At 42.4% G+C, this 115,343-nt stretch carries 98 protein-coding genes, 1 tRNA gene, 2 pseudogenes and 1 riboswitch (2 of these 102 only partly in view); of the genes and pseudogenes, 53 read left to right on the top strand and 48 right to left on the bottom strand.

Annotation, left to right across the window (positions count from 1 at the left end; genetic code table 11):
* The 4 genes from QYZ87_03855 to QYZ87_03840 form a co-directional block, all read left to right on the top strand.
* Positions 1–23 carry the final stretch of a hypothetical protein gene (locus tag QYZ87_03855; GenBank protein MDN4753665.1) on the top strand. It extends 385 nt beyond the left edge of the window, so only the last 23 of its 408 coding nucleotides appear in the window; its start codon lies off the left edge, out of view; it ends in the stop codon at positions 21–23.
* Positions 24–101: 78 nt separating this feature from the next.
* Positions 102–1,466 carry a DNA adenine methylase gene (locus QYZ87_03850; protein ID MDN4753664.1) on the top strand — a complete coding sequence of 455 codons (1,365 nt, stop codon included), beginning with the start codon at positions 102–104 and terminating at the stop codon, positions 1,464–1,466.
* Positions 1,423–2,328 carry a Dam family site-specific DNA-(adenine-N6)-methyltransferase gene (locus QYZ87_03845; protein ID MDN4753663.1) on the top strand — a complete coding sequence of 302 codons (906 nt, stop codon included), beginning with the start codon at positions 1,423–1,425 and terminating at the stop codon, positions 2,326–2,328. Before QYZ87_03850 ends, QYZ87_03845 begins: the two co-directional genes overlap by 44 nt.
* 3 nt (positions 2,329–2,331) lie before the next feature.
* Positions 2,332–3,912, top strand: coding sequence for an AlwI family type II restriction endonuclease (locus QYZ87_03840; GenBank protein MDN4753662.1), 1,581 nt, complete (start codon positions 2,332–2,334; stop codon positions 3,910–3,912).
* Positions 3,913–3,954: 42 nt separating this feature from the next.
* On the opposite strand, the gene QYZ87_03835 is transcribed toward QYZ87_03840, so the two are convergent.
* On the bottom strand, positions 3,955–4,692 hold the full coding sequence (locus tag QYZ87_03835) for an IS982 family transposase (GenBank protein MDN4753661.1): 738 nt from the start codon (positions 4,690–4,692) through the stop codon (positions 3,955–3,957).
* Positions 4,693–4,782: 90 nt separating this feature from the next.
* On the opposite strand from QYZ87_03835, the gene QYZ87_03830 reads away from it, so the two are divergent.
* Positions 4,783–5,925 (top strand): IS256 family transposase, encoded by a 1,143-nt coding sequence (locus QYZ87_03830; protein ID MDN4753660.1) that lies wholly within the window; start codon positions 4,783–4,785, stop codon positions 5,923–5,925.
* 203 nt (positions 5,926–6,128) lie between these two features.
* On the opposite strand, the pseudogene QYZ87_03825 reads toward QYZ87_03830, so the two are convergent.
* From QYZ87_03825 to QYZ87_03815, 3 genes and pseudogenes are all read right to left on the bottom strand, one after another.
* Positions 6,129–6,302, bottom strand: a pseudogene (locus QYZ87_03825) (IS982 family transposase).
* A 199-nt stretch (positions 6,303–6,501) separates the two neighbouring features.
* Entirely contained in the window at positions 6,502–8,799 is a 2,298-nt protein-coding gene (locus tag QYZ87_03820) for an outer membrane beta-barrel family protein (protein ID MDN4753659.1), read from the bottom strand.
* A 285-nt stretch (positions 8,800–9,084) separates the two neighbouring features.
* Entirely contained in the window at positions 9,085–10,173 is a 1,089-nt protein-coding gene (locus QYZ87_03815; protein MDN4753658.1) for a hypothetical protein, read from the bottom strand.
* Between the two features lie 269 nt (positions 10,174–10,442).
* Here QYZ87_03815 and QYZ87_03810 point away from each other — a divergent pair, with 269 nt between their 5' ends.
* A complete protein-coding gene (locus QYZ87_03810; GenBank protein MDN4753657.1) occupies positions 10,443–11,567 on the top strand; it encodes an IS5 family transposase in 1,125 nt (374 codons plus the stop codon).
* A 144-nt stretch (positions 11,568–11,711) separates the two neighbouring features.
* On the opposite strand, the gene QYZ87_03805 is transcribed toward QYZ87_03810, so the two are convergent.
* The 3 genes from QYZ87_03805 to QYZ87_03795 form a co-directional block, all read right to left on the bottom strand.
* Positions 11,712–13,073 carry a TonB-dependent receptor gene (locus QYZ87_03805; protein MDN4753656.1) on the bottom strand — a complete coding sequence of 454 codons (1,362 nt, stop codon included), beginning with the start codon at positions 13,071–13,073 and terminating at the stop codon, positions 11,712–11,714.
* Positions 13,070–14,767: a GLPGLI family protein gene (locus QYZ87_03800; protein ID MDN4753655.1), complete on the bottom strand. Its 1,698-nt coding sequence runs from the start codon at positions 14,765–14,767 to the stop codon at positions 13,070–13,072. Before QYZ87_03800 ends, QYZ87_03805 begins: the two co-directional genes overlap by 4 nt.
* Positions 14,768–15,447: 680 nt before the next feature.
* Complete coding sequence (locus tag QYZ87_03795; GenBank protein MDN4753654.1) at positions 15,448–16,173, bottom strand: LexA family transcriptional regulator; 726 nt, start codon at positions 16,171–16,173, stop codon at positions 15,448–15,450.
* 216 nt (positions 16,174–16,389) lie between these two features.
* Here QYZ87_03795 and QYZ87_03790 point away from each other — a divergent pair, with 216 nt between their 5' ends.
* From QYZ87_03790 to QYZ87_03775, 4 genes are all read left to right on the top strand, one after another.
* The gene (locus tag QYZ87_03790; protein ID MDN4753653.1) at positions 16,390–16,644 is read left to right on the top strand and encodes a hypothetical protein; all 255 of its coding nucleotides are present in this window, start codon (positions 16,390–16,392) and stop codon (positions 16,642–16,644) included.
* A 13-nt stretch (positions 16,645–16,657) separates the two neighbouring features.
* Positions 16,658–17,029, top strand: coding sequence for a hypothetical protein (locus QYZ87_03785; GenBank protein MDN4753652.1), 372 nt, complete (start codon positions 16,658–16,660; stop codon positions 17,027–17,029).
* A 286-nt stretch (positions 17,030–17,315) separates the two neighbouring features.
* Positions 17,316–19,400 (top strand): hypothetical protein, encoded by a 2,085-nt coding sequence (locus tag QYZ87_03780; GenBank protein ID MDN4753651.1) that lies wholly within the window; start codon positions 17,316–17,318, stop codon positions 19,398–19,400.
* A 22-nt stretch (positions 19,401–19,422) separates the two neighbouring features.
* Positions 19,423–20,262: an ATP-binding protein gene (locus QYZ87_03775; protein ID MDN4753650.1), complete on the top strand. Its 840-nt coding sequence runs from the start codon at positions 19,423–19,425 to the stop codon at positions 20,260–20,262.
* 240 nt (positions 20,263–20,502) lie between these two features.
* On the opposite strand, the gene QYZ87_03770 is transcribed toward QYZ87_03775, so the two are convergent.
* Positions 20,503–20,913: a hypothetical protein gene (locus tag QYZ87_03770; GenBank protein MDN4753649.1), complete on the bottom strand. Its 411-nt coding sequence runs from the start codon at positions 20,911–20,913 to the stop codon at positions 20,503–20,505.
* 43 nt (positions 20,914–20,956) lie between these two features.
* Between QYZ87_03770 and QYZ87_03765 the strand changes: the two genes are divergently transcribed.
* The 11 genes from QYZ87_03765 to QYZ87_03715 all read left to right on the top strand — a co-directional run bounded on the left by QYZ87_03765 (position 20,957) and on the right by QYZ87_03715 (position 25,927).
* Positions 20,957–21,199, top strand: coding sequence for a hypothetical protein (locus tag QYZ87_03765; protein MDN4753648.1), 243 nt, complete (start codon positions 20,957–20,959; stop codon positions 21,197–21,199).
* A gap of 1 nt (position 21,200) precedes the next feature.
* Entirely contained in the window at positions 21,201–21,452 is a 252-nt protein-coding gene (locus QYZ87_03760; protein MDN4753647.1) for a hypothetical protein, read from the top strand.
* Entirely contained in the window at positions 21,449–22,375 is a 927-nt protein-coding gene (locus QYZ87_03755) for a recombinase family protein (GenBank protein ID MDN4753646.1), read from the top strand. Before QYZ87_03760 ends, QYZ87_03755 begins: the two co-directional genes overlap by 4 nt.
* Positions 22,376–22,500: 125 nt before the next feature.
* Complete coding sequence (locus QYZ87_03750) at positions 22,501–23,121, top strand: hypothetical protein (protein ID MDN4753645.1); 621 nt, start codon at positions 22,501–22,503, stop codon at positions 23,119–23,121.
* Positions 23,122–23,132: 11 nt separating this feature from the next.
* A complete protein-coding gene (locus QYZ87_03745) occupies positions 23,133–23,501 on the top strand; it encodes a hypothetical protein (protein MDN4753644.1) in 369 nt (122 codons plus the stop codon).
* Positions 23,501–24,007, top strand: a complete 507-nt coding sequence (locus tag QYZ87_03740) for a hypothetical protein (protein MDN4753643.1) — start codon at positions 23,501–23,503, stop codon at positions 24,005–24,007. The genes QYZ87_03745 and QYZ87_03740 overlap by 1 nt, the downstream gene beginning before the upstream one ends.
* 20 nt (positions 24,008–24,027) lie before the next feature.
* Positions 24,028–24,690, top strand: a complete 663-nt coding sequence (locus QYZ87_03735) for a DUF3164 family protein (protein ID MDN4753642.1) — start codon at positions 24,028–24,030, stop codon at positions 24,688–24,690.
* Between the two features lie 16 nt (positions 24,691–24,706).
* Positions 24,707–24,919, top strand: a complete 213-nt coding sequence (locus tag QYZ87_03730; GenBank protein ID MDN4753641.1) for a hypothetical protein — start codon at positions 24,707–24,709, stop codon at positions 24,917–24,919.
* Between the two features lie 91 nt (positions 24,920–25,010).
* Positions 25,011–25,217 (top strand): hypothetical protein, encoded by a 207-nt coding sequence (locus tag QYZ87_03725; protein ID MDN4753640.1) that lies wholly within the window; start codon positions 25,011–25,013, stop codon positions 25,215–25,217.
* Positions 25,186–25,581: a hypothetical protein gene (locus QYZ87_03720; protein ID MDN4753639.1), complete on the top strand. Its 396-nt coding sequence runs from the start codon at positions 25,186–25,188 to the stop codon at positions 25,579–25,581. The genes QYZ87_03725 and QYZ87_03720 overlap by 32 nt, the downstream gene beginning before the upstream one ends.
* 118 nt (positions 25,582–25,699) lie before the next feature.
* A complete protein-coding gene (locus tag QYZ87_03715; protein ID MDN4753638.1) occupies positions 25,700–25,927 on the top strand; it encodes a hypothetical protein in 228 nt (75 codons plus the stop codon).
* On the opposite strand, the gene QYZ87_03710 is transcribed toward QYZ87_03715, so the two are convergent.
* From QYZ87_03710 to QYZ87_03685, 6 genes are all read right to left on the bottom strand, one after another.
* A complete protein-coding gene (locus QYZ87_03710) occupies positions 25,928–26,359 on the bottom strand; it encodes a hypothetical protein (GenBank protein ID MDN4753637.1) in 432 nt (143 codons plus the stop codon). It lies immediately after the preceding gene.
* The gene (locus QYZ87_03705; GenBank protein ID MDN4753636.1) at positions 26,356–26,853 is read right to left on the bottom strand and encodes a phage virion morphogenesis protein; all 498 of its coding nucleotides are present in this window, start codon (positions 26,851–26,853) and stop codon (positions 26,356–26,358) included. The genes QYZ87_03710 and QYZ87_03705 overlap by 4 nt, the downstream gene beginning before the upstream one ends.
* Positions 26,854–26,968: 115 nt before the next feature.
* Positions 26,969–29,464, bottom strand: coding sequence for a DUF935 family protein (locus QYZ87_03700; GenBank protein MDN4753635.1), 2,496 nt, complete (start codon positions 29,462–29,464; stop codon positions 26,969–26,971).
* Between the two features lies 1 nt (position 29,465).
* Positions 29,466–29,867, bottom strand: coding sequence for a DUF1320 family protein (locus QYZ87_03695; GenBank protein ID MDN4753634.1), 402 nt, complete (start codon positions 29,865–29,867; stop codon positions 29,466–29,468).
* Between the two features lie 22 nt (positions 29,868–29,889).
* Positions 29,890–31,434 (bottom strand): hypothetical protein, encoded by a 1,545-nt coding sequence (locus QYZ87_03690; protein ID MDN4753633.1) that lies wholly within the window; start codon positions 31,432–31,434, stop codon positions 29,890–29,892.
* A 3-nt stretch (positions 31,435–31,437) separates the two neighbouring features.
* Positions 31,438–31,881, bottom strand: coding sequence for a helix-turn-helix domain-containing protein (locus QYZ87_03685; protein ID MDN4753632.1), 444 nt, complete (start codon positions 31,879–31,881; stop codon positions 31,438–31,440).
* 131 nt (positions 31,882–32,012) lie between these two features.
* Between QYZ87_03685 and QYZ87_03680 the strand changes: the two genes are divergently transcribed.
* From QYZ87_03680 to QYZ87_03625, 12 genes are read left to right on the top strand one after another with little or no spacing between them, the layout of a single operon-like run.
* Complete coding sequence (locus QYZ87_03680) at positions 32,013–32,981, top strand: HK97 family phage prohead protease (GenBank protein MDN4753631.1); 969 nt, start codon at positions 32,013–32,015, stop codon at positions 32,979–32,981.
* 25 nt (positions 32,982–33,006) lie between these two features.
* The gene (locus QYZ87_03675; protein ID MDN4753630.1) at positions 33,007–33,903 is read left to right on the top strand and encodes a hypothetical protein; all 897 of its coding nucleotides are present in this window, start codon (positions 33,007–33,009) and stop codon (positions 33,901–33,903) included.
* A gap of 4 nt (positions 33,904–33,907) precedes the next feature.
* Positions 33,908–34,315: a structural protein P5 gene (locus QYZ87_03670; protein ID MDN4753629.1), complete on the top strand. Its 408-nt coding sequence runs from the start codon at positions 33,908–33,910 to the stop codon at positions 34,313–34,315.
* Positions 34,316–34,364: 49 nt separating this feature from the next.
* Positions 34,365–34,694, top strand: a complete 330-nt coding sequence (locus tag QYZ87_03665) for a hypothetical protein (protein ID MDN4753628.1) — start codon at positions 34,365–34,367, stop codon at positions 34,692–34,694.
* Positions 34,687–35,139: a hypothetical protein gene (locus tag QYZ87_03660; GenBank protein ID MDN4753627.1), complete on the top strand. Its 453-nt coding sequence runs from the start codon at positions 34,687–34,689 to the stop codon at positions 35,137–35,139. The genes QYZ87_03665 and QYZ87_03660 overlap by 8 nt, the downstream gene beginning before the upstream one ends.
* A 51-nt stretch (positions 35,140–35,190) precedes the next feature.
* The gene (locus tag QYZ87_03655; GenBank protein ID MDN4753626.1) at positions 35,191–35,646 is read left to right on the top strand and encodes a hypothetical protein; all 456 of its coding nucleotides are present in this window, start codon (positions 35,191–35,193) and stop codon (positions 35,644–35,646) included.
* 27 nt (positions 35,647–35,673) lie between these two features.
* Complete coding sequence (locus QYZ87_03650) at positions 35,674–36,201, top strand: hypothetical protein (GenBank protein ID MDN4753625.1); 528 nt, start codon at positions 35,674–35,676, stop codon at positions 36,199–36,201.
* A gap of 3 nt (positions 36,202–36,204) precedes the next feature.
* Positions 36,205–36,723, top strand: coding sequence for a hypothetical protein (locus QYZ87_03645; GenBank protein MDN4753624.1), 519 nt, complete (start codon positions 36,205–36,207; stop codon positions 36,721–36,723).
* Between the two features lie 14 nt (positions 36,724–36,737).
* Positions 36,738–36,887 (top strand): hypothetical protein, encoded by a 150-nt coding sequence (locus QYZ87_03640; GenBank protein MDN4753623.1) that lies wholly within the window; start codon positions 36,738–36,740, stop codon positions 36,885–36,887.
* 3 nt (positions 36,888–36,890) lie between these two features.
* Positions 36,891–40,520 carry a hypothetical protein gene (locus tag QYZ87_03635; GenBank protein ID MDN4753622.1) on the top strand — a complete coding sequence of 1,210 codons (3,630 nt, stop codon included), beginning with the start codon at positions 36,891–36,893 and terminating at the stop codon, positions 40,518–40,520.
* Between the two features lie 4 nt (positions 40,521–40,524).
* Positions 40,525–41,271 (top strand): hypothetical protein, encoded by a 747-nt coding sequence (locus QYZ87_03630; GenBank protein ID MDN4753621.1) that lies wholly within the window; start codon positions 40,525–40,527, stop codon positions 41,269–41,271.
* Complete coding sequence (locus QYZ87_03625) at positions 41,268–46,313, top strand: hypothetical protein (GenBank protein ID MDN4753620.1); 5,046 nt, start codon at positions 41,268–41,270, stop codon at positions 46,311–46,313. Before QYZ87_03630 ends, QYZ87_03625 begins: the two co-directional genes overlap by 4 nt.
* A gap of 66 nt (positions 46,314–46,379) precedes the next feature.
* Here the strand turns inward: QYZ87_03625 and QYZ87_03620 are convergent, their stop codons facing one another.
* From QYZ87_03620 to QYZ87_03590, 7 genes are all read right to left on the bottom strand, one after another.
* Positions 46,380–46,952, bottom strand: coding sequence for a hypothetical protein (locus QYZ87_03620; GenBank protein ID MDN4753619.1), 573 nt, complete (start codon positions 46,950–46,952; stop codon positions 46,380–46,382).
* 1,150 nt (positions 46,953–48,102) lie between these two features.
* Positions 48,103–50,670 (bottom strand): carboxypeptidase-like regulatory domain-containing protein, encoded by a 2,568-nt coding sequence (locus QYZ87_03615; GenBank protein MDN4753618.1) that lies wholly within the window; start codon positions 50,668–50,670, stop codon positions 48,103–48,105.
* Between the two features lie 21 nt (positions 50,671–50,691).
* Complete coding sequence (locus QYZ87_03610; protein ID MDN4753617.1) at positions 50,692–52,188, bottom strand: vitamin K epoxide reductase family protein; 1,497 nt, start codon at positions 52,186–52,188, stop codon at positions 50,692–50,694.
* Between the two features lie 4 nt (positions 52,189–52,192).
* Positions 52,193–53,044, bottom strand: a complete 852-nt coding sequence (locus QYZ87_03605) for a GLPGLI family protein (protein MDN4753616.1) — start codon at positions 53,042–53,044, stop codon at positions 52,193–52,195.
* An 83-nt stretch (positions 53,045–53,127) separates the two neighbouring features.
* Complete coding sequence (locus QYZ87_03600; protein MDN4753615.1) at positions 53,128–53,310, bottom strand: hypothetical protein; 183 nt, start codon at positions 53,308–53,310, stop codon at positions 53,128–53,130.
* Between the two features lie 172 nt (positions 53,311–53,482).
* A complete protein-coding gene (locus QYZ87_03595) occupies positions 53,483–53,638 on the bottom strand; it encodes a hypothetical protein (protein ID MDN4753614.1) in 156 nt (51 codons plus the stop codon).
* A gap of 197 nt (positions 53,639–53,835) precedes the next feature.
* A complete protein-coding gene (locus tag QYZ87_03590) occupies positions 53,836–53,988 on the bottom strand; it encodes a hypothetical protein (GenBank protein ID MDN4753613.1) in 153 nt (50 codons plus the stop codon).
* Positions 53,989–54,160: 172 nt separating this feature from the next.
* Between QYZ87_03590 and QYZ87_03585 the strand changes: the two genes are divergently transcribed.
* Both QYZ87_03585 and QYZ87_03580 read left to right on the top strand, forming a co-directional pair.
* Positions 54,161–55,504: a HAMP domain-containing sensor histidine kinase gene (locus QYZ87_03585; GenBank protein ID MDN4753612.1), complete on the top strand. Its 1,344-nt coding sequence runs from the start codon at positions 54,161–54,163 to the stop codon at positions 55,502–55,504.
* Complete coding sequence (locus tag QYZ87_03580) at positions 55,501–56,214, top strand: response regulator transcription factor (protein MDN4753611.1); 714 nt, start codon at positions 55,501–55,503, stop codon at positions 56,212–56,214. Before QYZ87_03585 ends, QYZ87_03580 begins: the two co-directional genes overlap by 4 nt.
* Before the next feature lie 249 nt (positions 56,215–56,463).
* Here QYZ87_03580 and QYZ87_03575 read toward each other — a convergent pair whose 3' ends face one another.
* The gene (locus tag QYZ87_03575; protein MDN4753610.1) at positions 56,464–58,734 is read right to left on the bottom strand and encodes an AAA family ATPase; all 2,271 of its coding nucleotides are present in this window, start codon (positions 58,732–58,734) and stop codon (positions 56,464–56,466) included.
* Positions 58,735–59,304: 570 nt separating this feature from the next.
* On the opposite strand from QYZ87_03575, the gene QYZ87_03570 reads away from it, so the two are divergent.
* Complete coding sequence (locus tag QYZ87_03570) at positions 59,305–59,550, top strand: helix-turn-helix domain-containing protein (GenBank protein ID MDN4753609.1); 246 nt, start codon at positions 59,305–59,307, stop codon at positions 59,548–59,550.
* A gap of 669 nt (positions 59,551–60,219) precedes the next feature.
* On the opposite strand, the gene bioD is transcribed toward QYZ87_03570, so the two are convergent.
* The 9 genes from bioD to QYZ87_03525 all read right to left on the bottom strand — a co-directional run bounded on the left by bioD (position 60,220) and on the right by QYZ87_03525 (position 68,941).
* Complete coding sequence (bioD, locus tag QYZ87_03565; GenBank protein ID MDN4753608.1) at positions 60,220–60,879, bottom strand: dethiobiotin synthase; 660 nt, start codon at positions 60,877–60,879, stop codon at positions 60,220–60,222.
* Between the two features lie 2 nt (positions 60,880–60,881).
* Complete coding sequence (locus QYZ87_03560; protein MDN4753607.1) at positions 60,882–61,670, bottom strand: methyltransferase domain-containing protein; 789 nt, start codon at positions 61,668–61,670, stop codon at positions 60,882–60,884.
* Positions 61,657–62,334 (bottom strand): DUF452 family protein, encoded by a 678-nt coding sequence (locus QYZ87_03555; GenBank protein ID MDN4753606.1) that lies wholly within the window; start codon positions 62,332–62,334, stop codon positions 61,657–61,659. Before QYZ87_03555 ends, QYZ87_03560 begins: the two co-directional genes overlap by 14 nt.
* The gene (locus tag QYZ87_03550) at positions 62,331–63,461 is read right to left on the bottom strand and encodes an 8-amino-7-oxononanoate synthase (protein MDN4753605.1); all 1,131 of its coding nucleotides are present in this window, start codon (positions 63,459–63,461) and stop codon (positions 62,331–62,333) included. Before QYZ87_03550 ends, QYZ87_03555 begins: the two co-directional genes overlap by 4 nt.
* Complete coding sequence (gene bioA / locus QYZ87_03545; GenBank protein ID MDN4753604.1) at positions 63,458–64,741, bottom strand: adenosylmethionine--8-amino-7-oxononanoate transaminase; 1,284 nt, start codon at positions 64,739–64,741, stop codon at positions 63,458–63,460. The genes QYZ87_03550 and bioA overlap by 4 nt, the downstream gene beginning before the upstream one ends.
* Positions 64,741–65,721: a biotin synthase BioB gene (gene bioB / locus QYZ87_03540; GenBank protein ID MDN4753603.1), complete on the bottom strand. Its 981-nt coding sequence runs from the start codon at positions 65,719–65,721 to the stop codon at positions 64,741–64,743. Before bioB ends, bioA begins: the two co-directional genes overlap by 1 nt.
* Before the next feature lie 63 nt (positions 65,722–65,784).
* Positions 65,785–66,093: a hypothetical protein gene (locus tag QYZ87_03535; protein MDN4753602.1), complete on the bottom strand. Its 309-nt coding sequence runs from the start codon at positions 66,091–66,093 to the stop codon at positions 65,785–65,787.
* 14 nt (positions 66,094–66,107) lie between these two features.
* Positions 66,108–67,697 carry a peptide MFS transporter gene (locus QYZ87_03530; GenBank protein ID MDN4753601.1) on the bottom strand — a complete coding sequence of 530 codons (1,590 nt, stop codon included), beginning with the start codon at positions 67,695–67,697 and terminating at the stop codon, positions 66,108–66,110.
* Positions 67,698–67,777: 80 nt separating this feature from the next.
* Positions 67,778–68,941 carry a DUF4831 family protein gene (locus tag QYZ87_03525; GenBank protein ID MDN4753600.1) on the bottom strand — a complete coding sequence of 388 codons (1,164 nt, stop codon included), beginning with the start codon at positions 68,939–68,941 and terminating at the stop codon, positions 67,778–67,780.
* Between the two features lie 296 nt (positions 68,942–69,237).
* On the opposite strand from QYZ87_03525, the gene QYZ87_03520 reads away from it, so the two are divergent.
* The gene (locus tag QYZ87_03520) at positions 69,238–72,099 is read left to right on the top strand and encodes an insulinase family protein (protein ID MDN4753599.1); all 2,862 of its coding nucleotides are present in this window, start codon (positions 69,238–69,240) and stop codon (positions 72,097–72,099) included.
* Between the two features lie 401 nt (positions 72,100–72,500).
* Here the strand turns inward: QYZ87_03520 and QYZ87_03515 are convergent, their stop codons facing one another.
* Complete coding sequence (locus QYZ87_03515) at positions 72,501–73,643, bottom strand: IS256 family transposase (GenBank protein MDN4753598.1); 1,143 nt, start codon at positions 73,641–73,643, stop codon at positions 72,501–72,503.
* Positions 73,644–74,177: 534 nt separating this feature from the next.
* On the opposite strand from QYZ87_03515, the gene QYZ87_03510 reads away from it, so the two are divergent.
* The 11 genes from QYZ87_03510 to QYZ87_03460 all read left to right on the top strand — a co-directional run bounded on the left by QYZ87_03510 (position 74,178) and on the right by QYZ87_03460 (position 91,015).
* Positions 74,178–76,508 carry a TonB-dependent receptor gene (locus QYZ87_03510; GenBank protein ID MDN4753597.1) on the top strand — a complete coding sequence of 777 codons (2,331 nt, stop codon included), beginning with the start codon at positions 74,178–74,180 and terminating at the stop codon, positions 76,506–76,508.
* 21 nt (positions 76,509–76,529) lie between these two features.
* Positions 76,530–77,633, top strand: coding sequence for a hypothetical protein (locus QYZ87_03505; protein MDN4753596.1), 1,104 nt, complete (start codon positions 76,530–76,532; stop codon positions 77,631–77,633).
* Between the two features lie 560 nt (positions 77,634–78,193).
* Positions 78,194–78,676, top strand: a complete 483-nt coding sequence (locus tag QYZ87_03500; protein ID MDN4753595.1) for a methylglyoxal synthase — start codon at positions 78,194–78,196, stop codon at positions 78,674–78,676.
* A 12-nt stretch (positions 78,677–78,688) separates the two neighbouring features.
* A complete protein-coding gene (locus QYZ87_03495; protein ID MDN4753594.1) occupies positions 78,689–79,927 on the top strand; it encodes a phosphatase PAP2 family protein in 1,239 nt (412 codons plus the stop codon).
* A 10-nt stretch (positions 79,928–79,937) separates the two neighbouring features.
* A complete protein-coding gene (gene mutS, locus QYZ87_03490; protein MDN4753593.1) occupies positions 79,938–82,565 on the top strand; it encodes a DNA mismatch repair protein MutS in 2,628 nt (875 codons plus the stop codon).
* A 42-nt stretch (positions 82,566–82,607) separates the two neighbouring features.
* On the top strand, positions 82,608–83,597 hold the full coding sequence (locus tag QYZ87_03485; protein MDN4753592.1) for a polyprenyl synthetase family protein: 990 nt from the start codon (positions 82,608–82,610) through the stop codon (positions 83,595–83,597).
* 56 nt (positions 83,598–83,653) lie between these two features.
* The gene (gpmA, locus tag QYZ87_03480) at positions 83,654–84,406 is read left to right on the top strand and encodes a 2,3-diphosphoglycerate-dependent phosphoglycerate mutase (GenBank protein ID MDN4753591.1); all 753 of its coding nucleotides are present in this window, start codon (positions 83,654–83,656) and stop codon (positions 84,404–84,406) included.
* An 88-nt stretch (positions 84,407–84,494) separates the two neighbouring features.
* Positions 84,495–87,278 carry a DNA polymerase I gene (gene polA / locus QYZ87_03475; protein MDN4753590.1) on the top strand — a complete coding sequence of 928 codons (2,784 nt, stop codon included), beginning with the start codon at positions 84,495–84,497 and terminating at the stop codon, positions 87,276–87,278.
* Between the two features lie 6 nt (positions 87,279–87,284).
* Positions 87,285–88,022 carry a helix-hairpin-helix domain-containing protein gene (locus QYZ87_03470; protein MDN4753589.1) on the top strand — a complete coding sequence of 246 codons (738 nt, stop codon included), beginning with the start codon at positions 87,285–87,287 and terminating at the stop codon, positions 88,020–88,022.
* Between the two features lie 132 nt (positions 88,023–88,154).
* The gene (locus QYZ87_03465) at positions 88,155–89,138 is read left to right on the top strand and encodes a hypothetical protein (GenBank protein MDN4753588.1); all 984 of its coding nucleotides are present in this window, start codon (positions 88,155–88,157) and stop codon (positions 89,136–89,138) included.
* Between the two features lie 683 nt (positions 89,139–89,821).
* Positions 89,822–91,015 (top strand): pyridoxal phosphate-dependent aminotransferase, encoded by a 1,194-nt coding sequence (locus QYZ87_03460; GenBank protein ID MDN4753587.1) that lies wholly within the window; start codon positions 89,822–89,824, stop codon positions 91,013–91,015.
* 183 nt (positions 91,016–91,198) lie between these two features.
* Here the strand turns inward: QYZ87_03460 and QYZ87_03455 are convergent, their stop codons facing one another.
* The 9 genes and pseudogenes from QYZ87_03455 to sulP all read right to left on the bottom strand — a co-directional run bounded on the left by QYZ87_03455 (position 91,199) and on the right by sulP (position 103,703).
* Positions 91,199–91,348, bottom strand: coding sequence for a hypothetical protein (locus QYZ87_03455; GenBank protein ID MDN4753586.1), 150 nt, complete (start codon positions 91,346–91,348; stop codon positions 91,199–91,201).
* A gap of 581 nt (positions 91,349–91,929) precedes the next feature.
* Positions 91,930–93,072, bottom strand: coding sequence for an IS256 family transposase (locus tag QYZ87_03450; protein ID MDN4753585.1), 1,143 nt, complete (start codon positions 93,070–93,072; stop codon positions 91,930–91,932).
* Between the two features lie 188 nt (positions 93,073–93,260).
* The gene (locus tag QYZ87_03445) at positions 93,261–94,598 is read right to left on the bottom strand and encodes a PL29 family lyase N-terminal domain-containing protein (GenBank protein ID MDN4753584.1); all 1,338 of its coding nucleotides are present in this window, start codon (positions 94,596–94,598) and stop codon (positions 93,261–93,263) included.
* Positions 94,599–94,617: 19 nt separating this feature from the next.
* Positions 94,618–96,237: a leucine-rich repeat domain-containing protein gene (locus QYZ87_03440; GenBank protein MDN4753583.1), complete on the bottom strand. Its 1,620-nt coding sequence runs from the start codon at positions 96,235–96,237 to the stop codon at positions 94,618–94,620.
* Between the two features lie 36 nt (positions 96,238–96,273).
* Positions 96,274–97,572 (bottom strand): hypothetical protein, encoded by a 1,299-nt coding sequence (locus QYZ87_03435; GenBank protein MDN4753582.1) that lies wholly within the window; start codon positions 97,570–97,572, stop codon positions 96,274–96,276.
* Positions 97,573–97,580: 8 nt separating this feature from the next.
* A complete protein-coding gene (locus QYZ87_03430) occupies positions 97,581–98,921 on the bottom strand; it encodes a hypothetical protein (GenBank protein ID MDN4753581.1) in 1,341 nt (446 codons plus the stop codon).
* A 332-nt stretch (positions 98,922–99,253) separates the two neighbouring features.
* A riboswitch (cobalamin riboswitch) is annotated at positions 99,254–99,473 on the bottom strand.
* Between the two features lie 75 nt (positions 99,474–99,548).
* Positions 99,549–100,504 (bottom strand): annotated as a pseudogene (locus tag QYZ87_03425) (IS30 family transposase).
* Positions 100,505–100,985: 481 nt separating this feature from the next.
* Positions 100,986–101,996, bottom strand: a complete 1,011-nt coding sequence (dusB, locus tag QYZ87_03420; GenBank protein ID MDN4753580.1) for a tRNA dihydrouridine synthase DusB — start codon at positions 101,994–101,996, stop codon at positions 100,986–100,988.
* 3 nt (positions 101,997–101,999) lie between these two features.
* Positions 102,000–103,703: a sulfate permease gene (gene sulP, locus QYZ87_03415; protein MDN4753579.1), complete on the bottom strand. Its 1,704-nt coding sequence runs from the start codon at positions 103,701–103,703 to the stop codon at positions 102,000–102,002.
* Between the two features lie 284 nt (positions 103,704–103,987).
* Here sulP and QYZ87_03410 point away from each other — a divergent pair, with 284 nt between their 5' ends.
* Both QYZ87_03410 and QYZ87_03405 read left to right on the top strand, forming a co-directional pair.
* Positions 103,988–104,527, top strand: coding sequence for an RNA polymerase sigma factor (locus tag QYZ87_03410; protein ID MDN4753578.1), 540 nt, complete (start codon positions 103,988–103,990; stop codon positions 104,525–104,527).
* A gap of 82 nt (positions 104,528–104,609) precedes the next feature.
* Complete coding sequence (locus tag QYZ87_03405) at positions 104,610–105,056, top strand: copper resistance protein NlpE (protein MDN4753577.1); 447 nt, start codon at positions 104,610–104,612, stop codon at positions 105,054–105,056.
* A gap of 120 nt (positions 105,057–105,176) precedes the next feature.
* Here the strand turns inward: QYZ87_03405 and prmA are convergent, their stop codons facing one another.
* Positions 105,177–106,043 (bottom strand): 50S ribosomal protein L11 methyltransferase, encoded by an 867-nt coding sequence (prmA, locus tag QYZ87_03400; protein ID MDN4753576.1) that lies wholly within the window; start codon positions 106,041–106,043, stop codon positions 105,177–105,179.
* 238 nt (positions 106,044–106,281) lie between these two features.
* Here prmA and QYZ87_03395 point away from each other — a divergent pair.
* Positions 106,282–106,355, top strand: a tRNA-Ala gene (locus tag QYZ87_03395).
* Between the two features lie 326 nt (positions 106,356–106,681).
* Here QYZ87_03395 and QYZ87_03390 read toward each other — a convergent pair.
* The 4 genes from QYZ87_03390 to QYZ87_03375 form a co-directional block, all read right to left on the bottom strand.
* Positions 106,682–108,382 carry a DEAD/DEAH box helicase gene (locus tag QYZ87_03390; protein MDN4753575.1) on the bottom strand — a complete coding sequence of 567 codons (1,701 nt, stop codon included), beginning with the start codon at positions 108,380–108,382 and terminating at the stop codon, positions 106,682–106,684.
* A gap of 85 nt (positions 108,383–108,467) precedes the next feature.
* The gene (locus tag QYZ87_03385; GenBank protein ID MDN4753574.1) at positions 108,468–110,129 is read right to left on the bottom strand and encodes a THUMP domain-containing protein; all 1,662 of its coding nucleotides are present in this window, start codon (positions 110,127–110,129) and stop codon (positions 108,468–108,470) included.
* A gap of 123 nt (positions 110,130–110,252) precedes the next feature.
* Complete coding sequence (locus QYZ87_03380) at positions 110,253–111,368, bottom strand: BPL-N domain-containing protein (protein MDN4753573.1); 1,116 nt, start codon at positions 111,366–111,368, stop codon at positions 110,253–110,255.
* A gap of 21 nt (positions 111,369–111,389) precedes the next feature.
* Positions 111,390–112,382, bottom strand: coding sequence for a hypothetical protein (locus tag QYZ87_03375; GenBank protein ID MDN4753572.1), 993 nt, complete (start codon positions 112,380–112,382; stop codon positions 111,390–111,392).
* Positions 112,383–113,162: 780 nt separating this feature from the next.
* On the opposite strand from QYZ87_03375, the gene QYZ87_03370 reads away from it, so the two are divergent.
* Together QYZ87_03370 and QYZ87_03365 are read left to right on the top strand one after the other, a co-directional pair.
* A complete protein-coding gene (locus tag QYZ87_03370; protein ID MDN4753571.1) occupies positions 113,163–113,873 on the top strand; it encodes a hypothetical protein in 711 nt (236 codons plus the stop codon).
* Positions 113,874–114,056: 183 nt separating this feature from the next.
* Positions 114,057–114,494 (top strand): YkvA family protein, encoded by a 438-nt coding sequence (locus QYZ87_03365; GenBank protein MDN4753570.1) that lies wholly within the window; start codon positions 114,057–114,059, stop codon positions 114,492–114,494.
* A gap of 46 nt (positions 114,495–114,540) precedes the next feature.
* Here the strand turns inward: QYZ87_03365 and smpB are convergent, their stop codons facing one another.
* Together smpB and QYZ87_03355 are read right to left on the bottom strand one after the other, a co-directional pair.
* Positions 114,541–115,032, bottom strand: coding sequence for an SsrA-binding protein (gene smpB, locus QYZ87_03360; GenBank protein ID MDN4753569.1), 492 nt, complete (start codon positions 115,030–115,032; stop codon positions 114,541–114,543).
* Positions 115,033–115,076: 44 nt separating this feature from the next.
* Positions 115,077–115,343: the end of a lysine exporter LysO family protein gene (locus tag QYZ87_03355; protein ID MDN4753568.1), read on the bottom strand. It continues 690 nt past the right edge of the window; only the last 267 of its 957 coding nucleotides appear in the window; its start codon lies off the right edge, out of view; its stop codon occupies positions 115,077–115,079.

Raw genomic sequence — 115,343 nt, 5'->3', positions numbered from 1 at the left:
GGGAAAGAGATTTGGAAGAGTAAATTTATTCTTTGAACATATGAGGACAATTGGGTAAATTTGCCAATAGATGTCAAGAAATAAAACAAAGGACTATGTATATGATAGGTCAGATACTGAGAGACCTCAGGGAGAATAAAGCACTACAGATATCCGAGGTGGAGGAGGCTTCGGGGATTGGAGGCTCACACATCAGCCGTATAGAGAATGGCAGGCGACTGCCCACGGTCTCACAAATCCAAAAACTAGCATCCATTTATGATATAAGTAGTGAGACACTACTCGCCCAGAGAGAGAGCGACAGGATTATTCATAGCCTAGAGTATCCCGATGTGGCTATGGAGGCTCTCAATATTGCGGAGCAAAAATTGAGCTACGGTATCGGCTATCTCGAAACTCTTAATAATAGCATCTACACCAAGCCTCTACCACTTGAGAGCCGTAGATACATTGGGAGCAAGGCGAAGCTCACAGATTGGATTATGACGACCATAAGGAGGGAGACCACTACGGAGGGGACATTTTGTGACCTTTTTGCTGGTACAGGGGTGGTGGCTAGTAGGGCTCTTGAGATTTACGACCGTGTGATTATCAATGACTTTCTCTACTCCAATAATGTGATATATAGAGCCTTCTTTGAGGAGGGAGATTGGAGGCAGAAGAGGGTGTGCGACCTCCTAGACTATTACAATACCATTGACCCCGATAGCCTTAGAGACAATTACTTCTCCACTCACTTTGGCGGTAAGTATTACGAGCAGAGTGTGGCTAAGAAGATTGGGTACATTCGGCAGTGTATCGAGGAGATTCGCCACGAGCTCACGCCTAAGGAGTACAATATCCTACTAGCGACCCTGATATATAATATAGATAGGCTTGCCAACACGGTAGGACACTTTGACGCCTACATCAAGAAGCCCATTACGCCACGACCACTCAGGCTTCGTCCCATAGATGCTATGAGCTACGAGGGGGCAGAGATACACCGTGATGACTCCAACCTATTAGCCCGAGAGATAAGTGCCGATGTAGTCTATATCGACCCCCCCTATAACTCTCGCCAGTACTGCCGCTTTTATCACCTCTATGAGACACTTGTCAAGTGGGATGCTCCAGAGCTATTTGGCGTAGCCCTCAAGCCTGCCCCCGAGAATATGAGTGCCTACTGCACGGTAAGGGCGGTAGATGCATTTAGAGACCTAGTAAGTGTGCTTGATACCAAGTACATCGTCGTCTCATATAATAACACTTACAAGAGCAAGAGCAACTCTAGCGAAAATAAGATGAGGCTCGAAGACATCAAGGAGATATTAGAGCTGTGTGGGGAAACTAAAGTTTTTAGCCAGTCGCACCAATACTTCAATGCAGGTAAAACCGACTTCTCCGACCATAAGGAGCTATTATTTGTAACAAAAGTAGATTATGAGAGACGAGATAAAGCGTTCCCCACTCTTCTACGTTGGTGACAAGTACAAACTGATGGAGGAGATAAGGGGGCATTTCCCCACCTCTATCGGTAGGCTTATAGAGCCATTTGTGGGTGGTGGTTCGGTATTTATGAATACTAGGGCTACCAGCTACCTCCTCAACGACATAGACCCCTATGTGATAGAACTACATCGTATGCTCACAAGCTACCGAGGTAGGCGTAGGGAGCTATACAACGAGTTAGAGCGAATTATCCGCCACTATGGGCTATCCTACACTTATGTGGAGGATGTCATTCCCAATGAGCTAAAGGAGCAACACCCCAAAACCTACATCGCACGCTACAATAAGGATGCATACCTCCGTATGAGGAGTGATTACAACCGCTCCCAAGAGCGAGACCCCATACACCTCTACTTGCTACTCATATATGGCTTTAATCGTATGCTTCGCTTCAATAGCCGTGGAGACTTTAATATCCCAGTAGGCAATGTGGACTTCAATAGCAATACGCGTAAAGCCCTAGACGACTATCTCGACAAGGTAGAGCGTAGCGAGATAGCTTGGTATGCCCTTGATTACAGGGCATTTTTCAAGGAGATAGAGCCACAGTCCGACGATTTGATCTACCTAGACCCCCCATATCTTATCACTCATAGCGAGTACAATAAGCTATGGGGTGAGACAGAGGAGCGAGAGCTGTATCTGCTACTTGATGACCTTTGTGACAAGGGAATCCAATGGGCACTCTCCAATGTCGCTATATATAAGGGTGTGGAGAATACCACCCTCACGGAGTGGGCTAGTAAGTACCGCTCCACCTCTATAAAGAGCAATTACATTAGCTACCACGATAATACGATCAAGAAGTTTGACGAAGTCCTTATAACCAACTACTAAATTATGGCACGAAATCGAGAATACAAGCCCCTCCTATTTACTACCACAGTTCGCAATCCCGAACGAATCAAAAGGCTACTATGGCTACTCAAACAGTTTGACGGAGAGGAACTTACCGATGATTTGGCTACTAAGGTGGTGGGCGAACTCATCCGCTACGGTCTCTACCGCCCTAAGAAAAAAACAGATAGCATCAAAGAGAAGTGGCAAGGTACGGAGCAAGGAGCATTTGGCAACACCCTCCTAAGTGACCGTGAGGTAGCTTGGATGCTGGAGCATAATCCCCAAAATCACAAAGAGGCGGGATTTGCTCACGGCTATGCCTCACGCTTTGCAACAATTTTTGATTTCACAAAGGAGCTGGGCTTCGTATATTTCAAGGTGGGAGAGCCTATCGAGTTTTCCACCATTGGCACTCGCTACGCATCCATCATCGAGGTAGATGTAAGGAGGGATAATATGCTAGCCATCACAGAGAGCCACCCTGAATACGAAACAGAGGCATTCTTGCAGGCGATGAGTAGGTCGCAACGTAAAAACCCCTTCGTCAAGGTGCTTAATGACAATATCCCCCTCGTCCTCCTCCTAAGAGTTATTAAGCTCCTCAATGCTGACCCACGCAATAATAATACAGGGATGTCACGTAGGGAATTGCCACTCCTTATCTTTTGGAAGGATAACAATGCACAAGCACTCTACGAAAGGATAATGAAGCTAAGGGAGGAGTATGGTTATACTCCCTCTGATGAAGTGATTTGTGACCTATGCACTGAGGAGATAATGGAGGGAGCCTTCAAGAAGTTTAAACCTAAGTCCATTATGCAGGAATACCCTGATGAGTTTATCCGCAAGATGAGGCTGACAGGGCTTATTACCCTACGAGGTGCAGGGCGGTTTATCGACATCAATCACAATGAGGATAAGAAAGTCGATTACATCCTAAGCCGTTATTTGACCTACCAAACCTATACCAATGAGCGAGACTACTTTGACTATATGGCTACGGTCGATAGTATGCTCTTAAGCCTAAGCACCGTATCTCCTACCACTACCCAAAGCCAGCATTTGCTCAATAACTGGGTTGGTATCTATGGTTGGGACAATATCAAGAGTGAGCTCCAAGTACTCGCCTCAGGGCAAAACTCCTCAGATGATGTGCTCCGCCTAATCCCTAAGCCCTCACGCCTAGAGTTTCTCACGGCGATGGCAATCAAGTATAACTTCCCTGACGTAGTGGTCACCCCCAATTATCCTACTGATGATGAGGGGTTACCCACCAGTACCGCTGGCGGAAATAGTGGAGATATTGAGTGTAAGGAGGAACACAATGGTATCCTAGTTGAGGTTACTATGGCTTCGGGGCGTACCCAAACGATCATGGAGATATGGCCTATAGAGCGACACTTAGAAAAGTATCAGATGAGATACCCCGAGGCTCAGTGTATATTTGTAGCCCCCTCCATATTCTCTGACTCTAGGAGGCAGATAGAGTATGTACACCATACGAAAGGTCACGAGATAAGACCCTACAAGATAGCCGACTTCATCACCTACCTAGAGCAATCCAATACCCTCTACCAATAAGGATTACATAAGTTGGTAACTATAGAATAACGCGAGTTCGATTTAAGCAACTGTAGCAAGAGCCTCTTTATCAATAATTTCAAGATTCAAGGAAGGCTTTTTAGGCATCAAGTTGTACGCAAGTAACGCTGAAAACAGATTGACTACGAAGTTATTAACACTGCGATGTCTCGTATGTTCTATTTGGCATACATTCTTTAAGAGATCATTGACGGTTTCTATGATGGATCTTTTTCGAAGGAGAATTTTATCATGAATATGCATTAGAGCATTCTTCATATTCTTCTTAAGTTTTGTAATCAAGTGAATATCATCAATAAAGAGCTTGTCAAATAGATTTTTTGAGATATATCCTCTATCCGCTATGAGCTTACCAAAGAGTTTCTTAGAGAAAGAGTCATCCTTTAGTGGTGCTCTGTCATCTGTATTACCAGGCGTGATCTGATAGGTGATAATCTCTCCTTTGTCATTGATAACAAGATGCAGTTTAAAGCCATAGAACCAACCCATTGTGGAGCGACCTTTCTGTGCCCAACCTTTCATAGTTTTATGATTTCTTTCCCGTTTGATATGGCAAGCTCTTAGAGGGGTAGAGTCAATGAAAGAAACACCTGTAGACTTTCCTAAGCAGCACATATTGAGAAGCATAACAAGCTTTAGCCCCACTTTAGTTTGAAGTTCAACAAAACGATTATAGCAGACTGTTTGAGGAAATTCGTTTTTAAGATGAATCTGAACATATTTGAGATAGAAGGACTTGAGGTCTCTATATCTTGACAGATACTGTCCCCAAAAAGTGTGTAAGTCCCAAGAATGTTATCTTTGAAAAGTTAAAAACAAAAGATAAACAAGAAGATGAGACTTACACAAATGCAATTTAAGGAAATTCTATCAAACGTGATGACAGAGCCAAATGGAGTTGGTCGTTTAATGGAGTTAATCATCGAAATAGCGATGCAAGGGGAGAGGGAACTGTATAAAGAAGATAGTGGCGATGTGAGCAATGGATACCGCCCCCGTCGCATCTTTGCGAGTGGTAATATGCTAGAATTACGAGTACCCCGAACTCGACAGCAGGGCTTCATGCCCTTGATTTTAGGCGTTCTCAAAGATCAAGAGAAAGAGATGGGAGAACTAGCAGGTTATCTATATAGCTGCGGTAATACGATGGAGGATATCTCTGGAGTATTCGAGCGTTTGTATGGTAAACGTTATAGTACGAGTCAAATCAATCGTCTCTCCTTATCGACCCAAGAAGCAGTAGAAGAGTGGCGTCAAAGACGTCTACCGAGGACTTTAGAGGCACTTGTTATCGATGCTACATATCTTCCTGTACGGAGAGGAGAAAGTGTGAGCAAGGAGGCATTTTTTGTAGTGATGAGTTTAGATAGCGAAGGACGTCGAGACATCGTGGGTGTCTATAATAATCCAACAGAGGGAAGCGGCATCTGGGGCGAGTTTTTTGAGGATCTAAAAAGCCGAGGACTCGAAGTGGTAGGACTAATCATTTCAGACGGGTTGAATAACATTGAAGAGGTTGCACGTGAGCACTTTACAGAAGTGGAAGTCCAGCTCTGCACGGTGCATCTACAGCGAGAAATAACTCGAAAGATACGCCCTCGAGATAAGTCAGCCATCGCAAGTGATCTACAGGAGGTCTTTAGTAAAGACGGCTCAAGAAGCTCACCTTTAGATGGCCTAGAGAGCTTTAAAAACTTTGCGTTCAGATGGCGTAAGAGCTATCCTTTTCTCACAAAAATAGCTAACGGTCAGAGGATAGAGTATTACTTCACATACCTAAAATACGACGTCAGTGTTCGCAAGTACATTCATAGTACTAACTGGATAGAACGCTTCAATAGACAGGTAAAGAAAGGGGCTCGATATAAATGTGCATTACCTAGCGTAGAATCCGCTCTACACTTGATAGGTAGTATTGCAATCAATGCAAACTATCTGAAGAAAAGAATAGGAGATCTAACTCTTGGACTTAGGAAGAACAATGAAAAGTAAATAACAACAATGTGCTTTATTTTCCAACACAAAGATATCAACCTAAAAGAATACGGCAAGGCGGTGTCTCCGCGGTGCTACGACAGCCTTGCCTTAATTCTTTATTGGTCTATCTTTAATGTTTATGGAAAACAAAGCGAAAAAATATGTAGGTTTGCTTTTCAGAGACGCATTCTGCCGTACACACTTTTGGGGACACTACCTCTTGACATGTGAAAAAGTATGAGTATTGTCATGACCTCACTGTCAGAAAGACGTGATTTTCTCTTTCTTCTCTTCTTACCTCCTTGTTCTATAGCATTCTCAGCAACAACACGATCAAACTGAATAGAGAAATCATCGATAATACAAAATAATTCTAGTATATTTGTTGTCATAAAAGTGGTGTTTTATTTTCTTGTAATTAATTGATAGTCAATTACTAAGATACAAATAACTCACCACTTTTCCTAATATATTTCACTCTATTTCTTATGTCGAACTCACGTTAAAAAAAGGGCGTCACAAATCGCTACACGTTGTGACACCCCTTTACACGATTTTTGTAAATAATAAAACTATGTAAATGATATTACATTAAAGACGATTAATCTCATCCGTTGATTGTGTTCCTTGATAGCGATACTTCTTGCTGTTAAAGTTATATGTGACAGTGAGAGCAACCCTACGACTATCAAACTTTGTGTGATTGTATATCTCTATTTTATTCATCCTAAACAGATACTCTTCCTTTGAGGTATTGAGTAAGTCCGAGATGTCAAGGCTAACAGATAGTTTATTATCCATGAACTTCTTCATCAATCGCATGGAAACAACATGTACTGGCTCAAATAATGCAATGTCATTATTTCCTCTGGATTGAAAACTATAATTAGCCCAAAGGTATATATCATGAGGAAAAGTGAACGTGTTTTTCTGTGAGATAGTAAATATCTCGCGGTTGTATGTCTCATCTCCCACTTTCACATACGGCTTATCATACCCCACATAGATATTTGGTTGCCACCACCCTATCTTTTTTTGATAAGAAGCATATAACTGGAGGGTTTGAGCTTGCTTCAAGTTTTTGTGCTGAAATAAGACAATGGGTTCGTCTCTATACAGTGATATATCCGCATATATCAAATCATTAATGCTTGAGAATGAGCCCCCTATCATCAAACCATCTTTTTGGATGTCTAGTGAAAGGATATGACTAATCATAGGTTTGAGATACGGATTCCCACTCTCAAACATGTCTGATGAGTTATATTGCACACCACTTCTTAGCTGATTATATGATGGTCGGGAAATAGTACTCCTATAGCTTAACTGGGCATTTAGCCAACCCTGATAAACCACAGAAGCATTAGGAAAGAGATTATGATATTGCTTTGATTGCTCTTTTTGTTGCTCTCCATTCTTAACGTATTCAAATTCATTAAATTCATATCTCAATCCTATCTGAGAAGAAAAGTGATTAAAACTCTTTGAATAAGTCAAAAAACCTGCTGCAGCCATATTCTTAAGACGATTATCTCCTCCATCAATAAGGCTTAAAGATGACGAAAAAGACTGATGATTATCCGTTTTAGACGCCTCGGCACCTATACTTAACTCCCCACCCCATAGATTAATCATATTTATAAGTCGTGCTGCGTACAATCTCGAATTCATACTATACCCATTGATAATATCGTCTGAAGCACTCCCTTGTACGACATTCTCATCGCTATTTGACTTCGTGTCAAATATATCAGCATCTAGCTTCACGCTATAATTATCTGTGAAACGCCCCAACCAATAAAAATTTAGGCTATGTGTCTTACCCGTATCTTTCTTATCCTTGATAAACGTGTCCTCTATATTCCCCATCGCAGTTTGAGATATAGTGGAAGATTCTGTATGTATATCACCCTTTGATTTATGAGAAAAGATATACTTAAGACCTAGACTATGATTTTCAGAGGGCAAGTAGTTAAGACCCAACGTATAATGCTGAGTTAGCCTCTTAATCCTCTTCTTAGACTCGTCCAACACCTCTTTGGCTATTTCAGTAGGAAAAACTATGGTATATGACTGATCTGATGCATTATCTGATTGAATATTATATACAGAGCCAAAGATATCCAGAGCACCTCTTCGATATTGGAGGAAAAGATATTGGTCTGAAGACACGTTATGACCAACACTAACCTTTCCAAACAGAGAACCACCTAAACCTGTATCAAGAGGCTTGTAAGTAGTAATCAATAAAACACTCGAAACCGATGCATCATACTGAGCTCCAGGATTAGTAATCACCTGGACAGATTTAATATCTGTTGACTTCAGTTGCTTCACCTCCTGAATACTATTTGCTTTTCTTCCATTGATGTATATAAGAGGGGTCCCTCTACCCAGGACAGAGATAGACTCAGAGTTACCTGACAACATAGGAAGCTGTGCTAGTAGATCCATACCTGTACCAATCTGAGACAATGGGGAGTCTTTGAGAGAGATAGAGATACCGTCATTAGTTATAGAGGTCATAGGTCTTCTCTTAGCTGTAATGACAACATCGACTAACATCTCATAGGACTCCTTAAGCTCCACTGTATATTTAAGTTCTGCCAAGTCGGTAATCGTATGACTAGCGAACCCCAAGGCAGAGATCGTCATGACTCGCTGATCTAGAGGTCTTATATCAGCCGTAACAATACAAAAGAGCCCAGCCTCATCGGTCACACCACCCGTAATAAGCGTGCTATCTGCTTTATTTCTTATAGTGACATTAATAAATGGCAGTGGATTCTGTTGTTCATCCACCACCTTTACCTCCAACAACTCTTGTGCATACCCCACCACACCAAATAAGACACAACAAAAAAACAATGCCAGTCTCTTGTTTCTCATAATCATCATAGTTTAATTGGCAATTAAAAAGATCTACAAAACGTAGTAATCAATAAAGCTTCTTGTCCAAATTCGTTATATTTTTTTCAATGGAAAGCCAGCCATTCAATACTGAACAAAAGTAATCAGTAGTACCGTAAAAAGCAAGCAATCTCTAACAGACTTGCCCTTTCTATTATCGTAGGATCACTATATCAACATGTTATCTAAGTTGTACTATGATTTTATAAATCAAAGGGTGCAGTCTATGCGGTTAAAAATATATCACAACCAATAGAAGATATGCTAGATTCGAAGAAAGAGACTAAGTAATACTTCAAATGGACGAATATTATAATTTACACTCTGACTTGTCAAAGAACTAAACATAGTATAACCATACATACGATTATTAAGTAAGTTGCGAGCGGCAAGGCTCAACTCCCATTTATCATTTGGTGAATATACAATTCCTGCATCGATAAGAAAATAGTGCTTCTTAACATGGTCCGAAATTTCATTATAATAATAATCGCCCATCAGCTCGACTCTGAATAGCTTCATTGGAGTAAGCACAACCTCCAAGTTCTGTGAATAGTTGTTCCTAAAATGCTTATCATTACCTTTTAAACGCTCTCCTATCCTATTGAACGTCATAGCATAAGAAAGACTTAGCCAAGATGTAGGACGTGAAGAGAGGTAAGCTTTGAGCATTGCATTACGGAATTGATAAGATGTTAGTTCATCTTGCAGATAAACCTCTTGCTTTCCAAATGAATAAAAACCTCTAATACCCAACGTCGTATGCCACCACATCAATCCTTTGCTAGAGTTTCCACTTAAAGTGAACATAGAGCCGCTATTGATCTGAGGAATAAGTTTGTATATCATATAGCCCTCTTTAAAGTCACGGCTATTCATTTGAGTCGATTTCAAATGAGAAAAGCCGAAAGAGATATTGGCAAAGAGTGCGTCTAAAGCGTTCTTATAGTCCGCACCAATAGAAGCATTAAAATTATCATGTTTATTCAATTCATTTAGCCCTAAAGACAGAACATGATAGTTTCTTAAAACATAGCCATCATACCATTCCTGATCATTGAGGATACCACTGAAATATTTTGCGATACCCTTGAACTTTAATCGATTCGTTGCTTGAAGAGCTAACTGAGCCATAGGTGCAAAGGCAAAGCTTTGTTCATTCCTTTTCTCGTCGTTTTTAAAAGTATATGATGTCCAATAAATAGGCAAGCTTAAATCGCCTTCAAACGCATTAAAATGGAAGCTAAATGCGGGAATACCATATATCTGAAAAGAATTAACCGAAAGATTATTATCCAACGGTGACAAATCCAATTCAAAGCCTACCAAATCACTTTGAAATTGGCGTCGCATGGTTGAAATACCTAATTTGGTTGAGAATTCATGCCCATTGAAGATATAACTTAGACGAGTATTAGTATTGCTAAAGAATAACTGTGAAGAAATATCTTGTTTGATATGATTATCCCCCTTCCGTATTCTTAAAACGCTTGGTTGCTTTTGCCATTTAGAGAATGTTGCACGAAAAACCGGCTAAAATTATTGCGTATATCATTGATTATTAGTATCTTTAGTGTGTAATTAAGGGGAGAATATAGTATTGATTTATAGCGACAATAGTTATGGGATTCAAGCAAACGAGCAACAATGCACCCTCATTTACTGAGGTGTTTACCGAATTGAGAAGTTCTAGAGCACGCAATGAGTTTCTAGAGCAAATTGACAAACTCATTGATTGGAGACCATTTCAAACGCTCATAAATAAAAAGCTAAATAAGAGAGCTGAAGCGAAAGGCGAACCTACTTATGATGGAGTCCTAATGTTTAAGATCCTGCTTTTAGAGACGTGGTATAATTTGAGTGACCGAGCCGTTGAAGAACGTATTAACGACTCCATCAGCTTTGGTAAGTTTCTTGACATTGATATGGAACACGTCTCTCCCGATCACAGCACCATTTGTCGTTTTCGCAATGCGATTGTAGAGAAAGGCTTGTGGGATAAACTTTTGAGCCTTCTCAATAAGCAGCTACAACGCCATGGGATTATGAAGATTGAGACGGGAGCATTGGTTGATGCAAGTATAGTTGATAGCCCATATGCCCCCGATGGTTCTGTCAAGATAGAAGTCGCCGAGGATAGAGAGGACACCAGAAGCGAAGAAGCTAAAGAGGAAGAGCGGAGCTATCAAGTAAAAGTGGGTAGCGCGAAACTAGGTGTGGATACTGAAGCTCGCTGGGTGGTAAAATGTAAGAAGTTTAGATATGGGTACAAGAAACATGTCTTGACAGACGGTGAAGGACTTGTGCATACCCTTACCACCACATCTGCCAATGTCTCAGACACCACAGAATTTCCAACTCTCATAGAGAAAGGAGCCCTTCAAAAAGGAGTAATGGTATTAGCCGATAAAGGGTACACCTCCAAGGCCAATAGAGAACATTTATCTGGTCACGGGCTCAAAGATGGGATAATGAGAAAAGCGACAAAGGGGAAGCCACTTAGTGATAAAGATAAAGAATTCAACCGACAGATAAGCCAGTATCGAAATAAAATTGAGCGTACTTTTGGAAGTATCAGGCGCTGGTTTCACGGAGGGAGGTGCCGATATCGAGGGTTAGCTAAGACGCATGCACAAAATATACTTGAAGCCATTTGCTACAACATCAAAAGAGCTCCCCAGTTATACCTCAATACATTATTGAAAAATGAAGAAGCCTCTATAAGAGGAGCACTTGTTATGAGATAAGTACTAGAAATCCTCTGTAAAAGCTCATATTTAGAGCTTTTACAGAGGAGAATAATCAAAAAACAAGGCGATTTTTCAAGAAAGACAAGACGAAAATCTGCAAAAAGTCAGTCAAAAACGTCTAAACTCGAATGTGCAACAGTCTCATTTAATATATGAATGTACCGCATATCCTTTTTGCCCCTTTCGTATCAGGAAATCCAAATTGTTCTCTATCACCCCATTTTTAGCACTGACTCTTTGCTCATTAGGGAAAGTACCGAGAGTATTAAGATTTGACTTATCCCAATCATAACGACCAATCAGCCTATTTTTCACGTAAAGGTGAGACTTATTCACGAGCAGATTGGTTTCAATGGACAAGTGATTATTTCTGTCATGTGCATTTTCTTCACTCTCAATGATCTCCTCTCCCTCCTTAAAATAGTATATAAGATTGTGAGTATTTTGGCTATCATCAGTCTGGTGGCTATAGTTTACCCGACTAGTTAGATCTATATCTTCACTTAGGCCCCAGAGATTGTTTATACTAGCCATATGAGTGGGACCTATTCGAGTTTTTTCTTGTCCGAGCTGATTGGGATTCTTTCCTGAGATACTAAAAGGGGCCGATAATGAGTAATTATCAGACCATCTAGAAGATTCTTCACTGAGCTCAAGTTCTCTATTGATAGAGGAGGCTGGACGTCCTACATTAGAAGTTTTAGCAGTAGCCAGCATCTGCTTGCTTTTCTTAAAACGCATTAGGGATAATTGTGCATCCCACAAGAATGCCGGAGAGTGATTTAAATAACCAGCTCCGAGATTACTAGTACCTACCAAACGACTTTTGGCATCTTCTTTGAGCTTTATGTTGATTGCTGGATTTTGTGAAAAAGAGATATCATTCATCGCCTTGATAGGTTGATGGTTTTCTAAGACTTCAACAGCTCCAACATCATCTGGATTTATGGTATTAGTGGCGACTCCATAACGCTCACCAAGCATATCTCTTCCTTCAATATAAAATCTATTAATACTAACACCCTGATACTTAATCTGTCCTCTATCTCCGACTTCTATACCAGGCATCTTTTTAAGCACATCAGCCAATGACTTGTCTTGTATTTCACTAAAATTAGAAACCAGATAAGTAACAGTATCTCCTTGTGCTCTAATAGGCTCTGCGGTAACCACGACCTCGTTCAGAACCGTTGCCTCCTCAGCTATTTTGATGACATAATAGTTCTTCTGAGAGACCACCTTAGTGCTATCTGTTGAATATCCCAGCATAGAGACACGGAGAGTCAAACCTTCTCTAGGTTCTACTTTAATTGAAAAGTGTCCTTCATCATCTGATCTACAATAGGCTATCGCACCTTTTGTATTTTCCTTAGTAAGTGTCACAATCGCACCGGGAATAGGTGTTCCATCTTTCTTATCTATTATTTGACCACCTATTTGTGCGTTCAAAACTACGCATGTGAAGATGTACAAAACAGTCAGGATGTATAGCTTCCGTTTCATTCTATTTCTTTCTGTTTAGGATAATTATTTTGCTTACTACTCGTCCCTAATAGAGATAGTTCACCTCCCGATTGGCTATATAGGACTTTGCTCTTTTGTAGTTTTTCTCTCTCGATAGAACTTGCTGACTTATCAATTAATACTTCGTAATCTAATAGGGCTTTCTTTTGCTCCAAACCTGTTAGCATATAATAATACTGTTTCTGTATATCATAAGCTTCACAAATAAGGCCGGGGAGTCCATATAGTTTCCAAGGGCCATTGCTAACAGGTATCTCATAGGCAAACCATGCAACCCACGTCCTCCCCCTAAAGGTTGTGGTAGCCATTTGACACTCATATCCAAGGACGACTTTGATACTATCAGATAAAGTCCAATCAAGATGCACTTCATCCTCGTAGAAATACTGTTCATTACCGATGGTATCATACACCTTCATAAACTCAGGAGAATCCCCCTTAATAATGAGTTCTTGATCCCCTAACCGTGGTAAGTTATTCATAAAATCAAGAAGGGAGCCGCCAGCATTAACCTTTGTCATTCCTTTTTGAAATAGCTCTTGCCATTTTTTCCGACCTTCTTTACTACCATAGACACTCTTCATCTCATAAGTTCTAAGGCTATAGTAAACAGACTTATCTGGATAGATCTGCATTATATGGATATCTGGTCGGAATGTTGAACCATTTAGAGTGTCCTTTTGGTATATGTACTGATATTTCAATAGTAAGTGGTCAGAAGAGGGCTGCCCAGGAATGCTCAAAGAATCCTGGCTATGTTCAATAGGAGAGGTTGTGGATGAGAGGGAATCAATACGATGATCATCACCTATATAATCACACTCGAGAAAGTCATGCTCTAGAGATTTTGCTCTCCGTTGTCTATAACGAGTCCTAACCCCAGATTGTATTATCGTCTGAATCGTTTGATTCTTTTCTATTGCTCCACCCTCTAACATCTGACGAAGATCCTTAAGATACGAGATTCGATCAACTTTTGTAAAGGGAGTATCGAAAAATTGAATCCAACGAATAGGAATAGGATTTTCCAAGTGGGTCTTGACATCAATCGCTGTCCATACAAACTCTTTGGCATCATCATAGATCTCTAGAATTACACCTGGCAAACCCTCGAATTTCCAAGGACCTATGTCAGATGGAAGATCTTTAGTAAACCAAGCTTCAAACTTGCGACCACGAAAATCGCAGACCGCTCTACATGCGACATAACCAGCGATTGACTTAGTGTCAGAATCCTTAATTATCCAGGATATCTGCTCTAATGGTTCTTCATATAGGACTGGAACATAAAAATTTTTACTCTCATACACTGTTACTTGTCTATTAGTCCAATCTATATAAACATATTCAGGCAGTGTATGAGGTTCAATAAAGAGTGACGCATTCTTCTCTTGCATCCCTTTCTTGAATTGTTGAAGTATTATTTTGTCTCCATCTAGAGAATTTTTAATTGAATCCGAGTAATAGGTGCTATACATATACGATAGAGAATACTTTTCACCGCTCAATAAGATCATAGTGTCAACCATAGATGAAGCCCCCATGACTTTCTTTTGCATCTCAAATCTATATTTTACCTCTATCTGAGCTTGATCCAATACAGCAAAAGGGGCTGGAATATCTTGGGAGAATCCCCAAAAAGAAAAAGTGAATATAAATAGAGTACAATAAATAGGGGGGAGGGAACGAAGCGTACTTGGATAATATAGGGGTTTAGGGGTCGTATGTGTTTATATGATAGTGGGTTATGATGGAATGATGGAGAGGTGATGGAGAAAACGAAATGTTTATTTTGGTTGATTTTGGGTTAATTTTGGGGGTGGATGGTCGAAGGATGGTCGAGTAAATGTTAATCGGGTGATGCTGGAGCATTGAAATAGCATCGTAATTGTGGGTAAAAAGGGCGGAAAGCTGGCTTGTGTGCTGGCTTTTCGCTTTTTATTATGTCCGATCCCAGTGGTGGTCGAATTGCTCGAATGTGGGGGAATTTAGAGGTGTGTTTTAGTGGTGATCGAGGGGTGGTCGGAGGATGCTCGAGCGGTGTTTTTTGCCCTTGGGTATGCAGTAGGGTATGCAGTAGGGTATGCACTTTTAATTGTTAAATCAAAACGAAATGGGATTGTAGGGTATGCGGTAGGGTACGCAGTTGAGCGCACAAATTGGGTAAGTATGATATGGACAAATGCACCTTTTGAAGACGTAAACGGGTGAAATATGGTTTTAAGGTACCCACTAAGTACCCCCACAAAATACACACTTTTTCTCGAAAAAATGGCTTAACATACTGTATATTAGTTGTATATGCTTTGTTGTGCCTGTTTTTGTGAATTTCCATAGGTACGAGTCGTTTGTATTATGCTATGGTATGAAAGGATACGGATACCTTTACGAGTGCGATGTGCCTCACTTGCTCCAATGATATATACATCGGTTGGTACCTCTCATTTTCCGAAGTTAGTAGGATTCTGTCCTCCTCTCCATCTACCCTTTGTACATACTTAACCACGATCATGGAGTCGCCATCCATATCGAAATCGACGATATACATGTGCCCATACATTATATTATTAATGTCGTGCTCCTTATATAGTAGTATATCTCCGCTCTTGACGGTTGGTGCCATGCTGTCGCCTCGTGCTACAATTGCCCCATCACACCTCGGTGCGTTTGGTATAGAGATGTAGTCAATGATGTGTTGGCTGATGTCACCTTGTGCAAAAAGCCCTGCTGTTGCCTCCAGTTCGTATAGAGGCACCTTTTGCTGCTGTATCTGCTTTTCCTCCACCTTAAAATCACCAATGGTCTTCACCTCTGGCTGGTTTCGTTGAATGGAGTGGTCGAATGAAGCGACGGACGGCACCTTGCGAAGCATTTCGCCTTGGCCTGTTAAGAGCCAATCAGCGGATATATCGAAAGATTTTACTATCTTTGCTAAAGCATCAGCTGATGGCTGAGTTCCATTTATATAGCTACGCACTCTTGCTTCACTTAATCCCACTTTGAGTCCGAAGGCACTCTTATTACCCTCTGTGAAATTATCAACGAGTCTTTCTATTCGTTTTTCTATACCTATACACATCTCGTAAAATAATTCGTATTATTATTCGATAAATATTTGTTTGTCGAAATATATTTCGTATCTTTGTACACAGATAAACAATGTTGAATGGCTACAAATATACCGAATATGAAGCAGATTATTGTTACGAACGAAATTCGCGAGCGCTTGATGCAGCTCTTTGAGGTGAACCGAACTACGATTTGGCGCGCCTTAAATTATCGAGGAGAGAGTGCGTTGTACCCCAAGATCCGCACCGCAGCCATCGAGATGGGTGGTGAAGTGGTGGGCAGTGATAAGCTGGAGACCAGCTACCCTGTTGGTCGCATGGTGCAGACCTATGGCGGCCGCCTACGGATAGAGACCGACCTAGGCAATGCCCTCACCATTGTATATGTCGATGGCGAAGAGCAGGAGCGACAGAAGGGTCTCAGTGTGGACCGATACACCCGCCTACAAGAGCGCTACATTCGCAAAGTTGATGTGCAGTAAGTAGCGAAAGAATATGGAGTACTACCAAGAAGCTACATATAGAAAGGATAACAATATGGAAAATATGATTGGCACATGCGGGCTATTGCCCCAAGAGGAACAGGAGTTATGGGATAATAAGCTGGAGAAGCAAGGACTAAAAGAGATACCTGCAAACCTCGAGGAGCATCTATTAGAAGAGTTGCAAAACATCAAATCCCTCTGCGATGAAGCAATACGAGAAATTAACACAGCAGGTATTACCTCCCGTGTCAGTGATATATTGGCTGAAGAGGTGCCCGAAAAGAGCGAGGGTCTATTTGATTTGATTGTCTATCGGGGTCGTAAGTCTAACTCTGAACTTTACATTGCCACTGAAGATAAAATTAAGCAACGCACACTGTAATGACTCTCTAAAGATGATAGTCTCATGAGCGTAAGCAGTCTGATAAATGAGCAGGTCACGACGAAGTACATCTCCTTTTCTAGCAGATTTGTGCTCTGAGTATCTAACACCAGCACATGCCCAGGAGTCACAAAGCTTTTTAGCGAGCTTGGTTATTTCTAGACATTCAGCGTGATACTCACTTTCTATTCTTAGGTCTATCACAGTTTCATATTTACCATTATACATATTACTACAATCAAAATAGATTAGACAATACAAGTTCTAGTTACAAATATAAGTGTTTATGGAGTATTACCAGGGGCGTATATGTATGAGTTTTGATGACCTTACGACTGGCGAGCCGCCAATCGTAAATTACAGAACTCTTCTGAGTTGGTTGCAACGCAAAACTGCGATCTATGCCCGCAAGGCGTACGGTGAGGGTGTAACTGCCCTCGTTGACTACGATACCCTGCCCAAAAAAGCCAAGGCGGCAATCATCGAGAGGTATGGTGATCCGCACGAGCTCCTCCAGCCAAAAGGCGAGCTGGCTTGGTTGCCAGAGGATTTTGACGCAAAAATATACTTCAATTATGAGTTCCAATATGAGTTGGGTGGGCAAATGGTTGGTCTTGAGGATCACTTCGCGGATGAATATGAACTTAATGCCCGAGTTCTGAATGCGATCATCGCCCGCCAAGCTGAGCTCCAGCAGATGACTAATAAACTCAACAACAGACGCACGAATACTTGGAAATTGCTCCACCAGTATAGCGAGGAGCTACGCCAGGACTACGCCCATACCCTGCCTAAGAGTATGAGCCGCCTACAGAAGAAGGTGAACGAATATAAGCGAGAGGGATACGCGTGCTTGATCAGTGGCAAAATTGGCAACAGCAATACGGCGAAGATCACCCAAGAGGCAGGTGAATACCTCATTGCCCTGATGCGCAATCGTGAGTATGTGCATGACTTCGATAGTGCCCTCTTGGCATACAATCAATTTGCCATCGAAAAGGGATGGGAAACTATCCAGAGTGTCAGTACCATCCGTGATTATCTCAAAGATCCCGCGATTAAGCCCTTGTGGCTCGGCCAGCAGGTGGGCGAGAGCGTTGCGAATGCTAAGTATGGTGCACAGCTTATCGGACTCGAAAAGCCTAGATACGCCAATGCCCTGTGGGCGGCAGACGGCACGAAGTTCAATATCTACTACCTCAATAAAGAGGGTAAAAGGGTCCACACCGATATCTACATGATATTCGACGTCTGTACAGGCTATTGCGTTGGGTGGTCCTTGGGTCAGGAGAGTGCCTTCGGTTCGCAGTACCAAGCGTATCGGATGGCGATGGATGTAGCAGGGGTGAAGCCCTTCCAACTGGTGATGGACAATCAGAGCTCACAGCGTAAGCTTGACAGGGTTGGATTTTTCTCGAAGATGACCGAAGTGGGTGTGCGATTCAAGACCCCTTACCGCAAGCAAGCCAACCCAGCTGAAAGCCTCATTGGGCAATTCCAATCTAGCATCCTCAGGCATTACCCCTACTTTACTGGGTACAACATCACCTCCAAGAGCGAGCTGAGCGCAGCCAACCTTGAGTGGATTAATGCTAATCTCGACAAATTACCCACCTACGACACCCTCAAGGAGTTTACCGCCAACTGCATCCATCAGTGGAATAGCCAAGTGGTAGAGGGCGAGTTTACTCGTGAGCAGCTGTACAAAGTAGAGCGGGTCAATCCAGATCGTATGGAGCTCACCACCGAAGATTATGTGGAACTATTCTGGGAGAAGCGACCAAGGCAAAGCACCTTCCTGCAGGGCGGGCTTACCATCACAGAGGATAATAAGGAGTATTATTACGAAGCCTATACACCCGATGGCGAAATTGATATCGAGTGGCGTATGAGCAACACCCGCCGACAATTTGGCGTGAAGTATGACCCTCTGGACCTTACGAAAATCGCCATCTACCGAGTGGATAAGGGCGATGTGTGGAGGTTTGAGCGTTATCTACACCCAGCCATTAAAGTGGCTATGGCGGCAGAAGACCGCACCGCGAAGGATGATGAACTGACCAAAAAGCTACTGGATGCGGATAAGGAGATGCGGGTGCGTAGAGATGCGATTGGAAAGGCCATAGATATCAAGTATCAGCAGCATGAAAAGAGCAACTACCCCCGTATGCTTGGGGCATCCAAAGCGGACAATGAGCGTGCTGTGGAGCTTGCACAAGAGCTTGCCAAAGTGGATGATGTTACTATTTCGCTTAAGAATGCCACCACATCGCTGGCGGTGATTAAGAAGGTAGAGAGTAAGATGGATTGGTCCGATGTACGACCACTCACCAATCAAGAAATGAAAGGAAAACTAATCGAGAAATTATAATATAAAAACATTACTACTAATTATGAATAAAGAACTTATTAGAACTAAACTTAAAGAGCTGGTGTCCCGACTAGGCTCACAGCGAAAGGCCGCTAACCACCTCGCTATCGGTACCACCACCGTTGGCGACATTATCCGAGGCAATAGAGATGAGGTGATATCGGATGAGATGTGGAGTAGCCTATACGCTAAGCTCTGCACCAAGAGCGATGGATGGGTGGAGGTGGAGACTGCTGCATATCAGGAGATATGTGCCGTCATAAAGGACTCACAAGATAAATCAAGCTGTACTTGGTTGGTGGCTGACGCTGGAGCAGGTAAAAGCACTACTGCCCGCAATTACTCTGCCCGCAATGCCAATGCCGTATATGTGTTGTGTAGCGAAGATATGAAGCGTTCTGATTTTTTGGATGCTTGTCTATCCGCCCTCGGTGAGAAGAGTGTGGAGAGTGGTTTGCGGGCCCGACTTGAATTTTTGATTGAGGTGCTTAGGAATAAAAATAACCCAGTCTTGATACTCGACGAAGCCGACAAGCTGATCGATAGCATCTTGCTCTATTGTGTGACCATTTATAATTACCTCGAGGGGCATTGCGGTATCGTCATGCTCAGCACCGACTACATTGAAAAGCGTATGAATAGCGGGCTAAGACATAACAAACGAGGGTATAACGAACTGCACTCGAGGATCGGTCGGCGATTTTATGTGGTGGACAAAACCACTCCGAGCGATATCTACGGTATCTGCAAGGCGAATGGCATCCTCGATGACTGCACCATCAATAGCGTGATTAGAGATGCCGAGCAATTTGATTTTGACCTGCGACGAGTAAAGAAGTGTGTGTTGAAGTTAAGGGCGTGAGTAACGGTGTGTACAAACGGAGAAATCCGTGTGTACAAACGGATTTACCCGTTTATAGAAACTGATTAACCCGCATTTATAAATGTTGAACTCCAAGAAAAATATAAAACTCTCCGAGAGCGTGAAAAAACTCTCCGAGAAAAAAGAAGTGAATTATGGATATTAAAGTAATACAGACGAACGAAAGAACAGAGGTAAATATATCAGCGATAAGTGCTGATGACTCTAAAACAATTGATTTTATATTGAAGGTAATAGAGGGGTGCCGTCCAATCGCAAGTCCAGATTTGAGACCTCAACATTATCCTTCGGCATGCAATACTGAAGGGACGCGTGTAGCTGCTCCATTAGGGCCGACATTCGATAGGCTTTACTTTGATTCTCGACCTGTATTTCCACATCAATGTCCCAACAATGAAAGTGCGTGCACTCTCTTGAAAAACGTGGATGTATCTCGTCCTCAGGAGCAGAGCGAAAATCAAAAGCCCAGTTCTTGTACCCAACCTGTAGAAGTTCAGGGTCAAAACCAAAGAGCTCAAGGATGTAGCGGAAGCCCTGAAGGGTCTGCTTTAGTAGATGAACATCTTCGGAAGAGAGCTCGGACGCACCTCCTGAGACATAAACCTCTGTAAACATACTTAATTGTACCATGGTGAATTTGTTTTAGTTAATAATGCTACAAAGATAGTGAATTATGAGTAAGCAAGCATTATCGGTGAGTCAGGTGCTCAATCAGAAGCTGGAAACCTTTGAGCTGTCAGAGGAGTGGCAAGCCTTTTTCGGCAAGCCAGAGCAGTGTGGAACTTGGATTATATGGGGAAAGTCAGGAAATGGAATAACAAATGAATCAACTATCAATAATGTGATTAGAGATGCAGAGCAATTTGATTTTGATTTGAGGCGGGTGAAAAAGTGTGTGTTGAAACTTAGGGCGTGATATGGAGTTGGATTGGGGCTTAGCGAAAAAAGAGTTTAATCGGTGCTTTCCAGAGATCGCACACGAGCTAGGAAGTATCAACTATATAGATATACAACTAACAAAAATGCATAAAAGACCAGTCTTTGATATCGTTAAAGTGATAGAAAGGCTTGAAAAGGTGGGTGCCTTAAAAGAGGATGAGAGTCTTGCAGATTATGCAAATAAAAGACCTAACAACGAAGAAAAAATAAAAGAAATACTAGGATTATGATATACGGTTATTTAAGAGTGAGCTCTTCGGAGCAGGATATAAATAGTCAAAAGCAGGGGGTTGATGAATACGCGAAGGATAAGGGGTGGGTTATTGATGAGTATGTAGTGGATGATGGCGTATCAGGTGGTGTTGATTACGCAAAAAGACACTTAGGGGAGCTTCTTAATCAAATGGAGGCGGGTGATATACTCATTTCTAGCGAGATCAGTAGGCTCGGTAGAAATCTCTTAATGGTAATGGAGATCCTGAATAAAGTGATGAAATTGGGAGGGGAAATTCACACTGTAAAGGAGGGGTATCACATGGGTAATGACATTCAATCTAAGGTACTTGCATTTGCGTTTGGATTGGCATCCGAGATTGAGAGACAGCTCATACAGCAAAGAACGCTGGAAGGTTTGGCACTACGAAAAAAGATGGGAGTGTTATTAGGACGCCCTCCACGAAAAAATTCGGGTACGTTTACGAATGCAAAACACGTAGAGGAGAAAAAGGATACGATTGTGACACTCTACAGATATGGGGTGTCTATCAACGAAATATATAGAGTTACAGGAATTGATAGAGCTACGATTTCTCGAAGTCTCGTCCTTTGGAAAGTTCATAAAAATTGGGAACAACTTTATGATGCCCGACAGAAGAGATGGGAGGAGGAGATGGAGCGTAAGCGACTACTCTCAGAGGCTCCAGAGATTGATACTAATAGGCTTAAAGTGCTTATCGAGTCAAATATGACGTTACCTGAGATAGCAGCAACTATGCCAGAGTACACTTACGATCAGGTCTACTATACTGTGCAGGGTTCACGAGAGCTTCATCTACTATATCGCGATCATGGGCATAAGAGATTAGCGAAGGAAGCAAATAAAATAAACAAGTTATTAAAAGATGAGTGGGAAAATGCTAAAGCATCAGTATAGAATGCTGAAATGTATGGTGAATAGCATCAGGAAGGCATCCGCGTCTATTAGCGGATTTATTGGGAAGTACTAACGGATTTATCCGCGACTATAAACGGATAAATCGGACGATATAGGAGAATAATATGGCAAAGCAAGCATTATCGGTGAGTCAGGTGCTCAATCAGAAGCTGGAAACCTTTGAGCTGTCAGAGGAGTGGCAAGCCTTTTTCGGCAAGCCAGAGCAGTGTGGCACTTGGATTATATGGGGCAAGAGTGGCAATGGCAAGAGTTCGTTTACGATGATGCTCGCCAAGGAGCTCTGCAAGTATGGCATTGTGCTATTTAACTCGCTGGAGGAGGGCACAGGCCTCACCATGGCGAACACCCTCAAGCGATTTGGGATGATGGAGGTGAACGGCTCCCTACGAATTATCAGCGAAAGTATGGAGGAGCTCGGAGAGCGACTCGAGAAAAAGCGGAGCCCACGCATCGTGATTATCGACTCCTTTCAATACACCCGCATGAGTTATATCGATTACATCCAGTTCAAGGAGCGTTTCCCGAAGCACCTGCTTATTTTCATCAGCCATGCCAGTGGCAATAACCCAGCAGGCAACGAAGCAGTGAGTGTGATGTACGATGCCTCCTTAAAGATATGGGTGGAAGGGTATAGGGCTTTCAGTAAGGGCCGCTTTATCGGTGAGCGAGGCGAGTTCGACATTTGGAAGGAGAAGGCAGAGATTTATTGGGGAAAAGAGCAATAAAAAAGGAAACGATGAATAGTATAGAAGAAAGAACAGTGTACAACAGCCGTCTGCGGATTATGCACGAGAGAAAGAAAATGAAGTTATCCTTTGCTGAACTAAGAAGTGTGGCGATGGTCACACTGATAGCTGTCTCCTTTTTCGAGGCGAGAAAGGGACTCACTCAGGAAGAGGAGGGAAAATTCTTCAACCTGGTGCAACTATCACAGAGACTCGGGCAACGTCTCCTGAGTCAGAAGGAAAAGTACACTATCAGTATGAATTACTCTGAGGTGGCGACTATGGCGATGGTCTATCGGATGGTGACAGGAGTGATGATGGGGCCTTACGATAGGATGGTGGCCTACACTGTCAGTGAACAACTAAATATAAGAGGGTAATGAGAGGATATAGCGACATCTGGGCGATGATTAATAAGCTAGCAGGAGAGCTGGAAGCAGAGGAGCTTAAACGTGTGATGTGCGAAAGTGTTTCCGATGGGAGGACAAATAGTTTGCGTGAGCTCACAGGTGGTGAGCTCGTGAAGCTCAGGGCAGAACTGAGAAAGCAGACAGGCTTCAAGCCTTCCAAAGCCAATCCCGAAAAGAGGCGTAAACGCTCGGCTGTGCTTAAGCTACTGAAAAGCTATGGCATCGATACGAGCGACTGGGAGGCAGTGAATCGCTTCGTAAGTCAGTCGCGAATTGCGGGCAAGGAGTTCCACCAGCTCAATGAGGAGGAGCTCGAAAAACTCAGACGAAAGATGTACGCGATCAACCGAAAGAAGAAGAAAGAAAAAGAGGAGGAGGTGACCGTGGTGGAGCCCCAAAAGGATAAAAAGAGGAAGTGCGTCTATTACACGAATGTGACTACGGCACAAATGATAAAAAGAGGTAATTATAATTAACAATCAAATATGATATAACAATGAGTACCATGACAGAGCAAGAGAGAAAAGAATTTGAGGAGTACAAGGCGTGGAAAAAGAAGAAAGAGGAGGAGAACACTCGTCAGCAGAACCGCGACGCCTATCGTGAACTAGTCGATGAGACGTTACAGGCCGTGGTGCCAAGCCTTCAGCAGGTCAGTGATGGGCTAGGCATGAGCAAGGAACGAGTATTTCAGCAGTTCGAGGAGCTGATTCGCATGAAAGGCGATGTACTGGGCTTGGTCAGCGAGGGGCAGCGCTCACACACTTTCACCAATTCCGATAGCACCATGAGGGTAACTCTTGGTTATCACACTATCGACGGATACCGTGACACAGTGGACGACGGTATTCAGATGGTCCGAAAGTACCTAGAGAGCCTAGTGGGCGATGACAAGAGCAAAGCCCTGGTGGATATGGTATTCCGATTACTTTCTAAGGACAGTAAGGGGAATCTCAAAGCTAGTCGAGTGATTCAGCTGAGACGTATCGCCGAAGAAACAAAATCGGAGGAGTTCCTGGAAGCCGTGAAGATCATTGAGGAAAGCTATTTACCTACCCTTTCGAAGCGATACATTCGCTGCGAAATCAAAGATGACCATAACGGCTGGACAACAGTCCCCTTATCCATGACAGAAGTGGGCGAAGTGAGTGAAATGTAAGGAAAATGTAACTGTTATGGGTAATATTGAAATAAGTAACAATCAGCGTACGACAAGTAGTCATATCGATTCGCCGAAACGTAATAAGAAGGAGTACCTCCTTCATCTGTGGGAAATCAATCGTCCATATTACTCAGCGCAAGAAACTCTTAATTTGATTGCGCCAAGGGCGAAATATCGCAATAGCGAGGCTAAGATAATCATAAAGGATGAGAATATGTTTTGGTAATTAACATGAGGGGGTGAAATGCAGTGGCATCAACCTAGGGAGCAAAGCAGCAAAAAATCACTCCTGGCACCCCCTCAATATTATAAACGATATGGAAAAAGATAGGAATAGCATAGAAGCGATTAGGGCGGACCTTTCATTTATAAATGATATGCAGACCTCGTTAAGAAATGCGGATTATGAGGCTGTGACGGTCAGCTTAAGCGACTGGAAAAGTGAGTTAAGAGACAGATTGAGAGAGAAACAAAGGGAGGTTGAAGATGAGTATGAGGAAGATGGTAATAGCAGTAGATTTTGATGGCGTAATAAATGCCAGCCCATACCCAGAAGTTGGAGTAGTGGTGAATGGTGCAAGGGATGCCATGCAGGAGCTGAAGAGGCGGGGGCATCATCTTATTATATGGACGTGCAGAGAGGGGCAAGATCAGACCGATGCCATTAACTTTTTGCTGGAGAAGGGTATCCCCTTTGACAACATCAATTGTAACGCTCGAGAGAACTTCGAGCAGTATTCGAATGACAGCCGAAAGATCAGTGCAGATCTCTACATTGATGATCGTAACCTCGGTGGCTTCCCCGGCTGGAAGGAGGCTCTAAGGCTCATCGATGAGGGCACGAACGAGGAAAAATGCAACCCCTATGAGGGATGTTTTGGATATTAATAATTTCTTTTTTTCATAATTGTAAAGTGATTAATGAGGAGTGGGATATGCCGTGAGGCACGTCCCACTCTGCTTTTTGCTGAATAAACGTTATATTTGTGAGAAGAAGGTAGATGGGATGGGAAAAGTACACAGAAATACACGTAAGATGTCGCTGATCATACAAGAGATTGTGGAGGCGAACTATGAGCCAGGTCGGCAAGATCGCTCCAAAGAGTGGGTGTACCGCTCTATTGTCCAACACATCTACCCGATGAGCCGCCGCACCTTCTACCGCTACTTACAGCGGGCTAAAGAGAGCGAAAGCAATCCAACGATGCCACGCCAACGTTCGCTCTTTGATTAACTACTGTTTAAAGGTTGTTTCAAAGTCTATCCGATAGACAAATAAACCATTGCTCTGACGCTCCCTCTCCTGACTGATACGAGAGAGAGGACTAAAGGTTTCTTCGCCTGTATATCCCTGCAGGCACTCCCGCACCTCCTCCACAAGGTCGTAAATCTGTAGTGACCTCGACCGCTGCGATTGGTGCGCTGCAGTTCGCATAGCGGTATCGTCAGCGATACGGACTGTTACCCTCGCATTGCAGAGCTGGGAGACCTCAGTAATGTCCTGCTGGCGGTTCACAGAAATAGTAATAAGTGCGGCTGGGTAGGCGATGGGTGGTCGCTTGGTCTCCGCGAAGCCCACTTCGAGCTGCCCCGTATCCATGTCGATGTATTTAAGCTGAGTGATGGTCTGTAGTTGCCCGAGGAGGGCGGTGTAAATTGCTTTCATTTCTTTACGATGTCTAATATTTTACTATATATTTTCTCTTCGATTTTACGCATGAGCACCTTGCTACGCCCTATAAATGGGCGTGTTGGCATGGTGAATGGCTTTTTGCCGTAGATCTTTGCTGGTTGGCCGTACTGATGCACCGCAGCGTAAGGAGCACTATTCGAGACCCGCACCCCATCAGGTAGGTAGGTGTATCGGATAGAGTTTTTGAGGAGCCCCGTTTCGCCATTCAGGATGGGTGCGCTGGTCCGCTCTGGACTAAACTTCCCCGTTTGCCCAGAGTGCCCATACCAGGGCGATTCGGGCTTCCGTCGCTCCACCTCCTTCCAAGGGTTGAGCGTTTCATCGGTAAAGCCCTCATCCTCGAAGCTTCGCTTGAAGTGTGCTACAGCTTCCGTGCCCACAATATCCTTTACCGCCTGCGAGCGGATAAACTCTTGTAGCTGCTTATTCTTCGTCTCGATTACTACTGCAAACTCCTGAATATCCATTGTTTGTTCATATTAAATTGTTTACGTACCTTTGTGGTGAGAAATCAAAGAAGTGGTGATAACTGCGACCCCTGGCGACGAACAGAGTGGTGACGGGTTATTACCACTTTTCTTTTTATATCAGCTTTATGAAGTGGAAGACTATTTCACCCGTTTCCCGCTCTTCAAATTGCAGTTCAATGTTTCTATCCTTTCCTATCGGATTATTCCCTTTGTATTTAATTGTAAATTTATGGTAGCCTAAGACATAGTTATCCTTGCTTCTCTTTACATTTTTTTTGAACTTGTGCATGTATTCTGCGTTCAAGTACTCATCAATATTTTCAAGAACCTCTTTCTTAATGGGGTACAATTCGCCGTAACGCATATTCTCAGTGACAGAATTTCGCACGAATTTACCGAGTTTTCCCTTAAATTCAGGATAGCGAACCTCCTTGGGTCTAAGGACAGCTAAAAGTCTTTTTGTTGTTTCTTTAGAGTCTAATTTTTGTACATGCTCTTCCCTTGCCTGCTGGTGCATCTGGCAGAGCTCGTCGCCAGAGCCACTTGACACCAGTCCTTGTCGGCGGCACTCGGGGCAGGTGGCTACGCCCTTGCCCTTGAGGTATGGGTGTTCGTTAAGCTTAACGAACTCGGCAGTTTTGCCTGGATTGTTTTGGAATGTTGGAGGTATCATTTGGGTGATCTTAGGCACACCCGTTGCAGGCTTATCTGTAGGGCGGAAGCTGCATTGGCAATTCCAGTCCCACGGCGGAAGGTAGATATCCCAAAATGGGTCCTCTATCGGTAGAATGGTTCCAACTAATTCGAGGTGCTCATCTCGTTTATCACGAGCACTACTGATGAGGTACTCCAGATTAGGATAAGTGTCCTTCGAGCGGAGGGCATCTTGGTAGTTGGCGGCAGAGCGGGCTGAGCGTACGGCGGTATTGTACTCGGTACGCAACCACTGTTCATTCCACTGGATATTGACCGCCTTAACGGCCTTGCGAAACTCTCTAAATGAGCGTAGATTGCCCTCCTCATCAAGGAGCATAGATACCAATAGCTTCTGCTCGGCATGCGCCTTAAAGGCTGCAAAAACGCCCGTATTGTACTTAAACTGGTCGAGGAAGCCCTGCTCAGGCTTTCCAAACTCAGGCGATGCGAATGCAGAGTCCACCGCATGCTGGAGAGGATCATTGGTTACTCTAAAAAGCGATGGAGAGAGGGTCTTCTTGGACTCTTCCACAAGTGCTTCCCCATATACCTCCTTGAGTGCCTCCTCAAAGAGTTTGTCGATATTGATGGAGTAGTCGTCAGCAAGTTGAATGTTCCCCGTAATAGAGTGCTTCAATTTCAGCCACCAAGGCGTCCGAACTTTCTGGGCTTTTTTTTTTGAAGCTGCAAGAGTTACATCATGCAGCTTTTTATCGGGTTGCTCTTCCTTTTTTGGCTCCTTCGGCTCCTCTTCTTCAGGCTTTTCCTCCTCTTGCTTTGGCTCCTCCTTTTTGCCTGTGGTTGGCTCGTCTCCATCTGGTGCAGGTATGCCGTATCGGTCCCGTAGGTAGCTCTCAGGTATCGCCATTAGTGTAGAGAGCTGCACCAAGTCATTCACCGATGTTTGCTCCACGGAGCTTGGGAAGACAAATCGACCTCCACTGACGGGCAATCCTCGCTCCTCAAGGAAAGGTAACACCTGACTATTGAGTATTCGCTGCACATACTTCTGGTCGCTCTTAAATAGCGACTCCTCCACCTCCATGTGCACCTCACCCAGCGAGCGTGCCCCCTTATCCCCTGCAATGGTGGTGAGCGTTTGCCCCAGCAGGCTAATCAATATCTCCTCATTACAAGCCTTGCGGAATTGGTCAAAGCTGATACCATTGGTGGCTTTGGTCTCCCGAATATCTATCTCCGCACCGTCAGGCACCACCATATAGGCAGCAGATCCAGCTTGTTCCAAAGCCTGCTCGAGTACCCGTCGTGAGGCTTGGTCGTAAGAGTTGTATTTACCGATACGCATCGGCATGCCGAATAACTCTATCCACTGTGCCCAGTCGCCAAAGCCCCCTCGCTTAAAGATAGCATACGGGATGCCTTTGAGGATTAGCCCCCAGTAGCGTGGCTTACCGCAAACGATCAGCGAGCGCTCCCCCTCGTAGGGGATTACCTTTTCTTCGTTGGCGAGGTCGATGATGATACCCTTCCGCTCCAAGGAGATGTGCTTGGTAGGGATGGCAGAAGTTACAAGCCCATCGTCATTAAAGCTCAGCTCCGCAGCAGAGCGGCCATAAAACCTTGACTTGGCAATCTCCTTGAGTAGGTCCTCCCAAGCAATTGTATCCATCAGGTCATCCATCACCTCTACAGGTTTGCCCTTGCTATCTGCAAACACCAAATCGGCCAGAGCCACTGCATTGGTACGCTTATCCACCCCATGCGATAGGTAGGGGTCGAGCAGCATATCATCATACATATCATAGAGGGTGGATGGGCGACCGTAGTCAGCACTACGTAGTGCCGAGCGCCAAGCACTTGCCTCCCACACATTTCTACGGATGGGCTTAATCACCAAATCTTGTATCACGGTGCCAGTCTGAGCTGGTTTTTTACTCTTTTTCTTTGCCATATCAATAGTGGTTATTGCGTTTAGGGTTGGATCCAAATAGATAAGTGGTAGGCTGGTCGGGCTCACCATCGCCATCCTCGTCAGGCATCGGGAGGTCTGGGCTTACATCACCCTTTTGCACCGCCTTGAGCCAGTCGATGGCACGGGCATACCTGCCGTGTCTAAAATCGAGGTCGCTTCCCACATTGCAGAGCGTTAGGAAGTGCCAAGCCGCAATATCTTTTGCGAAGGTCAAAAGTAGTGCATTACGCTCCTTGCCTTCCGCACTGAAGATGGCTTCTCGGTCATATTTCCCGAGGTAGCTCCGTATCTCTGCCGTGGCGGTATCGATCGCCGCCAGCATGATGGTGTCATCACCACCACTGATTAGGTCCACATCCTCCTTATAGAGGTGTGTTTTCATCTCTTCGATTGTTATATACATCTCAATACCTTTTACTATTTCTGCGAGCTCCTCCGATGATGATAGCATCGGTCGATACACTCGATAATTTTACATTGGTTTGGAAAATCGCACCCTCCAAGCAGTCGGGTCCATCGGCAGGGGCGGGAAGACCTGGCGATACTGCCAGCATCTGCTCTTCGAGTCGCTGCATGTTGGGATTACCCGATTCGTCGATATTAAATACCAACCTCGATTGTCTATTGAGCGGTTCCAGCGTTGCTTCTATGCGGGCGTACTTATCGCCCTTGCGGGTGCCATCGGTGATAATAGGTATCATGCCACCTTGCTTCTCTCCGAGCTCTACAGCCAATGGCTGAAGCACTTGCTCCCACACAGGATCCTGCAGGGAGTTATTCTCGATGAAGTAATAGACCACCGTCTTACCACCATACTTCGCCCTCATATCGTAGTACCATTGGATAAAATCACTATTTTTGGTTTGCTCGAGGCAAGCGTCATAGACGTAATATTTACCCGCTTGATAACCTACAGCGATGACTGCCTTATGCGACGCTCCCTTGGCTTTTCTCCCGCTCTTATTGCTCGGTGAGGGGTCACCGTACACCACGATAAATGGGAGCGACTTCATGGGAGGGCACTTTGCCCAGGTGATTTCCTTGAATACTTCCCCCTCGGTAATCGGGTTATTGTAGTACTCCTTCTGTATCGCCACCATAGACATGATGGATAGAGCTTGATCAATGTCCTCCTCGCTATTCTTCTCTGGCCAGGAACTTTTGCCATTGGCATCACGGATATTAACAATGTCCACATAATTAGCCTTTTCCATGGCTCGGGTGATACAGCAATCCTTGGCGATGACATTTCCGCAAAAAACAACTCGGAAATTGCCACTTATAGATCGTGTAGGTATCAGAGCCTCCTCGATCCACTTCCACTTGGTCTTGATGCGGTCGGGATTTCGGCACTCCTCATCCGTATCGATATCATCGATGAGGATGCAGTCAGGGCGTGCCGCTTCATTGCGTGTACCACGAGGGGATTGGCCCGCACCTATCGCCCTAAAGCTCACCCCGCCATTGGTGGTAAATTCGCCCTCCTCCCATGCACCTATTTTGGCTTGCTGTCCGTAGTCATTAATGATACGCTGATTGTACTCGAGCGTAATCTGATAAGGGGTGAGGAGGCGGTCGGCATTGTCCTTAGAGTTAGATACGAGGAGGATATTGCGCATCTCACCAGTTAGTGCCAGCTTGATCACCTCCATCATCGTGCGGGTGGACTTGGCGAGCTCTCTCGACCACGCCCGCACCTCGTACCATCGGGCATTGGCCATAATGCGCTTGGTGGCATCAATGTGAAACTTAGCTGGCTTGGCGGAGTAGTAAGATGGGAAGTAGTAGGCGAACCACTCCTCATCGTTTGCCTCCAGTCGCTTAATTCGCTTGTGCTTATCGCTCTCGCTCTCGGTGGTATCGACCACTGCCGAATTGAGGATGCCCAGTTTGGTCTCCTCCCACTCTTGTAGCCACCTCTTATCATCTGCCGTTAGTCTCTTTGCCATAGCCTATAGTTTGCTCTTGATAAATGCGTCCATCAGCGGTATAAATCGTTTGGCAAGGTCCATATCGGTTACCCTTAGAAAACTCAGAAACTGCTGAAAGGAGCTGATGATTTCTCCCAGCCCAGTCTCCCGCTCCATCTTATCGATAGCGGCCGCAAGCTTATTGATGGCATCAGCCTCCTTGGAGTTGGCAAATCGCTCTCCCTCTGGACGATTACTGATGTTATTGTTGAGCTCCGCCACCTGTCTGTAGAGGTGCCCGAGCTGCTCCTCACGAGTTACCGTCAGGCTCGCCTGTAGGAGCTCCCAGTTCTCCCGCTTGATCCATCTGTTGACCGTAACGGGCGATACACCCACTCGCTCGGCAATCTCTACCTGCGGGAGGTGCTCTCTTGTGTATAGGAGTTTTGCCCACTCCTTCTTTTGGGCATTCGTCATTTGTGCCATAATCTCTAAATCTTTACTGCAAAATTGAGCTGAAAAAGCCCCAAAAGAAAAAAGTAGTGCCACTATGGCACTGGTTTTATGAGTGTTAGAAGGTAGTTGCCAACTTTGTGGTGTAATTAATAATAGACGCTATGGCAAAGGATAAACTGATAACATTCGTCTTGCACGACGAGACACTAAATACGCACGGGTTCCGAATGCTCACCTCTGGGGCCAACCTCGAGGAGTTTCACAAAAACCCTGTGATGCTCTGGAACCACGACAATTGGGAGCTACCTATTGGTAGGTGGGAGAACATCCGCATCGAGGGCACCAAGATTTTGGCTGATGCTAATTTTGACCTAAAAGACCCCAAGGCGGCCGAGATTGCCCGCAAGGTTGAGGCTGGATATATCAAAGCCTGTAGCATCGGTGCGTGGGCGGTGGCAAGCTCTACCGATGCATCAGTGATGCTCGCAGGACAAAAGTATGCGACGGTTACCGAGTGGGTGGTACGCGAAGCCTCTATATGCACTATCGGTGCTAATCATAATGCACTCTCAGTGGCGCTCTACGACGCCTACGGCACCAAAATCAATATGGAGAGCAGTACAGACATCGAAACGATTATAACACTAATAGATAAACCAATAACAAAAACAGAAGGTATGAATAAGCAACTACTCGAGCTGCTGAACCTTGCAGACAACTCCAATGAATCAGAGGTGTTGCAGGCGGTGCAGAAGCTCTCACAGACCAATCAGGAGCTATCAGCTGAGCTCAAGGGCATCAAGGAGAAGGAGGCAGCAGCCCTCAAGGAAGAGGCAGTCAAGCTCACCGACGAAGCCATCAAGGCAGGGAAGCTCGCAGCATCTGCCAAGGAGAGTACCCTCCAGCTCTTTGCCCTCAATCATGAGGCAGCAAAAGCGATGATAAATGGACTCCCCGAGCGACCATCCATCGCTAACCAAATCAACAACTCCGACAAAAAGGAGGACGGACTCCTCACCATGAGCTGGACGGAAATCGACAAGGCTAATAGGCTGGCGGAGCTCAAAGAGAAGTACCCCGAAGAGTACCGAGAGAAATTCAAGGAATGCTTCGGACGCGAACCAAGATAAGTAGTAATAATAAAAACAAATAGTTATGGCTTTAGAAAAAGAAATTTGGCTTAAAGATATCGAAGAGGGACTTTACCCTGACGACTCATTTGCGAGCAAGTCCAGAGATGACTCAGAGTATGTCGACCACAAGACGGTGCACATCCCAAATGCAGGAGCTCCTAGCGGAGTGGTAGAAAACAGAACTGAATTGCCTGCCAAGGTGGAGGAACGTAAGGACTACGACGTGACGTACGACCTTTCTGAGTTTACCACTAATCCTATCCGCATCTCGAATGCAGATACGGTACAGCTGTCTTATGACAAGCGACAAAGTGTGATCAGCAGTGACAAAAAGGAGCTGCATCGCAAAACTCACGAAAGCATCCTCCAAAAATGGGCCCCTGTCGGTGATTCTACGCGCATCCTGAAGACATCAGGAGCGGAAGTAGATGCTCATGTCCCAGAGGCGACAGGCAAACGTAAGGCGTTCACTAAGGACGACCTACGGAAAGTCTTTACGAAGATGAATGTGGACGAAATCCCTGCGGAAGGGAGGTACGCATTGATGGATGCAATCATGTACGATCAGTTCATCGAAAGCTTGACCGTCAAGGAGTCTGCCGCATTTTTCTCAGCAGTGGATGTCAAGAAGGGTATCGTCGGCGAGCTTTACGGCTTTAAGATCATGATGCGAAGTACTGCACTCGTCTACAATGGGTACGCATTATCCAAAACACCTGCAAAGACAGACAACGCTGGAGTACTTGCATGGCACGAGGACTATGTATCGCGCGCACTGGGAGAAGTAAAAATGTTTGGAGATGAGGATTCTCCTCTCTACTATGGTGATGTCTATGCTTTCTTGCTTCGCGCAGGTGGAGGAAAACGCCGCAACGACAAGAAGGGTGTATACGCCATCGTACAGGAGGCAATAGCGTGATGTAATGAGAGTACCTCGAGGCATAAGGAATAATAACCCTGGCAATATCCGCATCGGCAATAGCTGGCGTGGTGAGGTGCCTCCAGGTGAGCGTACAGATAGGCAGTTTGAGCAATTTATCAGCTTGGAGTACGGTTACCGTGCTCTGCTGATAACGCTCAGAACTTACATCACTAAGCACAAGCGGACGACCCTGCGGGCAATTATTACCCGCTGGGCTCCAAACAACGAAAACGATACCGAAGCCTACATCCGCCGTGCAGCTGAATACTCTGGCATCTTGCCAGGTAAGATGCTCAAGGCGACAGATAAAGTAGAGCTCTGCAAGCTGGCGTATGCGATTAGCCGTGTGGAAAATGGCAGGTACGTTGGTGATATGGCACTGATTGAACGTGCCTGGGAGATGATTTAGAAGCCCCCTAACCCCCTAAAGGGGGAATGTGAAAGAGAAAGGTTAATTAATGGATTGGAATTTACTCATAGGTACAGTACTTGGGCTGATCGGCACACCGATAGCTTGGTTCGCGGGTCGCAGGAAGGCGAATAATGACTTTCTGCGGGACCTGCAGGATAGCATCGACCTACTCTCCGAGAAAAATAAATCATTGCTTGAGGAGGTGGTGCAGCTGCGGCTTGAAAACTCACAATTGCAGGTCAACCAGCAGGAGCTGATGCGTCAGTTGGAGGCATTGCGTGAGGAGTCAGAAGCCATGAGTGCAGTGCTGAAGGAGATGAACATTTCCATCCCTCGCTCGAGACGTAGAACTACAACTATTAAAAAGGATGAATAAACGATACTTAATACTCATGGTAATGCTCATCGCCCTTGCAGGGTGCAGGGCGAAGCAACCTGTGATCCAGCAGGTGCCAATCAAGGAGACCACCCAAGTGGAGCTAAAGACAATTGAGCTACCAGGCGACTCGGTACTCATGCGAGTGCCGCTCGAACGGCTTTCAAATGGCACTCAGACATCAGGAGTGTCTGTCTCTCCTAAAGGGCTACAGCTGCTATGGCAATTAAGACAAGGTATGCTCGAGCTACAAGCGAGGCACCCTCCAGAGCGCGTCGAGTACCCCGAAACGACTACCATCAAGGAAGTACCCGTGGAAGTGGTCCGAGAGATAGAAGTGAGCCACCTACACTGGTGGCAGAAAGCCTTGATGTGGATCGGGGTAATTAGTATCATTTATATATCAATAAAAGAGGGCATGGAAAATGCTCCGAGGAAATTATAACACTCTCCGAGAGTTTATGAATACTCTCCGAGAATAAATAGTAAGTAGAATATGGCATTTGAATATAAGATAGTCCAACGAAAAAGCAAGTTGAATGGAGGGCAGCAGATACAAATGGCTACCCAGATGTCCAAAGGTAAAGTGCCTATCCGAGACATCGCAAAGAGACTTGAGCAAATTACCTCGCTTGGTCGAGGTGATGTGATGAACGTACTGACGCACCTTGGCGAGGTGGTCAGTGAGTATATGCGGTTAGGGTATAGTGTTAATCTTCACGAGCTGGGCACCTTTACCCCACGCATTTCAAGTAAGTCAGTACCCGCTGGCGAAAAGTTTACCTCTGATTACATTCGAGGTGTTAAGATGCGCTTTACTCCATCTACCTTCATCAAGGCGGAGCTTAGTAGAGTGAAATTCGAGTGCCAAGCAGATGTGTGCAAGGCACCAACGACCAGCACACCACCTAAGGAGGAAACAACCCCAGAAGAAGGAGATACAGCAATCTAATAGTAAACAGAATAAAGAGATAATAGTATGTCAACAAATAATCCAATCGCAGTATTACGCATCAAGGAGGCTTACTTCGGAGAGCCGATTACCTCCAAGGATGCCATCGCAACCACCTCATTTACCACTAAGGCACCGATGCACTTTGATGGAGATGAAGTGGGTCTTTTCCGAGATAAACCCGAAAAATTTGAAATTGGCGTACACGAAAGCGACTCGCCTATCTACATCACTTACGACGGTGTACCTTACAAGTACACTGGTAGCTTTACCTCAGTAACGAAAGCACAGATGGCGGAGCTACTGGGTGGCGAAGCGACAGAAGGTGGTGTGGAGCTATCAGCTGATGTTAAGCGCATCCACAAGTCGGTTAAGCTGGTGATGAGCGACGGCTCGGTCATCGTCGTGCCCAACGCACAGGGATTTGTAACCATGAGCGGCAAAATTGGGAAAAAGAGTGTAGTTACCTTCCCATTCGAGTTCGAGTGCCTCGGGGCATCGACAGCGTGGAATGTCGCTATGGGTATCTACGATAAGGACCCATCAACGGTATAACCTATGGACGATAGCACAATGAGTGCTCTCGACCTGATCCTCCAGCGGGGCGTGCGGTTTCGGCTGCCCGCCCCGTTTTGGAAAAAAGTGATAGGGCGAGACACGGTAAAGATTAAGCCCCCCAGTGTGGGTACCGCTCTTATGATTTTACATGAGGCGGTGATTAATGACTTGGCAGAAGAGGAGATAAGCCAACTATACGTAAATGTAATTACGCCAAAACAACTTCTCGGAGTTAAACGTATTGTAGCCATAGCGATTCTTGGCAAAGCTCAGCCGAGAGAAAGAGAATTGGCAAGATTAGTGGATAAACTTGACCAAGTACTTCTTAAAGATCTGTTGCACCTCTATAATCTTACGATGACGATGTGCAGGGGTGAAAATTTTCGGAAAGCTACTCTCTCGGTGTGGGCATTGATAAGGATGCTTCGGGTGAGGCCACAAAGCAAGACGAGTCAAGAGTCAAAGGACTCGATAGCGTCTTCGGAGTCATCGGCAAGTGGAAACGAGATAGAGGACTAACACATGAGGATCTGATGGCTCAGCCACTTGCACTTTTGCTCCTCGAGGACATTGACCAACCATATATCGACTACAAGAGTAGCGAGGAAGATAAGGAGGAAACACCAGTGATAGAGGGGGCGAAAGAGTTAAGAAGTTTATTAGGCATCAAAGAAGAAAGTTAAAGCATGGATGAGGTAAGCATTGACATACGGCTCAATAGTAACGTAGAGGAGGAAGCAGGTAAAGCGACCTCGGCCATACAGGAGATGGCGCAAGGTGCTTTGGATGCTCAGGCAAAGCTAAAAGCAACAATGGACTTCAGAAAAAAGCTAATCAATGAGCTGAAGAATGCCATCATTGAAATCAATGATCAGATACAAGCACTCTCCTCGAAGAATAAAGACTGGGGTCTCACCAAAGATGGGAAATTCTATAAGCAGGAGCTAGCATCTGTAAATAAAGAAATTGAACTACAGGAAAAGGCGTTGGCAGCTGAAAGCAAAGAACTGGAGAAACTCATAAACGGATACGGTTTAATTGCTACGCAAATAAGAAAGACCAAAGCGGAGATGGCAACACTCTCGGCTGCTGGCAAACAGAATAGTGAGACCTACCGCAAGCTGGAGCGAGACCTCCAAGAATTAGCCGAAGCGCAAGCGATGGTCAATCGTACGGGGCAAGAGCTCGCAAAGGGTAATAGAAGCTGGCAAGGTCTTGCCGATGCTGTGAGTGCTTTTTCTGGTGCGGCATCAGCTGCCACTGGTGCGTGGACGCTCTTAGGGGGTAGCCAAGAGGACCAAGCCGCCATCCAAACCAAACTCCAGTCGCTGATGGCGATTACTATTGGTTTGCAGCAGGTGCAAAATGTACTCCTCGAGACCTCTACATTTAGAATACAAACAGTTACCAAGGTCAAACGCTTTTGGACCACCGCAAACACTAAATTAGCCGCATCATTGGGTATGTCTGCGGCAGCAGCCAAAGCACTCACCGCGACAATTACCCTCGGTTTGTCCGTCGCTATCGGCTTTTTAATCTCAGCTTATGACAAGTGGCAGAGCAAGCAAAAGGCGATACGTGAGGAGCAGGAGCGCTTTGCCTCCTCTGTATCGAATAAAGTTGGTGATGTCATTGCTACCTACAAGCGACTACAACAAGAGTTTGTAGCACTCAATGGTAACCTGAAAAAGCAAAAAGAGTTTGTCCAGAAGAATGCCGAAGCTTTTAAGCAGATGGGTGTAAAGGTAGATGATGTACGATCTGCCGAAAATCTACTGGTTGATAACACCGACGCCTTTGTCAAAAGCGTCATGATTAGGGCTAAGGCTGCCGCATCCATGGAGCTAGCCAGCGAAAAATACAAAGAGAGCATTCAAAAGATGATGCAGGCAGAGCAAAGAGCTGCCAATCCTACTGGTATGGATAGCTGGTTTGCATTTGAAGAAAATGTAAGGCAGTTTACTCTGGGGCTTGGGTGGGGAGACACGGATGGAGGTTATATCGCTAAACTAAGAAGTCGTGATATAGCTGATGACGCTCGTAAGGATAGAGAGGCAGGAGACCTTCTAATACAGAACTCTTTGAACTTTGAAAAAGAATACAAAGAGATCTGGGATAACATCGGAGTGGTCCCCATCGATACTATCAGTAAGAGTAGTAAGAGTACAGAAAATGCGTACAAAAAAATGTCGGATCGTCTTGCTCAAATCGCCAAGGCTAATGAGGAGGAACTGCTGGCTATTGAGTTGGCAGCACTTAAGGAGGGGCGCGAGAAGAAGCTCCGAGAGCTGGAGATAGAAAATGAGAAGCGTAAGGCACTCCTCAAGGAGCGTCAGCGTGAGCTCGAGGAAATCGCCAAGGCGGGAATTGATACTACCGCCCAGCAAGCAAAACTTAAGCTCGTCAGCGACAATGGCGATGCTGAGTACCTCCGCAAGGTAGCCGAAGCAAATGCGGCATCTGACCGCATCATCCAAGAGGTGGAGGCAACCCTTGATGCCAAGGTGGCTACCCGACAGGAACAACGCATTGCCCAAACTAAGCGTGAGTATGATGAGTGGCGGAAGGAGGCGGAAGCACACGTGAGGGATAAGGAGGAGCTTGCCGACATCCTCGTCCGAATAGCTACCGAAGAGCAAGCGGAGCTCTCTCGCATCCGAAAGGAGGGCGAGCTGGACCGCATCGACTTCGAGGAGATGATAGCTCTCCGCCGCATACAGATCTCCAACAAGCGGTATAACCTTGAGACGGAGCGTGAGGAGGAACTCCTCGAAACGGAGCTGGCATTTGCCCAAAAAAGACAAGCTAAGCTACAGGAGATGCAGGCGAATGGTGCTGATGTGGGCAAGGAGATAGAGGAGGTCACCGAGCGTATCAAAGACCTCACCGATGCCCTCGAGGATATACCCGTCCGCAAACTGGAGGAGATGGGTCGAGGCCTGCAGAGCATTTTCGGCTCGCTGTCTAAGTTGGGCGGAGAAATCGGCGAAACCTTTAGCTCGCTCGCCGAGTCGGTTGGTATTGCTGTTTCTGGGATAAAGTCCAAACTGTCTATAGATAAAGTGAGCGCTGCCATTTCGGGCATCATGCAGGTGGCAGATGTCGCCATACAGCAGGCTAAGGAAAATCGAGAGTTCATGAAGGCGTGGCAGGAGGCAAACGAGTCTGCACTGCAGGTAGCTCGGATGCAACGCATCGAGGCAGCAGGCTATAAAGAGGGTAATATCTTCGGCGTCGAAAACCCCTACGCACGAGCCATCGCTGGGGCTAAACAGTACGCTAAGACGATGTATGAGCTGCAGGCACTCTCCCGTACCCTTGCCAATGGCCAAGTGCAGGTGGGTAGCAAAAAGGTAGTATCAGGCAGTAATGTGGCCAAAGGGGCAGCTGGTGGTGCAGCCGCTGGCGGTGTGGTGGGGTCTATATTTGGACCCATAGGTACAGCCATCGGTGCTGGTATCGGTGCCCTCATTGGTGGTATCTTCGGTGGATCTAAGAAAAAACTGGTGCCAGTTTTCGAATCTCTCGGCAAAAAGTATAAGGAGATATATGACAAGGATACTTTTGCACTCAACCCCGAAATCCTACAGGACTATGCTAAGCTGGATGACGCCACCAAAAAGTTGGTGGACAATTGGGATGCGATTCAAAAGAAAGCGCAGGAGGCGGAGCAACAGATGCGGGATAACTTCCGCTCGCTCTCTGGTGACATTGGTAGCCAGCTCTCCGAAGCGCTGAAGAAGGGAATAGCCGATGGCGATATCTATGCTGCCTTTGATGACTTCAAGTCGTACGCCTCTAAGGTCATCTACGACATCGGCGAGCAGATGATTTTCGCTCAGTTTTTCCAAGAGTCTTTCGATGAGCTCCAGAAGCGGATGGAGGATAGCTTTGGGGCAGGAGGAGACGGTGACATCAGAGACGATATCCGTTGGCTGGTCGATTCGGCTCGGGGCAATATCGAGGGGTACAAAGATGCCATGGATGCTTTTCGGTCGGAGCTGGAGAAACAAGGGATGCAGCTCCCTGACGTGGATGCTGGACGTAAGGCGGAGGCACGTGGCATCGGTCGGATGACGCAAGATTCTGCGGAGCGACTGGAGGGACTGATGACGGTGCAGGTGGACCGACTATCGACCCTCGTCACCTACGCTAAGCAGACGGACGACTACCAGCGTGATGCGAGGGTGTATTTTGCTACGATGATACGGCAGATTGACCGTATCGCATCCAATAGCGACTACCTCCGAAAGCTCGATAATATCGCCACCGACATGTACCGAGTGGCACAGGATGGCGTTTACCTCAAAAAATAATCTGATGGCGACACTGATCAACAACATAGACGTCAATGCTCAAGGCATCTACCTTGCTCGACATGGAGCGGAGGAACTCTTTACGCTCCCGAACCTCTCCGATGCGGAGGTCAATGACTGGCAGGAGGTGGATGGCTTACAAGTGGACTTTACCACCGTCCAGATCCAGCACCCCGAGGTGATGGTGCGTTACGTGGTTACTTCGCTCGCCGCTCGCTCGGCACTCGAGCAATACCACAAGGCAGAGAGGATTAAGCTAATGCCCCACGGATGGGGTCGTACCTTTACCCTCCGCAAGGCTAATGCGGACAACTGCAAGGTGCTGGCCAAGGGTGATCATATCATGGAAATAGCCTATCGCTATGAGCTGGACGACTTGCCTAAGACTCAGATAACGTCAGATGTGGAGCCTGTAGTTTTTAGATCAAGATACAAAATTGGAGGTGTCTCACTATCTCAATTTGGAATGGTCATCAACGAGACACATGCGCTCTATACACCTGATGATTTTAAGGCATTGACGCTCGTGCGAGATATGAGAGAGGCACAACTAATGTGTACGATGTTCGCATCATCTTGGTCGGTGCTGTGGGCTAATCGTGCAGCTCTCTGGGATGCTCTGCAAGGGGAGTTATCTCTATCTACGGACATGGGCACAACTCTTAAGGCTCGCTACCTCTCATGCTCGACACCTAAGCAGGTGAGCCAGCAACCAGTTATCTCATTTACGCTTAATCTACAATTGATATGATAACTATATACAACGCACAAGGAACTAAGATTATTGATGTGGCCAACCTCGAGGGGAGCTACTGCGATCGCTCGATCATGGGTGGCAGCACCCTCCAGTTGGTGGTTAAATCTGATAAACCTATTGATATCCCTCTTAACTCTTATGTGGAGTATGAGGCACGTCGCTATACATTGCTCTACCCAGCGAGCATCAAAAAGCAACACAGCAAGGAGTTTGATTACACCCTGCTTTTTCACGGTGAGGAGGAGCTCCTCTCCTCCTGTCTCATCAAGGATATCTCGGGTGGCATACCTTACCGAGTGAAGTTTGCCATCACAGCTAAACCGATTGACTTCGTCCGCTGTATCGTGGACTCGCTCAATGAGCACTACGGCGGTGGGTGGAGTGTTGGCAATGTGATCGAGGCGACCGAACAGACACTCGCCTTTAGTCATGAGTACTGCCTCGGGGCCATCTCTAGAGTGGCGGAGGTGTTTAATACTGAGTTTAGCGTCGACAATAAGACGGTATCGCTCGGCAAGGTAAGCATCATGGAGGATAACCCTCTACCGATGAGCTATGGCAATGGTAAGGGGTTCCGCCCTGGCACTGGGCGACACAATGACGGTAAAAAGTCGGCGATCGGCAAACTCTATGTCGAGGGTGGCACACGTAATATCGACTACTCAACCTACGGAGCTCAAACACTCCTCCTACCTAAATCTGCAACGCTACAGTACAATGGTCGTACATATCATACGGATGCGCATGGCATGTACATCACCTGTGATCAGGCAATCGGCACTGCGGAGGATAGCTACGATGGATCCGCCGTATATCCGATGCGGGAGGGTACAGTGTCTGAGGTCATTGAGGAGGCAGATGGATACGATTTTACCGACACCTCTATCCCTGAGAGCTTGAATTTTAACGACTACCGTATCAAAGGCGAAAAAGCGGTGGTGGTCTTTCAGACGGGAGCACTCACAGGGCGGGAGTTTGCTCTTGTGCAAACGAAAGGCAAACTCAGTGGCTATATCCACTCCGAGCGAAAGTTTAAGCTCGTGAGCGAGGAGCAGGATGGATTTATGATGCCTGGGGGCAACTTTGTCCCCAAGGAAGGTGATAAGTACGCCATCTTCAATATCACCCTCCCTGCCGAATACCTCTCGAACGCTTCTCAAAGGCTCTTCGAGGAGGCAGTACGATACTTCGATACGGTCATTAATCCTCCCTATATCTTTTCTGGGGAGGTAGATCCCATCTGGGCGAAGAAGGAGTGGCTACGCATCGGTGGGTATATGCAGCCAGGTGGGCATTTACTTTTTAGCGACCCGCAGTATCACCCCGAGGGATCTGTCATCCGAGTGACGGGTGTCCGCACACTCCTCGACAAGCCCTACGCTCCACAGCTCACCCTCTCCAATGCACCAGCTGCACTCAGTGTGAGTAACGCCCTCTCCAAGCTCGAAGCAGACAAGGTGATAGCCGAGCGAGAGCGGAGGGCACAGCAACGCTCGCAGCGACAGGACTACCAGCAGGCGCTGGAGTTCATCGGGATGGTCGAAAAGGCTATTGAAGGGCTGGAGGGCTTTACGGCGAGGATAAAACCGAGCGTCGTGGAGACCATGGCAATTCTTATAGGTAGCCAGGCGACACAGTTTGGATTTGTCCAAGCGATTAATTCGCTTGAGGCTGCCCCTTTTTCTGTGAATTATGACCCCAGCACCAAGCGAGTAATCATCAGTAAGGGCATCATTAGACATCAGACCATCGGCATTACCGATATGACTGCTAATCGACCAGCTACCGATTACCGCTACTGGTCAATCCCTGAGTACATCTCACCAGCACTTACTGATGATTTCGCCAGCTACTACATTTATGCGAAGGTAGATAGAAATGGGCAAACTGGTAATTATTTATTATCCGAAAAACCTATAGAAATGGAGAGTGATTCTCTAAGCTATCATCTCCTTATTGGTACTTTATCCAGCATTGTGGATGGCGATAGAGCGTACAATAAGCTATACGGTTACAGCCTTTTCACTCCAGGTCAAATGGTCCTAAATACCATCTCGAGCACAAACGGTGCTATGACCATCAACCTCGAGACAGGCGAGATCTACTCCGATGCGATCCACTTCCGTCGCCCCGATACTCAAGAGGAGACGAACCTCATCGACTACATCGATGAGGTGGACACGCATCACCCTATCATCAAGAATGGCACCTGGTGGCGCTGGGATGGCACGCAATATGTGGACACGGGAGAACCAGCGCAAGGTGCAGACGGTAAGGATGGAAAAGACGGCTTACAAGGATTACAAGGGAAAGACGGCAAGGACGGACTCCCTGGTCGTGACGGTAAGGATGGGAAAACTCAATATACCCACATCGCTTATGCCAATAACGCATCGGGTGGTGGCTTCTCTCAGTCTCCTACTGGAAAGGCTTATATTGGTATGTATGTGGACTTCGTCGCCACAGACTCGAGTGACCCAAAGAAGTATAAGTGGTCGCTCATCAAGGGGGCAGATGGGCGTGACGGCATCGCTGGTAAGGCAGGAAAAGACGGCCGAACCCCTTACCTGCACATCGCTTATGCTAATAGTTCGGATGGTCGGCAAGGGTTTAGCGTGAGCGATAGCCAAGGTAAGTCATATATCGGGCAGTACACCGACTATAACCAGGCAGACAGCACCGATCCAACTCAATACAAATGGACGCTCATTAAAGGCCGCGATGGTCGTGACGGTAAGGATGGAAAAGACGGCTTACAAGGATTACAAGGGAAAGACGGCAAGGACGGACTCCCTGGTCGTGACGGTAAGGATGGGAAAACTCAATATACCCACATCGCTTATGCCAATAACGCATCGGGTGGTGGCTTCTCTCAGTCTCCTACTGGAAAGGCTTATATTGGTATGTATGTGGACTTTGTGCAAGAGGATAGCAGCGACCACAAGAAGTATAAGTGGTCACTGATTAAGGGTGCAGATGGGCGCAACGGTACCCCAGGCAAGGCGGGTGCAGATGGTCGCACCCCTTACCTGCATATCGCCTACGCCACATCAGCAGACGGAAAGAAGGGTTTTAGTACAACTGTGTCAGCAGGCAAGACCTATATCGGCACTTACACCGACTTTGTGAAGGCGGACAGCACTACTCCATCAGATTACAAGTGGACGCTCATTAAGGGTAAAAAAGGGGACCGAGGTCCGACTGGTCCGAAAGGCGACGGTCTAGACGTCAAGGACACTAGAAATGATAACCAACTGCCAAACTGGTATCGTGAGAATTACCGACTCACAACCGTCAAGGAGTTTAAGTTTCAAGGTGTTATTGAAATTCCGAAGGTCTGGAGGGATGGCTCGTATTGCACGCTTGAGACGACAGTCAATTGGGGTGATAAAAGTGGCGGTCGAGTGACGCAGAAAGCGACTCTTAACAGCGGTCAGGAGTTGTATCGTGTCGGTGGTGCTGATGATAGTGCGTGGGGCGAATGGAGCAATCTCAAAGCGGAGGTACAAGAGATCAACGCTGGACTTTCCAATGCCAACACCCTCATCTCATCGATCGAGACCATCACTAAGCAACTGAAGGAGGGCAAACTTGATGCGAGCAAGTTCGATGACATCCGCTACCTCACCGACGCCCTCCAGCACGGCGAGACCACCATAGCTGGCGGTCTTCTGCTCACGAAATCCATCCTCATGAGCAACAAAGATGACGAGATCACTACCGCCATCTCTGGCTACTCCCATGGCGGCGGTGTAGCGTTCGAAGCTGGGATTAAGAACTATAAGCAAGAGAACCACACCTCCCGCGTGGTAATCAACCACGACGGCTCAGCTCGATTCGGAGACATGTACCTGAACGCTGACAAAGAGGATGTGGTGAAGTTTGTCGACCAGTCATCGGGTGAAAATCACGAGTATCTGAAGTTTGGTGGAACTGCCCCCAGCGAAAGCTACATGAACGATCAGAGTACAGTGATTAAAGAGTTCCCGATGCCGTCTGTACGAGCTGAAAACAAGAGTGGCGAGTTCCTTATTGTGAAAGAAGATGAGAGTATCGAAAGCAACAGAGAGATAAGGCATGAGATTGAATTGACAGCGACAGCTGAGGCAGTCGCAACTCGGGAAGATCTTAACTCCGGAGGACTATCGATTATGTCAGCCCGTTCTGCTTATGAGCTAGGAAGTGACCGAGGAGACAGAATAATTAACTATCTGCCTGCCTGGGCGAATAGCACTGCTCATGTGGAAGTCAAAGTGTACAATAAATCTGGAGTCGTCGTCTGGAGCGACACAAGCACGAAAGTGACAGCAAGTGCACACGCCAAGGGATGCTCTGTCTCATACACGGAAATCTTACCCCTCGAGGATATCCAAGATGTGCAGACCCAGACGAAGAAAGTATATATGCGCATTCCAGCAAATGTAATGGTAAAAGGGTACAAATGGAGGGTTTATCTTGTGGTGAATGGCTCTGCAAGCGACGGAGGAAGTTCTTATCGAGCATATACAAATGCGGGTAAAGAGTTCGTCCCTTACGACCTCTCAAAACCCTTTGTGGCACTAGCGAAAGACCGTGTAGCGTTTTTCTTTGGACGACAAAGGCAGATACTATTCAACTACTTAAGCAACTGGGTGGTGAAAATAGTGGGGGATGTCCTCGTGCAAGGTGTTATAAAAGCAAATGCAATAGAAGCTGACGAGTGGAGAGGCAGCGGTGCCGTCCTCGCTGGTGCCATGTTTGACGAGAATGGACGAGAGCAAAAAAGCTTCGGTAAGTATAAGAATAGGTCAGGGCAGAGCTATGGTAGTACAGTCTATTCTTATAATAGTAAGCTCTACACTGTCTACCACTCCATCCCACACAGCCGATACGTGCCGGTCGTGCAGGTCTCAGGAGAGACAGGAAACAATGACGGATGGTCTCTTACGACACGAGTCTATAGTGTCTCGGCATATAGCTTTACGGTGGGCATAATCACCAATGGAGACAATAAAACACGAAATGGGCTATCCTACGTAGCCTACCAAGCTGACTAAGAGAAAGAGGGAGGAGCGACCAGTATAGTCACTCCTCCCTCTCCTTTTCTCTGTTGGAAAGTTATCTTATTGCTTTCCCTCCGCTTTTAATGCCTCCCACTCCGCTTTGGTGATAGGGATGGCAGTAAAGGCCTCCTTGAAGAGCCTATACACTTCATCGTAATCCCCCGCCTTGTAAGCCTTGCGAATTCCCTCGCTTGCTTCCTTCATCACTGCGTTAGGGATGTACGCCCCTACGTCACCCTCTACGATTGGGATAAGGATACGCACATCTCGCCAGTCGAGGAATCCCTCGTTAAGAGAGCCATCCTCTGAGATGATCATTTCTCCCCACATCTTTATCCTGGCGTTAGCGATATCTCTTTGTTCATCGCCGACTCCAATGTTAGTTTCACGCCCCATATCTGGAGCGTAAAAATAAAACATTAGTGCCTTCTCCACGACCTCCTTCGGCGTCAAACGCTTGAACTGATCCCCCTCCACGGTGGGGATTGTATTATCCTCAATTACCCTCATACCATCATTTTTAATGTTAACATAAACGAAAGCACCATCCTTGAGCACCTTCGGCTTTTTGTCCCCGTTACACGCTGTAAGCAATGCCACTACTGCCAGCATCATCACTAATACCTTTTTCATATTATTTTAGTTTTTATAATTAATTGATTCTTTTACAAATATACACTAATCCGCGTATATAGTTCGCTAAATCCGTTAATATCGTCCAGTGAATTCGTTAGTACTTGTGGATAAATCCGTTAGTACTAACGAATAACTCCGTTTATACTTCTTAGTTCGTTCTCCACTCGACCACCACCAGAGAGCGAATAATATTATAAATGTACGTGTGCGTCACAATCAAATGAGCCGTTTCGTTTTTCCTACCACCCATCCAATCAATAAAGAAAAAAGCCATTTCGTTTTGTCTTCGAGAGCCGTTTCGTTTCGACGGTTATATAAAATAATCTAATTCGTTTCATAGTTATTTAGAATAAAAAATGGAGCTAAGAATTTCAAATAAAATATTTTTTTCAATTTCTTGCCTCCATGTAACTCATTAATTTCGACAGGTATTGCTGTACGGCTCCTTTTATCCATTTAGAAAACGTGACAAGTGACACAATCATAAATAATAACGATATACGGCTTGGGCTTTTATTCCTTCAAGTCATGTCACCAGAAACAAGAGCTAAGTGGATCTTTCATAGTTTCTTTCAATTAAAAAGTTAGCCATTCAGTACAAAACAAAAGTAATCAGTTATACTAAGAAAAATCAGTCATTTCGAACAGAAGTTTCAAAAAACTAACCCGTTCTAACACTGCAGGTTATTAATATTCAAATGACTACGACCCGTGTTTATTTGAACGGTATGCGATTACAAACTACGTTGCTGATTTCTCTCTCATAGGTCATATATAAGTTAATACTCTCGTACGTGGCAAATGTAGGGAAAGAAATTGATTCATAACCTACTGAATCTAAACGTTTTTCAGTCACCTATTTTTCTTTAGATTCAATAGTTTGGTGTGAACCCGTTGAATACTAGAGTTCAGAATTGTAAAAATCATATACCAAAAAGGGTGTCTCAGATTTGAGTTCCCAACATATTCACAATATTAGTTCTCACGCACCAGATCTGATATACTATAGGCTGGATTAGTAATGATCGTGCTTAAGCACAAGACTTAAGCACGATCATCCACTATTGATGCATCATTTGACGAATGCAACATTTCACTGTATTTTCAGATACAAAATATTAGTCCATTCAGCAACGACGACTATCAGCTACTTAACTCTTAATGTAAGCAGGACCTCTCGACCTCTTAATTGACGATTAAAGGAGTAAGCACTGAGTAGTCCATAATTGGTATATGCATATTCGTCAATATTAAGAATATTAGTGACCGAAGCCTTCAGCTCAATATTCTTATTCACCCTGAATGTAATATTAGCATCTAGCATTGTGAGGTCTTTAACCATATCTTTAGAGATCTCATTGTGATAATACTCCCCTTTTAGTTCTAGAGATAGCGGATTTATAGGTGTATAAACCAATTTAAGCGAATGTGTTTGATTATTCAGAGTAGATGTTTCCCTTCTAGGGATATTCAGCCATGAGCGTGTTAACTCAAATTCGTATAAGAAAAAGAACCTTCTACTGACATTGCCATTCAGCATGGATCCAAAAGTAATTAGATTGAGATCAAATGGCACTACTCTATGCTGAGAGATAATATCGCGAGTACTACGAGTGTACATAGCATTGATACCAATACCTCCTCTCATAAAATCCAGCGACTTATTGACACTGCCTATAGAATTAAATATTCTACTTCTTGAGTCTCCTCGCTCGTAAGAGTGATAGAGGTAATTGCCCTCAAATTTTTGTTCCATCCTGTATGGATTATTAATCCAATGATGCATCACCATTAAATTAGAAAATAGACCTTTAGATGGATTTCTGTAAGATAGTCTAGCAGAGACCTGTTGCCTCTTTGTCATCAATAATTCCTCATACCCATAGCTAAATGAGCGATAATTAGTCATCACAACACCCTGATAAATATTACTTAGCGAAAGAGGAGACGAGCCTGATCCCCCTCTTATATTCATTCTTAGGCTAGAGCTTGGTTGCCAATTCAAGAACAATATTGGAGCATAGGTTAGTAAATCCTTATCCTCCATTAAACTTCTAAAATCATAATGGCGATAACTAACAGGCAAACTAAGCCCCAGCTGTATTCTTTTATAACGCCATTCCACTTTAGGTGATGCTTGAAGAGTATAGAGATTGGTTTTATTATATGGCTGATTATCATCTGAATCCATCTGCTTACCAGATAGGCTCCTAAATAACCCCTGAAAGCCAGCATCCAGACCAATCATAAATTGACCAATATGAAAGTTATAAATAGCTCGTTCATCAGTAAAAAAAGCTTGATTATCGATTCTTTGTCCATAAGTCTCACTCCCCTGATTAATTGTCAGCATACTAGGTCTAGACTCCCATTCATTAATACTACTGAATGTCACCAAATGACGATCGCCAAATCGCTTAATCACTTTAAGGCTATTATTCGCATAATAATTGGGAAGCCTAGCACTTTGGTTATTATTGAATGTCCCCGCAGTCTGTAGCTCTATTTTATCCCAATCAAATTGAGCCTTCGTATTATTTTGCAAATAATAGGTGGGCTGATTAGCCTCTATGGTCACATTGGCACGAAGCATATTTTCTTTAGCATGATCATCCCTCACCTCTATTATTTCCTTATCGTCCCCTTCTAAGAAATATCTGGTTATGGTCCGACTTTTACTTACGAGACGATTATTAAGATAATCTATTTGCACTTTGAGGTCCGTACGACTGTTTATTTTCAATAGTTCATTAATAGAAGCCATGGTAGAGGTGTTGAAAGTCGTTCGCTCTGGTTTGAGCGATGGAGGTGATAAGAGCGTAAGTCCAAAATAATTCTCTATTTCCGTACCTCTAGGCAGTGCATTAAATTCTGTCTGCTCTTCTGATAGATCGTATCCATTATTATTGGACTTTAGGGAGAGCAATGTTTGTGATTTTGGCATAGCAGTAAGGACAAATAAATCTCCATTCCAAAGACCGCTTTTAGGGCTTTGAGCGTATCCACCACCAATAGAACCATGTACCAGCCAAGCCGACTTTTTATTCTCTTTGAGTTTGAGATTAATGGCTGCTTGATCAGATATGCTAAATCCTTGCAGGACCTGCATAGGCTGATGCCTCTCCATAACTTCTACAGCACCAATATCATCATATGCAATTCCTTTCGTTGCCACTCCATATTTGTCACCGAGGAGGTCTTGCCCCTCTATATAAAATTTATTGATATCTACACCTTGATATTTTATTTTACCTGAGTTCTCAACCTGTATCCCTGGCATCCGCTTTAACACCTCACCAATTGTCTGATCATTTGTTTGTGCAAAACTTGAGACCAGATAAGCAATGGTATCTCCTTGTGCTCGTATCGGTTCGGCCTTAATTGAGACTTCGTTCAGAACAAAAGGCTGCTCTTCCATGAATATAGTAAGGGGAAAAGAGGCCCCCTCTAGCAAGACTACTTGATTAGCATAGGTCATCATTGAGACCGTCACGGTTGATGCTTCTTCCGATCGATTATCAAGATTAAAAAGCCCCTCTTCATCAGTAATAGTATGATTTATCACTTTGCCATTAATGTCTTTTGCCACTACAATACAGCCTTGTAGTGGCTCCTTACTTACTTTATCTAGAACTTTTCCATAAATTCCCGCTTGAGAATTGATGGAGAAAAAAAGGCAAAAAAGAATAACAATATTTTTTATTAATCTTTTCATGGTCTATAGTCTTGTTTGATTCTAATTAAAAAAATAATTACTCCAATCTAATAAGAGATACTTCAACTCTTCTGGTCTATACTGAGCAGGTAAAAAATAGTCCTCAATTTGCATTGTAGGTAATTCATTAATCTGGTATTTGTCATAAATGGATCTTAGTTGATCTTTGCTTATTCTGAAAATTCTATTCTCAACCTCTTTTTGTGTAATTTCTTCACTGTTTATATTAATCCACATTCTTATAATTGTATCTATAAATTCATTATAATTTATGTCATTCTTATTGATCTCCAAGGGAAATATAATTAATGAAAAATAGTCTGGAATAATAAATGATAGCTTTTCCAACTCTTGCATGGCTTTTAAACAATGGTCACATTTAGTAGAAACCCACAAACCAACTCTAATTTTTTCTTTGGTCACACTATGAATTTTCAAACCATGTAAGAAATCATTTTGATCAAATCTTTTATTTAGGTTTATTTTTAGATATTGCTCACTTCTTTTTATAGTTAAGTTTTCTAGTTGATTGTATATCATTTTTTGTTTTACTAACATAAAACTTTGTACTTTAAACCAAAGATAAATGAAAACTAGAAATAAAATACTAAATAACATTAAAAAGGCATACGTTGAGAAAGTATATTTCAAGAAAGGAAGAAATAATATTACATTAATAATGAGAATAAGAAGTACCAACATGCAGTATATACAAACCTTTTTAATCCTTACTTGGGAAACAATAGAATAAATTAGTACTATAGGGGATATTAGAGCACTGATTTGCCCCATAGCTGTAAATGACAGTGATAGTGATTGTCTTGGTAATATCAGGATAGATATGACAATTAATGATAAAAATGAAGAAAAGTATGCTGAAGCATAAATGGAAAGAGGCAACCCTAGAACATTTGAATATGAAGATTTTGCGACCTTTTCACAATCAATATAAGAACCACGTTTACAAAACGATGAAAAAGCAAGTGTATTTGGATTGAGTAGGAAATGAGCTAAAAGCAATCCGATAATATTCAGTGCTAAAATAGAAATTGCAAAAGATCGTTTAAAAAAAAACAGAAAAATTAATACGATGGCAATAAAAATAAGCGAGCTGTACTGCCGTAAATTTTGACATATTAATTGTAAAAAATTTGAACTTAGATCTGTATACAAAACGACCCCATCCCAAACCTTTTGCAATTCTGCAATAGTAATTGATTGATACTTCTTTATTTTAGGATTATATATTTTATGTGCTTTGTTTTCACTTATTTTAACAAGCAGCATTTCCCAATGATTGTTAATATTTGCACGAATAAGAATGTAGCCTTTTAAATCAACTAGGCTATTAATGTCCGTTTTGGCTAATTTACATTTAAACCCAAATATTTTAAATGTATTGTATAAGGACAGTAATGTTGGATAAAAAGGCGAAGAATTTAAGCATAGCAAAAAATCATCCGCATTGATGTTAGATTTGAAAATCCGTATGTATTTTAATGCAACCTCAGTCATCATAACTTTAGTGAAGATAATTTGTTTCTTCGAAATCATAGTTACATTTTGTACGCTCATCGTTATTTGCTTTAGTAGGTTCAAGACCAAAAGCACCACTAGCTCTCATCTTATCTCCTAAATTAGCATTAGAAGTAATATAGTCATAGCGTTTTTTAAGATACTGCTCCCTCGTTATTCTTTTAGGATCAACTCGATTATATATAAATATTCCAACATCTCCCAGTCCATTTGTTACCATGCCTTTTGCTGTAAATTGATAATGTCGCTTATTATCATAAGCATCTAGTATTAATCCAGGTAATCCACTTAATTTCCATGGACCGTCAGAAAGAGGTATATCCATTGCGTACCAAGCAAACCATTGTCTCCCTCTGAAGTAACATTCAGCAAGCTGGCATTCATATCCTAAAATGACTGATGTTGAATCAATGTAATTCCAACTTTGAGGCTCAATCTCTTCGGAATAAATCCAACTACCTAAATCAAATCCCTGATAAACAGTTATTTTCCCTTTTGGCATATTTTTGAACACATATTCTCTTTCAAATCCACCTAATGGTTTATATTCTGTTGATCCAAACGGATTTTGCTCATAATAAAGCTGTTCATGAAGATTAAAATTATTGACTCTTAAAGAGTCTGCCCATAGTTTTAGAGGAGAAACCCACATTGAAGTAGTATTACCAAGTCGTAATATCATTTCAGTATCTATATAACTTTGATCTGGTTGAAGTGTATCTTTTACGACGTGCTTATTATAGCTAACTTCAAGAATCCCAGGTTCGTATTTTTTTACAATTTGACTATACCCATTCAAATATAATAGGCAACTTAAAACAATGAAAGCCTTTTTCATAACCACTTGCTTTTTTACAGGGGCGCTGTATGACATTAGACACACAACGACCCTAAAGTTCAGTTAATTTGAAGTTAATAAGTTTACAGGGATTCTATACATTCGTCCCAGCGGTCCATCCAATCATCCCAATATGCATCTTCAAATTCTTTGTTACCACTATTTTTATGTGTATTTGCCTCACCTTGGAGACGTGAAACACAATTAATAGAAGACGTAGAACCTCCTAAAAGGTTACTTAATTCAAAAGAGTTTAATTCTTTCATAGTAAAAAAAATTTAATTATAAAAAAAAGGACTAACGCACCCAACTATCGACATTTCTTTTACATTGTAATGTTTCAATGTTATCATTAAATTTGCGACTTACTGTCAGTAGATTTATATTGTATATTATTGCCAGAATATTTAAATCTTATAAACCCATCTAGAGCTATAATTAGTTTGGATAGATTCCGTCTATATTAGATATTGAATAAGTAATAATAGTACTATCTGTAGGAGATAATGCCGCTACATTAGCACCAACAACAATCTCCCCATCCTCAAGGGAAAGATTACCCGAGATGGTAGAATGACTAGGACTTTGTGCCACAAGATTACTTGCTATTCTAATAAGTAATATCGTTAACAACAATTTTATTTTTCCAAAATACATCATATAGTCATTAAAAAAACACACTTAGAATATCGGATTTTCTTATCTAAAACTTCATCAGTGATAATTTTTTATTATTCTTTTACCCCATATCATTGATGGCTCAACCATTCTATTACTATTAATCAGAAGTCTTAATATAATTCTAGAGGGATCATCTGCCCCGTTGGCGTAATGACATATTTCTTACCATTGATGATAATAATCTTCACTTTCTTCTCACCTCTTATATTCCCATTACCACCAATTAGTGTAGAGATCTCCAATTTTGTTAATTTCTCTTTCATGTGTTTTTATATAAGTTAATAATTGCTGATATGGCAAATATAGGGAAAGAGGTTGAAATACAACCTACTGAATCTAAACGTTTTTCAGTCAAATATTTTTCTTAAGATTCAGTAGGTTGGATATAAAATAGTTTGGCTAAATTTGTAAGAATTGTGAAATTATTACTAAAGCATGTCTTCTAAAAGAACGATACAACATAATATATTTCTTGTCTGCTTTGCTATGCTCTCTCTTATTGTATTTGAAGGATATAGGCTGGTCAAGGAATATAATACGACCCAAAAGAGCATTCAGGAAAAGATGGATCATCTGCTCATTGGTACCCTTAAAAAGTATGGACAAGAACAATTTATTTCCGAAATGTCTGACCCGACTAATCCGAGCTTTAAAATAAAGCCTTTGGAAGAAGATTCCATACCCCTCGATTTTGTTGCGGCAACTCTCGATACCAATCTTAGTGAGGGACTTGAGTTTCTCATGATAACTTCTGCCATAAAAGATAATCCTAATTTTCTAACATCCTTTACAGACTCATTATTGACTCAGGCTGAAGCTAAGGATATTAGTCAGCTTACTATTTCAATAGAAGGAACTGCTACTGACAAGCAATTATTGACCAGAAAGTTAGAATCCAAAGGTATAGGTAGCTATAGCTTTAGTTGTGAGAGACCCATCGTCATTGATAGCGATAGCCATCTCATCAAGATGTGGGGAAGCACTAATTTAATGGCGGAACAAAAAGGACTGATCTTGCTTCTCTTTATTGTTTTGATCATCACATTGATTATCGGTATCAGCTTCGAAAAGTTAATTCGACAGATAAGGCGTGAGCAGCAATACCAAAAAGTAAATGAACTCTATTTCTTTGGATTGGTACATGACCTCAAAACACCCCTCACCTACACCAAAGCTCTACTAGAGCGTATCCAAATCACTATGGCGGAGACTGACTTAGAGATGGCGACTCAAATCAATGAGGGCAACTTACAGGTGGATCGACTGGTGACTAAAGTAGATGAGTTACTGACAATTCCCAAACTAACCTCTTGTGAGGATAGTGATTTTGAGGAAACCTACCTGATAGATATCATTGAGCGGATAGAGGATGAACTTATCTGTACTTACAGCACTATTTCGCCTTCTTTTGTCGTTCAAATAAATGCGGACAAGAGCTATTGCTTGCCACTAGAGCATACGACTATGCTGCTAAGAATATTGATGGACAACGCGGTTCGTTACTCGGGAGAAAGTCCTAAAGTCGTGATTAATGCTGCTGAGCAAAAAGATAAACTCATTATCACTGTATCAGATAATGGCGAAGGGCTACCAATCCACCAAAAGTCAATCTGCTTTACCGAGAGGACTAATGTACCTCTTACACACGGAGCGATGAAAGGGCATGGTGTAGGACTCGTTACGGCGATACGCATTATGAATGCTCTAGGTGGATGTCTCTTATATGAAAAGACAGATGAGGGTAGCAGATTTACCATTGAGATACCAATAAGAGAATGAAGAAGACAAAAATATTACTAATAGATGACACTCTGTACTTTGGTGCTGAGATCAGTGCACAACTGAAGGACCTGGGTTACGAAATAATGTATATGACCAATGGTGTAGGATTATCTCGTGTACTAGATGAGTTTCGTCCTGATCTTGTCTTTATGGATATTGACCTTGGAATCGGACAGAGTGGTATAGATTTGTGTCGTGAAGTAGTGAAGCTCTATCCTGCCCTTCCTGTGATTTTGATCTCCTCAAGTACAGATGCAAAAACAAGAGAACTAGGTATTCGTGCTGGAGCTCAAGCTTTTGTGGGAAAGCCCCTGACAGCAAACCTCCTCGAAGCATACATCAATCTGCACCTCAATAAAAGGAGGGAAGAGCGTTATCGGGCACCTGAATACTCATACGATGACCTCACAGCCCTTTCCACACTTAAGGTCTCATTCTCAAGGGGATTAATTTTTTACCCTAATGGTGAAGCGATGTCGATAAGCCCAATCCCCACCACTATCCTTAGGATGCTCCTAGATAATATAGGAAAAGAAGTGACCTCAGAACAGTTGATAAATAAGATTTGGGGAGAATACTCGTCCATCAGCTCTACCTCAAGCCTCTACACAGCCATATCGTCACTGCGTAAAGCCCTCACCCCCGATCGGAAGATCAGGCTTCGCACCATTCGTGGCATAGGGTATCGTCTGGATGTGGAAGTGTAACGAGCTAGAGAGTGTTGTGCGATCGCAATCTATCTATTCACTTGGGCGTTAGAGTTTGGTCACAAATTGAAAACGTAATCCAACATCAAGCAGAGCTCGTGTATTGCCATCAGTAACCTCTCTCAAACAAAAGAAAGTTCAAGAAAAACTAAATCAGTAATAACAAAGTGATCTAAGAGTTTGGATCGCTCTACTTATACCTAAATGAATGACGAATTTTCTTTTTTTGTATTAAAGATATTTATAGAATTAACTCATCATCATTTCAAAGTGTTCCTCACCAATCTCTTTAAAAATCAACTCAAAAGACTCCATTAAAACACTTGTATCTTGTCTTATAACATTACTGTAATACATACTATCTGATGGTAGAACGCTATGACTTTCGTCATTAATCTGCGAAATAAATGTTGTTGCTACTACATATTTAGGATCATTTATTTGAAGTGAGTAAATTGAACTCCAAGTTGGATTCCCTTTTCCTTTAGAAATCCCTGTGAAGTTTACGTAACTATCTATGATTCTCCTCATAGTGTTACTTAGCATAATGTTTCTAGCTTCATCAATTCCCGTTTCAGCAGCAAATTTTTTTATTGTATTCCACATGAGAATATAGTCATCTGAAGGAAAAGGCTCAGTAGACTTTTCGATTGTTGTTTCACAGCCATTTATTCGAAATAATTGAAAATGTGTACAATCTTTACACATTGGTCTACGTACAAAAGACACTTCCTTGTAAAAATATAGATTGTGAGTTAAAATAAATACTTGTGCTATAGAGGAGTTTTTGAAGTCGTTCTTGTTACTATCAGCCTTCAAAATTAGACTATGGACTATTGAAGACACAATAAATAAAGACCTACTATCCAAGCTTGAAATTGGATCGTCAATTACAATTATTTTTTTCCTGGTTCCTGCTTCTACATCATCCGTTCCAATACATAGCTGGTGAAAATATAAAAAAGAAATCAAACTTTTTTCTCCTTCACTCATAGTTCTATAAGGATTACCTTCTGAATTTTCTCTTTTTAAACGATATCTTGAGATGCTTGAAATCTCCTCATCACTCTCTTTAAACTCTTCAATCATAAAACTTGTAAACCCAGTACCTTTCAGAATCGAGTTTATATTTTCAACGGCTGTTTTAGTGTTAATAGTCTGTGTTCTTAACATGTTGATTTCTCGTCTTGATTCTTCAATATCCTCACTTATCTCTTTTACTCGTAATTTGCAAAACGATTCAATCCTTTCCGCTTTTTTTTCTTTTATTTCATACTTATCAATATTGTCTTTAACCTCGTTATACATATAGTTCCAGCATTTGTCGGTAAATTCGTTCTGTAAAAGAGTTAAATTTTCCACATCCTGATCGTTTTTCTCAATCTTCTCATTTATCTTTTCAATTGAATCAAAACATTCTTGTGCAGAACTAAGGACTATTTTTTTATTAGGGCTAAACAATTTCTCCCTTATTAATTCAATATTTCCATTAACTATTCCTTCTAACTTAGAGACTACATCTCTCACCTCAATTGCTAGGAAATCAATTGAAGTCATCTGCTCCAATATTTTCTTTATATCTGAATAACATGTAAGGTATTTATTTTCTAATTCCTTGATGTTATTAATCGCTTCAGTATAATTTGAATCAAAAACAAGGTTTAGTTTTCTAATAAATTCTTCTTTTTCCTCGAGCTCTTGTTGGCAAAATGGACATATATTTTCAGATTTCTCTAAGAATTCACGTCCTTTATTTACCCAGCTAGCAATCCCTAACTTGTTTATTAATATAGACAATTCAATATCAGTACCACTTACAATAACTAAGCCTAGAAGTTTATTAAGTTTTTGCTCATAAGCTTCAAACTCCTTTAACTTTTCTTTACTTACTTTATGTTCAATCTTAGTTATTTGTTTTTCAAATAATCGCTGATAATCATTTTGCAGAGATTCGAAGTCCAATATATTAGACGGCATATTTTTTAAACTAACAAGTTCTTTGTAGTGCCGATCTTTGCTTCCTCCGTATTTTAAGTTCATCTTTATGAACCCTTTAAGTTTGTCTCTCTGCTGAAAACAAAGTTTAACAATAATATCCTTCTCATCAGCCATCCCTTTTCTAATTCTTTCTAGTCTAAATTCTACCCCCTGTCTTTGATTCTCCCTCTTCTTTATAAACTCTTCATGTTTTTTTATCTCGCTTTCAACTGAATCGTTTTTCTCATTAAGAGAAAACACTCCATTTAAAGTGTCCTTATCAATAAAGTTTCGCTTTTTAAACTCCTCATCATAGACAAAAATAACTTCATCATTTGGATTAAATCCTACTTGCAGGCAACTAGAAAATTTTTCTGACTGTTCTTCTTTAGGCAATGAGAGATTGTAAATATAACGAGCAATCGTAGATTTACCTGTACCATTAAAGCCAAGAAAAAAGTTCAATTTCTTGATTTCATCAATCGTTACTCCTTCTTTTGAGTAAGATGCAACATCTTTAATTTTTAATTCTGAAATAGCCATAGACCTAAACTAATATGTTAAAATACCGCAAAAAAAGGGAAGCTCAATGCTCAATATTGGGTAATTATCTACCTATTTGATACAACGGTCTCAAACTTTCTTGATGAATTTGGCTAAGACGAGATATTATAGTACTCCCCATTTTTAGACAACTGGTTAGTGTTTTTTCTTTCATTGTTACAAACATACTCATTTTTCTTTCTCTTACATTGATATTATTTATTCTTATGCAGCTACTACTATTCCATACACCATGACTGGCAGTTAATGGTGATACTTTGGTGAGGACTTTCAAAGATGTAAAACTTAATCCACTTCTATATTCCCAGACGTGTTAGGAGAATGTATCAACTTGGTTAAGAAAGATATGCTCTTGCTTTATGCTTCTCCAAAAGCGTTCAATCCAAATATTTTCTTTGTAACGACCTTTACCATCCATACTTATCTTTATTCCTTACTCTTCTAATAGCTCTACCCATTTCATGCTCGTGTACTGCACTCCGTGGTCTGAATTGATAATCTTAGGACAACTATATTGCTCTACACTCATTTACATGGTCAATGCAGTTATTGGCTAAAAGCGTATTAGATCGCCTCCAGTCTATCACTATCCTTAGGATGCTCCTAGATAATATAGGAAAAGAAGTGACCTCAGAACAGTTGATAAATAAGATTTGGGGAGAAAACTCGTCCATCAGCTCTACCTCAAGCCTCTACACAGCCATATCGTCACTGCGTAAAGCCCTCACCCCCGATCGGAAGATCAGGCTTCGCACCATTCGTGGCATAGGCTATCGTCTGGATGTGGAGGTGTAGCGAGCTAGAGAGTGTTGTGCGATCGCAATCTATCTATTTGCTTGGGCTTTAGAGTTTGGTCAAGAATTTTAGGTTCATTCCTGCTACTGCTAACCTTAGTGCATGCACCTTAGAACCTCAACTTCTCAGCATTTTTATAAGCAAATCTGCGAGCATGGCATGTCGCACTTATTCTCTAATATGGAGTGCAATTGAAGGGGTAAGAAAATGATAAGTAGTGCAGAAAAATATGGCTTTATGAAGGGCATAAATTCTTCCTATAGGAAACACTTCTCCTTCTCATAGGAAAAAATTTTTCTTCCTATAGGAAACGTATCTCTTTCCTATGTCTAGCAAAAAACCGTCTCTTGGGTGATGTCAGGGAGATGTTATGCAAGCACTATGATAGCCCCCACGCCTTTTTGTAATCTCCTATTTTATAGTCGTTTAGGCATTTTACTGCTATTTGTTTTTCATAAAAAAGCGACTCCCTATGACGAATCGTTATAGGGGGTCGCTTTTTTATAAGTTTTAGGTTGATTTCACTCGACAAGAGTGTCGAAAGATAGCAAGCAACTGCGTTGCATTCGGCATTCGGACAGAGCCCCCGACATAAAGGATGCTCTCTTTTTCCCTTTGCCTCAGCACTTCGTATCTCGTCCTTCGTTAGAAGTTCTCCTGGTTATCACCTCAGCATAGAGGGGGAAGTGTGAGAAATTGGGTCTCTGGGTAGTGCTTGGTGATATAATCTTCAAGATAATGATGAGTATCCTCAGTGATTTCATCATCTGTCGCTACCCCCTCATTGTAGATAACGGCCGTCACCTCTATATTTCTGCTCTTCAGAGCCTCAAGGCTAAGGAGTGTGTGGTTAATGCTACCTAGCTTGGCGGTCGCTACTAGTATGACAGGATACTTATGCTTAGCTATAAAGTCGATACTAAGCAATTCTCTATTTAACGGCACCATCAGACCGCCTGCACCCTCCAATAAGATGAGTTCGTATTTGTCTTTGAGTACCTCGGTAGAGTGCTCTGCCTGTGAGAGATCCACTGTAGTTCCCTCTAGCTCAGCTGCCATGTGAGGCGAGCAAGGTTTTTTGAATAGTAGTGGGTGAGTCGTATGGTCAATGTCCACAGCTTGAAGAGCTCTACCCTCAATCTGTCGATGCTTTTCGATATCTTCGCTCATCCCGACATTCCCTGTCTGTACTAGTTTCTGTGTAATGACTCTAACACCTTCATCTAAAAGGTGCTTAGAGAGCCATCCTGTGGCAATTGTTTTACCGGCATCGGTATCAATACCGGAGACAAAGTAAACTTGCTTTGTAAATAATGGACGTAGTTTCATAATTATCTAACTGCTGTAACGATTATTGCATCATAGGTAAGTGTAAGGGGGGCACCCTGAGATAGGCTTTGCTCCTCCCTTAACTCCCCTTCTAATCTGAGAAGTGCAGATGGGGTCCACACTTTATCATTCCTCCTAAGGGCATTGGTGCCAGTCTCCTTAAGGTGCCGTAATAGCTCTAATAAGGTACTGAAGGACATGGTTACTTGCTCTTTCTGCATTTCATAGTGCGAAAAGCCGTTCGTCTCCAACGTTTCCCTCAGTTCTTCCTCAGATGGATAAGGCAGGATATAGGGTTGAATGGACTGTATTTCCTTCAGGTTGGATGGTAAGAAAGTACTTAGCACCATTAACCCTTGTGGATTTAGAGCGTTATATGCCTTGTCTATGAATGAAAGAGGGCGTTTCCACCACTGAATGCAGCTACTGGAGGCGATTAAATCGTATGCTGCTCCTCTCCACTCTGCATGCTCTGCGTCAAATGCTTGGAAGGTGTAGGGTAACTGTTTGAGCTTCCGTGCCAGCTCGATCTCTACTTCGGGTGAAAGGTCATTGAATGTGTAATCTATACCATCAGAACCTAATAGAGCTACCATCCTCTGAGAAAAGAGTCCCGTACCACAGCCAACCTCTAATACTTTATGGAGTGGGCGATGCTCTTGCTCAAACATAATGGCTGAGAGCCTACCAACTAGCACATCTGCTATCTGAGTCTGTGGAGTAGCCGCTCGGTCATAGCTAGAGACTGCTTGACCAAACCGCTTTTGTACAAATGCTTTATCTAGCGTCATCTAAAAATTCCTGCCAAGTTGAATACTCCATCATAAAATAATGCCCTACCCCTTCCTTAATATATGTCGGTACGTGGTGCTTTGTCCAGTAGGCGACTTGATTTTTGGGTGGAACTATGAGGTCCTTTTCACTCACTATCGCATTGGTCCATGCTAAATTTGGTGGGGTGTCGTCTGTCATTTGTAACGCCCGTTCATACACGATAGTTAGCTCTTCTCTAAGATCTTCAGTTGACCTTTGTGAAAATGAATTATAGACAGCGAGCAGCTTTTTTCCGCCACACATTCTCCGATTGAAACGTGCCCTACTCTCATCACTCAGACCGTCAAGTGTGCCCTTGAATATATCATACGGGATACCATATTGGTCATGCATAGGCAACGCGGTACCATTCACCGCCACTGCTTTAGTCATCTTAGGTAAGTAAGAAGCTAGTGCATCAGCAGCACACACGCCCATACTCCAGGCCACTAGATAGACCTTATCGTACGCCTTTAACTTCGGTAAGTCATCAGGGTTAAGATCTCGAAAGTCATAAGCAGTCAGGTAATCCCACCCTTCGGGTATCGCTAGGTGTGCGACCACCTCTGGTGTAGTCCCCCACCCTGTGAAATAAATGAGAAGGTTATTATTCCCTTCTTTGCTAATCAGTTTTGTAATCATTTCTTTAGAACGTTTGCGAGCTGCTCTACTTCATCTATTGAGAGAGCAGAAGTAAGTGACAATCTAATGCGTTCATATCCCTCTGGAACAGTTGGCTTCCTAATCGGCCGAACGTAATAACCTTGGCGAGTTAATTCAGCTGCAGCGTTAGTCACGGCTTCCTCTCCTGGAATAATGATTGGTAATATCTGGGAGGCATAGGTGTGCCCCATTCGCTCTGAAAATAGCTTAATCAGAGCTCTCAAATGGACCCTTCTTTCATTCATCCTCCGCTGCTTATTGAAGATAAAGTGACTCCAACTGATATTCATCGGTGGCAGGGCTGTAGAAAAAATCAGAGGTCGTGCCTTAGAGATAAAGAGCTGTCTGAGGACGTTACTTTGAAGACTATAGGCACCGACAGAACCAAGTGCTTTTCCTAAAGTACCCACCAGTATATCAATATCGTCCAGGAGATTTAATTCTGACGCATACCCTAACCCTTCATCGCCCCTAACGCCTACGGCATGTGCTTCATCTAAGTATATATAGACCTGCTGAGGATACTTCCTTTTTAACTGCACGATCTCCTCTAGGGGTGCGAAGTCTCCATCCATACTGAATAGGCTCTCTGTCACCACCCATATTTGATCATAGTCAGCACAGTTTTGCTCTAATATCTGAGAGAGATGACTGACGTCATTGTGTCTGAACCGCTTAAATGGGGCTCCAGAAAGTCGAATCCCATCAATGATGCTAGCGTGAACTAATCGATCTGCTAGAATAAGAGTCCTAGGGAGTGCTAAAACAGGAAGTATTCCGCTATTGGCATGATAACCACTATCCCATATAAGAGCAGAAGGCTTACCATAGGTCTCCGCCAACTCTCTCTCAAAAAGTTCGTACACCTCATCATTGCCAGATAACAAACGAGATGAAGCACTGCTAAGTGGTTCATTGTGGGTCGTTTGTAAAAATTCATCTAGTAGTTCTGGTGCATCAAGAAGCCCTAAATAATCATTACCTGATAGATTTAGGAGTCTTTGGCCCTCTACCTGGACAAACTTTCCGCTACTCTTGGTGGTTGTCAAAGTCCTATAAGTCCCCTCTGCTTTACATTTTTGAAGGGCTTGTTCATAGTTTTTCATTCCGTTATGACTTTCTTGACACCACGAATCAGTTTATCTAGCTCTTTGTCACTAATCGCTAGGAAAGGGGGCATGATGTACACCAATCTGCCAAAAGGTCGAATCCAGATCCCCTCCTCTATGAATTTGGGGATTAATGCTTTCATATCCACTGGTTCCTTCATTTCCACCACTCCAATTGCACCGAGACAGCGTACCTCCTGAACTTTAGGATGAGTTGCTAAAGGAGAGAGCCCCTCTCTTAATTGAGTCTCAATCTCTGGTACGCGTTGTGCCCAGTTGGACGCTAAGAGGAGCTCAACAGAACGCTTGGCTACAGCACAGGCTAATGGGTTACCCATATAAGTAGGCCCATGCATAAAGCATCCTGCTTCTCCACTACAGATCATATCGGCAATCTTCTTGGTGGTGCAGGTAACGGATAGTGTCATATATCCACCAGTCAAGCTCTTTCCCATACAGATAATATCAGGGAGGATTTTGGTGTAGTAGGTCGCCAATAACTTTCCAGTTCGACCAAAGCCTGTTGCAATTTCATCAAAGATCAAGAGGCAATCGTATTCATTGGCCAATTGTCTCAACTGATTAAGATACTCGGGATGATAAAAGTACATTCCCCCTGCACCCTGAACAATAGGCTCCACAATGATCGCAGCAATCTCTTGATGCTTCTCCTTCAGGAGCGACTTCATAGGCTCTATATCGGTAGGATCCCACGCTCCTGAGAAGGGAGACTTAGGCTGTGGCACAAAGTACTGTGCTGGTAGTGTGGGTCCAAAATGAGCGTGCATACTGGTCTGAGGGTCACAAACAGACATAGCATGCCAGGTATCACCATGATAAGAAGAACGAATGGTCGCAAAGCGATTCTTATCTGAACGACCTCTGGACTGCTGATACTGAATAGCCATCTTAAGTGCGACTTCAACAGCCACAGACCCACTATCGGCATAAAAGAGCTGATCAAAACCCTTCGGTAGAATATGCTCTAAGAGTAGCTTACCCAACTCTACGGCTGGTCGATGAGTAAACCCTCCAAACATAATGTGAGATAGATCCTGACTCTGTGTCCTAATCACCTCATTAATTTCAGGCACATTATAGCCATGAAAGGCTGCCCACCATGAGCTCATACCATCTATTAACTCTCGACCATCTTCCAACGTAATCGTGCATCCCTTGGCACTCTTCACAGGATATACCTCTAGTGGATCAATTGTAGAGGTGTATGGATGCCATAGGTGTTCCCTATCCCACTTTAGTAATTCTTCTGTAGTCATCATCTCTCCCAATCAGTTTCTTTCTTTGTATCGTAATCCATTTCCTTAAATAGCACCATATCACGTTCGGTCACAGAGGCAGTGGTCGTCAATAGCCCCCCCGTAATCGCAGAATTGATACCGATATATAGTGCCTTTTTCTGCACCTCTTCAGTCAATTGTGCTCGACCGCCACTGAATCTCAAGAATGCGGTAGGATTGGCCAAACGAAAGATGCAAATGGAGAGTAACACTTCGTCAAAATCCATAGGTATCTCATTGCCCAAAGGAGTCCCAGGTATTGGATGAAGGATATTGATAGGGATGCTCTCTATCTCTAAACTATGAAGATAGAGTGCCAGCTCGGCACGCTGTCTTCTAGACTCACCCATCCCTATAATACCGCCACTACAGCGACGCATGCCGACTTCACTAGCAGCTTGTAGGGTCTCCTCTTTTTGCTTTTGCGTATGTGTACTACATAGGGTAGGAAAGAAACTAGGTGCACTCTCCATATTACAGTGGTAGGTGGTACATCCAGCTTCATAAAGAGCTGCTAAGGTCTCCTTCTTTGCCAAACCGAGAGAAGCACACAAATGCATATTGGGCAATTCCCCTCGGAGTCTCTCATACGTCTCGACATAATCTTCCTCCTCTTTTTTGGTAGGTCGTCTGCCACTAGCCACCAAGCTAAAACGTTTTATCCCCAATTCATAATTATGCTTAGCTAGAGGCAATACTTGCTCAGGCGGTAGGGCATCATATGTCTCACAATGAGTATTAAAATGGCCGCTCTGTGCACACCACTTACAATCCTCACTGCATAAACCACTCTTAACATTGATAATGGAGCAAGTGTCAAATCCATTTCCAGAGAGTTCACGAGTAATTCTATGCGTTACCTCGTATAGCTCTTCTCTTGGTGTTTGCTCTACAATGCTAAGAAGTTCATCAATATCGTTTATTCTGTATCCCCCTATTATTTTATCTGCAATATTCATCCGATAACAAAAAAAGGTGCCCAGACCCTATAGTGGATCTAGGCACCTAATAAATATTAGTGTCTAATTATAAGCATTATTTACATCAAGGACTCTCGTAGGCTTAATCAATAGATACAGAAAATCATCGAGTGAATCTTCCTCTCTCAGAAATTCTTTATCTCTATCACCACCTACAAAGTCGTCGTTGTAAACGTAAGAGAGCATGGTCATCAAGGAGCTAGCTTTAGGTGCTATACGTTCTTGCACATTAGCCTTTAATCGGCCAATGTTAACCACAAGCTTTACGCTATGAAACGCAGCTGCCGCATTACGGCTCCAGCGAACAAAGCGAATACGCTTAGGATTATTATGCCACTCTCTCTGCTTCATTAGTTCTATTCAAATTAAGCCTTGGCAGCGCTGTTATCCTGTCCAGTAACACGGTTAAGCCAACCAAGCATACTGATCATAATAAGCATAGCGATCAAACATACGCCGACAAAGACCATCCATGTCCCAGCAATAGCGATAGAGCTATATAGCTTAGCACCAAAGACGAGCAATAGGTTACCAAGAGCAGTTGCCATCAACCAAGCCCCTTGCATGATACCTTGCATCTTAGGAGGTGCTACCTGAGAAACGAACGACAGACCTAGCGGACTGATACACAACTCTGCAATGGTAAGGATTAGATATACTAAAACCAAAATCCATGGGCTGAGTAGTAAGCCTTGTTCTGCCATAGCAGTACGACCCATTTCCTTAGCTTCGTTAAGTGTAGGAAGATCCATTGAAACAAGAGTCATTACCACATATGCTAATGCAGCAAGTCCCATACCGATAGCAATCTTAGTAGGTGTAGTCACAGCCTTACCTCGCTTTGCAAAGAGTCCAAAGAAACCAACAACAAGTGGAGTCAGGAAGACTACAAAAAATGGATTAGCACTCTGGAACATTTCAGGGTTAAGCTTGAAATTACTGAAGTAATCCAAGTTAATAAAGTCACGAGCAAAATAGGTTAGTGTCAGACCATTTTGGTGGAATGAGAACCAGAAGAAGATCACAACAGCAAACACTGCAAATAGAGCAATCAGTCTCTGACGAACTTCCTCTGCAGGCATATCTTGCACTACATTAGAGTTATCACCATTATTATTATTTGTAACGGCAGTATCAATTGGATTAGGGAATTTCTTCTTATTGGTAATAAAAATAACCAATGATATAAGCATTGCAAATACAGCGATTGCAAATGAATAGTGGAAACCTGTATTAAATAGATTTAGATATTCCCTAGCAAATTGTGTCAACCCTTCAGTTGCTACAGAACCAGATAGAGATACTTCACTTGCAAGGCGAGAGAAGATTTCAGACTGACTCGCACTCATACTCTCACCATTTAGATGCATGTGGCATAATTCAGGCAAATCAGCATTGTATGCAAAATCATGAATTCTTAACCACCAGCTACGAATGGCTGGAGCAATCCATGGTGCAATCACAGCACCTACGTTAATGAACATGTAGAAGATGGAAAAACCAGCATCACGTGCTTCGTTAGAATATCCTCCACGGTCATACATCTGCCCTACAAGAGCCTGTAGATTTCCCTTGAAGAAACCATTACCAAGAGCAATAACAAACAATCCAAGGCATGTAAATACCAATAAGAGTGTCCTGTTTGATGCTGTAACTTCTGTAGGAATCGCAAGAAGCACATAACCTACCGCCATCATGATAAGCCCTATCATAATAGTACCCTTAAAGTTATTGGTCCTATCTGCTACGATACCACCAATCATCGCTAGAGCATAGATACTGAAATAGAAAACACTATAAATCAGACCTGCTTCGGTTTCACTCAGACCAAACTTTGCACTCAAGAAGAGCACAAGGATAGCCATCATCGTGTAGAAGCCAAATCGCTCGCCCATATTTGATAAGGCGGCCATGATCAAGCCTTTCGGGTGTTTCACCTTTTCTTTTGTTGCCATAAAAACATTAAGTTTTAAATCATTATTTAGTTATACATTAATTAGAATAATCATCTTTATTTCCCTCTCTCCCGATAATGCTATTCATCATTCCTCACACGTTTAATAGCTCCAGTACTGCTATAAAACTCTATGAAAGTAGTCGGTGTCTTCGATGTAAAAAGTGAAGATTCAAGTACCTCAAGAGTTCCGAGCTGAGCTACAGCCATCTTCGTAGAAGTGATAACATTACCTTGCCAAATCAAAGACGCTTGCACTAATCCAGGCACTCTGAATACAATCCCATTCCGGAGATGTCTCTCAAGCTTCTTCTGCTCCTTTTCATCGAGCTCTGGAGCTTGCTCGTCAATTTTAATATCAAGATAGATCGGTTCTCCCCTAAGATCATCAGCTGGCAATAGTCCGTCGTGCTCACTAAATCTGAAGACAACAAACTTTCCTTCCTGCGAGATATCAACCTCACTGATGACTTTTTCAATAGCCGTGATTTCTCTTTTGCCAATAAAGTGCTCTGCCAAAACCCTCTCAGCTTCATCCAATCGATTTATGGCCAGCTCCATTCCTTTTCCATCCGTAAATGGCTGCTCACTCTGGCCACTAATGATGCTGGTACGACTCTCTCTTAATCGATAGATCTCATTAGCTGCAATTTCTGCCTTTTTGGCTATTGTGGTTGCTTGAATATACTCAGGTGGTAGGACGCCCAACTCACCTACCCTATTCTCGGGATCGGGATGAGTAATCTTATCCTCTGGAAAAGGCTCAACCTCTGCCTCTGGAGAGTTAATTCCCAGAAGTAATCCATCTGGGCTCAAAGTAACGTTAGTGGCATCATGCCTCCGTCCAAACTTCACAGAGAAACGTAACTGCTCATCTGGAACACCATAAGAACCCACTCTTACACCTTTCAACTTATATCTCATGCTGGGTTTGAGTATCGCATTGTTCACCCCAAGATAGCGCTGAGCATATAAAGCCAAATCGCCTGGCGACTCGTCTATGGCATCAAAACTAACTTGAATATAGATCTTAGTAATAGGCAAAGCATATACGACGCTATTATCAGGCATTAGGTGTACATTATACACTTCCGCTTTCTGTGCTTTCAATGGCAGTAAAGCCATAACGGCACAAAGCAATAACCCAATGGTAGGTCTTAGTAAAGAATCGTATTTAACAAAATTATCCAAAAAAAATCTTCCGCTGTTATTCATATCATCATCCCCAAAATTAGGCACACTCATGCAGAGATACCCACAAATCTAATTAAAAAAGTGCAAAGCTTTACCATACACCAATAAATAGATATAATTTTTTCATTTATTCATCTTCTTATATTTCCTGAAATGAATAAAACAAAGCTGAATTGAATAGATATTAATTGACATTTAATGTGAACTATGTTGATTGTCAATTATTTTTTTCTTACATTTGTAGTCATTAGTAGGTGTTGTATGACAATATTTTATATCTACTTTTGATAACCTCCCACAAGGAACTAAGAGAACATAATTACTAATATTATCGACATTAAATCAAGATGACAAAAAAAATTAAACTTTGGCTTGGAGCCTTTCTTGTAGCACTATTTGCTACAAGCTCAATGGCTTACGCACAGGAAGCTGGCCAACAAGTGCCTCCACTTCCTATCGATCCAGCTGTTCGTGTAGGCAAACTACCTAACGGACTAACCTACATTATTCGCCATAATGAGCAACCAAAGGGACGTGCCAATTTCTATATTGCACAGAAAGTTGGCTCTATGCAGGAGGAGGATAGCCAATCAGGTCTTGCCCACTTCCTAGAACACATGGCCTTTAATGGGACTAAAAACTATGAAGGCAAAGAACTAATCAACTACCTAGAAAGCATCGGTGTTAAGTTTGGTGCTGAGCTAAATGCTTATACCTCATTTGATGAAACCATGTACACCATAAAGGATGCTCCTGTATCTAATGGTAATGGAGTTGTGGACTCATGCTTACTTATCCTTCGTGACTGGAGTGATGGTATCGCTCTGCTTGATGAAGAGATAGATAATGAGCGTGGTGTCATTGAAAATGAGTGGCGTCAAGGTGATTCTGGTAGCATGAGAGCATTCACCAAACTACTCAAAGAGATGTTCCCAGGACTTAACTATGGTAAACGCTTACCAATCGGTAGCATGGACGTAGTGAGAAACTTCACATACAAAGAAATCCGTGATTACTACCACAAGTGGTACCGCCCAGACCTACAAGGTCTAATCATTGTTGGGGATATCGATGTTGATTACGTCGAAAATAAGATCAAGAGCCTATACGCTGATGTACCTGCTCCAGTTAATCCAGCAGAGCGTGTGTACGAAGAGATTCCAGATCGCGAGGCTCCATTGAGCATCATCGTTACTGATCCAGAACTTCAGGGGACTCAAATCAGCTTTAGCTTCTCAAGTGATGCTATGCCACGTGAGCTCAAAGCCTCAGCAATGGGTCTTACCATGGACTATATCTATAATGCTATCAGCCAAATGTTCGATGGCAGAATCCAAGAAATTACGCAGAAGCCAGATGCACCTTTCGTTCAAGCGTACTTAAGTACAGGACCACTATTCGGCCTAACTCAGACAGAAGATGCCTTTGACTTTGGTGCTATCGCACATGAAGGACGTTACGAAGAGGCTCTTAATGCACTTGTTGCTGAAATGAAGAGAGTACGTGACTACGGTTTTACTGCTGCAGAATATGATCGTACACGCACTGAGATTCTAAACACTTATGAAAATAAGATGACCAGTAAGGATAATATTACCAATACTCAATACGCTATGGAGTATGGTAATTACTTTACTTCTGGTGGTTATATTCCAGGTATAGACATGGAGTATGCTGTACTTAGTCAGGTTGCACCAAGCATCACTATTGAAGCTATTAACCAATTGATTAGCCAGGCTCTTTCTTCTAAGAACTTTGTCATCTACCTAATGGGTGTTGAGAAAGAAGGTTTAGAGTATCCAACAAGCGAAGAACTACTAGCGAAGTACAACCAAGCTCTAGAACAAGAAGTAGAGCCTTATGTAGATGAATTTGCTGGTCTTGAACTTATGTCTGAGGATGCTCTTCCAGAACCTGGAGAGACCCTTTCAATCGAAAAAGATTTACAATTTGGTGTAACTCGTCTGGCTCTTTCTAATGGAGCTACCGTATATCTACTCCCTACTACATATAAGAAGAATGATATTCGCCTAACAGCACGTAGCTATGGTGGTTACAACCTATCTGATATCCCTACAATAGATAAAAAAGCTATCAGTAACGGATTTGCTACCGTCGGTGGTGTTGCTGATTATGATGAGACTGCTCTTAATAAAGTGCTTGCTGGTAAGACAGTATCTGTAAATACATCTGTCTCTGAATTCGGTGAACGTATTAGTGCAAGTAGCTCGGACAAGGATGTCGAAACCATGTTCCAGCTGATGTACCTTAACATGACAGATAATCGTAAGGATGACGCAGCGTTCTCTGCTAACGTTCAGAAGATGAAAGCAATGCTTGAGGCTGCAAAGAGTAACCCTCTTGCAACAGTCCTACAGGACTCTATCCCTCAACTACTTTACCCTAATGATGAGCTGAGAAAAGCTATTACTCCTGAAGATCTTGCTAACATCAACTATGACAACGTCTTTAGAGCTAACAACGAACGTTTTGCAGATGCATCAGACTTTACCTTCTTTATCGTAGGTAGCTTTGATATTGATTCTATCACTCCATTAGTAGAGCGTTATATTGGTGGTCTTCCTTCTACTTACAGCAAGGAGCCAGATAATAGTAATATGGCGAAGAAAATCAGTAGGTCTGGTGAAATGAAGCATTTTACCTTTGACGCTGATACCCCTACAGCATTTGTACTAGATATTTTAGTGAAGGATGGTGAATACACATTGGAAAGAGACCTTAAGATGTCTATCCTTTCAGATGTGCTAAGCCAACAATACTTCAAGAGTATTCGTGAAGAAGAAGGTGGTACTTACGGAGTAGGTACTCAAGGTAGTGTAAATATTGCTCCAAGGGGCGAAGAAACACTATTGATCAATTTCAAAACGGATCCAAACTCTACAGACAAGCTGAATAATAAGATCAAAGAAGAACTTAAAAAGGTTGCAGCTGGTGAAATTGACATCACTGAGTATTTCAATAAGACCATTCTTAACTACGAAAAGAAACATGCTCAAAACCTTGAAGAAAATTACTACTGGAGTGGCGTGATTGTAGATAAATATTTCTACGATAATGACTTCCACACTGATTACCTAAAGGTTCTTAAGAGCATTACTATTAAGGATATTCAAGATTATCTTGGTGAACTCCTTGAGAATGGTAAATATCTAGAAATGGTGGCTAAGACCAATAAAACTGAAGACTAAAATCAGTAGAATCTGATTATAGTTACATCCTTTAGTAAGGATAATAATAAGCGAGGCATGGATCATCAGTATCTATGCCTCGCCTTTTTATACAACCAGGACTATGAAGTATCGTCAAGGTTGCAAGGGTTAGTAATCACGCATTAATTGCCATGCTTGTAAACAATAAGCGATACTGCTGATAGTTTAAATTAAATAGGTAGTGTCCCCAAAAGTGTGTACGGCAGAATGCGTCTCTGAAAAGCAAACCTACATATTTTTTCGCTTTGTTTTCCATAAACATTAAAGATAGACCAATAAAGAATTAAGGCAAGGCTGTCGTAGCACCGCGGAGACACCGCCTTGCCGTATTCTTTTAGGTTGATATCTTTGTGTTGGAAAATAAAGCACATTGTTGTTATTTACTTTTCATTGTTCTTCCTAAGTCCAAGAGTTAGATCTCCTATTCTTTTCTTCAGATAGTTTGCATTGATTGCAATACTACCTATCAAGTGTAGAGCGGATTCTACGCTAGGTAATGCACATTTATATCGAGCCCCTTTCTTTACCTGTCTATTGAAGCGTTCTATCCAGTTAGTACTATGAATGTACTTGCGAACACTGACGTCGTATTTTAGGTATGTGAAGTAATACTCTATCCTCTGACCGTTAGCTATTTTTGTGAGAAAAGGATAGCTCTTACGCCATCTGAACGCAAAGTTTTTAAAGCTCTCTAGGCCATCTAAAGGTGAGCTTCTTGAGCCGTCTTTACTAAAGACCTCCTGTAGATCACTTGCGATGGCTGACTTATCTCGAGGGCGTATCTTTCGAGTTATTTCTCGCTGTAGATGCACCGTGCAGAGCTGGACTTCCACTTCTGTAAAGTGCTCACGTGCAACCTCTTCAATGTTATTCAACCCGTCTGAAATGATTAGTCCTACCTCTTCGAGTCCTCGGCTTTTTAGATCCTCAAAAAACTCGCCCCAGATGCCGCTTCCCTCTGTTGGATTATTATAGACACCCACGATGTCTCGACGTCCTTCGCTATCTAAACTCATCACTACAAAAAATGCCTCCTTGCTCACACTTTCTCCTCTCCGTACAGGAAGATATGTAGCATCGATAACAAGTGCCTCTAAAGTCCTCGGTAGACGTCTTTGACGCCACTCTTCTACTGCTTCTTGGGTCGATAAGGAGAGACGATTGATTTGACTCGTACTATAACGTTTACCATACAAACGCTCGAATACTCCAGAGATATCCTCCATCGTATTACCGCAGCTATATAGATAACCTGCTAGTTCTCCCATCTCTTTCTCTTGATCTTTGAGAACGCCTAAAATCAAGGGCATGAAGCCCTGCTGTCGAGTTCGGGGTACTCGTAATTCTAGCATATTACCACTCGCAAAGATGCGACGGGGGCGGTATCCATTGCTCACATCGCCACTATCTTCTTTATACAGTTCCCTCTCCCCTTGCATCGCTATTTCGATGATTAACTCCATTAAACGACCAACTCCATTTGGCTCTGTCATCACGTTTGATAGAATTTCCTTAAATTGCATTTGTGTAAGTCTCATCTTCTTGTTTATCTTTTGTTTTTAACTTTTCAAAGATAACATTCTTGGGACTTACACACTTTTTGGGGACAGTATCATTAAATAAAAAACCTCTAGGAAAGAAGATGAAAAAGCGTACGAATAAAAATACGTATCCAAAACATTCCTCAAAAAAATTGCAATCATGCTCGCTCTATAGAATACCCTCCAGTAGTAAAGCAGCCCTCTAATATACTCTAGGCCCAAAGAAAGAATCCATAACAAAGATTATAAGATAAAATAACAGATAAGCACTCGTAAAATAATATTTGATAAAAAATAAAGCTAAATAATTTTCTTATATGTTTGTTTTTTTATAACTTTGCAAAACATGAATAAAAAGTCATTGCTAATAAGCAATGCTCATCATTAAATACTCTAATTTACTAACTTATATAGTGTAATATTTCATCATCGATATTACCTATGATTTGAAATCTTGCTTGGACATCCTGATTCCAGTGGGTTCAAAATGATTTCAAGGACCATACACATTGAGCTATGTTTACAAAAAGAAAACTGGCTATTAACACATTGATGTTAATCATCATGACTTTGGTTGGACAAAGCAGTTGCTTATTGCATGCACAGTCACCGAGCAAAGTCGTCATAATCCGTGATATTTATACACAAGATCCTATACCACAGGCCATTGTTTCTATAGGGAAGACTCGCTATAGCTCTGACGATAAGGGTAAGGTACTTCTGGATTTCTCTCGTGGTAACGAAATCGAGATAACCCATGTATCGTATGAGAGCCGAAAGATTAAGTCAATAGAACTGAAAGGTCAATCAACACCCAAGCAAATCTTCATCGACTTGTATCCCAAGAGCGAAACACTAAGCGAGGTTATCGTTACAAGTAAAAAAAATAGAAAAGTCTTAGCCATCAGCGAAAATCTATCTACTGAAGAGATCTCCAGTAATCTAGGTAATTCCTTGGCAGAAGCTATATCAAAGATAAAAGGAGTATCAATCCTTTCCACTGGACCCAATGCGTCCAAGCCGGTGATACACGGAATGCATAGCAATCGCGTGATGATTGTGAATAATGGGATACGACATGTTGGTCAAAACTGGGGAATAGAGCAAACACCAGAATTAGACTTCAGCATGGCAGGAAATGTCAGAGTGATTAAGGGTGCAGAAGTCGTCAAACATGGCTCTGGTGCTTTAGGTGGAGTGGTAGAGGTTGATGTGCCTCAGCTCCATTATCGGGAAGCCCCTATCGGTGGTAACTTAAGCACCTCATACGCTACTAATGGACGCTCCGTATTAGGGAAGGTTTCACTTCACGGAAGCATTAGTAATCACTGGGCATGGGAGCTTCAGACAGCTCTACAAAACACTGGAGATAAGCATACTGCAGATTATTTACTTAATAATACAGGTAGTAGAGTCATTAGTGGTACTGCACACATTGGTTACCAAAGCAAACGACTCTTCTCGGATCTGCTATTCTCATACTTTGATAATAAAGATGGTGGAATGTTGGCTTGGCAGATCGGTTCGGAATCACTCTTCCAAGAGCGTCTGAAAATAGGCCGTCCATCGCTAATATATCCCTTCACTAGAGATATCACCTATCCATACTCTCACATCAAGCACTTTCTGGCGACTCTGAAGAGTAGCTATATGCTCACGCCATCACAAAAGTTGATGCTAAACTTATCTCACCAAGTAAATATCCACAAAGACTATCAGAATCGCCGAAACTATAGGTCGTACGTCCCTGAGTTTAGCATGTTACTGAAGACTTCCGATGCACTCCTCACTTGGGATAACTACAACCTGTGGGGTAGCAGAATTGAGCTAGGTGCCGAACTTCAATTTTCGAGAAATGATAACCCTGAAGATACAGGGGTCACCCCTATGATTCCTAACTATGTAGAGTTCGTAACAAGTCTATTCGGATGGCAAAAAAAGCAGTGGAATAAGGTAACCATGGACTGGGGCATTCGCTGGGAAAATTATTTTAATTCAGCGGCTGGGTACGATTTTGCTGGTGATTACTATGATGGTGTCATTAAGCATAACTTACTCGGGGGGCAGATGGGTATATCCTATAAGCTTAGTGACCTCTTCTCCATCGTATCTGACATATCCATTCTACAAAGATCACCACACGTTTATGAGCGATATAGCTTAGGAGTGGATAAGGCTTCTGGTGTCTTCTCTAAGGGAAAACACGACTTAAAGCCTGAAACAGGATACAAATGGGTACTCTCTATAGAAGGGAATACAGATAAGTTGAGATGGTCTGTAGAGGGATTTCTACAGTATGTTGATGGTTACATATATCAAGCGACCAATAGAAAGAGATTCACAACACAAGCAGGTACATTCCCTATCTTTGATTACCGACAAGAAAATTCACTATTCAGAGGCATTGACGCTAAGTTTGGCTGGGATATTCTCGGAAAGAAACTTTATTATGGAGCCCAATGCGGTGTGACCGTAGGCGTTACCAAGTCCAAGTTATATGTCCCTAACGTGGCACCACTACGTTTCCGCCAATGGATCCAATCAGAGCAACATCTAAATGTTGGTGACGGGTTGACTCTCTCGGCAGATCTAGAGCATATCTATTGTGCTAAACAGCACAACTTTTCACCAGAAATGGATTTAGTGGACTTTACACCACCTGCATACCATCTTGTCAATATGTCCCTTTGTGGGACATACCAACTCCCAAAGAAGCAAACGTTGGCACTTCAGGTCACTGCTGAAAACCTGCTTAACAAACTATACAAAGATTATACAAATAGATTTAGATACTATTTTCACGACCTTGGTCGTAATGTCAAATTGCGATTAACATGGTCATTTTAATTCATTTAATAAATACCATTTATGAAATCATTTTTTAAAACAAACCTATGGTACATCGCTGCAACAATCATCGTAGCCCTTGTACTTGCTTCATGCGGTCAGAAAAATAATGACCCACTGAAACCAACCCCTCCAAAAGAACAGACCGAGAATAAGCTTCACGAAGATCCATACAAGGCTGAATTTATTCTCCAAGAATGCCATACCCATGGACCTACAACATGGCACGGGAATGGTAACATGGAAGAAACTAAGTTCTTCACAACTTCTCAGAAAATAACTTATGTCCTTGATAAGGAACACGGTTGGGGACCTGCTGAGGATAGCCCTAAAAGCTTTAAAGTTAAATGCGGTACAGACTTCCATAAAGATATACCAGAACAACCATCAAGTCCATTTTATACACTTGTCATCAAGTACTATAATAAGGCTGGTGAAGAAATTACTAACCAATTCCTAACCAATGGACAGGAGAAAATCCATCAGCACTTCTTCATTCCACAGGCTAAAAGTGTCAGAGAATGGACAGCTGAAGGAACTGGTGAAGCTCTAAAAATCCCTAAGGATAAAGATGGTGCACTAGATATCATGCAATATATCTACTTGGATACTGATCCTTGGAATGGTAGTTGGGCTAATAAGGAGCCAGAAGATATTAAACTGATTGGTGAAAAAGATCCAAGAGGATTTAAGGGTGTTTTAAGATTTAATAACTTCGAGGATGTAAAAGAGCTAGCAGGCAAGTTCTACGAACTTGATGTAGAAATCGCTCTTATGCACTCAAGAACAAGTAAGTTTGACCCTAAGAAAACTCTTTCAAAGACAGAGACTCCATCTCCAGCAAAAGCACCAAGTAAGGAGCAAAGAGGTACTGACTTCTGGGATTTGAATACTAATGTTCACTTCATTGTATACTGTAGCCCTGACGAGACTCTTGAAACTTCTGTGTATAATGAAGAAGATGAGGAGATAGCACCAAAATTTGACCAACTTGAAGACGATGCTGAAAAAGATTTCATTAAACGTATGGCAAAGGCTTGGGAAATCACTCTTGATCAAGCTACATATGATGCATTCTATTGCCTATGGGGAACTTCTGCTGGTCACGTAGATCCTAATATCTAATGTAATAAATTGTATTCATTAACTAAATAGTTAAGCCCCACAACCTGTGATTAGTTGTGGGGCTTTTTCTTTACCTAGATTACCTGTAAATACTATGTCATTTGAAAAAACTTAAAGCTCCGTTGTAAATCAAATAAATATAAAGCTATAAAGTATTGGTATAAAGAGGGTAATAAAAAGTATCAAACGCCATACCATTATATCTATTTTGGAAAATTAATAGCTGGAAAAATTTTAGTTATATAAAAGAGAAAAGCTTCTCATATCAAAAATATTTTTTTCGTATGAGAAGAAGAAATGTTTCATATATGAAGAATCTCGCCTCAGTATCTTCATGTGTCTTCTTCTAAAAAATACTATTCATTTGATCCCCTATAATGCACCTAACAAAGAGTATCAGATTAAGGCAACAAAACTAGTAGAAATAAGTTATATAGATACCGAAAGGCTATTCTTATACCTAACTCATGACTATAAAGTAGGGCTATCTGGATTAGTGACGCAAAATGATTATCTTTGTATATAAGTAACATTTTTAAAATTTTGGAGGATTATAAGTGATGAATAAGCTAACAATAGCCCTTGTGGCACACGATTATAGAAAAGTAGATATGGTGGAGTGGGCTCTTCATAATGTTCAATTTCTGAGTAAACATAATATTGTTTGCACAGGAACAACAGGTGCTATGATACAGCGTGCCTTCAAATCTCGGGGATATGACATTGATATTGATTGTAAAAATAGCGGTCCTCTCGGTGGAGATGCTGAGATTGCAGCCATGGTAGTACGTCAGGAGGTTAATTTGGCCATATTCCTTATGGATGACCTCAATGCACTACCTCACGAAGCAGACATACATATGTTGCTTCGTCAATGCCGTATTCATAATGTGCCCATCGCTTGCAATAGGTATAGTGCCGACCTTATGGTTACTAGCTCTATGTGGGAGGAGGACTATGTGCCTACACCTCCGCAATATATCAAATTTGATAGAGAAGAGTTTGAGAAATCCATGAAGCAATACGAGGACGATAAGGCTTAAATTTCAACTTATATGCGAAAGCTAATATCTCTACTTTTTATAACACTATTCTTCACAACTGCTTCTAAGGCCCAAGAAGCCGACAGCTTACGTCACCATACATGGTCTCAAGAGCGACCCACGTGGGTGGATCGAACTCCACTAGAAACAGCTGTGGGAGTTATGATCCCGATAGTAGCTTTTGATCTAGTCCATTTAAAGCAAGACCATGCTGTTAGGAGCATCCGCCAGCAATACATACCCTCATACCATAATAGGCTTGACGACTTTGTGACACCCGTTCCGCTACTTGCTGTATGGGGAATGAGGCTTGCAGGCATTGAAGGACGCAGCAACAGTCATTTAGAAGCACTCTCAGCTCAGGGACTATCTGTAGGACTTTCTACAGGGATAGCATTCGCTGGCAAAGAGTTAATCAAGCGACATAGACCTCAGGATAATTCTGATGATTATGCTTTTCCTTCGGCTCATACTGCCACAGCCTTTACATTTGCTACTATTCTTGACGCAGAGTATGGTGCAGAATACCCATGGATATCAGCCATCGGATATACACTGGCCAGCGGTGTAGGGATAGCTCGTGTGGCTAATGATAGGCATTGGGCTACAGATGTAGTTACTGGGGCTGGGGTAGGCGTTTTTTCAGCTTATGTAGGTTATTTGATAAATGACTTGATATGGGGTAGGGGCTTAGAACGTTTTGAACTAGATTATTATAGAGAGGATTGGCAATCGCCATACTTCCTTACGGTCCAAAAGGGCTTTAACTCCCTCTTATCAAAGACCTCTGGATATGAGGCTTCTGGACTGGGTAATACCATAGGTATAATGGCTAGAGTCCCGCTATACAAGCGATTAGGTGTCCGTCTATCAGGAGATATACACACGAGTAATAACGACCTTCAGCCCAGAGAGTATCTTCATGGATATTCTGTAATGGTTGGAGCCGATTTTATGCAAGGCTTTTGGGGTGGACGACTATGGTTGGATGGTAACTTATCCATCGGTTACCTTTCTGAAATAAGACTATCAGAAGGATTGAAGAGTAGAAGTAACTCCATCCCTTTCGTATCTCCTGGTGCTGTCGGTAGAGTCGGGATTGGGGCTACACTACTAACGGCTAATCACTTCGCAGTACAGCTAAGTAGTGGCTATAATTACGCACCCGTGTCACGCTCTTATAGCCGTACAAACAAAAGGGGGTTGAGTGGGATTGATTTTGGATTAGGGATGACTTACGTAATTCATTGATAAGTATAGGATGGCTAGTAAAGTATCAGAAACGCCAATGATGGCTCAGTATAAAAAGTTTAAGAAAACGTACCCTGATGCTATTTTGCTCTTCAGGGTAGGGGACTTTTACGAGACATTCGGTGAAGATGCTATCAAAGCATCCAACTTATTGGGCATCACCCTTACTAAGAGATCCAATGGAGGGGCTAGTAATGTACCACTTGCAGGCTTTCCTCACCATGCTCTTGACACCTACCTACCTAAGCTTGTAAGGCAGGGCAAGAGAGTGGCTATCTGCGATCAGATAGAAGATCCTAAGCTCACAAAGAAATTAGTGAAGCGTGCAGTTACGGAGGTGGTGACTCCAGGACTGACGATGGATGACAATGTACTTGAGGCTAATGCTAATAACTTCCTAGCAGCAATAGTATTAGGTGGGGGCAAAGCGGGTGTAAGTTTGCTGGACCTTTCAACGGGAGAGTTTGCGACAAGCGAAGGAACGGTTAGCGATATAGATAAGTTGATCACTAACTTTCAGCCAAAAGAGGTCCTTATAAAGCGGGGCACCGAAATAGAGATACAGCAGCGTTTTGGTGATAAGCTAAATCTCTTTCCCCTAGAGGACTGGGTCTTCACTGAGGATTATGGTAAGGAACGACTGATTAAGCATTTTGAGGTACATCATCTTAAGGGCTTTGGTATAGACCGAAATCCTCTCTCCATTATCTCCGCTGGGGCTATCCTTTATTATCTGGAAGCGACCCACCACTCTGAGATAAAGCACATCACAGCCTTGAGGAAGATAGAGGAGAATAAGTATGTACAGCTAGATCGCTTCACTCTCCGTAATCTGGAGATCCTTCAACCTCTCTCAGAAGAAGGTGTCACCCTGATTAACATCATGGATGATACACTCACCCCTATGGGTGGTCGACTATTGAAGCGGTGGATGGTCTTTCCATTACTAGATGCCAATGAGATCAAAAAGCGTCAATCTGCTGTAAAGACTTTTCTGGCACAAAAAGACTTACGAATAAACCTCAGAGAGTTACTAAGCGAAGTAGGGGATATGGAGCGATTGGCAAGTAAGGTCGCAGTCAATCGTATCAATCCTCGTGAGCTAAGACAAGTAGCACTAGGACTAAGGGCTATTCATCCTATTATGCAAATGCTACTCTCTGCCGAAGAGAATGACGTGAAAGAGCTAGGGCTAGCCCTAGACCCATGCGAGGAGTTGGCGGAGAAGATTGAGAAGAGCATTGACGAAGATACTCCTATCCAACTGGGTAAGGGGAAAGTAATTGCTAAGGGTGTTAATAGTAAATTAGACGAACTGCGTGAAATAGTAGGAGGGGGAAAGGAATACCTCGTACAGTTGAGGAATAGAGAAAGTGAAGCCACAGGGATTCCTAGCCTAAAAATAGCATTCAATAATGTTTTTGGATACTACATCGAGGTCACCAATGCACATAAGGACAAAGTCCCTGAAGAATGGATTCGGAAGCAGACACTCGTCTCTGCAGAGCGATACATCACTCCTGAACTTAAGGAATATGAGCAGAAGATACTAGGGGCTGAGGAGAAGATACAAGTCCTCGAGAACGAACTATACCAGCAGTTGATGGCATTTGTTCTAACCTATATCACGGTACTCCAGAGTAATGCCTCGAAGCTTTCGGAGATAGATGTTCTGCTTAGCTTTGCTACAACAGCAGAGAATTACTCCTATAAGTGTCCTACTGTAGATAATAGTGATATCATAGATATCAAGGATGGCCGTCACCCAGTGATAGAGAAGTTGATGCCTCCAGGCGAACAGTACATACCTAACGATACTTACTTAGATACCAAGGAGCAGCAGATCATCGTCATCACAGGACCAAATATGAGTGGTAAGTCAGCTTTGCTTAGGCAGACCGCACTCATCACCCTCCTAGCTCAGATAGGGAGTTTTGTACCTGCAACATCAGCTCGTATAGGCATTGTAGATCGAATATTTACGAGAGTAGGGGCTACGGATAATATCTCGAGAGGAGAGAGTACTTTCATGGTAGAGATGACAGAATCAGCTGCTATCCTAAATGGCTTGACTGGTAAGAGTCTGATCCTTATAGACGAACTCGGGCGTGGTACTAGCACGTACGATGGTATCTCCATCGCTAGAGCTATTGTAGAGTATCTTCATGAACATCCTGTAGGAAAGGCGAAGACCCTTTTTGCTACGCACTACCACGAACTTAATGAATTGGAAGGGCTCTATCCAAGGGTAAAAAACTATAACGTATCAGTTAATGAATGTGACGGGAAAGTGATATTCCTAAGAAAACTGGTCCGTGGAGGCAGTGAACATAGCTTTGGTATCCACGTAGCTAAATTAGCTGGTATGCCGAAGGAGATTATAGATAGGGCTGAGAACATACTTAGTGAGTTGGAAAGCCAAAGGGTAAGGATAGAAACTTCAGAGGTGGAAAATCAACCATCACAGAAAAAGAAAGAAGGACCGATGCAACTCAGTTTCTTTCAGCTTGATGACCCTTTGCTATCAGAGGTAAGAGAAGAGATTCTTGGACTAGACATCAATGGACTGACACCATTAGAAGCATTAAATAAACTGAATAGTATTAAAAGGCTTTTGACTGGAGGGAAAGATGAATAATAAATATGCTGAAAGAGCTAACTATATTAGAGATAAAGGGCTATGAGTAAAAATGATTCCCTAATGGCAATGGTTCCAGAACCTATCCGTGATGGAATGGTACGCTTTGATGAGATTTTTTATGAATCTCTCAATAGTGTCTCTCCTACATTAAAGAAAGCTATTGACTTACTAAAAAGAGGAGAAGGCAAGAGGATTCGTCCCCTACTATTAATGCTTGTGGGTGGATCATTTGCCCCAATAACAGACCAACTCATCAATGGTAGTGTATTTATAGAGATGTTTCATATCTCTACACTTATTCACGATGATGTGGTGGACGAAAGTTATCTTCGCCGTGGGGTGCCCTCTATGAATGCTATATTTGGCAATCGTAAGGCCATTCTTATCGGTGATTACGTCTTATCCTCTGCGATGATCCAAGCGATGATGACCAATAACAAAGAGGTTGTGACTCAATTGATATCGCTCGGCAAATTACTATCAGAAGGGGAGATATTCCAAATGGATGTCGCTGAATTGGGTAATTTTTCTGAGGAAAATTACTATAAAATAGTACGGCGTAAGACCTCATCTCTCATCAAAGCAAGTATGCAGATTGGGGCTTCTCTATCCGGAGTAGAAGACGAAGAGACGAAGGAGAGCATCGGAGAAGCTGGCGAATTACTAGGTATAGCTTTTCAGATCAGGGATGATATATTCGACTTTCTACCTACTAAAAATCTTGGGAAGCCTGCGGGTCAGGACGTGATGGAGCATAAAGTAACCTTGCCATTAATTTATGCACTTAGTGACAATGATAGTGAGGCGGAGAAAGTGAAAAAATTACTTCGCCACAGAGATCTAAAAAGCAAAGAGATTAATTATATCATTGACTTCACGATACGAAAAGGGGGAATAGAGTATGCCGAAAGGATAATGAAGGAAAAAATTGATGCGGCTAAAGAAATACTCACAAAGGTTATACCTGATGGGGAGAATAAAGTTGCGATGTTACAGATAGCCGACTACATTGGGTATAGAAAAAAATAAAGACATAGGAGAATAATTAGATTTTTGACAAAATATATATTTAAAATTAACAAGGTATGAAAAGATTGGTACTCATTAGACACGGTCAGAGTCAGTGGAATTTAGAGAATAGATTTACAGGCTGGACTGATGTGGATTTAACAGAACAAGGCAAAAACGAAGCCATCAAAGCAGGTCAGCAACTTAAGAAAGAAGGGTTTCACTTCACAAAAGCATATACTAGCTATCTGAAGCGTGCCATTAAGACCCTTAATCTCGTCCTAGATCAGATGGATTTGGATTGGATTCCTGTAGAGAAAGATTGGAGATTGAACGAGAAGCATTATGGTACTCTTCAAGGACTAAATAAAGCAGAGACGGCTAAGAAGTATGGTGACGAGCAGGTACTTGTCTGGAGAAGAAGCTTCGACGTACCACCAGCAGCTCTTGAGGAAGATGATGAGCGTTCTCCATATATGGATGTAAGATATGCGGGTATTGATAAATCTCAATTACCACTTACTGAGAGCCTCAAAGAAACTATCGAACGACTCCTTCCATACTGGGAGAATAACATTTTCCCAAGTCTTAAGGAACACGATGATGTCATTGTAGCAGCTCACGGTAATAGCCTGCGTGCTATCGTGAAGGAACTGAAGGGTATCTCTGACGATGATATCGTATCTCTTAATATTCCTACGGGTATCCCTTATGTTTTTGAATTCGATGAAAAGGATGGTATGAAGTTGGTTAAGGACTACTTCATCGGTGATCCTGAGGAAATCAAAAAACTGATGGATGCTGTAGCTAACCAAGCTAAAGCAAAGTGATTATATCCATCTAATATAACAGACTGTAGGTACTCTGATAGGAGAGAAAACTCTTCTATCGAAGTACCTTTTTTTGAAAAACCAAATTATGAGCCAAAAGATATATCTTCTAGATGCTTACGCACTAATATACCGCGGTTATTACGCCCTTATACGTACACCTAGGATTAATTCTAAAAAACAAGATACTACCGCCATATTCGGCTTTCTCAATACCTTTGAGGAGATAGTGAGGAGAGCTGGAGATAACAAGGTAGCGGTCGTCTTTGACCCCCCTGGTGGCTCCTTTAGGGATAAGATGTTCGAAGATTATAAGGCTCAGAGAGAAAAGACACCCGAACCGATAAGTTTTGGGATTCCATACATCAAGAAAATCATAGAGGCTTACGGGGTCAAGATATATGAAGTACCAGGTTATGAAGCAGATGATGTCATCGGGACTATAGCTCATAAAATTGCTAATGAAGACTCTAAAGCAAACGTATATATGATCACTCCGGATAAGGATTATGGCCAACTCGTCACAGACCAAATCCATATCCTACGACCTGAAAAGGGGGCGATCTTCAATGAGCTTGGCCCTAAGGAGGTGGCAGAGAAGCATGAATTAACTAGTGCGGAGCAAGTTATTGACTTCCTCGCATTGGTAGGAGATACTGCTGATAATGTACCAGGGGTAGCTAACATCGGTCCAAAAACAGCATCGAAGCTACTGAATAAGTATAATAATATTGAGGGTATCTATGAAAATATAGATCATATCAAGGGGAAACAAAAGGAAAATCTAATTGCGGGCAAAGAACAGCTAAAGCTCTCTAGAGAGTTAGTGGTAATTGAGAAAAATGTACCCATGGACTTTGATGTCAATGAGATGGAGAAGAAACCCATGGACTACCAAAAACTTGTAGATCTATACGAGGAACTGGAATTTAGAAGCAAGTTAAGTAAGTTAGTGCCTACAGAGACAAATGAGGCTCCTAAAGGACCTATGTCTCTCTTTGATCAAACATTTGAAACCACAGATGAGGAGACTACAGCATTAGAAAGTAGTTATGATTCACTTGATAATATCCCTAAGAAATACCATTTACTAACGACTTCCGAAGAAATAGAAGACTTAGCGAAGGAATTGGAGAAAGTATCATATTTTGCATTCGATACGGAGACAGACTCATTAGATGCTATGAGCTGTGGCATCGTAGGGATATCCTTTTCGACAGATAAGAACTTAGCTTGGTACATTCCTCTTTCAGAACTACCTATGGAGGCAACACAGCAATTGGCCCCTTTTAGGAAGCTCTTTGCTGATGGATCTATCCTGAAGATTGGTCAGAATGTTAAGTTTGATCTCAAAGTTATCTCCCGATTTGGTATAAAAGCGGTCGGTCCATTCTGGGATACGATGATAGCACATTACCTCATCAATCCTGAACTACGCCACGGAATGGATGCGATGGCAGAAAGTTATCTTAATTATAAGACGGTCCCCATCACTGAATTAATTGGCTCGAAGGGTAAAAAGCAATTAAGCATGCGACAGGTACCACCTGAGGAGGTTTCTCCGTATGCTTGTGAAGATGCGGACATCACTCTACAGCTTTACCATAAACTACGACCTATCCTAGAGGAAGACGGGCTGGATAACCTCTTCTACAACCTAGAAATGCCCCTTATGGAGGTGTTATTAGAGATGGAACAGGTGGGCGTTAAGCTAAATGCCAAAACACTTAATGATGCCACTGAAGAACTCAATGCAGAATTAATCTCATTAGAAAAAAAGATACACGAAGTGGTTGGTGGGATCCCTTTCAATATCAACTCTCCAAAAGAGGTAGGTGATATCCTATTCGAGCACTTACAGCTATCCGAAAAGCCTAAGAAAACGAAGACGGGGCAGTTCAGTACCAATGAAGAAGAACTACAAAAGATTGCTGACCGCCATCCTGTGGTCAATATGATTTTACGTTACAGAGGTATCCGCAAGCTGGTCAATACTTATATAGAACCTCTTCCTACACTGATTAATCCTCAGACTGGGAGGATTCATACTACCTATAACCAGACCATAACAGCCACTGGTAGGCTCTCAAGTACCGATCCTAACCTACAAAATATACCTGTACGGGATGAGGATGGTAAACAAATTCGAAAAGCATTTACTGCACTGGTACCTGGGGACATATACCTATCAGCAGATTATTCTCAAATTGAATTGAGATTAATGGCTCACTTCTCCAAAGATCCTCACATGATAGAGGCCTTTAATTCGGGAAAAGATATACATACCTCTACCGCTGCCAAAATATACCATATCTCAGAAGACGAAGTAACCTCAGAACTCCGTCGTAGAGCAAAAACGGCTAATTTTGGTATCATCTATGGCATCTCTGCCTTTGGACTGGCTAATCGCTTAACGATCCCAAGAGGAGAGGCGAATGACCTTATTAAAGGCTATTTTGAAGGTTTTCCTGGCGTTAAGGAGTATATGGAAAATATAAAAGAAGAGGCTAAAAAGATGGGATATGTAGATACCATCATGGGCCGTCGTAGATACCTCAAGGACATCAATAGTCAAAATTCAGTAGTTAGGGGCTATGCTGAACGTAATGCTATCAATGCTCCATTACAAGGATCCGCCGCCGACATCATTAAGATGGCAATGGTTAATATCCAAAGAAGATTAAAAAAGGAAGGTCTGAAAACGAAGATGATCTTACAGGTGCATGACGAACTCAATTTTTCAGTACCTACAGAAGAACTAGAGATAGTAAAGGTTTTAGTCCGAGATGAGATGGAAAATGTTTGTCCTGATCTTCTAGTCCCTCTAACTGTAGATATAGGAATCGGAGATAATTGGTTGGAGGCTCATTAATGGGTTATGCATCGGTTATGGTCTATATTCCTGATACTTTTGTTTCTTGGAACAAGTGCTTTTGCCCAAGAAACAAAAGATATTACCGCCATATTAGACGAAATTGAGGAAGAGGAAGATTTAGAGATCATAGCTGAGCAATTGGAGTACCTTATAAATCATCCAATAAATCTGAATGAGGCTACATCCGAAGAACTTACTCGCATTCCTTTCTTTGATGATTTTTTCGTTAGAAACTTACTCTTATACCGCTCGAGGGTCGGAAAAATTAATTCAATCTACGAACTGAAGAATGTTCAAGGTGCTCCTATAAATAAACTTCGTATTATAGAGCCCCTTTTGATTGTTGATCATACCTATTCCGATAATGATGGAGTACACCAAGATCTATATGTAGGATCTGAGATTTTACTTCCTCAATACGATACTCCATATAAAAATATAGGGATAGGACTTAAGTATGAGGGAAAGATAGATGCTAGACATAGGTGGGGTTTGGTATTGGGAAAGGATAGAGGTGAGCCTTGGCTACCCATCAGAAAGGGTGGGGTAGATCATATTTCATTTAGTTATCAAAACCAAAATAATAATGGATTACAAATTACTCTTGGGGATTATAAAGTCACTACAGGAGTAGGCATACTTATGGGGCAAAGCCTCAGCTACTTTTCTAATGCCGAAACGTCCTCTACCACTTCATCTATTAGTAATAAAATAATTCGTCCACACATTTCTTTTCGTTAATATAACTACTTAAGAGGGGCTGCGATAGGCACAGACATCAATAATTTATTCAATGTTCATGTATTCTATGGCATCGAGAATATTGATGCACGCATCAGAAAGGGTAGGGTCATTACTACCTACAGTGGTGGAATGCACCGAAGCAAAAGTGAACGTAAATACAGAAACACTGCATTTATAAGAACTCTAGGAACTAATATATCCTTTCAGACAGAGCTCTTACAGATAGGATTAACTTCTCTTCTTCAGAGATACTTCGACCACTCTCGCTATACTTTACATCCCCCTCATGATGCAGAACTGCATAACACTTCACTCTACTTTCAATACCTATCAAGCCATTTCAAGGTATATGGGGAGAGCCTCCTCAAACCATCAGATAGGATAGCTTCAATAGTTGGAGCCAGCTACTATAATGAACAGATAGGGACCCTCAGCATCATTGGGAGGTATCTAGCTCCCAATTACTACACCATATATGGTTATCCTGACAGTCACTACTCATCTCATCAAAATGAAAAAGGAATCAAATTAATGTGGAAGGGCGAATTGGGCTACTGGTGGAGTGGCTCACTCTACCTCGATGTATTCCAAAAGATAAAGAGCATAGGAGGGAAAGAGAATTCACCAGGATATGTCCTTACAGCCAAAACCCATTACTCATTTAATAATACTCAGCTACTCAGCAGACTTAGGTGGATTAACCTACCCCATCAATTACCTAGAACTACCTTCAAAATTAATATTCACCAACCACTTACCTCAAAATTGAGATTGAAAGGTGGTACCAACCTTATATATAGTAATAAGAATAAAGTAGATTGGGGCATATTTACACGACTCTTATATGAAAATTCACACGATCTAAAAGCAGAGCTAGGAGTTCAGTACTTTACACTTACAGACGGAATAATTCGCTCTGATAATCCCAGTATGACCTGCCGATACTATGCCCCTATGCTTAGAGGAAGAGGTGTTCGTACTACAGCTGCCTTACGCTATCCTATTAATAGAAACATAAAGATACAGGCACGAACATCATTTACTTTCTATTCCAAATTACCAACAAACCCCATCCCCTCTCTTCTCGATATTTGTGCTTCAATTAAGCTCTAAAAAAAGTTATCCACACTCTCTATCATCTTTTATTATATTTATGAGTTGAAAAGGGGTAGATAGTATGTACATAAGCTCATAAACCCAAAATAGATAGAGATAGTTATGTGTGTTGATACTGTTGAAAAGACTTTTCATAACCTTAAGTTACGACGATAATAGAAAAGTTATAAAATGTTCCATGCACACTATATCAACACCAAGATAATAGACTATATATAGTATTGTTGATAACTATTATACCCCATGTGGATAACTAAAATAGAGTTAGTGTAAAACTATTTTATTGTTGATATACCGTGCATAAGTTTTTCATAACTCACACCCTAAATATTTGGAAATGTCGAAGTAAAAATTAGTATCAATTAGTTTGAGTATACCAAATTATTTAAGCTAAAGTTATTAACTATTTATACACATCATTTCAACACTATATTAACACCTCCTTAACTCCTCTAATTTATGAGCTATCTAGGTCCATTTTAGTCCCTCTTTATAAAAGACCTTTATAATCATGACTAAGATGAATGACTCTCAAATTACATTTAGGTAATAAGAACATTGTTATATTGAAATTCATGGCTTATATCTTACATATTATATAGAAATAAATAGCTATATTAGGGGCGTAATAAGTTGGTCAATAAGTGCCAGATGTATTAACTATTAAAGGTATATAAAGAATGGAAAAATTAGCAGACCGTATCAATCGGTTACAACCATCTGCGACTCTAGCTATGTCGCAAAAGAGCTCTGAACTTAAGGCTCAAGGAGTAGATATTATCAACCTATCTGTGGGAGAGCCAGATTTCCCAACTCCTCAGAACATTAAGGATGCAGGTAAGAAAGCTATAGATGATAACATTACAACATACTCTCCAGTTCCTGGATATGCTAACCTTAAAGACGCTATCGTAAAGAAACTAAAGAGAGATAATGGTCTTGATTACAAGGCTTCAGAGATTATCGTCTCTAATGGTGCTAAGCAAAGTGTATGTAATGCGGTTATGGCCGTTGTAAATGACGGTGATGAAGTCATTGTACCTGCTCCATATTGGGTTAGCTACCCACAAATGGTACTCCTAGCTGGTGGTACTCCTGTATTCATTGAAGCTAAGTTGGAAGCTGAGTTTAAGATTACTCCAGACCAGTTAGAGAAGGCTATTACACCTAAGACACGAGCTATTATCCTTTGTTCTCCAAGTAACCCTACTGGTTCGGTATATACTCAGGATGAACTTGATGCTCTTGCTGAGGTGATTAAGCGTCATCCTAATATGTTGGTTATCGCTGACGAAATCTATGAGCATATTAACTATACTGGATCACACGCTTCTATAGCAAAGACAGAAGGTATGCGTGACCGTACCATCATCATCAATGGAGTCTCTAAGGCTTATGCGATGACAGGATGGAGAATTGGCTTCATGGCTGCTCCTGAATACCTAGTTAAGGGCTGTAATAAGCTTCAGGGACAATACACTTCAGGACCATGCTCTATCAGTCAGGTAGCTGCTGTAGAGGCTTTTGAAGGACCACAGGATAGCGTAGCAGAGATGCGTGTAGCTTTCGAGCGTCGTCGTGACCTTATCGTGAAGCTAGCTAAGGAAATTGAGGGCTTTGAGGTCAATGTACCACAAGGTGCCTTCTACCTATTCCCAAAATGTAGTTCATTCTTCGGAAAGTCTGATGGTACTACTACTATCAATAACAGTACTGACTTTGCTCTATATCTATTAGATAAGGCACACGTGGCTACTGTAGGTGGTGATGCATTTGGTTCTCCTGAGTGCTTCCGTATGAGCTATGCTACTAGCGATGAGAACATCGTAGAAGCTCTTCGCCGTATCAAAGAGGCTGTGAGTAATCTAAAATAATTCAATCGCTTACATAGAGCTTTCAAATATTGCTATCTAGTAATATTCGAAACAAGAACAAAGAGTAAAAACAAGAAGGAAGCAAACACAACACCTCTGATTGTGTTTGCTTCCTTTGTATTTGCTTTTCTCTCACACCACTGCACAAGTGGCTCCGAGCTTTCATGCTTATACCTGTTTGAATTACACCAAATATTCTGTATAGCCATTGGGCTTCGTCTTGTCTTGTAGACTTGCTACTGGCGACATGTACTTCAGCTCTGCTTCTTTCTCTTCTTCCGAGCGATTCGCCTCGCGGTCATCTGCAACTAAGATGAATGTTTCACACAACATTTTTTCATACGAAATTATGGTCGTCCTTAAGAATAAAATGCACTAATCAATTATAGAGACTTTTGCAGAATGACAGTCTGCTTTGTTTACAATAACGTAAGTTTAATGTAAACTCTTTAGGATAGGAGTAGAATGAATTTTGCTCTAATCAAAAAACATTTCTTGACTAATGAACAAGAAATCGTTGACTAATAAAAAAATATTTGCTGAGACGTGGCAGATGGGAAGTGCTTCGTTACTTTCGGCATTCGGGTTGAAACGTGCACCCTGTGCAATCAAATGAAAAACACCACTCAAATTGAGTAAACAAAAGCTCTAAATAAAGGAAAAAGAGAAGGAAAACAATAGACCTTTCCGCCGAGTGCAGTCCGCAAAACAGGTAGTGTCCCCAAAAGTGTGTACGGCAGAATGCGTCTCTGAAAAGCAAACCTACATATTTTTTCGCTTTGTTTTCCATAAACATTAAAGATAGACCAATAAAGAATTAAGGCAAGGCTGTCGTAGCACCGCGGAGACACCGCCTTGCCGTATTCTTTTAGGTTGATATCTTTGTGTTGGAAAATAAAGCACATTGTTGTTATTTACTTTTCATTGTTCTTCCTAAGTCCAAGAGTTAGATCTCCTATTCTTTTCTTCAGATAGTTTGCATTGATTGCAATACTACCTATCAAGTGTAGAGCGGATTCTACGCTAGGTAATGCACATTTATATCGAGCCCCTTTCTTTACCTGTCTATTGAAGCGTTCTATCCAGTTAGTACTATGAATGTACTTGCGAACACTGACGTCGTATTTTAGGTATGTGAAGTAATACTCTATCCTCTGACCGTTAGCTATTTTTGTGAGAAAAGGATAGCTCTTACGCCATCTGAACGCAAAGTTTTTAAAGCTCTCTAGGCCATCTAAAGGTGAGCTTCTTGAGCCGTCTTTACTAAAGACCTCCTGTAGATCACTTGCGATGGCTGACTTATCTCGAGGGCGTATCTTTCGAGTTATTTCTCGCTGTAGATGCACCGTGCAGAGCTGGACTTCCACTTCTGTAAAGTGCTCACGTGCAACCTCTTCAATGTTATTCAACCCGTCTGAAATGATTAGTCCTACCTCTTCGAGTCCTCGGCTTTTTAGATCCTCAAAAAACTCGCCCCAGATGCCGCTTCCCTCTGTTGGATTATTATAGACACCCACGATGTCTCGACGTCCTTCGCTATCTAAACTCATCACTACAAAAAATGCCTCCTTGCTCACACTTTCTCCTCTCCGTACAGGAAGATATGTAGCATCGATAACAAGTGCCTCTAAAGTCCTCGGTAGACGTCTTTGACGCCACTCTTCTACTGCTTCTTGGGTCGATAAGGAGAGACGATTGATTTGACTCGTACTATAACGTTTACCATACAAACGCTCGAATACTCCAGAGATATCCTCCATCGTATTACCGCAGCTATATAGATAACCTGCTAGTTCTCCCATCTCTTTCTCTTGATCTTTGAGAACGCCTAAAATCAAGGGCATGAAGCCCTGCTGTCGAGTTCGGGGTACTCGTAATTCTAGCATATTACCACTCGCAAAGATGCGACGGGAGCGGTATCCATTGCTCACATCGCCACTATCTTCTTTATACAGTTCCCTCTCCCCTTGCATCGCTATTTCGATGATTAACTCCATTAAACGGCCAACTCCATTTGGCTCTGTCATCACGTTTGATAGAATTTCCTTAAATTGCATTTGTGTAAGTCTCATCTTCTTGTTTATCTTTTGTTTTTAACTTTTCAAAGATAACATTCTTGGGACTTACACACTTTTTGGGGACAGTATCGTGATAACAAATAAAAGCCCCTTGAGAGTTGTCAATAGCACTCTCAAGGGGCATACTTACCACATCCTAATAATATGCTGGCTTGAAGAAATGATTATTAATTAGCAGACTCAAATAGTCTTACAGGCCTTGAGAGTTGGTCTGTGTAATTATCACCATTTACGTAAGCTCTAGCATAGTCAAAAACCATGCAATATACTTGATCAGATCCATTTGCAGTAGAAGAAAGGTACTCTCCACTTGACCCCGAAAAACTGGAACCCCATTCCTTGTGTATCTTACCTGCAGCAGGGAGAACACGTACAACCTTGCCCTTAGCTCCCTCCCAGAAGGCTGTTTTTGTAATGTCAGCAAGCTTGATATCTGGCTGGTCACCAACGTAGCAGGCGGTTATTTTAAGCACCCTTAAACTATCATATTCGGTGTATTCATATAGCCAAGCAGACATCAAGTCTGTTCCTTTGTAGCGGAGTGCATAAGTTTTATTATGTTTTGTAGTTTTGTAATCATTGGTAGACTCAATAGTCTTGCCATTTACCATTACAGTCTCAGGGAGGTCATAGTCAATCTCCCCACCTTTATCCCAATCAAAATAGATACACTCTTCTACAGGTACCACGGCGAGCCACTCTTCCTTGGATGGCATGTGATAGGTCTTCCCATCGATTTCTACTGTCTTAAACTTTTCTACCGCCTCTTCAAAGCTAAAGAAACCACACTTGTCATACTCGTGAGAGGTAGTAAATCCATTTCCCTCAGTGTTGACGTTGAATTCTGCTACGTTCTCCAAAGGTAATCTTGGATGATTAGGTGTGTCAGGAGCCTCTGCAGCATTGATAGGGAGCTTGAAGGTTTGCCCATTGTACTGGATGATAACCACACCATCCTTTTCGGTGATGTCTAAGTCTGCAGTACCATCTTGCCCGACTGCTTTCACAGGCTTGCCATCAGCGCCCATGATGGATTGCCATAGCTTGCCACCATCCATGCTCACCTCCCAGTAGCCATCAGCATCCACTCTAAACTGAGGTGTAGCAGTCTCCGCTCCATCCTCTCCTTCGGCTCTTACCTTCTGATTATCAGCATCCCGAAGCCAGTCGTCATCAATGGTCCAGTATAGCTTACCATCCTCATCCTTTTTTACCCCTACTGTGGGTTTTGTGCCATTCTTAAGGGTAATAGTTTTTCCACCGCCCATCACCAGCTCATATCCGCTTCCATCAGGTAGTGCTTTGTAGGATTTGATGCTGGATGACTCTATCAAGGTCTTTAGATTTTGCACTTCCTTATTTACATTGTTCGAGAGTGCCTCCAATGTTTTGAGTCGCTTATCGTGGTCATCGAGGCGACTGTAAATATCGTCTAAGTTTGTACACGCTGTAAAAAGCGATACAGACAATAGAATTAATAATAAGACAAAATAATTTCTTTTCATACTTCTAAATTAAAAATGATTATATAATCTCTTCTATATCTTCGGTTCCTGGTTCGCCTATTTCTAATATTTTCCCAAACTTATCCCTGTGCTTCCATTTTTCGTAAGTGGGTTTAGCACCTTGGGGGACAACTAATACGGCGATTTTCTTGATGCCCAATTCGCCCTTCAGGAGAGGTGGCTCGGCACCCACATGGAGTATGCCCCACTCCTCCATTCGTACGCACTTCTCAAAAGCTTTATCCCCAATCTCTTTGAGGTGTGGTGCTGAGACTAAGGAGAGCATCCTACAGTAGTAGAAGGCTCTTTCGCCTATTACCTCAATTGAGGGAGTCCGCTTCATCTCGGAGAGCATCGATCTACACTCTGCAAAGGCATAAGGACCAATGAACTTTAGTTTCGCCATTTCTACCCTATATAGGTTGGGGGCTGCGTAAAAGGCACGTTCTCCCACCTTTACTACGCCATTGGCAGTGATGCTGGAGAAGTCGGTTCCCGCAGCATTCGCAAAGGCTTTGTCACCAATCTCATTGAAGTACTCGGGGATGACAACCTTCCATGCGTATCCTTTTGCTATATCGGTAACTCCTATGATTTTTCGACCTTCTGCTGCAAGTCCCTCTGGCGGTGGCACCACATCTTCAATTAGCTCTCCATTGATGCTACTAAAGCCATTCTCGACAGCCCAGTTTTCAAAGCTATCAATATCCACACCCGAAGGAGTGAGTAGGTTTTTGTCTTCTTTCGTATCCTGAAAGGGAGATTCTGCTCCTACTACGGGTAGCTCGGCACCTATCTCTAGTGATTGAAGTGCTGCACAACCAGCAAAGGCTCCATTGCCAATAGCTTTTATTTGAGGGAGAGTTACCTCCTTAAGGGTGGTGCATGCAGAAAAGGAGAAGTTACCCACCTTTTCTACCTTGGGAAGCGCTACTTTACTTAGTGATGTAGCTCCAAGAAAAGCATTGTCACCAATAGTTTCAGCAGCCGGAAAATCTATCGTAGTCAAGTGCGGCGTCTTTGCAAAAGCACGTGCTCCAATAGTTTTCACCCGATTCCCCTTGATGCTCTTCAACTCAGTGTACCCATCAAAGACCCCTTCGGCGATTGCCACGACAGCATCGTCCAGAACCACTTCTCCACCATTGACCTTAGTCAAGGGGTAGGCGAGTAATTTGCCTTTAGATGTTATCACAAATCCAGTTATACTCTGACCATTGATGGCTTCGAAGCCACACCGCTTTGCCCAAGCGAGGAGAACCTCCTCTATCGTGGTGGGTATTATGAGTTCTTTGTCATCGGGTGTGCCCCTGAATGCCATGGCATCCACTTTGGGTAAGTGGGGAGTCTGAAGGACTACCTTTTTCAATTGTCCACACCCATCAAATGCACCATTCTTTATCTGCTCTATACCTTGTAAGGAGAGCTCCTTCAGACGATCGCAGTCTCTGAATGCTCCAGTAGCAATCACCCGAATATCTTTTGATAGCTCTACTCTTCCAGTGTTAGATATGATGGTGTTGGGATAGTGTAGTAATATTCCATCCTCCACCTCTTCCTGTGGCTTAGAAGGAGAGCAGTAAGCAAACATTAGTGCAAGCAGACAGAGGAGCAACCACCGCAAACTTTTTTTCATCATCTCCATCGTTCCAAACATTTATATTCCTTAGGATTATTAATTGCAAGGGATGAAGTACGCGGAGGTTAGAGTCCACATATTCCAGCCTATACGGTGTTGTTTTTGATGTTGTTGCAGACCTTCAGTCATCGGAGTGTCTAAGTCGTAGATGTTCACATGACCACCTAAGATTTGCTTGTCACTGTGGTAGTAGAAGGTAAATAGCTTGTGTTGGTACTTGTCTACAATTAGGCGAGCTCTTCCAGAGGAGGGGTCGGAGGTCAACATATCCATTTTGGCAAATTTTACTGGAGCAATACGAGTCTTACCACTTAGTTCATCCTCAGTCAGTGAGGTAATATCTATCTTGAAGATAAAAGGTCTTACTAAAGTATGGTTAAACGCAAGATAAAGTTGTTTCTCCTTCCTGTCATAAGCCATCCCATGTACTTTCCCCACCTTCGTTTCCAGCTTCAGTGGGTCAATCACATAAGCACGCTCGGTAATAGAGTAGACCCCTAGGCTACCGTCACTAAAGGAGAGGTACAATAGGTCATCGGCTCTATCCACCAACCAAATAGCATTTGGAAATTGTTTGGTGTGGCAAGATGAATTCTTCGGATTGAACTCCACCAGCACCGAGCCAGCATCTAAGTCCATGAAGTCGAAAGCATACATCTTTCCATTGTATATGAAGGATTCGTGAATTTCCCTGCCATTCAGAGCTTCAACTTCTATCTTTTTGTCTGGGTCTTTCGCTAAATCCACTCTATAGGTTTTCTTCAATCGCCTATAGGATAGATAGATGCTATTTTCATCAAACGCAAAGATGTCATCCGGGAATGATTGTGCCTCAGTAGAATAGGCATTGAAATCCTTCTGCTTAATCAACTCAAAAGTGCTACTTGAAATAACACTCACCCGTCCATAGGGGTTGAATCCAGGGAGATTGGTATTGTGTCTTGTATTGACCCGTACCATGCTACTGCAGAGCAGGAGTCGCTCCTCATTAGGGAGCCGATGCAAGAAACTGGTGTATCCCCACTGTACATACTGATTGGGCTCGTAGAGCACCTCTTGTTGGAGGTTATTATCTTTGTCGAATAGATAAATACGAGGACCCACAGAGGCGTCTTCATAGTAATAGCCTTGATCTGTGGCTACTGAGCCTTTGTCAAAAACCAAAAACCTCCTGTTTCCATACCCCTCTAATTGCTCCTCGTCCAGCTTGTCTTGTCGCTTTTCCGATGACGGAGTAGGGTGATTACACCCAAGACAAGTGAGCAAATAGAGAAGTAAGGATGACAGGAGAGTTAATGATTTAGTTACAAGAATTAAATAACCTTTGTTATTCATCTCATCTATTATTCTTCAATGTCGCAGAACTCTGCTAAATCGGGGAAGTGAATTAGATTAGGATCAGGTTCGTATTTTGGAATTAACCTATCTGCCTCTTCATTCGTAATGTTGTCAAATACATAGCCATCTTGCTGAGGAATGATACCTCCCAAAATAGCAGGTCTTGCCAAATAATAATTTGGAACACTACCCGTTAGCTTATTTCCCTTTAGCACAAGTGGTGTAGGATATACCACAGGGTCAGGAACTATGCCAGTGAAGTTATTGTATGATAAATCTACTTCATATAGTGTACCATCCAATAGTGGTGCAAGTACATTCATGAAGTCTCCCTCTAATTGATTGTACCCTAAAGAAATAGAACGCAGAGCTTCCATAGAAGCAAGTGTCTTAGGAAGTTGACCCGAAAGCTTATTATGAGCTAACTCAAGATCCCACAAGTGAGGTAATTTAGCAATGTTTTCTGGGATAAAGCCTTCGAAGTTATTGTAGTTCAACCATAGTCTCTCCAAGCTGACCAACTCAGCAATCCAAGTAGGGAACTTTCCGGAGAATTGGTTGTATGAGAGGCATAGATTGTTCAGATTCTTTAGGTTACGCATAGAAGATGGTAATTCACCTGAGAACTTACACAGTTCGGTGTCGATTTCCTCCAAGGCTACACAATTACCTATCTCCTCTGGCAATTCTCCTGAAAAGCCCTGACGTCCGAGGTCGAGGTAACGCATCTTCTTCAATTGCCCAATTTCCTTAGGGAGTTTCCCCGTCATCAGTGCCTTATTGCGCACGTATGGATAAACTTCCTGCTGGAAAGTGAAAGTGCGTAGATTCAAAGTGTCCATCTCTACCCATTGTCCAATCTTTGGAGATAGCTCACCGGTGATACTTGTCATTCTCAGATTGAGTACCTCCAACTTGCGTAGGTCATATAATTCTTCTGGGATAGAGCCAGTTAGTCGCTCATTCCACTTCAAATCTAAGACTCTAAGCTCAGATAGCTGACCAAGTACTGCTGGGATATCTCCTCTGAGGTCTACGGCGCCAAGCCTAAGTTCTACTACTCTCTTTTTACCATTGATGGTCTCCACCTTCACACCTCTCCAGTATTCCAGTGGGTCATTTAACCAGCCTGAATTCCAGCGCCAGTTCTCACCGTCAGTTTCTTTGTAAAACTGCACCAATGCTAAGCTGTCATTCATAGCTACGTTAGAAGTCTCGTTAGCCATCGCGTACTGGGTTGTAGTTCCCGATGGTGCATCAGTAGTCAGAGACTCCTGTTTGCAAGATGCAAATAGCATGCTGCCCATTACGAGGAACAGTGACGCATTTAGTAATCTTTTTGTCATGTTTTGCGATAATTAATTTATAAATTAAACATTCGTACGAATTATCTGTAAGGGATTAAAGGCTTTAAGATTAACGAGACAAGAGTAGCCCGACGGCATCTTACTATGCAGACACCACCTTTGGGAAGTCAGATTACTGACAGACAAATTCTGAGTAACTAATGCGCGCACTATCTTCAAAGCCTTCAACAACTTTCTAAAGGCTTCTGAAGTGAAAAATGTTTTTGGGAAATCAACCTATGTTAGAACCTACCAAAGTGGTAGTTTTCAGAAATTAGGCAGAAGATCAAACAAAAAACTTCTTCATCCAGCTTTAACCCCAGAAAGCTTTGGATAATAAAAATTGTTATGGCAGGTCTTCTGACTTACTCTTATTCTGCACCCTTCCCATCCTTAATAATAGGACAGTGGTTCAAGACTTGCAAAATACTTTACCTTAATATAATTAAGGAGAGCTTACAGCAGCCGGACTGTTCAGGACTTTCACCTGATTCCCTTTTCATCACACTCTTACGGAGGTAAAAGTGTAACACCATAAATACCACAGCAAAGTTAGGACTTTTAAAGGATATAACCAAACTATTTGTTGACTGGTGAACCGTGGTAGATTCAAGTACCAAGTGCAATTTACTTAATCTGTTTGTAAAACAGAGCTAAAGGCGAGTTAAAATTGATTCTTTTCCTCGGTCTTTTATTTAGTTTGTATTGGTACATTTTAATTTGTTTGTTAGTTAAGTGTTTGAAATCCATTTTCTTTGGTATGTATTGTCTGATTAATTTATTAGCATTTTCTATAGCTCCTTTCTGCCAAGAGGAATAAGGGTCAGCAAAATAAACGGTAGTGTTTAGTCTTTTCGCAATGTACATGTGTTCGGCAAATTCCAATCCATTGTCAGTCGTAATTGACTTTACGTGTTTCTTGATAGGCAATAATAACCTGACCACACACTTCGCTATTTCTTTGGCATTCTTTCCTTTCTGCATTTTCTCCATGAATATCATAGAAGTAGATTTTTCAACAATCGTTAGGATTACGGACTTACTTCCAGCACTAATGATGGTATCCATTTCAAAATCTCCAAATCTCGTCCCATCACATTCCTTGGGTCTCAGGTGAATACTTACTCGGTTAGGTATTCTTGCTCTTGAAGCATAAATATCCCGTTTTCTTTTCTTTAGCTTATGCCTGCAATGCTTATAAAGATCGCCTCCTTGTTGCTTATCCTCCCTAATCCACTTATAAATCGTCTCATGAGACAGAGATATTCCTTGCTCTCTCTTTAGCTATCCAGAGATTTGCATGGCGACCACTGTTCTTCTATTAGTTTTCTGAGGGCTTTCCTCTTTTTCCACCCAGCAGTCTTTTTATTTCGTGCTGAGCGTGCAATGCTCTCATTAGCTAGAGTTTGTGCATGAGCGTAGTGGTAACGCCCCGTCTTCGTCCCATTCCTCTTAAGCTCACGACTTATTGTAGAAGGGGATACATTAATAAGCTCTGCAATCTCTTTCTGTTTCATACCCTTTTTTAAGCATTGGGAGATTGTGTACCTTTGCTCACGGGTTAGATGTTTGTATTTTTTCATGACCAACAAATTTATCTAATCCAGGGGAGATTTCGGTCTCCCCTTTCTTATTTCTTTGTTGGTACTTGAATCAACCTATTTTCTTACCCTCTCCTCGCATGCGGCCGCCCTTCCTTTGTGGGGAAGGGGGCGGCCGAACGAAAATCATCTAAAGACAATAAAAATTGCACTTCGATATTGAAACTTAGGAAAATACAATCAAAACGATGAAATAAATCTATAGATCAAAAGGCCTGCAAGATCTCTTAAAATATATACTTAGTCAGCATTGCAGAATATTGAAAATATCGGATGATTATTTTAGGAATTCTTGGCACCAGAGATACCATCCTAAGCTCAAAAAAACTAAACTTAATACACTGATTATATTTAGGTATAATACCTAATTCAAGAAATAAATAGTATCGATTAAATCCCCTCAAACAAACAACTCTTTTTTTGGGGGGGGTAGACCAAAACACTTGGTCTTTAGGTCTATTTTTTATCTGAGTCCTGCGATATGCGAGCCTTCTACAACAATGCGATCGGATGCAGCATCTAGCAGCCTCAGCAATTCATCCCTCGTATTTGCTCTAAGCATAGCCACTCTATCCTGCTTAAAGTCAGGAATACCCTTGAATAAGGGAGTGGTTGCAAGATGCCTGCGGACATGAAGAATACCTTTAATCTCACTTTCACATTTCTCGATGCTATTATCCAACATCTCCTTCAAAACCTCCAAGTACCACTCTTTGGGATGTGTAGGGATGGGCTTCCCATCAATGACAGCTCGCATCTCTTCAAAGATCCAAGGCTGTCCTACGCTTGCACGACCCACCATAACCGCATCTACCCCTGTGGTCTCAAAGCGATGAAGAGCATCCTCTCCAGTAAGGACATCACCATTACCAATAATTGGCATCGTGATGTTAGGATTATTAGCCACCCTCGCAATGGGCTCCCAGTCGGCTTCACCTTTGTACATCTGTGCTCTAGTACGACCATGAATAGTGAGGGCAGCTGCACCCATTTCCTGAATCTGCTCTGCCAGCTCCTCTATGATGATATGATCAGCATCCCAGCCCAATCTAGTTTTGACTGTTACAGGCAGTTCTACGGCTTCTGCTACACCCTTCACAATAGCTAAAAGAAGAGGGATATCTTGTAATAGGCCAGAACCTGCCCCTTTACCAGCCACCCGCTTCACTGGGCATCCAAAGTTTATATCGATAAACTCAGGCTCTGCCTCCTCAGCTACCTTTGCTGCTGCAACCATAGAGGCAACATCACGACCGTATATCTGAATAGAGACGGGACGCTCCTCATTCTGTACTTGCATTTTTCGGAGGGTGCTGGGTATGCTTCTGATGATAGCATCTGCATTTACAAATTCAGTCACCACCATACTGGCACCAAATCGTCTACAAAGCAAACGAAAGGAGGCATCAGTTACATCCTCCATTGGTGCTAGTAGGAGTGGGCGAAAGCCCAAGTCACGAGTTCCAATTTTCATCAATTAAAATAGTTCTGGATATTCCTCAGGATAAGTTTCCTTAAGAAATTCTATGGTTCGAGCTCTTGCAGATGAAATATGTGGTGTGACATTTTCCTCACCTATTAAATCCACTACTCCCGTTTGTCTTAATACCTCTAGTACTTGCGGCTGTACACCACTTAGTATTAATTGTGTGCCAAATTGCTTTTGGTGACGAATAATTGTTTTAAGGTTATAGATAGCTGTGGTATCTACAAATGGTACACTACGCATCCGCAATATGCGTGCTCGCATATCCCTGTGCCTATCTCGCATTATGTCGTCAAACTTATTGGCAATCCCAAAGAAGAATGGTCCGTCAATCTCATACATCTCAACCCCCTTCGGTAAGTCTAAATCAGGATCAGAGGCAATCTGTCCCTGTGAGACACGCCCACCTCTTTCTCCTACTAGGGTAATACCAGAGGCACCCATAATACGCTTAAGAAGGATGAGGACAGCTAATACTAATCCTACTCCAATAGCAACAGTAAGGTCAAGTAGTACGGTAAGTAAGAAGGTGACCACGAGCACGATACTATCTCCTTTGGGTCCTGAGAAAATAGCTACAAAGGAACGCCATCCACTCATATTATATGCTACTATGACTAGCACTCCAGCAAGTGCAGCCATCGGGATATGGGCGGCTAGAGGTGAAAGAAATAGCAGTATCAGAAGTAAGACAATAGCATGGATGATACCAGCCACGGGGGTACGTCCACCATTATTGATGTTGGTCATGGTTCGTGCTATAGCTCCAGTAACGGGGATTCCGCCAATAAATGGGACTACAACATTCGCTATCCCTTGTCCCACTAGCTCCATATTGGAGTCATGCTTGGCACCAATCACCCCGTCCGCAACAGATGCAGAGAGTAAGCTCTCTATAGCTCCCAGCATAGCAATAGTAAGGGCTGAAGGTAGGAGAGCTTGTAGTCTGGCTATAGTGATCTTAGGAATAATGAACTCAGGCATGGCTGACTCTATAGTAAAGTTATCACCTATATTTTCAGGTCGTGAAAAACCACTCCGCTCTAGAGCATAACTGACGATGGTTAGGACAATCAATGCCACGAGAGAGCCCGGAATCATTTTACTAAACCTTGGTGTGAGGATTATAATAAAGACCGTCACGAGTCCAAAGATAGTGGAGATCCAATTAAATGTTGAAAATTCGGCAAAATAGACCCCCCACTTACCAAGAAAGTCCCCTGGCATATGCTCTATCTGCAAGCCAAAGAAATCCTTAATCTGTGTGGATAAGATGGTTACGGCTATACCAGCAGTAAAACCCACAATTATAGGGTATGGAACAAAACGGATTACGCTACCAAGCCTCAGCAGACCTAGGAGAATAAGTATTGCCCCGGCCATCAGAGTGGCTAAGGCTAATCCATCAATACCATGCTGCTGTATGATGCCGTACACGATCACAATAAAGGCACCTGTCGGTCCGCCTATCTGTACCTTACTACCCCCAAATAATGAGACCAGGAAGCCCCCCACGATAGCAGTAATCAACCCCTCAGTAGGGGAGACCCCACTAGCGATACCAAAAGCAATGGCTAGTGGCAGAGCTACAATCCCGACGATGATTCCCGCCGTTAGGTCTTTGAAAAAATCAGTTTTGTCGTAGCCCCTTAGATCTTTAAAGAACTGAGGGACCATTAAAAGTCGTTGTTTCATGTTTGATCTAAATATGATAATAGGATAGAACTTAAGAAAATAAGTTCTATATCTCTCCTTCCGCAAAGATAATCATTTTTATTGTCTATTATAACCCTTTTATTAAGTGTTAGTTACTTATAAAAAATCTTGAGAATCAAAACCTCATCCTAATTTACGTTAAACAATATAGTCACTCTATTTGTTACGATTATTATTTTGTATATTTGATCATAGAGGAAGCTTCTTATTTGCTATTTCACTTAAGTTACAAGCCTCTGATTATATTTTTAGACTAACAATATATGAATATATATAAAATGAGCAAAGACAAAATAGTTCCTCAAGTAGATTTTGAGAATGAGTTGGTTGAATTACAGCCAAATCTTTTCAGCTTTGCACTATCCTTAACCGCTGATATGCACCAAGCAGAAGATCTTACCCAAGATACTACTCTTAAAGTTCTTAACAACAGAGAAAAGTATCAGGCTAATACAAACTTCAAAGGGTGGGTCTTTACTGTGATGCGTAATTTATTCATTAATAATTACCATCGTTTAGTCCGTACTCAGAAGATCTTTGACTCCAATGCTGATATCAGTTATATGGGTACTCAGCGAAATAGTGAGGGTTTGGCTACTCCAGATCACGAAATGAGTCTTCAAGAAATAAATTTTGCTATTGATCAGCTTGATCCAAGTCTTAAGGAGCCCTTTTCAATGTATGTAGCTGGATATAAGTATAAAGAGATAGCGGATGTATTAGATATCCCTCTTGGAACAGTGAAGAGCAGGATTTTTATGGCTCGTAAGCAACTTCAAGAAACGCTTGCCGATTTCCGTTAATCTGCATCCAATAGAAATTGAGATTTTTACAAAATTATTAATATCCCATTATGTATGGGAATTTATTTTTAACATTATGAATATGAAAAGATTAAGTATTTTATTAACCGCATTAGTTGCCTTATTTTTTGTTAGTTGCAACGGCGGAAAAGAGAAGAAGTCAGAAGAAACAACTGAAACTGAAGCTATTGAAATGACTTCAACAAATGAATCAACCCTTGAATATGCTGGTGAGTACGAAGGTGTTTTACCATGTGCTGACTGCGAAGGTATCAAGACTATTCTTACCATTAGGGATGATAGCACATATGACTTAAAGCGTGAGTACCTAGGCAAGGAAGATAGTTCTTTCGAGGAGAGCGGTACTTATAACATCGTTAACGGTGATGTGATTGAATTGGTCACTCCTTCTTCTGGTAATAAGACTTACTATAAGATTCTTGAGAATGCCGTAGCACTAACAGCTGACGAGACTGGAACTCTAGCAGAAGGTGAATTGGCAGATCTCTATATCTTAACTAAGAAATAATATAGAGTTATCTTGATTTAGATAATTGCTCTAAGCAATATATAAATCATACTAAAGTAAAGACAGCTACACTCAAATAAATGAGGTAGCTGTCTTTTTTTATATCATTATATGATATTCTTAAGGGAGGTGAGGATAAGCCTTTAGAGCTATCCAATCATTATTCTCAACAAAACCATTCATGGTGAGATTAAACTGTGCTAAGGCAGACATAATCTCTGAAAGGTCATCCGTATAAAAACCACTCAGCATGATGTAGCCTCCAGACTTAACCCGTTCTACATAGTATTGAAGATCACGAATGATGATATTTCGATTGATATTGGCAAGTAGAATATCTGCTCTGGGTACTTTCTTAAGAGCTGAGGCATCCCCATGGATAACCTCTAGTTCCACATTATTTACCTGAGCATTCTCCTTAGCGTTCACCACGCTCCATTCATCAAAATCGATGCTATAGCATTTGCGGGCTCCTAGCTTCATTCCATAGATTCCTAGGATTCCACTACCACACCCCATATCTATGACTTCCGCATTTTGCCAATAAAGCTGGCTCATTAGCTGCATCATCCCCTTGGTGGTACCGTGATTACCAGTCCCAAAAGCCATTTTTGGATCAATGATTATCTCATGTTCTACACCCTCTACAGGTTCATGAAAAGAGGCTCTCACAGCAACTTTTCCTTCCACAATGATGGCTGGCTTGTAGTAGTTCTTTTCCCACTCCTCATTCCAGTCCTTGGTCACTATCTCTTCTGTCTTGTGACTTTCTATATGTTCAGAGTATAGTTCTTCCGAAAAAATAGCCTCAAAAGCATCCCTATCAAAAGCATCTTGCCTAATATAGCCTCTCAGTAATTGAGCATCATCCGACTCAATCTGCTCGAAGGATTCAAATCCGAGATCTGCTAAGCTCTGAGCTAGTAGATCACTGACCCATTCTTCCTTTCCTTTTAACTTAATATCTGCTTGTATATAATTTTGCATATTAGTATCGTATAATAAAGACATTCATTCCCTCAAAACAAAGATAAGGAAAATACTTTTCATTTTCATTTGAATTGAACTGTTGTGAAAAAGGAGGATTTATATCTATTGACTTCAGAAAAATGACGATATGGTTATCTGTAAACCATGAGTATAGACTATAAATATGCTATTAGAGGGGGAGGCTAATCCAATTGCCTATTTCGAAAAATCTTGTTAGATTTGCGTTGTTACAAATGGGGAATTAGCTCATCTGGCTAGAGCGCAACACTGGCAGTGTTGAGGTGATCGGTTCGAGTCCGATATTCTCCACAGTTTATTATTGATTATAATTTTTTATCTCTAAGAACAAGAGTTTAAAATCATTGTTTTTTTCGAGGGGGTTTCAGGCTGAGAAAAGCTCGAAGCTCCTTTCTTTATATCTAAAGGGTAGCTTATCCTAAGCTCACTATGAAATGCTCTGAAGGTATCGGTAGAATGTTTTCACAGTGCCTATAGTATGATATTTCGGTGTGTATGCTATTTCTGAAAAATGAGCACATAAAAAAGACGGTTGTGTGTCACGACCGTCCTTTTTAAATGGTTTTCCTCATCATGAAGAACCAGAGTTCTATCTTTTGATACAGTGTTCCGAGCGATTATCTACGCGATGACCTATTGTTATTGCCCTTACGATGACCTCCTCCGCCTTTAGAGCGGTTATAGTCACGACGTTGACTAGTCACACGAGTCACAAGTATCTTACGTCCCTTAAACTCATACTCAGCCATGGAATCTTGGACTAAGTCAGCAACGTGTGTTGGCACTTCGAACGTAGTGAATCGGTCCTGAATTTGAATCTTCCCAACATCTACTCTCTGGTCCAAAGCTTGATTAATCATATCAATCAATACGTTAGGAAATAGTCTATCACGACGGCCAAAGTTCAATTGTAACTGAGCGAATCCTTTCTCTGGTCCTCTTGATCCTCTCTGTCTAGCCAATTGTTTTTCTCCACCCCGCTCAGCCTTTTCAGAGGGTTCGCTTAGAGGTGCAGCATTATCATAATAATCTAAGAGTCTCTTGAGCTCAGTATAGACCAATCTCTGTAGAAGCTCTTCCTTATCCAACCATGAGAAACGTTTGTAAATAGCATCCATGTATGGAGCAATCATCTCCTCCTCCGGAACGGTGTGCTCTAGCTTCGTAATGAATTGATTCAATTGCTTTTCGCAGATCTCCTCAGCTGTTGGCAGTGTCGCTTTCTCAAAGGTTATCCCTGTCTTTTTCTCAATATTTCTAACGAGTCCTTTCTCACGCAAGTGGCAAATAGAGATGGAGATTCCACTCTTTCCTGCTCTTGCAGTACGTCCACTACGGTGTGTATAACTCTCCACCTCAGCAGGGAGTCCAAAATGGATGACGTGTGTGAGGCTATCCACATCTAGTCCCCTAGCAGCTACGTCTGTAGCGACCAGCAACTGAACCATACCCACGCGGAAGCGTTGCATCACCTGATCACGCTGAGCTTGGGACAGATCACCATGTAAAGCATCTGCACTATAACCATCCTCTATTAGTTGCTGAGCTACCTCTTGGGTATTCTTCTTAGTCTTACAGAAGACAATACCATATATGCTAGGGTAGTAGTCTGCAATCCTCTTGAGAGCAAGATACTTATCCTTACTAGCAACCATATAGTAGATATGCTGGATATTGGCATTGATCACGTTACGCTCACCAATTTGCACCTCTGTAGGATTCTTAAGATACTTTTTAGTAATTTTCCGCATCTCATTGGACATCGTAGCACTGAAAAGTAATAAATGTCTATCCTTAGGGATGCTTGCTAGGATCTTATCTAGGTCTTCGCTAAAGCCCATGTTCAGCATTTCGTCTGCCTCGTCTAGCACGACATCCTTAATTCTACCCATTTCAATGGCACCTCTCCGGATGAGGTCCAATAGACGTCCTGGAGTAGCGACTACAATCTGTACGCCACGTCTAATCTGTCTGATTTGCTCCTCAATGGAGGCTCCTCCATATACCGCTACCAAGCTCACCTCTCTCATGTGTACAGCAAACTGTGCTATATCTTTTGTGATCTGCATACATAGCTCACGTGTAGGAGCTAAGATGAGTGCCTGTGGGTATTTCTCTTCTGAGACAAGGTTCTGTAGAAGTGGCAAGCCAAATGCTGCCGTCTTTCCTGTTCCTGTCTGTGCTAATGCTATAATATCTCTACCTTCTCCTAAGAGATAAGGAATTACCTCCTCTTGGATTGGCATGGGTTGTTCAAAGCCTAACTTCTCAACAGCCTCTCTTAATGGGGCTATTACACCCAGTTCTTCAAATGTCATCTAATTAATTTTATATTAAAGGTAAAAAGCCTGGCTCTCCTGAGGAAAGCACAGGCTTTTTTTATTTATCTACTTTTCATTTTCTTTAATCCTCTTCGGGATTACGCTCATGATTAGAACGTGGTATAAAAATACGTTCTCTCTGTGATCCTCTAGGTCGAGTCGGATGCCTGTCCTCTATCCTTTCCCGACGAGCTCTACGCTCTCTTGGGCGATCCTCATTCCCATCTTGATGTGAAGAGTATGCCAGATTAGGCTTACCATATCTGGACCCGTCCTCATCAAATCTCTTATTATCAAATGAGGGGCGGTCTGACCTTTTCCTAAAGTCTCTTTGTTCGCCATCTCTTCTGGAGAAGGAGTCTCTTCCCTCTCTACCGAAGCGATTGTCTCTATCCCCTCTCTCTCTCGACTGATAGCGATCTTGGCCCTCTCTATCTTGGAAGCGGTTACGGCGTCGCTGGTTACGCTCTGCCTGGCTTCGTTCCTTACGATATTCTTGGCGTTCCTTGACATACTTCTCTCTGCCACGGAGGTAAGCCTCACGTTCTTCACGATCAGGGAGTAACCCCATCTCACTTAATTGCTGTAAGTGCTCGTTACGCTTGCCTTCAAATAGCTCGTATGCACGTAGCTCGCACTCTATAGGGCCATTGAAAAGCTTCTCTCTGTGAAAATGCTTTAGTCCAATCGCATCATAGCCCTCCTCTATACTTCCAGATATGATCCAAGCTTTCCATCCCATGAAAGTATGTTTGAGAGTAGAGCCGATAAGCTCATAGAGCTTTTCAAGATCATAAGGACGCATCCTTTCACCATAGGGTGGGTTCATAACGATGATGCCTTCCTTAGCAGGCCTATTCTCCTCAGTATAATCTTCGAACTTCTGTACGGTAAGCTCTATATACTTTTGTACACCCGTATTACGGATATTACCTCGTGAGATTGCAATCGCTTTAGCAGCGGCATCAGATCCATAAATCTTATGCTCAAATTGACGCTCTTCCCAATCCTCTAGTAGGTCACTTAGTAGGTCAGCGTCAAACTCTGGCCAACGCTCAAAAGCATACTGACTCCTAAAGATACCTGGTGGAATACTAAGAGCGATTAAGGCTGCTTCGGTGAGAAAGGTACCACTACCACACATTGGATCAAGTAGATCACACTGTCCATCCCAGCCTGCACGAAGCAGGATACCAGCAGCCAATACTTCACTGATAGGAGCATCATTCTGTCCCAAACGATATCCGCGACGATGAAGACTTTCACCACTAGAGTCGAGAGCTAACGTCACGATCTCATCCGCAATATGTATATGAAAGTGAACATCTGGATCAGAGACAGAGACATTAGGATTTCGCTCACCCTTGTCCTTAAAATAGTCACTGATGGCATCCTTAGCACGGTAGGCGACAAACTTACTGTGTGTAAACTTTTCAGAATACACGACCGTATCAAAAGCAAACGTACTACGGCTAGTCAAGAACTGATCCCAACACACATTATCATATAGATATTGATAAATCTCATCGGCATCCTTAGCTTTAAACTGAATAATTGGGACTAGGACCCTAAGAGCCGTGCGTAAGTGAATATTAGCCTTATATAAAATCTTCTTGTCCCCCCTGAAAGCAACCATTCTTCGTCCGGGTACTATATCTTTTGCCCCTAGTTGCTCCAACTCTTTTTGCAGGATATCCTCTAGCCCATGCATGGTCTTAGCCAACATGTCAAACTCTCCTGCCATAATGCTTTGCATCATCATTTATTGTATATGTGAAATAGCTTCATCGATTTCTCTTCCTATCAAATGGAACGCAAAGGTACAAATAACCAAGCAAATAGAGAAACCGTAGGATTATAAATGGTTTTATTCAAGTCCTTTAATGACTTCTTCTAATGTCTTACGAACCTCTGGATGATCCTCCCTACTTAGGGCGGTCTTGAGGTCAGGCAGATACATACGATACATCGCCCAGCCAACCAATTCCGCTGTAGCCTTACGGACACTAGGATCACTATCATGGATCAAGCCTTGTATCCAGCGCTTTGCATCCCATGAGTTATGCTCTATCAGCCATGTGAGGTATTCAATCTTTTCATCAGAGCTTCCGTATAAAAACTTATCGAAGCTAGAGCTCTCTTGCTTACGTCGCTCTGCTGTCATTAATATCTCCTCATTAAATTTATCAGGATCTACAAACTTAGGGTCAACCTCCTCTGCTACCTTCTTAGGTGACACTTGATGCACTAAGCGTGCTATCATCCATTGCATTCCAGGGGTAGCCTCTGGGTGACCAACTACTGACATGGTCTTACCCTTACCATATTCACTTTGGTATAGGAAGGTCTTATTATTGGTCATATTCTCAGGTGCATTACCCTCAACGTGTACATCACTTTCCATTGTAGCCAGTGATGTAAAGATAATATCTTTCTTAGGGCTCTGAAGTGCTACAGGGCCTTCGTAATACATGATATAGATAAGGGGTCTATCTGCAATCTCAGGAAATAGAGCCTTACCCTCATCTGTTAATGAGACCTTAGAGATACCTCTACCTCTATTATCATGCTCTATATCATGAGCTTCAGCACCAGACATTGACAAGCAAGCATAGTTAGGAGTATCTGTAATCAGATAGGCTCCTGCACAGATGCCTAGTACACCGCCACCATTCTTTACAAATTGACGAAGAGCCTCACGACCTTGACCACCCATATTGAGGTATTGGCGGCTACCACCTCCACCAGGTATCACCACCACATCATACTGACCAAGATGCTCTGAGGTCATACCAGATGTTGTGATTATATCTGCCTCTATAGCACGGTCCATTTCTAGAGCTGCTTGAGTCTCCCATACGCATGTTTCGGAACCACCATGGCCTTGGAATAAAGCAACTTTGATCTTATTGGACTGAGCCATCAGGGTCCAGGCCCCTATGAGTGTAACGGAAATAAGTAAAAGCAATCTTCGTTGTTTCATAAGTAAGTGTAGGTATAATTATTATTTTGTTTTGTGTATCCAAGAAGATGAGAATTCCGGCTTTTTGATCAACTCATTAAGGTAAGCTTTCGCTTCCTCTATGGTCTCAAAGCTATCGGCAAAGACGCGGTGGTACGTATCAGATACCAGTACTCCTAGATGCTCGAGTGATTCAATGTCCTTTGAATGGGTCTCGATATATTTGTCAAACTGGACCTCATTAGATAATGTCGCTATCACTATGTAATAACGCACATGACCCACTGGAGTGCGAACTATATTAATGTCACTCACATTATCCCTAGTTGTAGAAGCAGAGTCATCGGTAAAGTCTACTACCGGAATATCCTCCTTAGTTTCATTTGAGGTCTCTATGACACTCTTTTGAGGGGTTAAAAATCCTGCTTGATACTGAAGCTTGCCATCGGATGGATTAGTTAGCTTCTGGCTAGGAATCAACAAGGCAAGAGCAGCCACGACGGCAGCAGCCGTTCCATACCTTACGGCACGGAGATTAATAGGAAGGTAATAAACGTCCCCCTTCCTTCTTGATGTAGATAGGCTCTGACTCTCATCATTATTATGAGTCCGAAGCCTAGGTAGCATAGCCACCGGCTGTAAGCCATAATAATCCACGGAGAAAGGATGATCTGGATTAGGAATAAAAGAGATGCGTCCATCAGCACGATCCTGCATCAACTTCCCTACCTGTCCTATCTGTACTACTCCATTCTCAGAAAGAGCGGACTTCAACTCCTGTACATCACTCTCTAAAAGAGATTGAGCCCGTTTGTATCCAAAAGAGAAAGCCTCCGCATAACTCTGGACCAAAAGTCCATCGCCTTGAGACAGAGCGGCATTAAATGTAATTTCAGATTTACCTGGGTAGATCAATCCTCGTCCCATATCCTGTGATGCAGACCTATGATGACGTATGAACGCACCCAATGAGGGCACAATGACGCACTCCTGCTTATATAAAAGTTGCTCGATATGCTTTATGACTCTCTTCATATAGTTATCTCTTCGAAAATATCTTCCACCCAAAGGTACCAATATTTTCCCAATCACCGACTACTCTGCCCTAAATAGTCAGGGGTTTAGCTCCAAAATATCTTTAGATTTTTCTTAGAGCTATCCAAGAAAAGACCACCCCCTCCATTAGAGAGCTTTGTACGGAGATATTCTATTGCTTTCGAGTTGGATCTCCTGTATTATTATTTTTCCTGACCCCTCGTCTAAAGTGTATTGTGCCTTATCTATTATTCAAGTAATCAGCATATTAGATGATAATTCTGATAATTAGTTCTTTTTATGAAGCATCCAAAACGTGTTGCTCTTTACTAACTTTTTGTGTCAGTATTTGGCACTCACACATAGGTTAATTATTATAGGACTAGGGAGGGGTAACGAAATGGAAGGAAGTGGGCTGAAAAGTGAGCGTATAGAGGCACGGAATTTTTTCTATAGGAAGCAGATGTGCTTCACATAGGAAAAAATATTTTATCTTATATGAACGAGATGCGTTTCATATAACTTAAATATTGTCTGCAAATACTCTTTAAAATATGCTCTACTCGTGGCGTTTTGATACATATCTTACATCTCTTTATGTGAGTGGTTTATGGGTACTATTTTTTGTTTTCGTAGTGAATCCCTGCGATATAGTTTCTAGTGGCTTTCGAATTGTAAGGTAGATAGCCTTTACTAGCTCGGGGAAGGAATGTGGGAGGATGGATTCTTAAAAAATAACTATCTTTATGCGTGTTTACGCACTATTAAATAGCAATAAGTATGACTAAATTAATTATTCTATATTCTTGGATAGCCGGTATCACGGTCTTTATAGGTGGGATTATTGCCTATTTTTTCAATAAAAAATTTCCGGAGAAGTCAACAACGAAAACCGAAATCACTCACACTATGATGTCTTTCGGTGCAGGTATCATATTATCAGCTGTGGCATTGGTATTAGTTCCAGAGGGGATGGAAAAACTGTCATTGGTGCCTATGATCGTAACATTCCTTTCGGGAGCAGTGGTATTTATGTTTTTAGATCAATACTTATCCAAGAAAGGGGGAAAGTTGGCAACCCTATTAGCCATGATGCTGGACTTCATTCCGGAGGCAATTGCTCTCGGTGCTGTCTTTGCAACCGATATGCGTATGGCTACTTTGCTGGCTCTATTTATCGGGGTTCAGAATTTACCTGAGTCGTTTAATGCCTATAGGGATCTAGTAGCGGGGGATTTTTCACCCAAAAAGACGTTGATGAGCTTTTTTATATTGAGTTTCTTTGGAGTCTTTTCAGCACTTATCGGATATTTTTTATTATCTGACTCTCCTAATCTGACTGCTCATCTGATGATATTCTCTAGCGGTGGTATTCTGTACTTACTCATCCAGGATATTATCCCAGAGAGTCAAATGAAGAAGAATCATTTTATTTCGCTAGGTGCCACACTTGGGTTTCTCGTGGGATTGATTGGCGATAAGGTGATTTGAGGAAAGGGCGATGGCTCTAATGGATAAGATTCTTGTCGACAAAAGCTTTATGAGTGGTGTGAACGTGTGAGTGTTTGTTATGTAAAATGTTGATAGTAAAGGTTATTGCCCTTGTGGATTTTACTAATTCATCATTATTGGGTAATATTGTTATGTGTTACTAGTATGAAAGATGATTAGGTGATGAAGAAAAGAAATATACTTAAATACTCTAAGAGAGCATACGCGTTATTAAAGAACATACAGCCGAATGATCTGTATAAGTATGTCCCAAACTATGATGAGATGAGCTTGTACGATAAGTTGTTATCGGTAGCTGGGGTCTTAGGCGAAGTGGTGCTCTTACCAATCTTTAAGCTGTACTTCGTCCTCCAGGCGAAGAGTACTCCTATGCGTACGAAGCTGTACATTATGGGGGCGTTGGGCTATTTTATCCTTCCAGTAGATTTGATACCAGATTTTTTACCAGCGATTATAGGTTTTTCTGACGACTTGGTGGTCGTGACCTATGTACTGAAGTTGGTAAATGACTATATGACTCCGGAGTTGGAAGTTAAGGCTGTGGATGCCTATAATGCTTTGACACATAGCAAAAAGAAGAGCCATCCTACACTGTGGTAGTATGACTCTCAAGTGATGTTATCCATCTCGGTAAGGAGATGTGATGTTAGTATCTATGCTTTAGTACTTGGGCTAGCTCTCTCTTGGTGTCTCTCTCCTTGATGGACTCACGTTTGTCATACTGTTTCTTACCTCTTGCAAGGCCTATTTCTAGTTTTGCAAGACCTTTTCCATTGATAAATAGTTTGAGAGGAATAATAGTGAAGCCTGAATCTTTCGTATCCTGCTCGAGAGCTCTAATCTCTTTTTTATTCAGTAGTAGCTTCCTATCTCTTCGTTCGTTGTGGTTGTTATATGAACCAAAGAAGTATTCGGCGATGTAGAGATTCTTTACCCACACTTCTCCATGATCGATGATACAGAAAGTATCTACCAAGGAAGCCTTACCGAGTCGTATGGACTTAATCTCCGTACCCAGTAACATGATCCCAGCAGTGTAAGTGTCAAGTATTTCGTAATCAAAAGTGGCACGTCTATTCTTTATCAAGACACGTGCTCCCGCTTTGATCTTATTATCATTCTTTTTTTTCTTAGCCATAACATCTTCTCTCTTAGCTTACAAAGATAACATTTTTAGGGGGATTATAGAAGTGGTATGGCCTTTGAGGCGAAGAAGGTGACTAAGAATGGGACACTGAAATCACAGACAAATCCACTGTAGATAGAGGTGACTAGGTATTGTGGACCAGCTGACTTTAGGACGAATGGAAGGGTGACATCCATTGTGGTGGCTCCTCCTGATGAGATAAGGGCTAGGGGACCAAAGAGGCGAACAATAATAGGGGCGAGTAGTACCGTGAAGAGCTCTCGGAAGATATTTGAGAGGAGTGCCACAGCTCCTAATGCTGC

Source organism: Porphyromonadaceae bacterium W3.11 (genome assembly GCA_030434245.1).
GTDB lineage: Bacteria > Bacteroidota > Bacteroidia > Bacteroidales > Porphyromonadaceae > Porphyromonas_A.
The sequence above is the reverse complement of the archived record's forward strand: the minus strand, read 5'-3'. Positions and strand labels throughout refer to the sequence as shown.

Excerpts from the sequence above, each read along its gene's own strand:
- QYZ87_03585 (MDN4753612.1), top strand. The coding sequence starts at position 54,161 with ATGTCTTCTAAAAGAACGATACAACATAATATATTTCTTGTCTGCTTT.
- QYZ87_03615 (MDN4753618.1), bottom strand. The coding sequence starts at position 50,670 with ATGAAAAGATTAATAAAAAATATTGTTATTCTTTTTTGCCTTTTTTTC.
- QYZ87_03510 (MDN4753597.1), top strand. The coding sequence starts at position 74,178 with ATGTTTACAAAAAGAAAACTGGCTATTAACACATTGATGTTAATCATC.
- polA (MDN4753590.1), top strand. The coding sequence starts at position 84,495 with ATGAGCCAAAAGATATATCTTCTAGATGCTTACGCACTAATATACCGC.
- QYZ87_03455 (MDN4753586.1), bottom strand. The coding sequence starts at position 91,348 with ATGTTGTGTGAAACATTCATCTTAGTTGCAGATGACCGCGAGGCGAAT.
- QYZ87_03645 (MDN4753624.1), top strand. The coding sequence starts at position 36,205 with ATGGACGATAGCACAATGAGTGCTCTCGACCTGATCCTCCAGCGGGGC.
- QYZ87_03780 (MDN4753651.1), top strand. The coding sequence starts at position 17,316 with ATGGAGTATTACCAGGGGCGTATATGTATGAGTTTTGATGACCTTACG.
- QYZ87_03760 (MDN4753647.1), top strand. The coding sequence starts at position 21,201 with ATGGAGTTGGATTGGGGCTTAGCGAAAAAAGAGTTTAATCGGTGCTTT.
- smpB (MDN4753569.1), bottom strand. The coding sequence starts at position 115,032 with ATGGCTAAGAAAAAAAAGAATGATAATAAGATCAAAGCGGGAGCACGT.
- QYZ87_03665 (MDN4753628.1), top strand. The coding sequence starts at position 34,365 with ATGGATTGGAATTTACTCATAGGTACAGTACTTGGGCTGATCGGCACA.
- QYZ87_03795 (MDN4753654.1), bottom strand. The coding sequence starts at position 16,173 with ATGTGTATAGGTATAGAAAAACGAATAGAAAGACTCGTTGATAATTTC.
- QYZ87_03530 (MDN4753601.1), bottom strand. The coding sequence starts at position 67,697 with ATGGCAACAAAAGAAAAGGTGAAACACCCGAAAGGCTTGATCATGGCC.
- QYZ87_03820 (MDN4753659.1), bottom strand. The coding sequence starts at position 8,799 with ATGAGAAACAAGAGACTGGCATTGTTTTTTTGTTGTGTCTTATTTGGT.
- gpmA (MDN4753591.1), top strand. The coding sequence starts at position 83,654 with ATGAAAAGATTGGTACTCATTAGACACGGTCAGAGTCAGTGGAATTTA.
- QYZ87_03430 (MDN4753581.1), bottom strand. The coding sequence starts at position 98,921 with ATGACAAAAAGATTACTAAATGCGTCACTGTTCCTCGTAATGGGCAGC.
- QYZ87_03435 (MDN4753582.1), bottom strand. The coding sequence starts at position 97,572 with ATGAATAACAAAGGTTATTTAATTCTTGTAACTAAATCATTAACTCTC.
- QYZ87_03635 (MDN4753622.1), top strand. The coding sequence starts at position 36,891 with ATGGATGAGGTAAGCATTGACATACGGCTCAATAGTAACGTAGAGGAG.
- QYZ87_03805 (MDN4753656.1), bottom strand. The coding sequence starts at position 13,073 with ATGAAACGGAAGCTATACATCCTGACTGTTTTGTACATCTTCACATGC.
- QYZ87_03560 (MDN4753607.1), bottom strand. The coding sequence starts at position 61,670 with ATGACGCTAGATAAAGCATTTGTACAAAAGCGGTTTGGTCAAGCAGTC.
- QYZ87_03715 (MDN4753638.1), top strand. The coding sequence starts at position 25,700 with ATGGGAAAAGTACACAGAAATACACGTAAGATGTCGCTGATCATACAA.
- QYZ87_03670 (MDN4753629.1), top strand. The coding sequence starts at position 33,908 with ATGAGAGTACCTCGAGGCATAAGGAATAATAACCCTGGCAATATCCGC.
- QYZ87_03450 (MDN4753585.1), bottom strand. The coding sequence starts at position 93,072 with ATGCAATTTAAGGAAATTCTATCAAACGTGATGACAGAGCCAAATGGA.
- QYZ87_03680 (MDN4753631.1), top strand. The coding sequence starts at position 32,013 with ATGGCAAAGGATAAACTGATAACATTCGTCTTGCACGACGAGACACTA.
- bioD (MDN4753608.1), bottom strand. The coding sequence starts at position 60,879 with ATGAAACTACGTCCATTATTTACAAAGCAAGTTTACTTTGTCTCCGGT.
- QYZ87_03640 (MDN4753623.1), top strand. The coding sequence starts at position 36,738 with ATGGCTCAGCCACTTGCACTTTTGCTCCTCGAGGACATTGACCAACCA.
- QYZ87_03675 (MDN4753630.1), top strand. The coding sequence starts at position 33,007 with ATGGCTTTAGAAAAAGAAATTTGGCTTAAAGATATCGAAGAGGGACTT.
- QYZ87_03740 (MDN4753643.1), top strand. The coding sequence starts at position 23,501 with ATGAGAGGATATAGCGACATCTGGGCGATGATTAATAAGCTAGCAGGA.
- QYZ87_03775 (MDN4753650.1), top strand. The coding sequence starts at position 19,423 with ATGAATAAAGAACTTATTAGAACTAAACTTAAAGAGCTGGTGTCCCGA.
- QYZ87_03440 (MDN4753583.1), bottom strand. The coding sequence starts at position 96,237 with ATGATGAAAAAAAGTTTGCGGTGGTTGCTCCTCTGTCTGCTTGCACTA.
- sulP (MDN4753579.1), bottom strand. The coding sequence starts at position 103,703 with ATGAAACAACGACTTTTAATGGTCCCTCAGTTCTTTAAAGATCTAAGG.
- QYZ87_03385 (MDN4753574.1), bottom strand. The coding sequence starts at position 110,129 with ATGGCAGGAGAGTTTGACATGTTGGCTAAGACCATGCATGGGCTAGAG.
- QYZ87_03655 (MDN4753626.1), top strand. The coding sequence starts at position 35,191 with ATGGCATTTGAATATAAGATAGTCCAACGAAAAAGCAAGTTGAATGGA.
- QYZ87_03785 (MDN4753652.1), top strand. The coding sequence starts at position 16,658 with ATGGAGTACTACCAAGAAGCTACATATAGAAAGGATAACAATATGGAA.
- QYZ87_03695 (MDN4753634.1), bottom strand. The coding sequence starts at position 29,867 with ATGAAAACACACCTCTATAAGGAGGATGTGGACCTAATCAGTGGTGGT.
- QYZ87_03620 (MDN4753619.1), bottom strand. The coding sequence starts at position 46,952 with ATGAAAAAGGTATTAGTGATGATGCTGGCAGTAGTGGCATTGCTTACA.
- QYZ87_03630 (MDN4753621.1), top strand. The coding sequence starts at position 40,525 with ATGGCGACACTGATCAACAACATAGACGTCAATGCTCAAGGCATCTAC.
- QYZ87_03535 (MDN4753602.1), bottom strand. The coding sequence starts at position 66,093 with ATGAAGCAGAGAGAGTGGCATAATAATCCTAAGCGTATTCGCTTTGTT.
- QYZ87_03750 (MDN4753645.1), top strand. The coding sequence starts at position 22,501 with ATGGCAAAGCAAGCATTATCGGTGAGTCAGGTGCTCAATCAGAAGCTG.
- dusB (MDN4753580.1), bottom strand. The coding sequence starts at position 101,996 with ATGAAAATTGGAACTCGTGACTTGGGCTTTCGCCCACTCCTACTAGCA.
- QYZ87_03365 (MDN4753570.1), top strand. The coding sequence starts at position 114,057 with ATGAAGAAAAGAAATATACTTAAATACTCTAAGAGAGCATACGCGTTA.
- QYZ87_03500 (MDN4753595.1), top strand. The coding sequence starts at position 78,194 with ATGAATAAGCTAACAATAGCCCTTGTGGCACACGATTATAGAAAAGTA.
- QYZ87_03465 (MDN4753588.1), top strand. The coding sequence starts at position 88,155 with ATGCACCGAAGCAAAAGTGAACGTAAATACAGAAACACTGCATTTATA.
- QYZ87_03810 (MDN4753657.1), top strand. The coding sequence starts at position 10,443 with ATGGGATTCAAGCAAACGAGCAACAATGCACCCTCATTTACTGAGGTG.
- QYZ87_03755 (MDN4753646.1), top strand. The coding sequence starts at position 21,449 with ATGATATACGGTTATTTAAGAGTGAGCTCTTCGGAGCAGGATATAAAT.
- QYZ87_03505 (MDN4753596.1), top strand. The coding sequence starts at position 76,530 with ATGAAATCATTTTTTAAAACAAACCTATGGTACATCGCTGCAACAATC.
- QYZ87_03815 (MDN4753658.1), bottom strand. The coding sequence starts at position 10,173 with ATGCGACGCCAATTTCAAAGTGATTTGGTAGGCTTTGAATTGGATTTG.
- QYZ87_03575 (MDN4753610.1), bottom strand. The coding sequence starts at position 58,734 with ATGGCTATTTCAGAATTAAAAATTAAAGATGTTGCATCTTACTCAAAA.
- QYZ87_03590 (MDN4753613.1), bottom strand. The coding sequence starts at position 53,988 with ATGAAAGAGAAATTAACAAAATTGGAGATCTCTACACTAATTGGTGGT.
- QYZ87_03605 (MDN4753616.1), bottom strand. The coding sequence starts at position 53,044 with ATGAAAAAGGCTTTCATTGTTTTAAGTTGCCTATTATATTTGAATGGG.
- QYZ87_03405 (MDN4753577.1), top strand. The coding sequence starts at position 104,610 with ATGAAAAGATTAAGTATTTTATTAACCGCATTAGTTGCCTTATTTTTT.
- QYZ87_03515 (MDN4753598.1), bottom strand. The coding sequence starts at position 73,643 with ATGCAATTTAAGGAAATTCTATCAAACGTGATGACAGAGCCAAATGGA.
- QYZ87_03610 (MDN4753617.1), bottom strand. The coding sequence starts at position 52,188 with ATGATGACTGAGGTTGCATTAAAATACATACGGATTTTCAAATCTAAC.
- QYZ87_03650 (MDN4753625.1), top strand. The coding sequence starts at position 35,674 with ATGTCAACAAATAATCCAATCGCAGTATTACGCATCAAGGAGGCTTAC.
- QYZ87_03460 (MDN4753587.1), top strand. The coding sequence starts at position 89,822 with ATGGAAAAATTAGCAGACCGTATCAATCGGTTACAACCATCTGCGACT.
- QYZ87_03765 (MDN4753648.1), top strand. The coding sequence starts at position 20,957 with ATGAGTAAGCAAGCATTATCGGTGAGTCAGGTGCTCAATCAGAAGCTG.
- QYZ87_03380 (MDN4753573.1), bottom strand. The coding sequence starts at position 111,368 with ATGAAACAACGAAGATTGCTTTTACTTATTTCCGTTACACTCATAGGG.
- QYZ87_03710 (MDN4753637.1), bottom strand. The coding sequence starts at position 26,359 with ATGAAAGCAATTTACACCGCCCTCCTCGGGCAACTACAGACCATCACT.
- mutS (MDN4753593.1), top strand. The coding sequence starts at position 79,938 with ATGGCTAGTAAAGTATCAGAAACGCCAATGATGGCTCAGTATAAAAAG.
- prmA (MDN4753576.1), bottom strand. The coding sequence starts at position 106,043 with ATGCAAAATTATATACAAGCAGATATTAAGTTAAAAGGAAAGGAAGAA.
- QYZ87_03600 (MDN4753615.1), bottom strand. The coding sequence starts at position 53,310 with ATGAAAGAATTAAACTCTTTTGAATTAAGTAACCTTTTAGGAGGTTCT.
- QYZ87_03850 (MDN4753664.1), top strand. The coding sequence starts at position 102 with ATGATAGGTCAGATACTGAGAGACCTCAGGGAGAATAAAGCACTACAG.
- QYZ87_03375 (MDN4753572.1), bottom strand. The coding sequence starts at position 112,382 with ATGAAGAGAGTCATAAAGCATATCGAGCAACTTTTATATAAGCAGGAG.
- QYZ87_03720 (MDN4753639.1), top strand. The coding sequence starts at position 25,186 with ATGAGGAAGATGGTAATAGCAGTAGATTTTGATGGCGTAATAAATGCC.
- QYZ87_03410 (MDN4753578.1), top strand. The coding sequence starts at position 103,988 with ATGAATATATATAAAATGAGCAAAGACAAAATAGTTCCTCAAGTAGAT.
- QYZ87_03525 (MDN4753600.1), bottom strand. The coding sequence starts at position 68,941 with ATGAGTGTGCCTAATTTTGGGGATGATGATATGAATAACAGCGGAAGA.
- QYZ87_03485 (MDN4753592.1), top strand. The coding sequence starts at position 82,608 with ATGAGTAAAAATGATTCCCTAATGGCAATGGTTCCAGAACCTATCCGT.
- QYZ87_03370 (MDN4753571.1), top strand. The coding sequence starts at position 113,163 with ATGACTAAATTAATTATTCTATATTCTTGGATAGCCGGTATCACGGTC.
- QYZ87_03745 (MDN4753644.1), top strand. The coding sequence starts at position 23,133 with ATGAATAGTATAGAAGAAAGAACAGTGTACAACAGCCGTCTGCGGATT.
- QYZ87_03735 (MDN4753642.1), top strand. The coding sequence starts at position 24,028 with ATGAGTACCATGACAGAGCAAGAGAGAAAAGAATTTGAGGAGTACAAG.
- QYZ87_03555 (MDN4753606.1), bottom strand. The coding sequence starts at position 62,334 with ATGATTACAAAACTGATTAGCAAAGAAGGGAATAATAACCTTCTCATT.
- QYZ87_03580 (MDN4753611.1), top strand. The coding sequence starts at position 55,501 with ATGAAGAAGACAAAAATATTACTAATAGATGACACTCTGTACTTTGGT.
- QYZ87_03845 (MDN4753663.1), top strand. The coding sequence starts at position 1,423 with ATGAGAGACGAGATAAAGCGTTCCCCACTCTTCTACGTTGGTGACAAG.
- QYZ87_03495 (MDN4753594.1), top strand. The coding sequence starts at position 78,689 with ATGCGAAAGCTAATATCTCTACTTTTTATAACACTATTCTTCACAACT.
- QYZ87_03550 (MDN4753605.1), bottom strand. The coding sequence starts at position 63,461 with ATGAAAAACTATGAACAAGCCCTTCAAAAATGTAAAGCAGAGGGGACT.
- QYZ87_03470 (MDN4753589.1), top strand. The coding sequence starts at position 87,285 with ATGCATCGGTTATGGTCTATATTCCTGATACTTTTGTTTCTTGGAACA.
- QYZ87_03730 (MDN4753641.1), top strand. The coding sequence starts at position 24,707 with ATGGGTAATATTGAAATAAGTAACAATCAGCGTACGACAAGTAGTCAT.
- QYZ87_03690 (MDN4753633.1), bottom strand. The coding sequence starts at position 31,434 with ATGGCAAAGAGACTAACGGCAGATGATAAGAGGTGGCTACAAGAGTGG.
- QYZ87_03725 (MDN4753640.1), top strand. The coding sequence starts at position 25,011 with ATGGAAAAAGATAGGAATAGCATAGAAGCGATTAGGGCGGACCTTTCA.
- QYZ87_03685 (MDN4753632.1), bottom strand. The coding sequence starts at position 31,881 with ATGGCACAAATGACGAATGCCCAAAAGAAGGAGTGGGCAAAACTCCTA.
- QYZ87_03840 (MDN4753662.1), top strand. The coding sequence starts at position 2,332 with ATGGCACGAAATCGAGAATACAAGCCCCTCCTATTTACTACCACAGTT.
- QYZ87_03830 (MDN4753660.1), top strand. The coding sequence starts at position 4,783 with ATGCAATTTAAGGAAATTCTATCAAACGTGATGACAGAGCCAAATGGA.
- QYZ87_03660 (MDN4753627.1), top strand. The coding sequence starts at position 34,687 with ATGAATAAACGATACTTAATACTCATGGTAATGCTCATCGCCCTTGCA.
- QYZ87_03770 (MDN4753649.1), bottom strand. The coding sequence starts at position 20,913 with ATGGTACAATTAAGTATGTTTACAGAGGTTTATGTCTCAGGAGGTGCG.
- QYZ87_03520 (MDN4753599.1), top strand. The coding sequence starts at position 69,238 with ATGACAAAAAAAATTAAACTTTGGCTTGGAGCCTTTCTTGTAGCACTA.
- bioA (MDN4753604.1), bottom strand. The coding sequence starts at position 64,741 with ATGACTACAGAAGAATTACTAAAGTGGGATAGGGAACACCTATGGCAT.
- QYZ87_03445 (MDN4753584.1), bottom strand. The coding sequence starts at position 94,598 with ATGAAAAGAAATTATTTTGTCTTATTATTAATTCTATTGTCTGTATCG.
- QYZ87_03700 (MDN4753635.1), bottom strand. The coding sequence starts at position 29,464 with ATGGCAAAGAAAAAGAGTAAAAAACCAGCTCAGACTGGCACCGTGATA.
- QYZ87_03625 (MDN4753620.1), top strand. The coding sequence starts at position 41,268 with ATGATAACTATATACAACGCACAAGGAACTAAGATTATTGATGTGGCC.
- bioB (MDN4753603.1), bottom strand. The coding sequence starts at position 65,721 with ATGAATATTGCAGATAAAATAATAGGGGGATACAGAATAAACGATATT.
- QYZ87_03390 (MDN4753575.1), bottom strand. The coding sequence starts at position 108,382 with ATGACATTTGAAGAACTGGGTGTAATAGCCCCATTAAGAGAGGCTGTT.
- QYZ87_03705 (MDN4753636.1), bottom strand. The coding sequence starts at position 26,853 with ATGGATATTCAGGAGTTTGCAGTAGTAATCGAGACGAAGAATAAGCAG.